The following is a 115056-nucleotide window of genomic DNA, read 5'->3' on the forward strand; positions in this document are numbered from 1 at the left end:
AGCGCAACAGCCATGCTTTCTCATCGGCATTCTCGAATGGCGGCTGGGTCGGATCGCGGTCGGTCAGCTGCCAGTTCGGATGGATGATCCCGGCACGGACCATGCGCTGCAGACGCTCCTCGCGCAGTTTGTCCCATCCCGCGTCGAAACGGCCGCGATATTTCTCGATGTCCTCGGGATGGGCATGAAGCGGCCAATGCGGGGCGGTATAGGCAACATACTGGAACAGCGGCGTATCCGGCGATCCGGCATGATGTTCGCGGATGAAGGTCGCCGCCTGATCGCTGATCGCGTCTGTATAGAAGAAGTCGGGGTTACCGGCGGCCTCATGGTCGATGTTCGTATTGCCGCGGGTCAGCGTATTCGGGTGATAGAAGCTGCCGGCGCCGATGATCGTGCCATAGAATTCGTCGAAGCCGCGTTGCAGCGGCCAGGAATCCGTTGGCTCGGTCAGATCTTGGGCGACATGCCACTTGCCCGACAGGCAGGTGTGATAGCCCGCGCCCTTCAGCACCTCGGCCATGGTGACGCAGTTGCGGTTCAGATCACCGGCATAGCCTTCGGGGCCTGTGTCATAGGTCAGGATGCCGATCCCGGTCTGGTGGGGGTGCAGCCCCGTCAGCAGCGACGCGCGCGAGGGCGAGCAGCGCGCCGTGTTGTAGAATTGCGAATAGCGCAACCCGCCCGAAGCAAGGCGGTCCAGATTGGGCGTCTCGATCTCGCCGCCATAGCAGCCGATATCGGAATACCCCATGTCGTCGTTCAGGATGATGATGATGTCCGGTTTCTTCTCGGCCATGTTGGGGTCTCCTGGTCCTATTCCGCCCGGCGACGGGCAAGGGTGATGGAAAAGCGGTATCGGTCTGGGACATAAACGGCGCGCAGCAGTTCCAGCGGGCGCTCCTCCATGTCGGTGGTCAGGCGCTCGACGCTGATCAGGGGCGAGCCCGGAGGGACATGCAGATGCCGGGAATGCTCCGCATCGGCCAGCGTCGCGCTGAGGGACTGCTTCGCCTCCTTGACGACGAAGCCCAGGTCATCCTCGAAAATGCGATATACGGCGGCCATGCGCAGGTCGCGTCCCGCCAGATCGACGCCGATATCCGGCGGATAGAAGGCGTGCTCGACTGCGACGGGCAGGCCATTGGCCAGCCGCACGCGCCGCAACTCGAACAGCGCACGCTCATGCAGCGCGGCCCCGACCGATGCCGGAAAGTCCTTGGTCATCCCCTGCGCAAGGATTTCGCCGCCCGGATCGAAGCCCGCTTCGCGCCCCGCCTCGACAAAGCCGGTCAGGGTGCCGCCCCAGTTCTCGACCCCGGGTGAGCGCAGAAAGGTTCCGCGCCCGCGGGTGCGCGAAAACAGCCCCTCGTCCACCAGCGCGCGCAGGGCATTGCGGACGGTGATCCGGCTGACGCCAAAGATCTCGCCCAGCTCGCTTTCGGTCCTGAGCCGTCCCTGGTCGTCAACCAGCACCCCGTCCAGCGCTTTTTGCCGGATCAGGCGACGGACCTGTACATGCAGCGGCACGCCGCTTTGCGGGTCGATGGTTTCCTTGATCTCCTGCAGGATACGCGCGTCGGTCATGGCGCGTCCTGTCCCAGCCGTCGCCCGGACACGGCATCGAACAGGTGGATGTCGCGGCTGGCAAAGGACATATGCAGGCGCTGACCTTCGGCGAACAGCGTCGGATCTCCGATGCGGGCGCGGGCGGTGCCTCCGTCGAAGGTCAGGTCGAGGATACCGCTGTCGCCCAGATTCTCGACCAGATCGACCGTGCAGGGGATCCCGCTGTCACCCACGACGACGGCCGAGGGGCGGACACCCACGACGATGCCTCCGGTGCCGACAGGGGCCGTCACGGGCAGGGGGTGACCGGCAAGGCAGGGCACGCCGTCCCTGATCTCGGCCTGCATCAGATTCATCGGGGGCGAGCCGATGAACGCGGCGACATCCAGCGAGTTCGGTCGGGCAAAGACCTCGGCCGGGCTGCCGATCTGGACGATCTCGCCCTCCATGAAAACCGCCATGCGATCGGCGAGGGTCAGCGCCTCTTCCTGATCGTGGGTGACATAGACGGTCGTGACGCCCAGATTGCGCTGCAGCTTCTTCAGCTCGGCGCGGGTTTCCAGCCGAAGCTTGGCGTCAAGGTTCGACAGCGGCTCGTCCAGCAGGAACAGGCCCGCCTTGCGGACGATCGCGCGGGCAAGCGCGCAGCGTTGCTGCTGCCCCCCCGAAAGCTGGCCGGGCTTGCGGTCCAGAAGATGGTCGATGCGGACCTTGCGCGCGGCCTCTGCAACCTCTGCACCAATCCGGGCCTTGGGCAGCTTCGCCATTTCCAGCGGAAAGGCGATGTTCTGGGCGACGGTCATGTGCGGGTAAAGCGCATAGCTTTGAAAGACCATCGCCACGTCACGGTCCTGCGCATCAAGCGACGTGACATCGTGCCCGTCGAAGAAGATCTGCCCCTCGGTCGGCTTGTCCAGCCCCGCCATCAACCGCAGCGTCGTGCTTTTGCCCGAGCCCGAGGGACCCAGCAGCGCGAAGAACTCCCCGGGGCGGATGTCGAAATCGATCCCCTTCAGCGCAATGAAATCGCCATGCTTCCTGACCACGCGCTGAAAGCGCACCGAACCCTTGCCGCTCATCGACGACCACCTCCCTTGACTGCGCCGACGGTCAGACCCTTGACGATCTGGGATTGGGCGGCGACGCCAAGGATCACCACCGGTAGCATGGCGATGACCGAGACGGCCGCCAGTTGGGCCCAAAGCGTCTGTTCGACAGAGACGAAATTGAACATTGCGATCGTCACCGGGCGAACCGTGTTGCCGCTGAGGACGACCGCGAACAGGAACTCGTTCCAGGCATTCAGGAACACGAAGACCACTGTGACGGCGATGCCGCCCTTGGCCTGCGGAATGATGATCCGCCACAGCGTTACCAGCCGCGATGCGCCATCGACCGCGGCGGCTTCCTCCATCTCCAGCGGGATATCCTCGAAATAGGACACCATCAGCCAGATCGCGAAGGGCAGCGAGAAGGACAGATAGATCAGGATGATCCCCTGATAGCTGTCGATCCAGCCGATCCCGCGCAGGACAATGAAATAGGGGATGATGATCCCGACCGGCGGCAGCATCTGCGTGGCAAGGATGTAGAAGCCCGAGAAGCGCTTGCCCGGCAGGCGCAGCCGCGCCAGCGCATAGGCCGCGGGAACGGCAAGGATCATGGTGATGATGGTCGTCCCGACCGAGATGACGACGCTGCTCCACAGGTTCGGCAGGATCGATTGCGACCCCCACAGCACCTCGCGATAAGCCTTCAGCGTCGGTTCGAAGAACAGCTTCGGCGGATAGGCCAGCACGTCGGTTTCGGATTTGAAGGAATTCAGCACGCTCCAGAAGATCGGAAAGGCCCATGCCAGAAGGAAGATCAGTGTGATGGCAGCCAGCGCCACGGTGCGAAGTCTGCGCATGGTCATTTCCCCCGTCGGAGCAGGAACAGCAGCCCCGAAATCGCGATCGTCAGCAGCAGCAGCGCGACCGCCAGCGCCGCGCCATAGCCCAGCGAAAGCTCGGTAAAGGACTTGCGATAGGCGTAGAGGTTCAGGATCTCGGTCGCGGTGCCGGGCCCGCCGCCGGTGACGGTGAAGATCGCGGCAAAGGCCGTCAGCGCGACCATGGTGCGCATGATGATGACCATGATGATGGCCGGGCGGATCAGCGGCAGCGTGATGCGGGTGAACCGTTGCCAGCCGCTGGCGCGATCGATGCGCGCGGCCTCGTAAAGATCGTCGGGCAGGGCGGCAAGGCTTGCCAGCAGCACCATGAAGGCAAAGGGCGTCCATTGCCAGGTATGGATGACGATGACCGAGATCATGGCGAGGGTCGGGTCGCCCAGCCAGTTGTGGCTGCCAAGACCCGCCGTGATCCCAAGATAGTCGATGACGCCGAATTCGGGCGTCAGCATGAAGCTGCGCCAGACCATGCCGACCACGGCGGGCGACAGGACCACCGGAAGGATGGCGATGATGCGGAAAAGGGACTGCCCCCGCTTCATCTCCAGCACGGCAAGTGCAAGGCCAAGCCCGACCACCACCTGCAGCACGACGGTCGAAACCGTATAGACGAGGCTGGCCCCCAGCGATTGCCAGAAGCGCGGATCGGACAGCAGCTGCATGTAATTCGCGGACCCGGTGAAGCCGTTCATGAACGGCATCCCCAGGTCCAGCCGCTGCACGCTGACCCAGACGAGATAGAACAACGGGAACGTCGTCGTCGCGATCAGCGCCATGAAGGCCGGGCCAAGCAGCGCCGCGGCAAAGCGGTGTTCGCGGCGCCGGGATTCGCGACCGTAATCCCTGCGCGACGGGGGATCGTCCCCGCCCCAGCCCCGCGCGGGCACCGCTTCGCCGTCCCCGGTCATTGCATCATCTTCGTGACCTGTGCCTGCGCCGCGTCAAGCGCGGACTTGGGCGTCGCCTGACCCGCCAGAGCCGAGGCAATCGCCGTCGCGACCGCATCACCGATGCCCGGCCATTGCGGAACGCGGGGCCGCCAGTCGACATCGGTATCCTCTTTCAGTGCAGTCAGCGTGGCCTCGACAAAATTGTCGCCAAAGCCGGACACGGTCTGGACGTATTCGGGCTGCTCCCACAGCGAAAGGCGGTTCACCCCTGAACGCTTGGTCGGACCGCTGAACAAATAGGAGGTGCGGGCCTGCGTCTCGGGGCTGGCGGCCCATTGGATGAAAAGCCATGTCGCCTTCTTGGCCTTGTCCGAGAGCTTTGCGTTGATCGGTAATCCCCAGTTCCAGATCGAGCTGACGCGTTTGCCCGACGGTCCCTTGGGCCAGCGCGCATAGGCGATCTTGCCGATGACCTGCGACTTGTCCGGCGTGTTGATAACCGAAGCCGAGGAATGGGCGTCGATATAGCTTGCGACCGTGCCCTGCGAAAACGCGTCGGCGATGTCGGGCCAGTTCCAGCCCTGTGCGGCCGCGGGGGCGTAGTCCTTCATGGTCTGGACATACCAGGCCAGCGCGGCCTCGGCCTCGGGGCCGTTCACGGTCAGGTTTCCACCCGGCAACCAGTCGCCGCCGAAAGCCCGGAAAAGCGAGGAATAGATATAGACGTTCTGGCCTGCGCCTGCGAGGCCGCGCAGCGCTGTGCCCCAGATCCGGTTGTCTGGGTCATGCACCGCCTTGGCATTCGCCACAAACCCGTCAAGATCCTCGGCCGGCGCCAGTCCCTTGGCCTCGTAAAGATCCTTGCGCAGGACCTGCAACGTGACCTCTCCGTCATAGGGGATGCCGTAAAGCTTGCCGTCGATCGTGTTGGCGGCGGTCCAGGCGGGAACGATGTCGTCGGGGCGAAACCAGTCCTTGTCCGTCAGCGACGCGTCGTTCAGATAATCGTCCAGCGGGTCGACCCAGCCATTCGCCTGATAAAGCGCATAATACATCGGGTCGGCGGCATGGGTCGCGTAAGTCCCCGTGCCCGAGGTCAGGTCCAGCACAGCTTTTTGCCGGATTTGCGCCGGGGGCACCTTCTCGAAGCGGAGCTTGACGCCCGTCAGTTCCTCGAACTGTGGAGCGAGGGTAATCAGGTTCTCGAAATAGGCGGCGGGAATAACGGCGACGGTGATCGTCTCACCCTCTGCCTGCCGCCAGTCTATCTTGGCCTGTTGATAGGGCCCCAGTTCGGCCCCCTGCGCCATCGCGCGCCGGGCAAGGCCGGGCATCGCCAAAAGCGCGGTCGAACCGGCCATACCACGCAGAACGCTGCGCCGGTTGAAGAAACTATTGTCCATCCGAGCCTCCCCTCTCGTCACTGAACCGACCGATGGCACCACGATTCGGCCATTCGGTCAACTTTGTTATAACTTTTCGAAGACATGCCCGTTTTCTCGCTGAATAATGACCGATCCCGGCACGGTCGATTGCCCCCGTTCTAGCAAAATCACATAAATATCAGCAATTTCGTTCTTGATAGGCGAGATGGCAAAATCTTCTCCCTGTTAGGAGATAAGTAATGACTTTCTTCTCAGCGAACTGCCCGAGGTCCGAAATCGGCGGGATGATGCAGTCAACATATCTCGGACAAACTTTAAATTTGACACGCGTAAACTTCGAAAGTAACGTCCGCCCCAACCGCTGTGGTGAGGAGCTTCGGCGGACAACCGGACTTGCCGGTCGGTGTCTCCTCGAAAATGCGAAATCCTGGGAGGATTCCATGACATTCAAGAAAGCGCTTTCGGCGTTGCTGACCACTGTTGCCCTGACCGCCGGCAGCGCCGCCTTTGCTGACGGAATCGGTGCGTCGCTTCTGACCCAACAGCATCCGTTCTATATCGAGCTGGCCGATGCGATGAAGGCCGAAGCCGAGGCGAAAGGCGTCCCGCTGGAAATCAGCATCGCCAACCAGGACCTGAACAAGCAGCTGGCCGATGTCGAGGACTTCATCGTCAAGGGCGTCGATGTCATCGTCATTTCCCCGGTCGACAGCCAAGGCGTCATGGCCGCCATCGCGCGCGCCGAGGCCGCAGGGATCAAGGTCATCACCGTCGACGTGCCCGCGGCGAATGCCAAGGTCGTCTCGCATATCGGGACCGATAACTATACCGGCGGCGTCAAGGCTGGCGAACTGATGGCGAAGGAGCTGAACGGCAAGGGCAAGGTCGCGATCATCGACTATCCGACCGTGCAATCCGTGGTCGCCCGGATCGAGGGCTTCAAGAAGGCGCTGGAAGCCTTCCCCGAAATCGAAGTCGTCGCGCAGCAGACCGGCATCACCCGCGCCGAGGCGCTGGCCGTGGCGCAAAACATGCTGCAGGCCAATCCCGATATCGCCGGCATCTTCGGCTTCGGCGATGACGCGGCGCTGGCCGCCGCCGTCGCGGTGAAATCGGCCGGGCTGGAAGGTCAGGTGAAGGTCATCGGCTTCGACGGGATGGAAGAGGCCCGCAATGCCGTCGACTCGAACCCGGTCATGGTCGGCGTGATCCAGCAATTCCCCGACGAGATGGGCAAGACCGCCGTGGACACTGCCGCCAAGGTCATCGCGGGCGAGGAAGTCCCGGCCGAGCAGCCCATCGTTCCGGGTGTCTATACCAAGAAGTAAACGGGAAACCGGACGGGACCGCTTTCGCGTGAAGCGGTCCCCGACACCGCCAGAGGAGTTCCCGAAATGACGCTGACGAGCAAGCCAGTGCTGTCCCTGCGCGATATCAGGAAGAATTTCGGCCCGGTCGAGGCGCTGAAATCCATGCGGCTCGATGTCCGCCCCGGACGCGTGCACACCATTCTTGGGGAAAACGGCGCGGGCAAGTCCACGCTGATGAAAATCCTGGTCGGCGTTCACCAACCCTCGGGCGGCGAAATGACGCTGGACGGCCGCCCCTATGCCCCGCAAAGCCCGCGCGACGCGGCAGCGCAGGGGCTTGCGATCGTGTTCCAGGAACTCAGCCTCTGCAACAATCTGACCGTCGCCGAAAACATCCTGGCGACGCACGAACCGGCGCGCTTCGGCTTCATCAACGACCGCAAGCTGCGCGCCGAGGCGCGGGCGCTGATCCGCGAGCTTGGCCTGCCGGTCGATGCCGGCGCCCGGGTCGGCCAGCTTTCCATCGCACAGCGCCAGCTTGTCGAGATCGCCAAGGGGCTCAGCAAGCCCGCGAAGGTGCTGATCCTGGACGAGCCGACCTCGTCCCTGTCGGATTCCGAGGCCGAGATCCTTTTCCGTATCATCGAGCGGCTGAAGGCGCGGGGCACGGCGATCATCTATATCTCGCACCGCATGGAAGAGATCATGCGCCTGTCCGACGACATCACCGTCGTCCGCGACGGTACCTACATCGCAACGCATGAACGCGACGAGACCTCGATCGAGGAGTTGATCGCGCTGATGGTCGGTCGCCGGATGGACGAGATCTATCCCCCCCGGCTTGCTCCAGCGCCAACTCCTGATGTCCCACCAACGCTGGAGGTTCGCGGGCTGTCCTGTCCGGGACGTTTCCGTGATGTCGATTTCCAGGTTCGCCCCGGCGAGATCCTGGGCTTCTTCGGCCTGATCGGGTCGGGACGGTCTGACGTGATGAACGCGCTGTTCGGGATGCGCGAGACCAGCGGCGAAATCAGCCTCGGTGGCAGGGCCCTGCGCCTGCGCAAACCTTCGGACGCGATCGCGGCAGGCATCGGATTCGTGACCGAGAACCGGAAGGAAGAGGGACTGGCACTTGGTGCTCCGGTGCGCTCGAACATCTCGATGGCGGCACTTGGGAATTTCTCCGGCGCCTCGGGCTTCCTGCAATTCGGGGCCGAACGCCGCGCCGCCAACTCTGAGGTGCAGCGGCTGGGCATCCGCACCAATTCGCTGGAAACCATCGCGGGCACACTGTCAGGCGGCAACCAGCAAAAGATCGTGCTGGCGAAATGGCTGCTGACGCGACCGCGCGTCCTGATCCTTGACGAACCGACGCGTGGCGTCGATGTCGGCGCGAAATTCGAGATCTATCGCATCATCCGCGAACTGGCTGCCGGGGGGACCGCGATCCTGCTCGTCTCCTCGGAACTGCCCGAAGTGCTCGGGCTGGCCGATCGTATTGCCATCATGTCCGAAGGACGCATCACGGCGACCGTCGCAAGACGCGACCTGACGCCGGAAATCGTCATGGCCCATGCAACGGGAACCCATCAATGACCCAGACCACCGACACCGGCTCCGGCAGCAGTCGCGAGCAGTTGCGCGCGACCTTGCACCAATACGGCGGGATCCTTGTCTCGCTGGTGCTGCTTTGCGTCGTCTTCAGCCTGATGAACGAACGGTTCATGACGGTCGCGAACCTGACCAACATCCTGCAGCAGGTGGCAGTCGTCGCCATCGCCGCCTTCGGCATGACCTGGGTGATCCTGCTTGGGGAAATCGATCTGTCCATCGGCTCGATCATCGCGGTCGCGGGCATGGCAGGCGCGCAGGCGCTTGGATTTGGCTGGGGCTTTGCCCCGGCGCTGGCCTTCACGCTGGCCGCGGGGGCGGTGATGGGGCTCATCAACGGGGTGCTGACGGCCAAGCTGATGCTGCCCTCGTTCATCGTCACCGTGGCGACGATGGGCATCTATCGCGGCTTCGTCAGCCTGCCGACCAATGGCGCGCCCGCTATGATCATGGACCCGGCCTGGATCGCCATCGGTGCCAACAGCTGGCTTGGCCTGCCGATCATCATCTGGATCGTCGTCGCATTGTTCCTGTTCAACCACATCCTGCTGTCGCGCACGACCTTTGGTCGGCGCACCTATCTGACCGGTGGCAATCGCGAAGCGGCGCTCTATTCCGGCATCAAGGTTGACCGCCTGAAGATCGCGATCTTCACCCTGTCGGGCGTGATGGCGGCTGTTTCCGGGGTTCTTCTCTCCTCGCGCCTCTATTCGGCCCAGACCAATGCGGGCATGAGCTATGAACTCGACGCGATCGCAGCGGCGGTTCTGGGCGGGACCAGCCTTGCGGGCGGCGTCGGCACCATGGTCGGCACGCTGATCGGCGCGCTGATCATCGGGGTCATGAACAATGGCATGAACATGCTGTCGGTGCCTTATTTTTACCAACTGATCGTCAAGGGGCTGGTGATCCTGATCGCCGTCTGGCTGGACGTGCGGGCCAAGCAAAGGCGGACCTGAGAATGCAGAAAGTCCTGACGATCGGCGAAGTGCTGGTCGAGATCGTGGCGACCACCAAGGGCGACGGGTTTCTGGCGGCACAGCCGCTTGTCGGTCCGTTCCCCTCGGGTGCGCCTGCGATCTTCATCGATCAGGTGGGCAAGCTGGGCACGCCCTGCGCCATCGTCTCGCGCGTGGGGGACGATGATTTCGGCCGCGTGAACATCGAACGGCTGCGCGCGGACGGGGTCGACGTCTCGGGCATCGAGATCGCCGAGGGCGAGACCACCGGCAGCGCCTTCGTCCGCTATCGCGAAGATGGCAGCCGCGCCTTTCTTTACAACATCCGCCACAGCGCCTGCGGCAAGATCCGTCCCAACCCCGTTTCCGCGGCGTTGGTGGACAGCTGCGACCACCTGCATGTCATGGGCTCGGCCTTTTCGGCGCCGGAGCTTGGCGCGATGGTCATGGACGCGGCGCAGCGCATCAAGACGCGTGGCGGCACCATTTCCTTCGACCCGAACCTGCGACCGGAACTGATGCGAGACCCGGCGATGCGCGCGCCGCTGGATGCCATCCTTGCCATGACCGACCTGTTCCTGCCCTCGGGCGAGGAACTGTTCCTGTTCGAGCCCGACCACGACGAAGCGGGTGCCGTTGAGGCCCTGCTGGCGCGGGGCATTCGAACCGTCGTCCTGAAACGTGGGGCCAAGGGGGCAAGCCTGTTCCAGAAGGGGCTGCGGGCGGATGCGCAACCGATCCCGGTCGAGGAACTGGACCCGACCGGCGCGGGCGATGCCTTCGGCGGTGCTTTCCTCAGTTTCTGGCTGCGGGGCACCGATCCGGCCGAGGCGCTGCGGCTCGCCAACGCCGCGGGCGCGCGCGCTGTGACCCGCCTTGGCCCGATGGAGGGCACCTCGACCCGCGTTGAACTGGACGCAATCCTGCAAGGGCAGAAAGGCTAGAACCATGACCAAGAACCCGCTGCAATCCATCGCCGAATGGCGTGGCCGTCCCGGACCTTCGGGCATCCCGTCGATCTGCACCGCGCATCCCGTCGTGATCGAGGCCGCGATGAATTGCATCGCGCCGACACCGCTGTCCCTGCTGATCGAGGCGACCTGCAACCAGGTCAATCAGGACGGCGGCTATACCGGCATGACGCCCGCCGATTTCCGCCGCTTTGTCGAAGGGATCGCCGCCCGCACCGGCTTTCCGCTGGAACGCCTGATCCTGGGCGGCGACCACCTTGGCCCCAATCCGTGGAAAAACCTGCCCGCCGACCAGGCGATGGAAAAGGCCGAAACGATGATCCGCGACTATGCCGCGGCGGGCTTCACCAAGCTGCATCTGGATTGCTCGATGGGTTGCGCGGGCGAGCCTGTGGCGCTGGACGACGCGGAAACCGCAAGCCGCGCCGCGCGGCTGGCCGCCGCCGCGGAAGCGGCCCGACCGGCAGACGGGGTGGCCCCGGTCTATATCATCGGGACCGAGGTTCCGATCCCGGGCGGCGCGATGGAAGAGATCGAGGGGCTGGAGGTCACGCACTCGGACGCGGCCCAGACCACGTTCGAGGTTCATCGCCGCGCCTTTGCCGATGCCGGGATAAGCGACGCCTTTGCCCGCGTCATCGGGCTTGTCGTGCAGCCGGGCGTCGAGTTCGGAAACCACAACGTCATCGACTATGATCCGGTCGCCGCCGCAGAACTCAGCGCGACGCTGGACAAGCTGCCGGGGCTGGTGTTCGAGGCGCATTCGACCGACTACCAGACCCGCGAAGCCCTGACCGCGCTGGTCCGCGACGGATTTGCGATCCTGAAGGTCGGGCCCGGCCTGACCTTCGTGCTGCGCGAGGCGCTTTACGGACTGGACGCCATCGCCGAGGAACTGTTCCCCGGCAAGCGCAGCCAGACCCTGCGCCAGTCGATGGAGGCACTGATGCTGGACGCGCCCGCGAACTGGGACCGCTATTACCACGGCACCGACGCGGAACGCGCGCTGCAGCGCCATTTCTCGTATAGCGACCGTATCCGTTACTACTGGCCGCAGCCTGGTGCCGAAAAGGCCGTGACAGAGCTTTTCGACCTGCTGGGCGAGAGCGAGCTGCCCGAAACGCTGATCGGGCAATATCTGGGCGGGCTTTACCCGGATGTCCGCGCAGGCAAGCTGGCGCCAAGGGCCGGGGCACTGGCGCTGGCAGCGGTCGACCGGCTGGCGCAGGACTACGTGGCAGCCTGCCTTGACTAGGGCACCACGCCCCTGAACTTATGCGGTCGGCCAATCTCTTTGGCCGCCCGCCCGAATGATGCAGGAAAGATGCGCTTCCGGGCTGGCCCCGAGGCGGGAGGTGGGGATGGACGTGCAAAAGATCAGGACCATGGAAGAATTCTCCGTGGTCACGGGAATATCCCGCCCGACGATCTCGAAATACTTCAACGATCCGTCCAGCGTCCGGCATTCGACCCGTGAGCGGATCGAGGCCGCCATTATCCGCTATGGCTATCGCCCGAACCTGTTCGCGATCAACCAGAACAGGAAGTTCACCAAGAATATCGGCATCATCGTTCCCCATATCGTCGACCCGTTCTATGCCGAGATCGTGCGCCATATCGAATTGCGTTGCGCCGAGGCCGGGTATTGGGCCATTGTCCTTGGCTCGCACGGCGACCCGGAGCGCGAGGCGAACGCGATCGAGATGCTCTATTCGCTGCGAATCGCAGGAGCGATCATCGCGCCGCTGGGGGACAGCTCTGCCCCCGACCGCATCCGGCAGCTGGCCAGCGACATTCCCACGGTGATCTTCGACAACCACATGAATGGCGAGGAGATCTTTGTCGGGACCGACAACTTCCAGTCGATGGGGTTGATGGTGGATTACCTGTGCCGCAGTGGCGAGCCACCCTGCTTCCTGGACATGCCGGCAGTGAATACCAACGCGCGCGAGCGGCGCGAGGCCTATGTCCGCGCGATGGAAGGGCAGGGGCTGGACCCATTCGTAATCCCGGTCGAGACGACGGAATGGCATTTCGAGGAACTGGGCTATCGCACCGGGCTGAAATTGCTGCCCTCGCGCGATCTGCCGTGGAACACGGTTCTTTGCGCCAATGACCGACTGGCGATCGGCCTGATCGCCGCCGCCTTCGAACGCGGAACCGTCGTCGGGCGCGGTTCGCCTTCGGCGCTGCGGGTGGCGGGACACGACGATCATCCGATGGCCCGTTTCACCGCGCCGGGGTTGACGACGGTCGCCCAGGACTATGTCTCGATCGCTGAAAACAGCGTGACGACGTTGTTCGACATGATCGAGGAAGGCAGGCGTCCTGTCGACCCGGTGAAGCGGGTCGAGGGCCGATTGATCCTGCGCGCCTCGGCCTGACCCCGTTCCGGACGGGCCGCAGGCGCCCCTATCGACGCGTCTGAAATTCGGGGCCGCTGGCCCGCAGAATGCACGCAAGTCGAGATTAAGCCTTGCCAAGCCGAATGAGGCTTGCCACCATTCCGTTGATTGGAAGGAATTATTTTCAGCGGCTGCCGAGGGGATGCTCATGGCCGGTTCCGAAATCCACGACAAGACGGACATTTCTGGCAAGCTCTCGCTACCAATCCTGACGGCCATGGTCGTCGGATCGATGGTGGGGTCGGGGATCTTTTCGCTTCCCCGCACCTTCGGCCTTGCGACCGGGCCATTCGGAGCAATCATCGCCTGGATCATCGCGGGCGGCGGCATGTACATGCTGGCCCGCGTGTTCCAGTTCCTTGCACAGCGCAAGCCCGAGCTTGATGCCGGTGTCTATGCCTATGCGAAGGCGGGCTTCGGGGATTATCCGGGCTTTCTGTCCGCGCTTGGCTACTGGATCGGTTCCTGCATCGGCAACGTATCCTACTGGGTGCTGATCAAATCGACGCTGGGCGCGTTCTTCCCGGTCTTCGGGGACGGCAATACGGTGGTCGCGATCCTCGTCGCCTCGGTCGGGATCTGGCTTTTCCATTTCATGATCCTGCGTGGCATCCAGCAGGCGGCCTTCATCAACACGGTCGTGACCATCGCGAAGATCGTGCCGATCCTGGTCTTCATCTTGATCATGTTCATCGCCTTCCGCGCGGACATGTTCAGCGCGAATTTCTGGGGCGGCGTCGACATGCCCGAGGCCAGCCTGTTCCAGCAGGTCCGCGCCACCATGCTCGTCACCGTCTTCGTCTTCCTGGGGATCGAAGGGGCCAGCGTCTATTCCCGCCATGCCCGGTCACGGAAGGACGTCGGCACGGCGACCCTGATCGGTTTTGCGGCGGTGCTGTGCCTGATGGTGCTGGTCACGCTTCTGCCCTATGCCGTGCTGCCGCGCGCCGAAATCGCCGAGATGCGCCAACCCTCGATGGCTGCCGTGCTGGAGGCGGTGGTCGGCCGTTGGGGCGCAATCTTCGTCAGTGTCGGGCTGCTCGTTTCAGTTCTGGGCGCCTATCTCGCCTGGTCGCTGATCTGTGCCGAGGTGCTGTCGATCGCTGCCAAGACCGATGACATGCCGCGTGTTTTCGCCCGCGAAAACGCGAATGGTGTTCCAGCCGCCGCCCTTTGGGCCACGAACATCGTGGTGCAGGTCTTTGTCATCACGACCTATTGGTCCAGCGACGCCTTTGCCCTGATGCTGAACCTGACCAGTGTCATGGCGCTGGTGCCATTCCTGCTGGTCGCGGGATATGGCGTGCTGATGGTGCGGCAAGGCGACAGCTATGTCGGGCAACCGGCCGAACAGCGGCGCGACCTGATTTTTGCCGCGATCGCACTGGCCTATACCGTGTTCCTGATTTTTGCGGCCGGGCTGGAATTCCTGGTGCTGTCGGCCGTGCTTTATGGACCGGGAACGCTGCTTTACCTGTGGGCCAGGCGCGAGCAGGGCAAGCCGGGACTGTTCGGTCGCATGATCGACTACGTCATCTTCGCACTGGCCGTCCTTGGCTGTGTGCTGGGCATCTGGTGGCTCGCAACGGGCTATATCACGATCTGACAAGGGAGCGAGGACGGATGAGCAAGACGACACCCTTCGGCGTGCATTCCGAGGTCGGGCAACTGCGCAAGGTCATGGTCTGCGCACCCGGCCGGGCACATCAGCGGCTGACCCCCTCGAACTGCGACCAGCTTCTGTTCGACGATGTTCTGTGGGTCGATGTCGCCAAGCGCGACCATTTCGACTTCACCACCAAGCTGCGCGATCGCGGCGTCGAGGTGGTCGAGATGCATAACCTGCTGGCCGAGACACTGGCCCTGCCCGAAGCCAGGGCCTGGATCCTGGATCATCAGGTCGTGCCAAACCAGATCGGCCTGGGCTTCGTCAACGAAGTCCGCTCCTATCTTGACGGGCTGACGCATCGCGACCTGGCCGAGACGCTGATCGGCGGGCTTTCGACCTATGAATTCCCCGAAACCCTGGGGGGCGAGGCGCTGGCCCTGATCCGGGACGCGGCTGGCGTCAACGAATACCTGCTGCCGCCACTGCCGAACACGCTTTACACGCGCGACACCACCTGCTGGATCTACGGCGGGGTCACGCTGAACCCGCTTTACTGGCCGGCCCGGCATGAAGAAACCATCCTTGCCACTGCGATCTATCGCTTCCATCCCGATTTCGCGGGCAAGGTGAATGTCTGGTGGGGCGATCCGACGCAGGATTGGGGAATGGCCACGCTGGAGGGCGGCGACGTCATGCCCATCGGCAAGGGCAACGTCCTGATCGGGATGAGCGAGCGGACCTCGCGCCAGGCGATCAGCCAGCTTGCCGCCGCGCTGTTCGCGCAAGGCGGGGCCGAACGTGTCATCATCGCCGCAATGCCCAAGCTGCGCGCGGCGATGCATCTCGACACGGTCTTCACCTTTGCCGACCACGATTGCGTTTTGATCTATCCCGATATCGTCAACACAATCGAGTGCTTCTCGTACCGGCCCGACGGCAAGGGCGGTCTGGTGCTCAGCCGCGACAAGGGCGGCCTGATCGAGACGGTGCGCGAGGCGCTGGGGCTGAAGGCAATGCGCGTGGTCGAGACGGGTGGCAACGACTACATGCGCGAACGCACGCAATGGGACAGCGGCGCGAACCTGGTTTGCGCCTCTCCGGGCGTGGTCTTTGCCTATGACCGGAACACCTATGCCAATACGCTGCTGCGCAAGGCCGGGATTGAGGTCATCACCATCGACGGCTCGGAACTGGGTCGCGGCCGGGGCGGCGGCCATTGCATGACCTGCCCGATTATCCGCGACGCCTTCGATTATTGATGGCTGAAGGGCAAGGCAAGTTCAGCCTGCCCACGCTGACCGCGATGGTCGTCGGCTCGATGGTGGGGGCGGGGATCTTTTCGCTGCCCCAGACCTTCGGGCGCGTGACCGGCGGCGTCGGCGCGCTGATCGCCTGGGCAATTGCCGGAGGCGGGATGCTGACCCTTGCCTTCGTCTTCCAGACACTGGCGCGAAGACGCCCCGATCTGGACGCGGGCGTCTTTGCCTATGCCAAGGCGGGGTTCGGCGACTATCTGGGTTTCCTGTCCGCGCTGGGTTACTGGACCGTCTGCTGTCTTGGCAACGTTTCGTACTGGATCCTGATCAAGTCCACGCTTGGTGCGGTCATCCCGGCTTTTGGCGACGGAAATTCGGCGATGGCGATCGCGGTTTCGTCGCTGGGAGTCTGGATCGTCCACCTGCTGATCCTGCGCGGCGTGCGGCAGGCCGCGGCGCTGAACACAATCGTCACCGTGGCCAAGATCGTGCCGATCCTGACCTTCATTGCCATCGCAACCTTCGCCTTTGATGGGGGTGTATTCGCGGCAAACCTTGACGGCGGCCCCGCGTTGGAAACCCAGGGCATCGCCGCCCAGGTGCGCGGCACGATGCTGGTCACTGTCTTCGTCTTCGTCGGGATCGAGGGCGCCAGCGTCTATTCACGCTATGCCCGCCGGCGCGAGGATGTCGGGCTGGCGACATTGCTGGGCTTTGCGGGCGTGCTTTGCCTGCTGGTGCTGGTTACGTTGCTGTCTTACGGCATCCTGCCGCAAGAGCGGTTGGCGGGACTGCGCAACCCCTCGATGTCGGGGGTGCTTCAGGCGATCGTCGGGAACTGGGGCGCCGTTTTCATCAGCTTGGGACTGATCGTCTCGGTCCTTGGCGCCTATCTGTCATGGTCACTGCTGGCGGCCGAGGTCCTGTTCCTGGCCGCACGGACAGAGACGATGCCACGATTTCTGGCCGCGCAGAACGCGAACGGCGTGCCCTCGGCAGCGCTGTGGCTGACGAACCTGCTGATCCAGGCCTTCCTGATCCTCAGCTTCTTCGCCGAGGAAGCCTTTCTTATCGCGATGAAGCTGACCTCTTCGATGATCCTGCTGCCCTATGTTCTGGTCGCGGGGTTCGGGCTGATGCTGGCGCGCGGGGCGAAAGCTCCGGGGCGTGGGGCCGAATTTGCCTGCGCGCTGATCGCAACGATCTATACGCTGGGGCTTGTCGTCGCCGGGGGACTGGACTTCTTCCTGCTGTCGCTTTGCATCTATGCGCCGGGAACGGCGCTGTTTCTGCTGACCCGCAGGCAGGCGGGAAAGTCCGTGTTCACCCGGCGGGAATGGCTGATCTTTGCGCTGGTCGTAGCAGGCGCCGTCGCGGCGCTGACCGCATTGGCGACAGGTACGATCCGGCTTTAGCGAAGTCACAATAACCATAGTTATGTAACACGTTGCCCACCTCGCGGCAGGCAACGTCAGTGTCATGACACTGAGTTCAGCCGCCGTTGATCATGATCGGCACGTTGTTCAGCATGTCGGCCAGACCCGGCGTCCGCCCGCGCGAGAAGCCGCCGGATCGGTTCAGCCCGGCTCCGATCAACTGCACGACTTCCGGTGAGCCGGCGAATTTCGAATGGCTGCCAGAGGTTGAATCGTGAATCTGCGACAAGTCGATCACCGTCACGCCCAGCCCTTCAAGCTTGGCCGCATCCGTCGCGCCCACGCGCGGAACTCCTCCCGCGATCCGGCGCGAGGCCAGAAGCGCGCGGTCGTCCTTGGACACCAGCAGGTAGATCTTCTTGCGGATCTCGGGCGAGAGTTGCTCGATCTGTGTGCGGAACAGGTCGATGTCGATATCGGGCGATGCCAGCACGATGTTGTTGATGGTCCGTCGCTTGCCCAAGGTGCCTGCCTTCTGGGCGTCGACCAGTCCTTCCATCGTCAGCAGCGTTCCCATGGAATGGGCAAATATATCAACGCTTTCGGCGTTGGTCTGGACCATGATGTCGGAAATTTCCTTCAGCTTTCCACGCGCGATCAGGGCGCTGTTCATATCATAGACATAGCGCACGGCACTGGCCGCAGAGGCCCAGGTCATCAGGACTGGCACGCCTTGATAGTTGGTATCCTCGACGAACTGGGTCAGGCGCAGGATCGCGTCGCTGGCCGTGTTGTTATAGCCGTGGACGAACAGCAGAAGCCGCCGTTGTCCGGGCGGGCGGCGGGCCAACTCTCGGTTGATCTCGGCCACGAAGGAAGCGTCGTTGCGATAGACCACCGGATCGATGATCGAAAATTCCGTGCGCGGATCGGGCGGCAGTTCCTTGGGCCGCTCAAGTTCGCCGACCTTGTGGTTCGGCGGAACAGTCGCCACGACCGAGGCCAGTCCCAATTCGGGCGCGCGATTGGCCGAGAAGAAGGCGCCCGTGACTTCCGTAGCCTGCCGGGTCGTGGTGATGAAGACCTTGTGCCGGCTAACCTCGGCAAGGTGCTCGGCGGGAATTTCGGGATTGTCCACGCCGATCAGTTCGGGGGGACGACTGCACCCTGCAAGCAGCGTTGCTGCAAGCATCAGTGCAAAAGGCAACCGGTTTGAAACCGGCAGGCATTCTCTACGCATTCGGCCCTCTGGCAAAGGTCACGGACGGCTTGAGAGTGCATAAGCCACGCGCACGCGCAAGTGAACTCGCGCCAGCAGGGCCCCGATTTTCGCGCCACTGCAGGGCGGAAAAGGCTGCCGCGCCCGGTCCTTCGGACCTCACATCGGATTGAATGCCGGAACAATCCCCCCGGAATGAGGTTTTGCCAGCACCTCGACCAAGAGGACAAGACACTGACCACTCGTTGCATGAACGCCTGAGCGACGCGGAACTGACGGAGTCGACCCTTGACGGCGCACCGATCTGTGGACCGGGTCCGAACACCGGCACTGATACCGGACACAAACGACCGCATCCCGCGCGCCCGCGGGCGGTACACCAGACCCGGAGGAAGCTTCCAATGCCAGCCAAATCGAAGGCACAGCAGAAAGCCGCCGGCGCGGCCCTGTCCGCAAAGCGCGGCGACACGAAAAAGGGCGAATTGCGCGGCGCATCGCGTGAAATGTACGATTCGATGTCGGAACGACAACTTGAGGAAGTTGCCAGCACGACACGCAAGGACAAGCCCGAGCACACGAAGAAATAGATCGGTTGGTCCGGGCAAGTCTCGCCCGGCCCCCCTGGCCCGTGCCAGCCCACGAGTTGCCGGAGTTGCCCATTCGCGCATCCCGGAACCCCTCCCCGACCGGCCCGTCTTGCCCGACGGACACCGCAACCGACGGAGACCACATGCCTTCCTGGACAATCACCAGCCTTATCTTCATTGCGGCGCTTTGCTTTGCATGGGCCGCCTGCTTCCTGCTTTACCGCCTTGCACAGAAAGTCCTGAGCCATCGGGACGAATTCTGGCGCAAGCTGTTGTCGCGAACACGCGGGCCGGTTCAGCTTGCCATGATGATCATGGCCGTATCGTTCGCGGCCAATATCGCCCCTTTGCCCCTGCGCGAAGGCAACCTGCTGCGACACGCCATGCTGATCGCCTTCATCGCCTGCGTGACCTGGTTCGTCAGGATCATGCTTGAGATCTGGATGACGCTGCACCTGCGCCGCTTTCGCCTGGATGTCGAAGATAACCTTCTGGCCCGAAAGCACGTCACCCAGACCCGCATTTTGGAACGGGTCGCGGTGGTGCTGATTGTGGCCATCGGCGTCAGCGCGGCGCTGATGACGATCGACGGGGTGCGGCAGTACGGGGTCAGCCTGCTGGCTTCCGCCGGGGCGGCGGGGATTGTCGTCGGCCTTGCCCTGCAACCGGTGCTGCGCAACCTGCTGGCGGGCATCCAGCTTGCCCTGACCCAGCCGATCCGCATCGACGACGCCGTTATTGTCGAGGGCGAATGGGGTAATATCGAGGAGATCACCTCGACCTATGTCGTCGTCCGCATCTGGGACAAGCGGCGGCTGATCGTGCCCCTGAACTATTTCATGGAACAGCCTTTCCAGAACTGGACCCGCAATGACGCGACCCTGATCGGCACCGTCCTGATCTATCTGGATTATGAGGTCTCGGTCCCCGAATTGCGCGCCGAGGCCGAACGGATCGTCCGCGCCTCTCCTCTGTGGAACCGCGACGTTTTCGCGCTGCAAGTCACCGATTTCCGCGAAAACGTGGTCGAGGTCCGCATTCTTGCCAGCGCGACCCATGCCGGCAAGGCATTCGACCTGCGTTGCGAGATCCGCGAGAAGCTGCTGGCCTATCTGCAGCGCGAACAACAGGCAGCACTGCCCCGCTGGCGCGAAACTGTCCTTGCAGATCAGAAACTCTTGGCTACCATGGAGGCGACCCAGCCCGGACAGTCCTATGCCCGGCCCGGCAGATCCTGAACGCCGCCTGACCCAGCCAGTTAGCCCGTTTCCCGGTTAACCCGTGACGCCAGCACTGCCCATTCGCCGTTCCGAATTCGTCTGATTCTGGGGGATGCATGTCCAGTCGAACCATCATCGTTTTTGTCGTGATCGTGCTGCTGCTTGCGGTCCTTTACGCCGTGATCCCATCGGGGCGGGACGGGCCGTCTCCGGCGCAGGACAGCGCCAATCCCCACGCCATCGACCAGGATTGATTCAGACCTTCGGGGGCCGTCATGCTTGCAATCACAACTGCCATCTTCGCACTGATCGGTATTGCCCTGGCCGCACTGGGGGGGTGGCTGGTGATGCTGGGCGGCAGCCCGGCCTATCTGGTACTGGCTGTGGCCGTTCTGGTCGTGGCCTTCCTGCTGGCCCGGCGAAACGGCGCGGCGATCTGGCTCTTCGCAGTGACCGTCATCCTGTGGCTGATCTGGGCAGTGTGGGAAGTAGGTTTCGACTGGTGGCAACTGGCACCGCGTGGCGGGCTGGTCGTGCTGATGGCGATGTGGCTGTGCCTGCCTGTGGTCCGCGCCGGGCTGATCCCCGCATCCCCCTCGACGGGACGGGTGTCCGGCTGGCCTGTGGGCATCGCATCGGTGATCTCGGTCGCGGTGGCTGGCTACGCCATGATGCAGGATCCGACCGCCCTTGATGGCGCCCTGAATACCGAACCCAGGACCGAGGCCCCGGCACTGGGCAACGAGATCCCGCCCGAGGAATGGCACCAATACGGGCGCACGAATTTCGGCCAGCGCTATTCTCCGCTGGACCAGATCACGACCGAGAATGTCGGAAGCCTGAAAGAGGTGTGGCGCTATCAGACCGGAGACGTGAAGCGCCCGGACGACGTGAACGAGACGACCTATCAGGTGACGCCGCTGAAGATCGGCGGCAAGCTTTACCTGTGCACGCCCCATAACATCGCGATCGCGCTGGACGCCGCGACCGGCAAGGAAATCTGGCGCTATGACGCGAATTCGGGGATGAGCCCGGACCGCCAGCACCAGACCTGCCGCGGCGTGACCTATTGGGACGTGGCGGATATGCCCGCCCCCCCGACCCCGGCCACGCCCGAGGACTGCCCGACCCGCGTCTATCTGCCCACCGCGGATGCACGGCTGATCGCGCTGAACGCCGAAACCGGCGAGGTCTGCACCAGTTTCGCCGATCAGGGCACGTTGAGGCTGGAAGCCGGGATGCCCTTCAACCCCGAGGGATATTACTATTCCACCTCCCCGCCGGTCGCGGTGGCGGGCAAGATCATCATCGGTGGCGCGGTCAACGACAACTTCTCGATCCAGTCGCCCTCGGGCGTGATCCGGGCCTTCGACATCCGCAGCGGGGCATTGCTGTGGAACTGGGACAGCGGCAATCCCGACGACACCACGCCCATCGACATCGCGGGCGGCGAAACCTATACCGCGAACAGCCCGAACAGCTGGTCGGTGTTTTCCGTCGATGCGGATCGCGGGCTGGTCTATATTCCCCTTGGCAATCAGGTTCCGGATCAGCTTGGCATGGGCCGTTCCCCGGCGGTCGAGGCGCATTCCTCGTCCGTGGTGGCGCTTCGTGTCGATAGCGGCCAGCAGGCCTGGGTATTCCAGACGGTGCATCACGACCTTTGGGACATGGACGTTCCGGCGCAGCCCGTTCTGGTCGACCTGACCGTGAACGGGGAGGTGCTGCCCGCGCTGGTCGCGCCGACCAAACAGGGCGACATCTATGTCCTGAACCGCGAAACCGGAGAGCCGATCCTGCCCGTCTCGGAGCAGCCCGCCCCGACGGGTGCAATTGCCGAGGATTTCACTGCCGAGACGCAACCCAGTTCCGCGCTGAGCTTCGCGCCCCCGCCCCTGCGCGAACGCGACATGTGGGGGATCACCATCTTCGACCAGCTGATGTGCCGGATCGACTTCAACCGCCTGAATTACGAGGGGCGCTATACCCCGCCCTCGCTCAACGGGACCATCGTCTATCCGGGCAATTTCGGCACGTTCAACTGGGGCAGCATTGCCGTCGATCCACAAAGGCAGGTCATGTTCGGGATGCCGACCTATCTGGCCTTTACCTCGCGCCTGGTGCCGCGCGCCGACATCGCACCCAAGGGACAGGGCGAGAAGGCCAGCGAACAGGGCCTGAACCGCAACGAGGGCGCGCCCTATGGCGTCGTCATGGGCCCGTTCCTGGGCAAGCTGAACGTCCCCTGCCAGGCCCCGCCATGGGGCTATGTTGCAGGGGCGGACCTGACCACAGGACAGATCGCGTGGAAACACCGGAACGGCACAGTCCGGGACATGACGAAGCTGCCCCTGCCCTTCAAGCTGGGCGTTCCGGGGATCGGTGGCCCGATCATCACCGGGGGCGGCGTCGCCTTTCTGGCGGCGGCGGTCGACAACTTCATCCGCGGCTATGACCTGACCACCGGCGAACAGCTGTGGCAGGCGCGTCTGCCCGCAGGCGGCCAATCGACGCCGATGACCTTTGAACAAGACGGGCGCCAGTTCGTGGTGATCGTGGCGGGCGGGCACGGTTCGATCGGGACGAAGCCGGGCGACTACGTAATCGCCTATGCCCTCGACCAGTAAGTCTGCTGCGCGCGCAGCTCAGCGCGCGCTGTCCAGCCCTTCCAGCATGGCGGCAAGATCCTGGAACCGCTCACCCTGGACCAGCACATGTTCGGTCATGATACGGGCGGCGGTTTCCTCGTCTGCGGCGCGGATCGCGTCGGCGATCACGCGATGTTCGTCCAGCGACCGGCGCACCCGTCCCTGCGCCTGCAACTGCCGACGCCGATAGGGTTGCAGCATCGCCTGAAGCCGCAGCGTTTCCGTCTCAAGGAAAGGGTTGTGGGCGGCACGATAGATGGCCTGATGGAACTGCGTGTTTTCGGCATAGTAGCGGTCAGATTCCCCCGCCTCGGCCGCCGTCTCGCAGGCTTGCAGGCTTTGCACGATGCGCGCGATGTCCCTGGCCTCGGCCCGGCGACAGGCAAGCCGGGCGCAAAACGCCTCAAGCTCGGCCATCAGCTCGAAACGCTGCATCAGCTCGCCCATGCCCAGCTTGGTGACAAAGGTGCCGCGCTTGGGCTGGACGATCAGCAGGCCCGAGGCCTCCAGCATCTGCAACGCCTCGCGCACAGGGGTGCGCGAACAGCCGTAATCGGCCGCGATGCGGTCGGGATCGATCTGGTCGCCGGGATGATAGCGCCCGTCCACGATGTCGTTTTCCAGGGCAAGTCGTATGCGTTGGGCCGTCGGAATGCTCATCGCGTCGCCATTTCTCATGTCCTGCGGATATTTCACCCGACTTGTCATGAAATGTCCATCCGAAACTATGTTATATACAACAGATAGATTCTGGCGTATATCATTGGATCAGGAGGATCGATCATGGGCAAACAGCGACTCGCCTTTCTTTCGGATTTCGTCGAAGCGATCACCCGGCGCACGCGCGGCGCCCCGGGTGAGGCGGAAACACTGAAAGCTCTGTCACGTCCGCCTTCGGAGCGGATCAAGGCCGCGTGCTCGGTCCTGATGGGCCGCATCGGAGACGCCTCACGCGTGGCAGTGGCAGAACAGGCCCTGACCGCCTATGCCGAGCTTTCGCCGGATGAGAAGCAGGCGTTTTTCGAACTGCTGCGGGACAGCTATGGCGTCATCCCCGACCAGATCCGCAGCGCCTATGCCGCGTGGGAGAACAAGCCCGATGCGGATGCCGTCGCCGCCCTGTTCCGCGTGGTCGAACCCGCGCGCCAGACGCTGCTGCGCCGCTTGAACCTTGCCCCCGGCGCCACGCTGCAACTGGTCCGCATGCGTGAAGACCTGTTGTCCGCAATCCGCAAGGACCCCAGCCTTGAACCCATCGATCAGGATTTCGCCCATCTTCTTGCCTCGTGGTTCAACCGTGGTTTTCTGACCATGCGCCGGATCGACTGGAACGCGCCCGCCGCGATCCTTGAAAAGATCATGGCCTATGAGACGGTTCACCGGATGCAGGGCTGGCCGGATCTGCGCCGCCGTCTGGCCGCGAATGACCGCCGCCTTTACGCCTTTTTCCACCCCGCCACGGGCGATGAGCCGCTGATCTTTGTCGAGGTCGCGCTGACCACCGGCATTCCGACCGCCATCGGCCCGATCCTGAACGCGCCTGAAGCCGCCGCCCCGGTCGAGGCTGATACCGCCGTCTTCTATTCGATCAACAACAGCCTGGCGGGTCTGAAAGGGGTGTCCTTCGGAAACTTCCTGATCAAGCAGGTGGTTGCGGTTTTATCCTCGGAACTTTCAAACCTGCGTTGCTATGTGACGCTGTCGCCGGTTCCGGGCTTCGCACGCTGGTTGTCCGCGCAGACGGACGACCGTGCGGTGGCGCTGGCCAAGGCGCTGTCCGATCCCGCGTGGCAGGACGACCCCGCCAAGGCCGAGGCCGTGCGCCCCGAGGTCGAGGCGATTGCCGCCCGCTATATCGTCACCGAACGCACCTCCGCGAACCTGCCCCCCGATCCAGTCGCCCGCTTTCACCTGGGCAACGGCGCCCAGGCGCACCGGCTGAACTGGCCCGCCGACTTCGCCCCTTCGGCGCTGAAGGCCGCGCATGGGCTGATGATAAACTATCTTTATGAGGTTGCCGAAATCGAGGCACAGCACGAAGCTTTCGTGCGCGACGGAACCGTCGCCCACGGCGCGCAGCTTGCCGAAGCCCTGGCACGTTGAGGAGAAAGACCCAAATGCAGACCATCTACGAGAACTTCATCCAGGCGGCCGAGACGATGCAGGCCAAGCCGCTGTTCGAACGGCCCGGCGAACCCAGCATCAGCTATACCCAGACGCGCGAACTGGTCGAACGGCTGGCCGCCGTCCTGGGTGAGGTGGGCGTCGCCCCCGGCGACCGGATCGCCGTTCAGGTTGAAAAATCGCCCGAAGCGATTGCCCTGTATCTTGCCACGCTGCAGGTGGGCGCGATCTTCTTGCCGCTGAACACCGCCTATACCGGGGCCGAGATCGACTATTTCATCGGCGACGCCGCACCCCGGCTTTTCGTCTGCGATCCCGGCACCTTCGCCGCCCATGCCCACCGTGCCGGTCCGACTCTTGCCGTCGAGACGCTGGGGGCCACTGCCGACGGCACGTTGATCGAGCGCGCCCGGGGCGTCACCCCGCGCGAGGATGCCCATCCCTCGGGGCCGGATGACCGCGCCGCGATCCTTTATACCTCTGGCACGACTGGACGCTCGAAAGGCGCGGTCCTGACCCATCGCAACCTCGCCTCGAACACCGAAGCGCTGCTGGACTGTTGGCGCTTCACGGCCGAGGACCGGCTGATCCATGCGCTGCCCATCTTCCACACCCACGGCCTTTTCGTCGCCGCCAACATGTCGCTGACGGCCGGGGCGACGATGATCTTCCTGATCAAGTTCGATGCCGAACAGGCCATCGACCTGATGGCGGACGCATCTGTGCTGATGGGTGTCCCGACCTTCTATACGCGCCTGTTGAAATCCGACCGCCTGTCGCGCGAAACGACGGCGGGGATGCGGCTTTTCGTCTCGGGCTCGGCCCCGCTTCTGGCCGAGGATCACCGCGCCTTCCAGGACCGCACGGGACAGGCCATCCTTGAACGCTATGGCATGACCGAAACCTGCATGATTGCGTCGAACCCCTATGACGGGGCGCGCATCCCCGGTGCGGTCGGCATGGCCCTGCCCGGCATCTCGGTGCGCGTGACCGATCGCGAAACCGGTGCGGTCCTTGCCGATGAAGAGATCGGCCTGATCGAGGTGAAGGGTCCGAACGTCTTTGAGGGCTATTGGAACATGCCCGAAAAGACCGCGTCCGAATTCCGCAAGGACGGCTACTTCATCACCGGCGACCTTGGCCAGATCGGCAAGGATGGCTACCTGCGCATCGTCGGGCGCGACAAGGATCTTGTCATCTCGGGGGGCTACAACGTCTATCCGAAAGAGGTCGAGGAAGCCATCGACGCGCTGCCGGGCGTCTTGGAAAGCGCCGTCATCGGCCTGCCCCATTCCGATCTTGGCGAGGGCGTGACCGCCGTTGTCGTGCCGCGCAGTGGTGTCGTCCTTGACCCGCAGCAGATCACCGCGGCGCTGGCCGACCGGCTGGCGCGGTTCAAGCAACCCAAGCGCGTCTTCATGGTCGAAAGCCTGCCGCGCAACGTCATGGGCAAGGTGCAGAAAGCCGAACTGCGCCGGCTGTTCGCCGACACCTATGCCTGAAGTCTGACCCTAAGGCGCGGCACCTCTGCCGCGCCTGCCTAGCCCGGCGTGCCTTCCATTGGCTCGCGCAGCCAGCCATCCGCGAACCGGATATCGGCCAGCCCGGCAAATGTGGCCAGCCGCTCAAGCTCGGACCTTAGCCCGGCCTGCCGCTGCCGTCCCATCCTGATGCCGGGTTCCGGCCAGAAGGCAGTGATGGCCAGCGCACCCGCGTCGCGCTTGGCGTCCAGCCTGCCGATCAGGCGATCACCCTGCATCACCGGGAAGATGTAATAGCCATAGAGCCGACGCTCGGCCGGGACGAAGATCTCGATCCGATAGCGGAAACCGAACAGGCGCTCGGCCCGCGCCCGGTCGCGCAAGGCCGGATCGAATGGAGACAGCACCCTGACCCTTTCGACCGGGTCGGGCAGTCCCGCCACCTGATCCAGCAGCGCGGGGGTCGTGAAACTGCGGCGGATCGAGCCGTCGGCCAGCCCGATATCGACCGGCAGGATGCGACCGGCCCGCAAGGCATCGGTGCACCAGTCCTTGGCCTCATCGCGGGTGGCGATCTCGAAAAACGCGGCAAGCTCGCCACTGGTGGCAAAGCCCAGCCGCTCCATCGCGGCCGTCATCGCCCAGTCGATGATCCCCGCGTCCGCCATCCCGTGGTTCAGGTGATCCGCCGGGATCACGCGTTCGACCAGATCATAGACCTTGCGGAACCCCTGCCGATGCCGGATCGCAAGCCGTCCGGATCGCCACAGGAATTCCAGCGCCGTCTTGGAGGGATGCCAGTCCCACCAGCCTGAGGTGCCGCGGCTTTCCCCATCCCCCACGTCCCGGGATGAGACCGGCCCGTCATCGGCAATGCGCTTCAGGATGTTGTGGATCTCGGAATCCCAGCCCTCGCTCTGCCATTTCGGCCAGCGCTGCCGCATGCGGGCCTCGTCACGGGCGAATTTCAGCCGCCACATCGGATAGAAGCGCATGGGAATGACGGCGGCGTCGTGGGTCCAATGTTCGAACCCCGCGCGATCGCGGGCGATCAGTCGGTCCAAGGCAGCGGGACGGTATCTCCCGCGGCGCGACCACAGGATCATGTCATGCGAACGCGCCAGCGTGTTTACGCTGTCGATCTGGACGAAACCCAGTTCGTCCAGCACCCCGGCAAGGTCGGCGCCGCTCCCCGGCCCCGACCCCGGCCGAAGCAGCAGGTGGCGATCCAGGAAAAGGCGCCGCGCGTCGCGGTTCGTCAGCATTGCAGGGGTCATGGCATCCCGCATTGGCCGGCGCCCGTTGCGGCGCCGTCCGCCAGATTGGCGTCACCCCGGACGGGGTTCAAGCCCCGGTTATTTCGGCATCGCCCCACAGAAGCCGCCCGAGGCCTCGACCCCTGATCCCAGCGCAAAGATCGGCGGGGCCTTGTAGGGGTTCAGGTCGGAGGTCGCGTGATCGAAGAAGATCAGCATCCCAAGCAACAGAATGGCCAGCGGGGCCGTCACGCGGCGGGTCATGCGCGCCCCTCCATCCCCAGCAGCGGACGCAGGCGCACGCCGACCACCGAGCCCGCGAAGCCTGCGGCAAACCAGACCCAGCCATGCAGGCTGCCGGTCGAGATGCCCGAGAAGAACGCCCCCACGTTGCAGCCAAAGGCCAGGCGCGAGGAATAGCCCAGCAGGAATCCGGCCACGATGGTCGCGGCCCAGGCCCGCGCGGGCAACCGTGGCAAGGGCTGCGCCAAGCCTCCGCTGCGCCATGTCGCGACAAGGAATGCCCCAAGGATGATGCCGATATTCGTCAGCGAGGTCACGTCGGTCAGCACGCTTTGGCCCAATCGCGCGGCATTGCCCGGCGCGCTCCAGAAGGCAGAGCCGGACAGATCCGCGCCAAGTGCCACCGCCGCCTTTGCGGCCCAAAGGCCAAGTCCATAGACCACGCCCCAGGGCTGACCGGCCACGACCAGATTTGCGATGGCGAGCGCCGCGATGGCCAAAGCAGCAAAGACCAGCCGCGACGGAATGCGGCGCGTGCCGGGCGCGGCCAGCGCCAGCAGCAGGACCGCGACCCCTGCCAGCAGCACCAGCGTCAGCGCAAGCCCCGACCCACCGGTCAGCGTCAGGATCGGCAGTGCGCCAAGATCGGTCCACCAGACCAGCCCATAGGCACCAAGGAAGCTGCCGATCGCAAAGAACGGCAGCGCCAGCAAGGCGACGGGATTGCCGCTGCCCGCATTGACCAGCGTGCCCGAGCCGCAGCCCAGCACGACCTGCATGGCCGCGCCAAAGACGAACGCCCCGCCGGCCATTGCCCAGCCGATGGGTGCCGCGGCCCCAGTGATCTCTCCGGGGTGGCTGGCCAGCAGGGGAAAGGCGACCGCGGACACGATCGCAATGGCCAGAAGCTGCGCGAGGATGCCCGAAGGATCGCGGCGCAGGATCATCGCCCGCCACGGCCCGGCAAAGCCGAAGCGCAACCCCTCCAGAACGATGCCGAAGCCCAGGCCGACGGCAAGCAGCAGGCCATAGCGCGCGCCCGCGAACAATGCGACGGCAAAGACCACCGCCAGCCCCGCCAGGATGGTCAACCCGCGCTGCGCCACCTGCCCCGAGGCGGGAACCGCGACTGCATCGGCCATCAGTCGGTGCCCCGGATCTGGTTCATCAGGTTCTGCATCAGGCCGGGCGTGTTCTGCATCTGACCGCCCGATTGCGACCAGCCGACCATCGAGTCGGGATACAGTTTCGCGTCCTCGACCCCCGCCAGTTCGGACAGCGCAAACCATTCGGTCGCGGCCCAGTGGCCGGTATTGCAGAAGGCGACAACCGGATCAGCCTTGCCGATGCCCAGCTTCGCGGCAACTTCGGCGGCAGAGGGCGCGTCCATCACCTCGGTCGGGTCCTTGAACCAGACGGCATGCGAGATGTTCTCGGCCCCCGGCAGCGTGCCGGGCTTGGCCGCCTGCGGATGCGCCTTCTGGCCCTGATAGAAGGCCTCGGGCCGCGCATCCAGCAGCTTCGCCTTGTGCTCGCCCCCGATGATCGTGGACACGTCCTCGGTCGTCGCGAGCCACTGGTGCGAGAAGGTGATGTCGACATTGGACGGCACCGGTGCATTCGCACGTGTCTCAAGCGGAAGGCCCGCACCGCTCCATGCGCCCATGCCGCCGTTCAGGATCGCAAGATGGCTGACACCCGAGGATTTCAGCGTCCAGTAAACCCGCGCAGCCGCACCGAAATCGCTGTCGTCTTCGCCTTGGTGGACGACTACGACCGGGCGTTCCAGCGTCACGCCAAGCTCGCGCAACGTGGCTTCCAGCTGATCCTCGGGGACCAGCGCGCCGGGATTGGTCTCGGGGCCGCGGAACCGTTCATAAGGGGCCGAAATGGCCCCCGCGATATGGCCCTGGCCATAAGCCTCGCCGCGGATGTCCAGCACCAGCGGCGCATCCGAACCCGTCGTCTGGGCATTCAGCTGCTCGGCCGAGATCAACGGCCCGAAATCGGCGGCAAAGGCCGCACCGGAAAGGCAGACCGCTGCCAAGGTCGAAAATGCAAGAATTCTCATCATGCGCCCCTATATTCTTCGCCCCCGATTTCTGGTGCCGAAAGGAGAATGACAAGACTTCATCTTACACCAACTTCGCTTTGGGCGCGAACAAGGTCCGCGTCCTGCGCGGTCAGGGTGACGGAGGTCGGGTGATCCGGGGCCGTGCCCGAACCGTTTCCCACCCTATGTCCCGAAGCTGGAAAGGGATTTCTTTTCACCTTGCGGGCGTCGTGCGCCACTGCGCGCGGCTCTCCGCCTCTCCCAGACCGCTGAGCTGGTCACCGATGGCGATCAGGGCTGCGATTGCCATGTCGAGGTCCGCATCTGTGGTCCTGTGATTGCAGATCGCCGCCCGCAGCCAATGCTGCCCGTGCAGGGTCGTATCGGAAAAGGCCGCGATTCCAGCTTCCTGCAGGCGCATCATGATCTCGATATTCAACTCCGCCAATGCTTCCGGCCCAAGCCCGCCGGGGTCATAGCGAAAGCAGACGATATCCAGCGTCACCGGATCCAGCCGAGTCATGCGGGGTTTGCTGTCGATCCTCGCGGCCAACCTGTGCGCCTGATCGATATTGCGCCCGATGATCCGACCGAAGCGGGCGGCGCCATGTTCCTTCAGCATCATCCAGACCTTCAGCGCCCGGAAGCCGCGCGAGGTCTGGAGGCCATAGTCGAAAAGCCATCCCCCTGCGGCGATGCCACGTGCGGCAGGATCCAGATATTCCGAATGCAGGGCGAAGCTGCCCAGATGGGCCACCGGGTCGCGGACCAGCGCACAACCGGCTTCGAAGGGAACGTGCAGGCTTTTATGCGGATCCAGCGCCAGGCTGTCCGCGCGCTCGATCCCCACCAGCAGGTGCCGGTGGCCGGGCGAAAGCCGGGCCAGCGCGCCGATGCAGCCATCGACATGCAGCCACAACCCCTGCTGCGCGCAGAGATCGGCGATGGCGGGCAATGGGTCGATGGCACCGCTGTTCACCGTGCCCGCCGTGGCGATGACACAGGCGGGTTGCCAGCCCGCGGCGCGATCCTCGGCAATGGCCTCGGCAAGGGCGACCGGGTCCAGGCGGCAATCTTCGCCAGTCTGAATGCGGCGCAGCGCACGGTTGCCAAGGCCCATGATCTCGACCGCCTTCTGGTGGCAGCCATGCACCTGATCCGAGGCATAGAAGCGCAGCGGACGCGGCAGCGCCACAATCCCCGCTTCACGCAGGTCGATTCCGGCGCTCCGATTGCGCGCGACCACGAGCCCGATCAGGTTCGCCGCCGAGCCGCCGCTGGTCAGCGTGCCGCTGGCCGAGGACGGAAATCCAACGATCTCTTTCAGCCAATCGATCACCTGGCGTTCGACCTCTGCCGCGGCATGGGCCCCGCCCCCAAGGTTCGAGCCGTCGACCGCCGCCAGAAAATCCGCCAGCGCCCCGGTCAGGGATGACGCCCCCATGTACCACATCCAGAACCGGGGATGGGTATTGCCCATCGGGTGGTCCATGACATGGTCCCAGGTTTCGTCCAGCACTGCAGTCAGTGGCGAGGGCTCCTGCGGCAGGGGTTGGCGCAGCGCCACCCGCGCCGTGTCCGGCAGGGGACGCCAGACCGGGCGGTCACGCAGGTTTCGTGTCCGAAGTATGGCGCGGTCCACCGCGTCATGCGCCGCGCGGGCAAAGCCGTCCCAGTCCACAGGGTCCAAGCTTTCCCCGTCCGGCCCCCAGGGGGCCGGAGTCCAGGTTTCCACCTTCATCGCTTCCTCCGTCACGCCATCTGGTAGCCGGGGGTCGAATGCGACAGGGCCAGTTCCTCTTCGTCCATGTCCTCGGGAATTTCCTGGAACAATGGTGTCGAAAGATAACGTTCGCCTGTGTCGGGCAGGATCGCGAGGATCACGCTGCCCGGCTCGGCCGTTTCGGCGACCTTCATAGCGGCGGCAAAGGTGGCCCCGCCCGAGATGCCGGTCAGGATCCCCTCGCGCGCAGCCAGCTTGCGCGCCCACGCCACGCCCTCGGCCCCCGGAACTGTAAGAAGCTCGTCGAAGCCCTTGGAGTCCAGGGTTTCTTGAAGCACGAAGGGGATGAAATCCGGGGTCCAGCCCTGGATCGGATGCGGCTCGAACGCGGGATGACTTGCCGCTGGCGCATGAGCATCGCCGCGCACCTGCGCCACGCCGCTGGATACCAGCGCGGCATTCGCCGGCTCAACCAGAACGATGCGGGTTTCCGGCCTTTCGCGGCGCAGGACACGCGACAGGCCCGTCACGGTGCCGCCGGTGCCATATCCGGTCACGACGCAATCCAGCCGCTGACCCGCGAAGTCGCCCATGATCTCGCGCGCGGTGGTGCTTTCGTGGATATCGGCATTGGCCGCGGTCTCGAACTGGCGGGCCAGGAACCAGCCATGCTCTCGGGCAAGTTCGGCGGCCTTGTTGTACATGCCGGTGCCCTTCTCGGTCCGGGGGGTCAGCACGACCTTGGCGCCCAGCAGGCGCATGAGGCGGCGACGCTCGACCGAAAAGCTGTCCGCCATGGTCACGACCAGCGGATATCCCTTTTGCGCGCAGACCATGGCAAGGCCAATGCCGGTATTGCCGCTGGTCGCCTCGACCACGGTCTGGCCGGGACGCAGCTCGCCCGAACGCTCGGCCGCCTCGATGATGTTCAGCGCCAGCCGGTCCTTGACCGAGGCGGCGGGGTTGAAGAACTCGGCCTTGACATAAAGCGTGACACCGTCGGGGCCGAGGTTGTTGATGCGGATCGCGGGCGTGTCGCCCACGGTTTCCAGAATGCTGTCGTAAAGGCGGCCACGGCCACTGGTAGTCCGGATGGATTGCTGTCTCATTGAGTCGACCTGTCCTGACAAAAGGCGCAACAGCGCCAGATACCGGATCATAACCCGGAGCCGCCGCATCAGCTTGACCGGATCATGAAGAAATCATGCAGAACTGGCCGGTTTGGGATAAAATTGCGCATGATCTACAGCTTCGGCGACCTTGAACTGGACGATCAGCGGTTCGAGCTGAGACGCAGTGGCCAACCGATTCCGGTCGAGCCGCAGGTGTTCGTGCTGCTGTGCCGCATCTTTGCCGGGCAAGGCAGGCTGGTGACCAAGGACGAATTGGTCGAGGCGGTCTGGAACGGCCGCGCCGTTTCGGATGCCAGCATCGCCAGCCGGATGCGCGCGGCCCGCGCCGCGATCGGCGATGACGGCGACCGGCAAGAAATCATCCGCACCGTACATGGCCGGGGATTCCGCGCCGTGCCGGCGGTGCGCATCCTTGACCGGCAGGAGGGTGGCCTGCCGCCGCGCCCGGACGCGCCCTCGTTGGCGGTCCTGCCCTTTCGTGGCATCGGACTGCCGCCCGACCAGTCGGTCCTGACCGAGGCGCTGGCGCATGAGATCCTGCGTGCCTTGTCGCGCCTGCGCTGGCTGCTGGTGATTTCGCGCGGCTCGTCCTTTCGCTTCGCCCGCCCCAGTCCCGAGACAGGCGAACGGCTGGGCGCACGCTATATCCTTGCCGGCACGGTCGAGATGGTGGGCCCGATCCTGACCGTCACGCCCGAACTGGTGGAAACCGCGACCTCGCGCATCCTGTGGACCGACCGGCTGTCGCGCCCGCTCGACGCGCTGGCGGAATTGCAGCAGGCCATCGTCGCGGCCCTGTGCGCGGCGCTGGAAATCCACGTCCCGCTGAACGAGGCGCGGCTGGCCGAGGGGCGCGACATCTCGCAACTGGATGCCTGGGCGAATTACCATCTGGGACTGCGCCAGATGTTCCTGTTCACCGCGGACGGCAACCGGCAGGCGGCAGCGTTCTTTGCGCGGGCGACAACACTGGACCCCGGATTTGCCCGCGCCCATGCCGGGCTGTCCTTTACCAGTTTTCAGGACGCCTTCCTGCGCTATGGCCCCGACCGCGCGAAATCGGCGCTTGCCGCGCGCGCCCATGCCGAACGCAGCCTGGAAATCGACCCGATGGATTCTTTTGCCGCCTTCACCTTCGGGCGGACCCATTGGCTGACCGGAGAGCTGGACCTTGCCGCAAGCTGGCTTGCGCGGGCAACCGACCTCAATCCGAATTTCGCGCAAGGCTTCTATTCCCGCGCGCTGATCGCCGCGCTGATGTCGCAATCGGGTCTGGCAACGGACGGAGTCGATCTTGCGCTGCGCCTCAGCCCCCTTGATCCGCTGGTTTACGGCATGTTCGGGACACGAGCCCTGTCGCATCTGCTGCAGGGCCACCGGGACGAGGCCGCCGATTGGTCCGACCGCGCCGCGTCGGCCCCCCATGCACATGTGCTGATCGCCATGATTGCGGTTGTGGCGAACGGGCTTGCGGGGCGCGACGACCGCGCCCGGGAATGGCTGGCGCAAGTCTATCGGCTGCGGCCGGACGCCAATGCAGAACTGTTCTTTGCCGCCTTCCCGCTTCGCGATCGGTCCGCGGCCGACCGGCTGCGCCGCGAACTTGGCCGCTTCGGCATCGCCTGAGAACTCCACGATCCCGAGATTTCCCGGATTCTGCCCTTTTCTGGCGACGCTGCTTAAAGTAGGTGGAACATGACGCGAATATGGAGGCTTCGCCTGTCATGTCCGCATTTCCGATCTGATCCAGAACGACCCGCAAGTGAAAGTGGACAGCCCAATGCCAGCCTATCGTTCCCGTACCACCACCCATGGCCGCAACATGGCAGGCGCCCGTGGCCTATGGCGGGCAACCGGCGTGAAGGACGGAGACTTCGGCAAGCCGATCATCGCCGTCGTGAACTCCTTCACCCAGTTCGTGCCCGGCCACGTCCATCTGAAGGATCTGGGCCAGCTTGTCGCGCGCGAGATCGAGGCGGCAGGCGGCATCGCCAAGGAGTTCAACACGATCGCCGTCGATGACGGCATCGCGATGGGCCATGACGGGATGCTGTATTCGCTGCCCTCGCGCGAGATCATCGCCGACAGCGTCGAATACATGGTGAATGCGCATTGCGCCGATGCGATGGTCTGCATCTCGAACTGCGACAAGATCACCCCCGGCATGCTGAACGCGGCGATGCGGCTGAACATTCCGGCAGTCTTCGTGTCCGGCGGCCCGATGGAGGCCGGCAAGGTCGTCCTGAACGGCAAGACCCAGGCGCTGGACCTGGTCGACGCCATGGTTGCGGCCGCCGACGAATCCGTCTCGGACGAGGACGTGAAGATCATCGAGCGGTCCGCCTGCCCGACCTGCGGTTCCTGCTCGGGCATGTTCACCGCGAACTCGATGAACTGCCTGACCGAGGCGCTTGGCCTGTCCCTGCCGGGGAACGGCTCGACCCTTGCCACCCATGCCGACCGCAAGCGCCTGTTCGTCGAGGCCGGACACCTGGCCGTCGACATTGCCAAGCGCTATTACGAACAGGACGACACCTCGGTCCTGCCGCGCAATGTCGCCAACAAGCGCGCCTTCGAAAACGCCATGTCGCTGGACATCGCGATGGGTGGATCGACCAACACCGTCCTGCACATCCTTGCGGCGGCGCATGAGGGCGGCATCGACTTCACCATGGACGACATCGATGCGCTGTCGCGCCGCGTGCCGTGCCTGTCCAAGGTCGCCCCGGCCAAGCAGGACGTCCATATGGAGGATGTGCACCGCGCCGGCGGGATCATGGCGATCCTTGGCCAGCTCGAAAGGGGTGGTCTGCTGCATCGCGACACGCCGACCGTTCATACGCCCACATTGGGCGAGGCGATCGATCGCTGGGACATCAGCCGCACCGACAGCGAAACCGTGCACAACTTCTTCCGCGCGGCCCCCGGTGGCGTTCCCACGCAGGTCGCCTTCTCGCAGGATGCGCGCTGGGACACGCTGGACCTGGACCGGCAGGGCGGCGTGATCCGTTCCGTCAACTCGCCCTTTACCGCGGATGGCGGGCTGGCCGTTCTGCGGGGCAACATCGCGGTGGACGGCTGCATCGTGAAGACCGCAGGCGTCGATGAATCGATCCTGAAATTCACCGGCCCGGCCGTGGTCTTCGAAAGCCAGGACGCCGCCGTCAGCGGCATCCTTGGCAAGAAGGTCAAGGCGGGCGACGTCGTGGTCATCCGCTATGAAGGGCCGAAGGGCGGGCCGGGAATGCAGGAGATGCTGTATCCGACCAGCTACCTGAAATCCCGCGGGCTTGGCAAAGCCTGCGCACTGATCACGGACGGGCGTTTCTCGGGCGGGACCTCGGGCCTGTCCATCGGGCACGCCTCGCCCGAGGCGGCGCAGGGCGGCACCATCGGTCTTGTGCGTGACGGCGACATCATCGAGATCGACATCCCGAACCGCACCATCAACCTCAACGTGCCGGAAGCCGAGCTGACCGCCCGCCGCGCCGAACAGGACCGGCTGGGCTGGAAGCCCGCCCAGCCCCGCAAGCGCAATGTCACGACGGCCCTGAAGGCCTATGCGGCCTTCGCCTCCTCGGCCGACAAGGGCGCCGTCCGCGTCCTGCCCGAGGAATAAGGGCCGCGGCGCTAGACCGCCTTGCCGGTCGCGGCAAGGCGGCTGATCGCGGCAGTGATCGCCAGGAAACTTCTGCGCGCCCGGTCGCTCATCCGTCGGGCCCGCAGATAGCCATGCGGCAACTCGGCCTCGTTGCGCCAGGCGGCGATGCCTCCGGCTTCGGTCAGACGCCGGGCGTAATCCGCACCATCGTCCCGCAGCGGGTCCACATCGGCCGTCACGATGAAGGCCGGGGCCAACCCCGACAGGTCGGTCGCCTGCAGCGGTTGGGCCAGCGGATCGGTAATCGGCCCCTCTCCATGCAGCGCGGTGCGGTAGCCGCCAAGATCCGAGCGGCGCAGCAAGGGCGCCTCGGCATTCTGCTCATAGGAGGGGGCATTCCCGCCGCCGCCAAGACCCGGATAGATCAGCACCTGCCCCAAAGGTTGCCTGCCCCCTTGCCGCGCCAGACAAAGCGACGCGGCCAGCATTCCGCCCGCGCTGTCCCCGACCACAACGCCGGGCGTGTCCAGCGCATCCCAGACCGCCAGCACATCCTGAATCTGCGCGGGCCAGCGATGCTCGGGCGCAAGGCGATAATCCACCGAAACCACCTGCAAGCCGGTGGCGTCGGCGATCTCGGCGCAGACGTCGTCGTGGCTGTCCAGCCCCCCGACCACGAACCCGCCGCCATGAATATAGACGACCGTCACCGCCGAGGTTTCACCATAGACCCGACAGGGAACACCACCGACCGTCCGGTCCAGAACCGCCAGCCCCGGCGGGCGGGTGGCGCGGAACGCCGCGCACATGGCGTCATAGAAACGACGGTTGTCAGCCGCGCTGGCGCCATTCGCGTCGGCGGGATAAGAAGTCTCGGTCTTGGTAATGAAATCCAGCACTTGCGGATCAGATATCATGCGGCACCTTCGGAAATGCGGCGGGACAGCCAGGACGGGTCCATCTGCGGAACCGAGGCCAGCAATTGCCGCGTGTAATCGTGGCGCGGAGGGTCAAGCACCTCCGCAAGGTTTCCCTTGTCCATGATGCGCCCGCCCTTCATCACCACGACCTCGTCCGCGATGGCGCGGACCGTGGCAATGTCATGGGTGATGAACATATAGGACAGGCCAGTCTTGTCCTGAACCTTGCTCAGCAGGCGCAGGATCCCTTCCGCGACAAGCTGGTCCAGCGCGCTGGTCACCTCGTCGCAGATGATGAACTCGGGATCGGCGGCCAGCGCGCGGGCAATGCCGATGCGCTGCTTCTGCCCGCCGGACAATTCCCCCGGCAGGCGGTCCAGAAAGTGCGCCGGTTCCATCTCGATCTGTTCCATCAGCTCGTGCAGCCGCGCTTCGCGCGCCTTGCCGCCCAGACCCAGATAGAATTGCAGTGGCCGTGACAGGATCTGGCGCACGGTCTGGCGCGGATTAAGTGCGGTGTCCGCGATCTGATAGATCATCTGGACCGCGCGTTTCTGTTCCGTCGTGCGATCGGCAAGTCGGGGAGGCAGGGCGGTTCCGTTCAGTTCGATCCGGCCCAGCCTTGGCGGCAGCAGCCCGGTCATGACCCGTGCCGTCGTCGATTTCCCCGAGCCGGATTCGCCAACCACCGCGACGGTCGAGCCGCGCGGGATTTCGAACCCCACGTCCGAAAGCACGTCCATGTTGCCGTAACCGGCGGTCACGTTGCGGATGGCGATCGTCGGCGCGCTTGCCTGCGGCAGGACGCGCGTCGGCCTGCGAAATTCGCGCACGGCCCAAAGCGAGCGGGTGTAGTCCTGCGTCGGCGCGGTCATCATGCGCTGGGTCGGGGCCTCTTCGATCTCGCGTCCGTGGCGCATGACCTTGATGCGATCGGCCATCTGCGCGACCACCGCAAGGTCATGAGAGATATAGATCGCGGCGGCCCCGGTTTCCTCAACCGCGCGGCGAATGGCGGCCAGCACCCCGATCTGCGTGGTCACATCCAGCGCCGTCGTCGGCTCGTCAAAGACGATCAGGTCGGGACGACAGGCCATCGCCATCGCAACCATCGCGCGCTGCAACTGCCCGCCCGAGACCTGGTGCGGAAAGCGCAGTCCGAAATTCTGGGGATCAGGCAGGTGCATTGCAGCATAAAGCTCGCGCGCGAAGGCTTCGGATTCGGCCCGACCGGCGGTGTGGTGAATTGCCGGGCCCTCGCAGAATTGCGCCAGCAGCCGCCAGGCGGGGTTGAAGCTTGCCGCAGCCGATTGCGCGACATAGGCGACCCGGCGACCCCGGAACGCGCGGCGCTGGCGGTCCGGCAATTGCAGCAGGTCTGTCCCGTCGAACAGGACACGCCCCCCGGCAAAGCGCAATCCGCCATGCGCGTAACCCAGCGCGGCAAGGCCAAGCGTCGATTTCCCGGCACCGGATTCGCCGATCAGGCCCACGACCTCACCTCGGTCGACCTGCAGGTCGACGCCGTGCAGGATCGGGGTCCAGCCCTCATCGCCCTTTGCCTCGACCTTGAGGTTCTCGATATTCAGCAGCATGGATCAGTCCTTCAGCCCGGATGCGCGGTGCAGCAGCCAGTCCACCACGAAATTGACCGACACCGTCAGAACCGCGATCGAGGCGGCGGGCATCAGCGGCGTGATATCCCCGAAGGTGATCAGCGCGGCGTTGTCCCGCACCATCGCCCCCCAGTCGGCCATCGGCGGAGGCAGGCCAAGCCCAAGGAAGGACAGCGCCGAGATCGTCAGGAAGACGAAGCAGAAGCGCAGCCCGAATTCCGCGATCAGCGGGGCCGAGATATTCGGCAGAACCTCACGCGTGATGATCCACCAGGTCCCCTCGCCCCGCAGTTGCGCAGCCTCGACATAGTCCATGACCATGACGTTCATCGCTGTGGCGCGGGCCAGCCGGAAGACCCGCGTGGAATCCAGAACCGCAATCACCACGATCAGATTGGCGACGCCCGGTCCCAGGGCCGACAGCGCCAGCAGCGTCAGGATAAGCGCGGGCACCGCCATCAGCACGTCGACCAGACGGGACAGGCCAAGATCGACCCAGCCCCCCAGCGCCGCGGCCAAAAGCCCCGTGACGGATCCGATGGCAAAGGCCAGCGCGGTCGTGACCAGCGCCACCCCAACCGTGTTCCTGGCACCCCAGATCAGGCGGGACAGCATGTCGCGGCCCAGCGTGTCGGTGCCAAGCGGATAGGTCGCGCTCCACGGCTCGAACTGGGCCCCCACGATCTCGGCCTCGCCATGAGGGGCAAGCATCGGCGCGAAAATGGCGACGACGGCATAGATGGTGATGACGGCAACCCCCAGGATCGCGGTCGGCGGCATCGTCTTCAGCAACCGGATCATGACGCTACCTCGGGTGCAGAAGGCGGGGGTTGGTCGCGATGGACAGGACGTCGGCCAGCAGGTTCAGCAGGATATAGACCGCCGCGAAGATCAGCGCGCAGGCCTGCACCACCGGAATGTCGCGGTTCGTCACACTGTCGACCATCAATTGGCCAAGGCCCGGATAGACGAACACGACCTCGACGATGACCACGCCCGTAATCAGCCAGGCGATGTTCAACGCGACGACATTGACGATCGGGGCCAGCGCATTCGGCAGCGCGTGGCGGGTGACGACGCCCGCGCGCGACACCCCCTTCAGCCGGGCCATGGTGACATAGGGCGCGCCCAGCACGTTCACGACCGCCGCGCGGGTCATGCGCATCATGTGCGCGGTGACGACAAGAACAAGCGTGATCGCCGGCAGGAAGGCACGCGTCAGCATCTGGCCAAGGCTGGGCGAGGCGCCGGGATCGGCGATCGAGGGCAGCCAGCCCATCCGCACCGACAGCCAGAACATCAGGATATAGGCAATGAAGAATTCGGGAAACGAAATCGCCGTCAGTGTCGCCACATTGGCGATGCGGTCGAACCAGCTGCCCCGCCACAGCGCGGCCAGCAATCCAAGTCCCACCGCCAGCGGCACGGCGATCACCGCGGCATAGGCCGCCAGGAACAGCGTATTGCCCAGCCGCGCCGCCAGCAGTTCGCCCACCGGCCGGCCATTGGCCAGAGAGTTTCCGAAGTCGCCGCTGAGAACACCGCCAACCCAGCCCAGGTAACGCCACAAAAGCGGCTGGTCGAGGCCAAGTTCACGCCGGAAGGCCGCAACCGTCTCGGGTGTCGCGGACTGGCCCAACACCTGCTGCGCGATATCGCCGGGCAGCAGGCTGACGGCCAGGAAGATCAGGACCGAGATCACGGCCAGCGTGAAGACCCCGATCGCCAGACGTCCAAGGATCATGCGCAGCAGGGGCCGCCGCCGGGCGGCCGCCGCCGTCATGCGATCGCCTCGCTCTGGCGGATGGCGCGCACCCCCTGCCCGGCATGTTCGGGATGGGGCGTGCTGTCCTGCGCCGCGATCCGGTCCAGTGCGGCTAGCAACAGGGATGGCATCGGCACGGCGCGTCCGGCATCGGTGTCGACATGCAGCAGCATGTGTTCGCCGGTCGCGGCCTCGGTCCCGTCATCGCGCAGGATCGCGTGATGCAGCCGGAAGCGTTTCTGATCATGGCCCAGCAGCCGGGTCCGCACGGTCAGCCGCTCACCCGCCTTCACCTCGGCGAGATGCCGGATATGGGTCTCGACCGTATAGGCGGAACGGCCCTGCGCACGATAGGCCGCGTCCAGCCCGATATGGATCAGAAAGGCGTCCGTGGCATCGCCCATGACCTGAAGATAGCGGAACTCGGTCATGTGGCCGTTATAGTCGACCCAGCCGCCAGCCACGCGGGTCTGGTGCAGCTCCAGCGGATAGCCCGAGGGTGCCGCCACCTCTCGTGCATAGAAGGCGTCTTCCTGCGCGCGGACGGTCTGGCCGACGCCCCAGTCATTGGCCTTGAGCGCCTGGAAGATGCCGACAAGGTTGTCGTCCCGGATCCGCTCAAGCTCGCGGATGGAATGAGCGCCGGATTGCGCGTCCGACTGCCCGGCGATCCGGTCGATCAGCGCGTCGTCAAGATCGGGCACATCCATCAGCTTGGTCCAGGGCCATTTCAGCGCGGGGCCGAACTGTCCCAGGAAATGGCGCATCCCCGCCTCGCCCCCGGCGATGCGATAAGTCTCGAACAGACCCATCTGCGCCCAGCGAAGGCCGAAGCCGAAGCGGATGATGTCGTCGATCTCTTCGGTCGTGGCGATACCGTCATTGACCAGCCACAGCGCCTCGCGCCAGATGGCTTCCAGCAGGCGGTCGCCGATATGGGCGTCGATTTCGCGCGCGATGCGGACGGGCTTCATCCCGACCGAGGTCAATACCTCGCTGGCCCGCTGCGCCGCCGCGCCGCCGCCGACGACCTCGACCACCGGCAGAAGATAGACCGGGTTGAAGGGGTGGGCCACAACGATGCGGTCGGGATGGCGCGCCGCTTCGCGCAGCTCGGACGGCTTGAAGCCCGAGGTGGACGACCCGATGATCGCCGAGGCGGGCGCCGCCGCCTCGATCTCGGCGATGATCCGGTGTTTCAGGTCAAGACGCTCGGGGACGCTTTCCTGAATATAGTCCGCGTCCGCCACCGCCTCGGCGATCGAGGACGCCCAGACGACCCGCCCCGAACGGGGCAGCGGGGCCTGAAACAGGCCCTGCCAGGCGCGCGTCGCATTCGCCAGCACCTCGCCAACGATCCGTTCTGCCTCGGGATGGGGGTCGAAAACGGTGACGTCATGGCCCGAAAGGACGAAGCGCGCGATCCAGCCGCCCCCGATGACACCCCCGCCGATTGCCGCGATCTTCATGCCTGCCACCACCGTTCCACGACCTTCCAACCATCAAGGAAGCGGTTCGACGCCACCTCGCCATGCGCAACCTTGTCATTGGCCACGTCGATATAGTTCACGAATATCGGGATGATCGTCCCGCCATCCTCGCTGACCAGTCCCTGCATCTCGTGATACATTTCGGCACGCACGCCATCGTCAAGCTCGGCCCGCGCCTTCAACAGCAGCTCGTTGAAGCGCGCGTTGTCCCAGTGGCTTTCGTTCCACTCGGCGCCCTTGGCATAGACCAGGCTGAACATGTCATCCTCGGTCGGGCGGCCGTTCCAGTAGCTGACACAGAAGGGCTTCTTCAGCCAGACATTGGACCAGTAGCCGTCATCCGGCTCACGCTTGACGTTCAGCTCGATCCCGGCGGCCTTGGCCGATTGCTGGAACAGCTGGACCATGTCGAGCGCGCCGACCGAGGCCGCGTCGGAGGCCGAGATGTCCAGCTTCAGCCCCTCCATCCCTGCCTGTTTCAGGTAGTGCTTGGCCTTGTCGGGATCATAGGCATGCTGCGCGAGATCCTTGGCATAGAAGCGGTTCGCGGGGGCAATGGGACTGTCATTGGCGATCTGGCCGTGCCCACGCAGCACCTTGTCCAGCACCTCCTGGCGGTTGATCGCGTATTTCATGGCAAGCCGCACGTTCGGGTCATTGAACGGCGCCTGGTCGCTGAACATCGGCATGGTGTAATGCGCCGTTCCCGTGACCTCGATCAGGTTCAGGCCGGGGCGGCGCTGCAGCAGGTGCAGTGTCGACAGGTCGGGCGAGTTGATGACATCCACCTCTCCGGTCATCAGCGCGTTCTGCCGGGCGGTGGGATCGTTGATGGTCAGCAGGACCACTTCGTCGAACCAGGCGCGGTCGGATTTCCAGTAATCGTCGCGCCGCTTCAGGTTGATACGCACGCCCGGCTCGAAATTTTCGACCACATAGCCGCCCGAGCCAAGCCCGGACTGCCAGTCAAGCGTGCCGTCCTGTTTCGCGGGCATGATGACGAAGTGATAATCCGAAGTCAGATAGGCGAAATCGGCATTGGCCGAGGACAGTTCGAACACCACGACATTGTCGCCATCCGCGCGGATGTCCTTGACCTGCTCCAGCGAACCCTTGGCCCCGGACTTGGTGTCCGCACCGCGATGATGGTTGAAGGATGCGATCACGTCCGCCGCGGTGACCTTGCGACCATCGGAAAAGGTCGCGCCGTCCCGCAGGCGGAAGGTCCAGACCCGCGCCTCGGCATCGGGCTGATAGCTTTCGGCGAGTTCCGGAACGGCCAGACCCTTGGCGTCGATCTCGACCAGGTTGTTGCAGACCCCAAGCATCGCGGTCACCACCGGCCCGGCGGCATAGGTCGCGGGGTCCAGCGAGTCCGACGTCGCCCCGCCGGCATGGCCGATGCGCATGGTCCCGCCACGTTTGGGTTCGGCGGCACGCGCCCTGCCGGGCAGGATCAGGCCCGCCGCCACACCCGCAGCGCCGGCCAGAAGCCCGCGCCGCGTCAGGTTCAATCTGGAAATCGTCATATGCCTACCTGTTGATTTTATTGTGGATTGGTTGGTCTTCCGTAGGGGGTAAGACGACCCGCTAGCGGCGGGTCAGCTTCAGTTTCTCGCGTACCTCCTGCGGGCCCATGACTCGACAGCCCATCGTGGTCAGAATCGTCGACGCACGCTCGACCAGATCGCCGTTGCGGGCAAGCACCCCTTTTTCCAGCCAGATATTGTCCTCAAGCCCGACGCGGACGTTGCCGCCAGCCAGCGCCGCCTGCGCGACATAGGGCAGCTGCATGCGCCCGATCGAGAACATAGAATAGGTCCAGCCCTTGGGGATGTTGTTCACCATCGCCATCAGGCTGTTCGGATCGGCGGGCGCGCCATAGGGGATGCCCATGCACAGCTGGATCATCACCGGGTCATCGATCAGCCCTTCCTCGACCAGCGTCTTGGCCATCCACAGATGTCCGGTGTCGAACACCTCGATCTCTGGTCTGACACCAGCGGCCTTGATGCGCGCAGCCATTGCGCGAAGCGTGCCGGGCGTGTTCGTCATGACGTAATCGGCTTCGGCAAAGTTCATCGTGCCGCAGTCGAGGGTGCAGATCTCGGGCAGCAATTCCTCGACATGGACCAGTCGTTCCGTCGCGCCGACGATGTCGGATTGCGGCGACAGCGGCAGCGGCGCCTCGGCCGAGCCAAGGACGATATCGCCGCCCATGCCCGCGGTCAGGTTCAGCACGACATCGACGTCCGACGAGCGCACGCGTTCGACCACCTCGCGATAAAGCGCCGGATCGCGCGACGGAGCGCCGGTTTCCGGATCGCGCACATGGACATGCGCGATCGCGGCCCCTGCCCCTGCTGCCTCGATGCAGGCATCGGCGATCTGTTTGGGCGTGATGGGCACCAGATCGGATTTCTTGTGGCTTTGCCCCGACCCTGTCACCGCGCAGGTGATAAAGACGTCACGATTCATTCAGCTCTCCGGCAGGCTATGTCTGGTCCCAGCGTGACAGCGAATGCGCTGGCAGGATGTGCATAATTGGGCATAATATTTGCTCATGTCGCCAAAATCTCCGCTTCATCTGACCTTTCTGCTGTTCGACGGCTTTTCGAACATGGTGCTGGCCAGCGCCATCGAACCGCTGCGCGCCGCCCGCGACCTGTCGGGGCAACGGTTGTTCTCGTGGCAAGTCTGCTCGCTTGACGGAGAGGCGGTGCAAAGTTCGTCCCGGCTGCAGATTTCCGTCGACCTGCCGCTGGAACGGGTCGGCGCCACCGATGCGCTGGTGCTGGTTTCGGGATACGGGATGCGCAACCACCTGCCCCGCGACGCAGCACAGACGGTGCTGCGCAAGGCCCGCGGATTGCCCCTGCTCTGCGGGCTGGATACCGGCGCATGGTTGCTGGCGCGCATGGGCCTGCTGGCCGGGCGGCGCGCCACGATCCACTGGATGGAGCGCGAGGCGCTGGCCGAAGGCTTCCCCGAGATCATGGTCGTCCCGGACCCCTATGTCGCGGATGGCAATATCGTCACCTGCGGGGGTGCGCAAAGCGTTCTCAGCTGGTCGCTGGACATGATCGGCACCGAGGCGGGAGAAGCGCTGCGCTTTGACGTGGCCAACATGTTCGGTCGGGTCATGGGCCGCAGCACTGATCCCGTCGAGTGGCAGTTGCCCAGCCGCATGACCGATGCCGCGTTGCCGGCCGCCCTGCGCCGCGCGATCACCGCGATGCGCGAAACGGCTGAACAGCCCCTGCCCCTGCCGCGCATCGCGGAACACGCCGCCCTGTCCGCACGCAGCATGGACCGGTTGTTCCATGTCCACCTGGGCATGTCGTCGGGCAGTTATTACCGACAGATACGCCTGTCCCATGCCCGGGCGCTGGCACTGGAAACCGAACTGACGCTGGGCGAAATCGCGTCGCGCACCGGGTTTTCATCCTCATCGACCCTGGCCCGGGCCTATCGCAATGCCTTTGGCGAAACGATCCGCCGTTCGGTCGCGCACTGAAACCGGGGGGCGTCACTCGGCCGGTTTCAGGAAATCCTGCGGGATCGAGGTGGCATCGACGCTGACCGGGCGCAGCCAATACTGGTCCGCGGTCGCCGTCTTGATATCCGCGACATAGAAAAATCCCCGGATGCGAAGGCCCTGTCCCGAAGGCGCGCCGTTGAAGAATTCGCAGGCCGCCGTGTCAAAGGGATCGTCACCCGGAATCGGCAGGTCCATGCCCAGAAGCAGGTGGTTGTTCTCGGCATTCGGGCGGCCCGTAAGCGGGCCCGGTGCGCCATCCTGTGCAAGGGCATCACAGGCGACGCCCTCGGCATCGTCACCGGCACTGTCCCCGGCCAGCGAACCGAAGACCTCGTTCCCCAGAAAGCCAGCGAACTGCCAGTCGAGATAGACCAGAGGCGTCTTTGCGACCCCCTCGACGATCTGCTGGAAACGCGCACCGGCATCCGCAGTCGAAAGATCCAGCCGCTCGACAGATCTGGCAAAGGGAAAATCACCATTTCCGGCTGCAGCGCCCGCCAGGCCAAGGATCGCCGCAACCGATGTCACAATCAACCGCATCATCGCCAAAGCTCCCGCAACAATGATGATGGAAAAATACGCCCATCGTGGTATTCTGACAATTGAGCATTCCAATTCCGCATGCATGTTAAGTCGTTTTTTTGTTTCGGATCATTTTCTTCGGCATTTCTGAAGAGACCGGTCCCGCTTTGGTTAATGAGGGAGATAGACATGTCGATGGACCGCCGCATTTTCTTTGATCAGATCCGCCCCCTGTTCGGTGGACGCCTGAACCAGCCGCAAGTCGAAGGCATGGACGCCATCCTGAACAGCTGGGAACGACGCAACCCGAATGGAGACCTGCGCTGGCTGGCCTATGTATTCGCCACGGCATTCCATGAAACCGCCCGCACGATGCAACCGGTGCGCGAAGCGTTCTGGCTGTCCGAGAACTGGCGGCGTCGCAACCTGCGCTATTATCCCTATTACGGGCGCGGCTATGTCCAACTGACCTGGTCCGAGAATTATGCCCGCGCCGGCAGCTTCGTTGGCGCCGATCTTGTCCGCAATCCCGACCTTGCGATGCTGCCCGCTCATGCCGCGACGATCATCTTCGTCGGTATGGAGGCAGGCTGGTTCCGCGGAGATTCGCGCGGAAGACACACCCTGACACGCTATTTCAATCGCAACGTCAACGATCCGGTGGGCGCGCGCGAGATCGTCAATGGAAGGGAAATCAAGACGATAAACGGGCGCAGGGTGCTGATCGCCTCGGTCATCGCGGGCTATCACGACGCCTTCCTGCGTGCCGTCAACGCCGGGGCGCGCGCGGGTGTGGGCCTGCAAAGGGGGTTCGAAACCGCTATGCCAACCTCGCTGGACGACGATGTCTTCACCGAAGATTTCGCCCTTGGCCACGACGCTTTGCTGGCCGAGGCGGTGCCCGGCCCGCGGGGCGGAACCTTTGGCGATATTGCCGCGGCCCTTGCCGCACCCGAGGCGATGCCTGTCGAACTGCCGGAGATGTCCGATGCAGCAACGCCCATGATCGAGGATTTCGACGCGCACGCATCGGACAGCAGCGTTCTGCTGGATCGCACGGTCGAGATCGTGACCGCCTATCTGGATGGCAACAACAAGATCGACCAGTCGGATCTGCCCGCGCTGATCACCGGCGTCTATCGCGCGTTGGCGGGCCTGACGATGGCCACCGCGCTGTCAGAGCCTCCGGACTTCGACATGCTCGCGGAAGGCGAGAGCAGCGATCTGGCGGAACCGGAACCGGCAGCATCGAAGGCTGCGGCGACACGCAAGCGGTCGCGTGGGGGCCGATCCAAAAGCTATGCCGACGGGCCGGCAACGGAGCATGTCTGAAATGGCCTCGACGGCCCCTTACGCAATATCGGATGGGGCCGCCAATTCCATAAAATTTCGATTTATTTATTCTAGATATTTGAAAACTTCCAGAAAAATGAAACGGCCGGGTTCCATTGATTTCGCGCGCTTCGTTTGATTGCATGAATCAGACCATTACGATCCAGTTATTTTCAGATCCTTTAAATGTCGCTTGTTTGGGGTAAATTAATGGCAGAGCTGGCGAGCCTTGGGGGGATGGGCGCGAAGCGTGATTATATCGACTTGCGCGACCATATTTTTGCCCCCCGCTTCGACCTTCTCCCCTCGGAATACTTGCCACGGGATTCACTTTTCACGCCTGCAACTTCGGGAAATCTGCCTTTTGGCCTGCGCAATCAGGGGCAGCGCGGGAATTGCGTGGGACAGGCGCTTGCCAACCTGATCGATATCCAGATGCACATGCGCATGCCCCCCGGCGCGCCACAACGTCGTGTCAGCGCCGCGATGCTGTATCAGATGGCGATGTTCCACGATGTCGCGGACGAGGAGGGACAGGACGGCATCCGCACGCTCCGCTCCGGCATCAAGGCGTTCTTTCATCACGGCGTATGCCCCGACGGCACCGAGGATGACGGCTGGCCGGATGACGACACTGCCCAGTCCCGCCGCTGGCCCAGCGAGGCGCAAGCCCGCGCGGCGCAGAACGTGACCCTTGGCGCCTATAGCCGCATCAGGCCGATCCTGCATCACTATCACTGCGCAATCCACGAAGCCGGCACCGTCCTTGTCAGCGCGCGACTGCACCAAGGCTGGGCCTCGCCCCAGCAGGGCAGAATCATTCCACAGGAACCAAAGGATGAGCTTTGCCACGCGGTAGTGATCGTCGGCTATAACTGCGAGGGTTTCATCGTCCTGAATTCGTGGGGCGAGGATTGGGGGGGCATTCCCCTGGGTGCCGAGCCAGATGCGCCACGTGCGCGCGGAATGGCGCTTTGGACCTATGCCGACTGGGCGAAAAGCATTGTCGACGGCTGGGTGCTACGGCTGGGGGTGCCGGGCCGCGACGCCTTTCTGGTCAGCGCGGGCCCACAGGGAACCGAGCGGGAAACAGAGACGCCCGGCTCGACCCCATATCGCATGCTGCAGGGGCATTTCGTCAATCTGGATGCCGGTTGTCCGCAGGAAACGGGCACCTATGCAACCCCTCAGGCCGCGATCGATTCCACCGTCACCGGCATCCTGGACCGGCTCAGGGGCGACAGTCGTGGCGTGGTGCTGAGCCTGCCGGGAGTCATGGAAACCGAGACCCAGGCCTTCGCCCGCGTCGTTCGGCAAAAGCTGAAATTCGAGGCCGAAGGCCTTGATTTCCTGACATGCTTCTGGTCCGCAAACTTCGCCGCAGACCTGGATGCCGTGCTGGAAGACATCTTCGAACGTTGCCGCAAGCAGGCCGGGGCAGCGGTGGAGTCGCTCGACCGGCTCTTCGAGCTGTCGGCACGCGGCTCGGGCCACGCCTTCTGGCGCGAGATCGAACGGCACGCCCTTTGCGCGGCACTGCCCGGCGGTGCCGATCCCGGCCATGCCGCGCCTTGTGCAGCCAGACGCCGAGGCGAACTTGGGGCGATTGTCGAACGCATCGCCGATGCCTGCGCAGAGCAGGCAAAGCCGCTCCACATTCTTGCGAACGGAGCCGGCGCGCTGGTTGTCGACGGGTTGCTGGAACGGTTTCGTCGGCGTGCGGTGCTCAGCGATCCCTTGTCCTGGGTGCCCGCGCTGGGAAGCCTCGTGCTGACCTTTCCAGCCGTGCCATTGCGCCAGGCCAATGAAAGACTGCTGCCGCTGGCGCGGGCGATGGCGGCGCGTGGCCCCGATTCCGGTGCCGCGATTATTGTCCCCACCCCCGATCTGGAACGCAGGCTGACCGTCCACGGCTATGGGCGTTCGATCCTGCATCTTGCCTCGCGCGCCTTTCTGGAACGTGATGGCGCAAGCACCGACCAGCCGATGCTGGGCAGCTATCGCGCTGCAGAGCCAGATGCCCCGGGATCCGACCTGCTGGTCGATCCGCTGGCCGCGCATCCTGACCGGGTGGAACCGCCCTTTGTGCCCTTCGGCGGGTTTCCGGCCATCCGCCTGGAACAGCACGAGCTGGATTCCAGCCCCGACCTTGAAGACCGGATCCTGCGGACCATCAGGCAGGCCCCGCCCCCTTACCCGGCCGCGCGCACCCCGCGGCCCGCTTTCCCCACGGAGGATAGCATCATGACCTCACAGGAAATTCCGACCATCACCATGTCCGAGCTTCAGCAGAAGATCTCGGAAGGCACTCTCGATCCAGAGGCGGCGCGGTACTATTTCCGGTTGGACGAAGCCGCGTCCACCCCGTTCTCGCCCGTTTTCCTGCCCAATCCAGATTATGTCATCATGCCGGGGGCGGATTCGCGTTCGGCCCTGGCGCTGAACTCGGCCAACACCTTGGCACGCTGGTCGCGGCTGGCGGCCTATTACAGCAAGATCGGACATGGTTATGACGGCCCGCGCCTTGCGGCCGAAGGCGACAGCTGGTTCCAGTACCCGGTCCGGCTGTTCGACGTGATCGACTATGTCGCCGAACGCTATGCCGTCTTCGATTCCTCGGCTGCGGGCGACCTGCTGGAGAACATGGCCCGTCAGCGGGAATATATCGACGCCTTGCGCCAAAGCGGGGCGGATATCCTGCTGTTGTCGGCGGGGGGCAACGATGTCTGCGCCGGTGGCGCGCTGGCGGATCATCTTGAGGATTTCGACCCCGCGCTTCAGCCCGCCGATTACCTCAAGCGCGGGTACCAGGACCTTCTGGACAGCGCCATCGCCTTTTACGAGCGGATCTGCCGCGACGTGAATGGCCATTTCCCGGGCGTCACCATCATCACCCATGGCTATGACTATGTCGTGCCGTCGGGCGGGCGCTGGCTGGGTCGCCCGATGGAAAGTCGCGGGATCACCGATCGCGGGCTGCAAAAGCGCATCGCTGCCGAGATGATCGACCAGTTCAACCGCGCGTTGCGGCGCATGGCAGCGACCATGTCCCATGTCGCCTATGTCGATTGCCGCAATGCTGTTCCCGCCAACCAGTGGTTCGACGAGCTGCACCCCACCAATGCCGGCTTCGCTCCGGTAGCAGCCCGGATCCTGACCAAGGTCAAGGAGATCACCGAAAGCCGGCGCGAACGCGAGCTGATGGTCAATCGGGTCGTCCCCGGCGGCCGCCAGCAAGCGTCGCCGCAGTTGGTTCCGCAGTCGCTGGCCGGGTCGCGAAATCTGGCCCGCTCGCTGCATCTTGGCCTGAATGAGATCGATCCCGGCCATTATGCCGGCGATTCCGGGTATCTGCGCGGCTGCGAGAATGACGCCCGCGCGATGCGGGACCTGGCCGAGGCGCAGGGCTATGCCACGACCACCCTTCTGTCCCGTGAAGCCACCCGCGATGCCGTCATCGAGGAATTGCGCCGCGCGGCGCGCGATCTGCGCGCAGGCGACCAGTTTCTGTTCACCAATGCAAGCCACGGCAGTCAGCTTGCCGATTTCAACGGCGACGAGGGCGAGATCGGCAACCGCAATCCCGACAGCACGATCTGCCTTTACGACGGCCAGATGATCGATGACGAGCTGTGGTCCCTGTTCTCGCAGTTCCAAAGCGGCGTCCGCATCGTCATGATCTCGGACAGCTGCCATTCGGGAACGATCGCCCGCGCCCAGCGTATGGGCTTTGATCCGACCTCGCTGGCCTCGGTCGGGGCGCTGGACAATCCGGCGGCGCTGGCTGCGATGGCGGTTCGCGCCGATCCGGGCCTGCTGCCCAGACGGCTGCGCGATGCGACGGCCAGCGCGGTGCAGGACCTGCATCGCGACTTCTATGCCGATCTGTCGCGGCAATACCGCCATGTCGACCGGCAAGTGCTGGCTTCACCCGTGCGGCCGGTGCTTGCGGCCTCGCTTCTGCAGTTCAGCGCCTGTCGCGACGATCAGGTGGCAATGGACGGAGAGGAGCACGGAGTCTTCACGGCAGCGCTGCTGAATGTCTGGGATCGTGGTGGCTTCGGGGGCAGCTATCGCCAGTTCCATGACCGGATCGTCGATGCTCTGGCAACGATGGAGCAGAAACCGGCGCTGTTCACCCCCGCTCCCATCGATCCGGCCTTTCTGCGGCAGCGTCCCTTCACACTCGTCGGGGCCGAGCTGAACCGCGAAACCGAAGGCATGATGCGTCCGGCCGAAGCCACCTCTCCCGCCGCCCCGGAAGAGGATCGGACAGAGGCAACCGAAAGCATCGCCACGCTTGACGGAACCGAGGGGGCAGAAGATCCGGGCGAAAGCTTGGCTGCCACATCCCGTGCGTCGGCACCCGGTATTTCCGCCGCCACCATGCAGCGGTTCAGCAGCTTCATCGCGCCTCTGGGACTGCGCCACTTCGCCGCGGAAGAGTTCCTGGCCCTTGGCGCGGGTCATTTCGGGGGTGGCGCGGCCCATGGCCTGAACAGCGCCCCGCCCGAACAGCTTTGGCCGAATATCTTGCCCACGGCCCAGGTGCTGGACCAGTTGCGCGCGCGGCTGGGCGTTCCCGTCACGATCAACAGCGCCTATCGCAATGCAGCCTATAATCAGGCGATTGGCGGAGAGCCTCATTCCTGGCACATGCAGTTCCGCGCCTGCGATATTTCGGCGGAGGGCGCCTCGGCTCGCAAGGTCGCGGACACGCTGTCCGAAATGCGCGGCGAAGGCCTGTTCCGCGGCGGGATCGGGCGCTATGCGGGCTTCACCCATGTCGATACGCGCGGCGTCAATGCCGACTGGTCTGGCGCGGGCCGGGGTCTGGACGCTGGCCAGAATGCCGGGGCCACCACCGCCAGTCGCAGGTTGCGCGAATTTGCGCAGTCGATCCCGGTCGATCCGAAACAAGGTGGCCGCAGCCGCAGCACCGGGCCGGGCGACCTCGCCGATGCCGATGCGGCGGTGAACGGCGCGCAGATCATGGCGCTGGACCGCAAGCTGTCGCCCGAATTGCGCAAGGCCGTGCTTTATTCGACCCAGTTCGCGCAGCGCGCCGCCAATGCCGCCGCCGATCCGGTCGAGGATCACGATACCTGGTGGCAGACGCTCAACTCAGCTCTTGGCGCGGTCGGGTGGAGCGTCCAGCAATCGACCTATCGCCGGGCATCGAACAGCGACCAGGACGCCACGCTCGACTCGCTGGCGATCGATGCGATTGCCGCACTGACCAGCGTCGCGGGCAAGCTGAACGCCATTCGCGCAGTTCTCGACGCGCTGCGCGGCGCGGCGGCCGGAGACAAGCGCCTGAAACTGCTGGACCTGCACATGTCCGAGAAAGCCAGCGGCGCCTTTCAGATAGGCGAGACCGAACTTGGCGAGAATGACGAGGTGCTGATGAGCATTGGCGCCGTGCAATTCCGCAGTCTGGACACGCGCAAGGGCGTCCTGTTCGCGCATTGGGGCAAATCGGTAGACTCGGTCGGGATCGCGGCAGAGCGGATGATCTTCAACCATGACTTCTATGAAAACATGGCCCGATCGGTGGTCGAACAGCGCCTGACCGACGCGCAAAGCCAGATCCTCGCCTTCAAGCTGGAACGGCAGCCGTCCTGAGGGCGAACGGCAGGCGCGGGGCGATCTAGCCCCGCGCTGCCTTGGCGTCGGCCGCGGCAGGCTCGGGCTGCCCCTGCGCGGTTGTCATGCGGCCCTCCAGCGCCAGGGTGAAGGCCTCGAACCCCTCAGCAAAGGCGGTCACGCGCTCCTCGGGCCATTCCGCCAGGATCTCGGCGATCATGTCCAGCTTGACGCGCCGGATCTCGGAAAAGATGCGGTCGCCCGCTTCGGTCCTTTGCAGGACGGCGCGACGCGCATCCTCCTGCGAAACGGCGCGGATCAGGTAGCCCTGCTCAACCAGCCCGGCGACAAGGCGGCTGGCACGCGACGGATCGACCCGCAGCTGCCGCGCGATGTCGCCCACCGAAACCTCGCCTTCAACATGGCGGGGATCGTCACAGCCCGGCTGTGCGGGGACAAGCGTCAGCGCGTCCAGATCGGATATGTCCAGGCTTGGCGCGACATTGGCCAGCGCAAGCCTGCCGATCACCCGGCGACCGATCAGGACCCGGAAACGTCCCATCGCGGCCGAGATCCTGTCCAATCCCGCCTGCTTGCGCGCCTCGTTCACCCCGTCCATCCTTTCCCGCAGAATTTATGTGCGGTTGACATATATATGATCTTTGCACATATATGGCGACAGTCATCGCGTTGCAACGATTCGCAGCCGGAAGCAGGTTCCAATTCATGTCCAATCACGTTCAGCCCACGGTCGGGCCTTCGGGTCTGACCCATCGTCGCCGCATGGCGATCTTTTCATTTCTGATGCTCAGCCTGTTCATGGCAACCTTGGACAACCAGGTCGTATCGACTGCGCTGCCGACGATCATCGGCGAATTCGGCGCGATCGAGCGTTTCGCCTGGATCGGCTCGGCCTATCTTCTGGCGCAAAGCGCGATCATGCCGGTCTATGGCAAGCTGGGCGACCTGTTCGGGCGCAAATACGTCATGATGTTCGCGGTCGGCCTGTTCACCATCGGATCGCTGCTTTGCGGCCTGTCCTGGTCGATGGACAGCCTGATCGCGGCGCGCGTCTTCCAGGGCCTGGGCGCGGGCGGGATCATGGTGTCGATCTTCTCGATCAACGCCGACCTGTTCGAGCCGCGCGAGCGCGCGCGCTATCAAAGCTTTTCCAGCCTGGTCCTGATGGCATCCGGGTCGATCGGTCCCACCCTTGGCGGCACGATGAGCCAGTATCTGGGCTGGCGCTCGATCTTCCTGATCAACCTGCCCATCGGCATCATCGCCTTGGCGGGGCTGATGTTCATGCTGCCCTATCGCCGCCCTGAACGGCAGCCCAAGATCGACTATGTTGGCGCGTTGACGCTGGCCATCGCGATCTCGGGGCTGGTTCTCTGGGCGGACAGCCAGTCGCTGTTTGGCTCGCTGACGGCCTGGCCCTCGCTTGCGCTGCCCGTGATCTCGGCGCTGGCCCTGACCATCTGGCTGCGAGTCGAGCGTCGCGCGGCCGAACCCGTCATTCCGTTGGGGCTGTTCCGCGACCGGAATTTCTCACTTCTGCTGATCGTTGGCATCGTCAGCGGCGGAATCGGCATCGGGCTGGTCAACTATCACGCGCTGTTCCTGCAGATGACGACAGGCCTGTCTCCCGCCCACGCGGGCCTGTTCTTCATCGCGATTACCGCTGGTATCGCCGGCGGATCGCTGACCGCGGGGCGGCTGATCTCGCGCACGGGGCACTATAAGCCCTGGCTGGTGCTGGGCCTGTTCCTGTCAACGCTGTGTCTGGCCGGGCTGATGGTGCTGCCGCTGCACGTGCCCTTCTGGGCTGTCGCCGCGGTGCTGCTGGCGCAGGGCATCGCCATCGGGCTGGGCCAGCAGGCACCGGTGATCGGGGTGCAGATCGCCTCTCCGGCCAAGGATGTGGGTGCAGCGACGGGCGCGGTGACGCTGTCACGCATGGGGGGCGCGGCCCTTGCAATTTCTATCTACGGCGCGATCCTGACCGACCAACTGATGCGGGCAGTGGTGCCGGGCGTCGGTTCCATCGCCGAGATGACGCCCGACCGCATGGCGGCCCTGCCCGCTGCTGCCCGCGAGGGGGTGGCTGCCGCGTTCCGTGGTGCCTTCGACTGGGTCTATTTTTCGGCAGTCGTCATCGCGGCGGTCGGCTTCCTCGCCGCGGCCATGTTGCGGCCGGTCCAGCTGGCGCCAATTGGCGAAGCGGAAAAGCCGCAGGCAAAGCCCGCCGACATGCAGGCCGCGCCCCGCGCCGGCTGACCCCATCCTGACAGAACGGGGCGCGACGATCTTGCGCCCCGTTCGCGCGGATTTAGATGCGCGAGCGGCTCGCAAACATCGGCCCGCCGCGCCAGCGCGGAAAGCCGTAGCCGTGGATCTTGACCAGATCGATATCCGCAGGGCTGGCGGCAATGCCTTCGTCCAGGATTGCCCGCCCCTCGGCCGCCATCTCGCCAACCAGAACGGCGGCAATCTCATCCTCGGACATCCCCGTTTCGGCAGCAACCTGCCCGCGCAGCAGTTCCGCGACGACCGCCGAGACCTGCGGCCGACGGTCGCCCGCGACATAATCATACCAGCCGCCACCGGTCTTCTGCCCCTTGCGACCCGCACGAACCAGGATATCGCCCAGTGTCTCGGCCACGTCCTGACCCTTGGCGCGCGCGCCCTCGCGCTGCAGGAAGGCGATGTCGAGTCCGCCCAAGTCCTGCGCCTCGAACGGTCCCATCGCAAGGCCATAGCCCTGCATCGCCGCGTCGATCCGCGCGATGGGCACGCCCCGCCGAACCAGCCCTTCGGCCGCAGCGCGATAGCGTTTCAAGATCCGGTTTCCGATGAACCCATCGCAAATACCTGATTGCACGGGTATCTTCTTCAGAAGGCGTCCAAGAGCGAAGCCGGTCGCCAGCGTCTCGGGCGAGGTGTCAGGCGTGGGCACGATCTCCAGCAGCTTCATCACATTGGCCGGGCTGAAGAAATGCAGGCCGATGAAGCGATCCGGGTTTGGCAAAGCCTCGGCAATCTCGCGCGGGTCAAGATACGAGGTATTGGTGGCCAGCACCGCATCCGCGCGGCAGACCGCACCAAGCTGGGCAAAGACCGCGCGCTTGACGCCGATTTCCTCGAACACGGCCTCGATCACCATGTCCACATCGGCCAGCGCCTCGTAATCGGTCGTTCCGGTGACGTCATCCCTGAGAGTCTGCGCCTGTGCTTCGGTCAGTTTGCCGCGCTTGACCCCGCCATCGAAGACATTGGCGACATTGGCGAGACCACGCGCGACGGCATCGTCGTCGCGCTCGATCAGGATAACGGGAAGGCCCGCGTCGCGGATCGCCGCGATGATGCCCGCGCCCATCGTGCCGCCGCCAATGACGGCAATCTTCTTCAGCGGCAACGCCGCGACATCGCGCAGGGCAGCCGGACGGGGGGCGGCACGCTCGGCAAAGAAGACCGCACGCAGGGCTGCGGCTTGTTCGGTGCCGCGCAGCTCCATGAAGGTCTTGCGCTCGAACTCCATCGCCTCGGCAAAGGGGGCTTCTGTCGCCTTGCGGATCGAAGCTAGGACACGCGAGGGCGCGGCCGCGCCTTTGGCGGATTTTGCGACGGCTTTCTCGGCGTCAAGCCAAAAGGCCGCATCGGGGGTCTCGATCGGACGGGCCGAAACCGGCAGCGGCAAGGGCTGTTCGATCGCCGCGCGGGCAAAGGCCACGGCACCTTCCAGCAGATCGCCCTGAATCACCGCGTCGATCAGACCTGCGGACAGAGCTTTCGGCGCGCGCAGCGGCTTGCCAGTGGTCGCCATTTCGACCGCCATTGCGATCCCGCAAAGGCGCGGCGTGCGCACCGTGCCACCCGCGCCGGGAATGATGCCTAGCGTCACCTCGGGCAGGCCGATCTGGGCATCGGCCAACGCCACGCGGAAACGACAGCCAAGCGCGATCTCGAAGCCGCCACCAAGCGCCGAGCCATGAATCGCCGCGACCCAGGGCTTTTCCGCCGCCTCGAGCCGGGCGACCAGATCGGGCAGATGAGGCTCGACCGGAGGCTTCCCGAATTCCGTGACATCCGCGCCTGCGATGAAGGTCCGACCCGCACAAACCAGCACCACCGCCCGGACAGAAGGATCGGCGTCCAGTTCCGCCACGGCGTCCCAAAGCCCTTGGCGCAGCGCCAGGCCCAGCGCGTTGACGGGCGGGTTGTCGACGGTGACGGTGGCGATTTCGCCGATACGGGCAATGGTGACGACGGACATGTTCAAATTCCCAAGTAAGCTTCGCGAATGCGGGGATCGGCGATCAGTTCCGCCGCCGCGCCCTGCATGGTGATTTGGCCGGTTTCCATGACATAGCCACGGTCGGCGATCTTGAGCGCGCCGAAGGCGTTCTGTTCGACCAGCAACACGGTGACGCCAAGCGCCTTCAGCCCGCTAACCACGTCGAAGATCTGCTGCACGATGATCGGAGCAAGCCCCATCGAAGGCTCGTCCAGCAGCAGGCAGCTTGGCCGCCCCATCAACGCACGGGCCATGGCCAGCATCTGCTGCTGGCCGCCCGAAAGGCCCCCCGCCGCCAGATTGCGCTTCTCGCGCAGGATCGGGAACATGGCGAAGGCGTCGTCCATGTCCTTCTGGACCCGGTCGTCATGGAAAAGGAACGCCCCAAGCCGCAGGTTTTCCTCAACCGAAAGGTTCGTGAATATCTGCCGCCCCTCGGGCGATTGCGCCAGACCCCGCGACAGCCGCTTATAGGCCGGAACGGTGGTCAGCGCCTCGCCCCGGAAGGTGATCTTGCCTGCGGATACCGGCTGCACGCCCGACAGGCAGCGCAGAAGCGTCGTCTTGCCCGCGCCATTCGCGCCGACGACGGTGACTATCTCGCCGCTGTCGACCTGCAGGTCAAGGCCGTGCAGCACCTCGATCCGGCCATAGCGCGAGCGCAGTCCCTCAACTGTCAGCATCGGCGGCCTCCGTTCCCAGATAGGCGGCGATGACCGCCGGGTTGCGGCTGACCTGTTCGGGCGGGCCTTCGGCGATCTTCTCGCCGTGATCCAGCACGACGATATGGTTCGAGATGCGCATCACCATCTTCATGTCATGCTCGACCAGCAGGATTGCGACGCCGGATTTGGCGACCTCGGCGATCAGGTGGTCAATTTCCTCGGTCTCGACGGCGTTGCAACCGGCGGCGGGCTCATCCAGCAGCAGCACGGCTGGGTTCATCGCCAGCGCACGGGCGATCTCCAGCCGCTTGAGAGAGCCATAGGACAGGTTCCCGGCCTCGCGGTCGGCGGCCCGGTCCAGTCCGACACGGGCCAGAAGTTCGCGCGCACCTTCCTCGGCCATGCGCGAACGACGCCTCGACGAGGGCAGGTTCAGAAGATCAGCAAGAACCGGGCCGCGTTCGCGCAGGTGAAAGCCCGCCATGGCGTTTTCCAGCACCGTCATGTTCTGAAAGATCTGAAGGTTCTGGAACGTGCGGGACATGCCGCGCGCGGCCAGCAGGTAAGGCTCCATCCCGGTCACGTCCTCACCCTTCAGGCGGACGCGGCCCGAACCGGGGCGATAGACGCCCGAGATCATGTTGAACAGCGTCGTCTTGCCCGCGCCATTCGGCCCGATGACCGAGACGATCTCGCCCGGTTCAACGGAAAAGCTGACATCGTGGACTGCCCGAAGGCCCCCGAAGGCGATGCCAAGGCGCTCGATCTGCAACAGGCTCATTCGCCCCTCCCCCGGATCTTGCGCATGATCGAGGGCACCAGCCCTTCGCGCAGGAAGATCATCACCAGCATCATGACAAGGCCAAGGATCAGCTGTTCATATTCGGCGAACACGGTCAGCACCTGCGGCAAAAGCGTCAGGATGCCCGCGCCAAGGATCGCGCCGGGGACAGACCCCACCCCGCCCAGCACGGCCATCGTCACCATTTCCACCGAATGCATGAAGCCCGCGATGTCCGGGGTGACGAACTTGTTCTGAAGCGCCAGCAACGACCCGGCCACCGAGGCATAGACTGCCGAGATCACGAAAGCCTGCAGCTTGACCCGCGCGACATCGATGCCGACGGTCCCGGCGGCGATCTCGGACCCGTGCAGCGCGCGCAGCGCTCGTCCGGTCGGACTGGCATGCAGGTTCAGCGCGATCCAGGCCCCGATGACAAGGCAGAGCCCGGTAAAGGCATACCAGAATTCCCCATTCGAGAGGTTCAGGCCCCAGTCCTTCAGCAGCCCCCGCAGGCCCAGATCCGCGACCTCGATCCCGTCCGGGCCCTTGGTCAGGTGCCGTTCGTTGTTCAGGACCATCGCGACAAGAATACCGAACCCCAGCGAGGCGACGCCAAGGTAATAGCCCTTGAGCCGCAGGATGGGCTTGCCGACAAGATAGGCAAGGATGGCCGAGATGACCGCGCCCAACACCACGGCCAGCGCCGGGTGCAGGCCAAGATGCACCGGGGCCAACGCGCAGGCATAGCCGCCGATCCCCGCAAAGCCGGCATGACCCAGGCTGATCTGCCCGGCATAGCCGGTCAGGATCACGATGCCGGTCACGGCCAGCGCATTGACGAAGATCAACGCGCCGACGCGGAAGTAATAGCCCGAAGGAAAGAAGAAGGGCGCGGCCGCGATCAGCACGGCCATGGCAAGAATGGTCAGGTGTTTGCCGGAAATGCGCATGTCAGACCCGTTCCGTTGATTTCCGGCCAAACAGGCCCTGCGGCATGAAGAACAGGACCGCCAGGATCACGACAAAGGCCGCCGCCTCCTTGTATTGCGAGGAGAGGTAGCCCGCGGTCATCGCCTCGATCAGTCCCAGCAGAAGCCCGCCCGCGAAAGCGCCCTTGGGATTGCCCATGCCGCCCAGCATCGCGCCCGCAAACCCCTTCAGCGCAAGGCCAAGGCCCACGTCATACGAGGTCATCGTGATCGGCGTGATCAGCACCCCCGCGAAGGCGCCGATACCCGCCGAAAGCGCGAAGGACAGCGTCATCACGAAATCCGTATTGATCCCGACAAGCTGCGCGGCCAGCCGGTTGTTAGATGTAGCGAGCACCGCGCGGCCAAGGATGGTGCGGGTGAAGAACAGCCACAGCCCGACAAAGACCGCAAAAGCCCCGCCGATGGCCCACAGGCTTTGCGACAGGATCGTGGCCCCCATGACATGGATCGGGTCATCGCCTGAAAAGGCCGGGAAACTGTGGATCTGCTTGTCGAAGATCAACTGCGCCGCGCCCCGGATGAAGATCGAGGCACCGATGGTGATGATGATCAGCGACACGACCGGGGCCCCGCGCGCGGGCTCGATCGCCAGCTTGTTGAGCGCGACCCCGACCGCCGCTGTCGCGGCAATCGCGACAAGGGCGGCCAGTGGCAGGGGCAAGCCCGCCGCCGTGGCAAAGACGGTGATCATGCCACCCAGCATGACGAATTCGCCCTGTGCGAAGTTCACCACCCCCGAGGCGTTGTAGATGATCGTGAAGCCAAGCGCGACAAGCGCGTAGACCGCTCCGACGGTCAGGCCTGAAAACAGGAATTGCAGGAATTCGGACATGCTGGGTCCTGTGGCTAAGGGCTCAGGGCGAATGCGGCCCCGAAGGCGGGGCCGCGGGGATCATTCGACGATGGTCCAGTCCCCGTCCTTGATCTCGAGCATCCGGAACGCGGTCAGGTCGAGGCCAAGGTGGTTTTCGGGTGACATGGTGTAGATGCCGGTCGTGCCCGCCAAACCAGAGACCGTCTCCAGCGCATCGCGGATTGCCTCAGGCTCGGTGCTGCCCGCACGGGTGATCGCGTCGACCAGCAGCGCGAAGCCGTCATGGGCATAGCCGCCGAAGGTGCTGACCGGGACCTTGTATTTCGCCTCGAATGCCTCCTTGTAGGCGGCAACCACCGGTTTTTGCGCATCGCCATCGGCCAGCAACCCCGCGACCAGCAGCGCCGTTCCGGGCAGGCGCACACCTTCGGCGGCGTCCTTGCCGGCAAGTTCGATGAACCCATCCGACGCCACGCCATGCGACTGGTAAAGCGGCAGGCCGATCGCCAGCTGCTTGTAGTTCCGCGTCACGATCGACGGACCCTGACCGAAGCCCGGGTTCAGCACGGCCTGAACGCCTGCGGCATTCTTGATCTTGGTCAGCTGCGCCGTCATGTCGGCGTCCTTCGGGTCATAGGTCTCGTCCGCGACGATCTCGATCCCGTATTCGCCGATGACGTCCTTGCACTGCGCCTGCATCGACGCGCCAAAACCGTCCGTCCCCGAGATCAGGCCGATCTTGGTGATGCCCTGCTTCTTCATGTCCTCGAAAATCTTCTGGCAGGCCATGCGGTCGGTGTGCGGGGTCTTGAACGTATAGGGCTTGACCGGCTGGATGATGTCGATCGCGCCCGCCAGCGAGATGAATGGGATCTCGGCATCCTCGGCGACCGACAGGATCGACATCGAGGTTCCGGTGGTGGTGCCGCCAATGATCGCCTGGACCTCGTCATCCTCAATCAGGCGGGTGGCGAAGGTGCGCGCCTTGTTGGCGTCGCCACCATCGTCATACAAGACCAGCGCGACCTCTTCGCCGTTGATCCCGCCCTTGGCATTCAACTGCTCGACCAGCATTTCAAGCGTCTTGGCCTCGGGATCGCCCAGAAAGGCGGCAGGACCGGTGGCCGAGATCGAGGCGCCGACCTTGATTTCAGCGCAGGCGGCGGTCGCAAGGCCAAGCGCGATCAGCGCGGCCGGAACGGTCGTGGTCAGGGTTTTCTTCATGTCGTCTCCTCCCAGAGAACTTGATACGGATCAGGCAGCAGCAGGGCGTCGCCACATCACCCGGCGGAAACGGGTGGCGACGAAGGCGGTATCGGTCAGGCTGGCATTGCCGGCGGGATTGGCGCCGGTGACGTGAAAATCGCTGAAGGCCGCCGACTGGTTGACAAAGATATTGCCGGTCAGGTTGATCGACAGGTTCACCCCGGCATCCGCAAAGGCCAGCACGGCGCGGGCAATGCGGGCCTCGTCCAGATCATAAAGCGCCGCTGTGATCGCGCCCTTGTCACGGGCGAGGCTAGCGGCGCGGGCGATGCCCACATCAGCATCATCGACCGCGACCAGATAGGTGATGGGGCCGAAACATTCCCGCTCGCAAGCCGGGTCGCCATCCTCCACCGCCAGCAGCAGCGGCGTCGCGGTGCGTCCTTCGCCCAGCGGCGTCGAGTCGCGGATCACCCGTCCGCTCGCGCGCGCATCTTCGATTCGCGCCAGCGTCGCGGGATTGGCGATGGCCCCGCAAACACCCGCCGCGCGAGCCGGATCGGAAAGAAGGGTATCGATCGCGTCCGCGATGGCCGATGCGACCTGATCGAAGCTTTTCCACCCTTGATCGGTCTGGATGCCCCCGCGCGGGATATGGATGTTCTGCGGCGCGGTGCACATCTGGCCCGAATAAAGCGCCAGCGAGAACGCAAGATTCGCACACATGCCCGCAAGATCGTCGGTCGCGGCAATGGTGACCGTGTTGACGCCCGCCTCTTCACTGAAAAGCGCGGCGGTCGTGTTCCCCCGCAACCAATCCCCGAATGTACCAGAGCCGGTATAATCGATCAGGCGGACCGCCGGGTGGGTTGCAAGCTGTTTGGTGATCTCTGCCCCCGGCCCGTCCACGGCCAGAAGCACGGCATCGGCGGGAAGTCCGGCTTCGTCCAGCACCTCGCGCAATACGCGCACGGTCAGCGCAAGCGGCAGGATTGCAGCCGGATGGGGCTTGATCACGACGGGGTTGCCGGTCGCGAGGCTGGCGAAGATGCCTGAATAGGAATTCCAGGTCGGAAACGTGTTGCAACCGATCGCCAGCGAGACCCCCGCCGGAACCACCGTCCAATGCTTGTCCAGCACGACGAGCGCGCCTTTGCCCTGTGGCTTTTCCCAGCGCGCAGCGCCGGCGAATCGGGTCATTTCGTCCCAGGCCATTGCCACGGCCTCAAGCCCGCGATCCTGCGCATGGGGCCCGCCAGCCTGGAACGCCATGGCGAAGGCTTGCCCGGTGGTGTGCATCGTCGCATTGCCGATCAGGAAGCTCATGCGGTTCAGCCGAACCAGCGCCTCAAGGCAGGCACCGACCCGAACCTCGATTTCCGCCTGCGCAAGGGCGGGTGCTGCGGCCTGCGATGCGGCGATCAGGGTATCGACCGATGCCGAGGGATAGGAAATTTCCAGTGCCGGGCCAAAGGGTGACTGCTCGGCACCAAGACGGCTTTCTTCGGGATGGCCGGGCAGATCAAAGGGGCGACGCTGCAACGCGGTAAAGGCGGCGGCTCCGTCCTCACGCGCAATCTCGCCATAGATCTTGCCGCTGGGAACCTCGGGAAACGGGGTCCAGAATTCTCGCCGGCGCAACGCGGACAGAGCAGTGTCCAACATCGGCCGGTGGCGGTCGAAAAACTGTGACATGGCATCCCTCCCAAGCGCGTCATATTATCATTGACCGACCGGTCGGTTTATGCAACAAAAATCTTCGAGGAGCCTCGGAAGATGAGGCAGGGAGTTTCAGACATGACAGAAACGGTTCTGGTCACGCTGGTCGATGGCGTCCTGACGCTGACGCTCAACCGCCCGGAAAAGCTCAATTCCTTCAACGAGGAAATGCATCTGGCCCTGCGCGCGCAGATCGAACGCGCCCATGCCGACCCTGCTGTCCGCGCGGTCCTGCTGACGGGCGCGGGGCGTGGCTTCTGTGCCGGTCAGGATCTGGGGGACCGCGATCCGCGCAAGGGCGGTCCTGCCCCGGATCTGGGTCACACGGTGGAAACCTTCTACAACCCGACGCTGCGGCTGCTGCGCAATCTTGAAAAGCCGGTCATCTGCGCGGTCAACGGCGTGGCGGCGGGCGCAGGCGCGAATATCGCCTTTGCCTGCGACATCGTGCTGGCGGCCCGATCGGCAAAATTCATACAGGCATTCTCGAAAATCGGGCTGGTTCCCGACGCGGGTGGAAGCTGGAGCCTGGCCCGCATCCTAGGCGAGCCGCGCGCCAAGGCGCTGGCCCTGACCGCCGAGCCGCTCAGCGCCGAGCGGGCCGCAGATTGGGGCCTGATCTGGAAGGCGCTCGATGACGAGACCCTGATGACCGAGGCGGCAGCACTGGCAGCCTCGCTTGCCGCGGGGCCGACGCTGGGTCTGGGGCTGACCAAGCGACTGATCCAGTCTGCCGCGACCAACAGCCTGGACGAACAGCTTGATCTGGAACGCGATTGCCAGCGTCAGGCCGGCCGCAGCAGCGACTATGCCGAAGGCGTCACCGCCTTTCTTGAAAAGCGCAAGCCGGAGTTCAAAGGTCAATGAAAGCCCTTGCCCAGATGACCCCGCAAGAGGTGGCCGAGGCATCGGCCAAGGCCATGTGGAACGACGACTCGGCCAGCCAGCGACTGGAGATGAGCCTGGATCACATCGCGCCGGGCGAGGCGGACCTGACCATGACGATCACCGCTGACATGTCGAACGGGCACGGGAACTGCCACGGCGGCTATATGTTCACGCTGGCCGACAGCGCATTTGCATTTGCCTGCAACAGCTACAACCAGCTGGTCGTGGCGCAGCACTGCGCGATCACCTATCTTCAACCCGGCCGGATCGGAGACCGGCTGACGGCCCAGGCCCGCGAAGTCTCGCGCCGGGGTCGTTCGGGGATCTACGACATTCGCATCACCAACCAGCACGGCGAGCATGTGGCCGAATTCCGCGGCCATTCGCGCACCGTCAAGGGCACCCACCTGCCGGTCGAAGACTGACCGGAACCGCATTTTGCAAGGGAGGAAACCATGCAAGACCTGTCCCCGATGACCGAAGGTCTCGAACCCGTCGAGACCGCCTCGCGCGATGAGATCAGCGCGCTGCAACTCCAGCGCATGCAATGGTCGCTGAAGCACGCCTATGAGAACTCGCCCTTCTACCGCAGGCGTTTCGACGAGATGGGCGCCCATCCAGACGATCTGAAATCGCTGGCCGACATCGCAAAGTTTCCCTTCACCGTGAAGCAGGATCTGCGCGATACCTATCCCTTCGGCATGTTTGCCACGCCGCGCGAACAGCTGGTGCGCATCCACGGCTCGTCAGGCACCACGGGCAAACCGACCGTCGTGGGCTATACGCAGCGAGATATCGACACCTGGGCGACGCTGATCGCCCGTTCGATCCGTGCGGCGGGTGGGCGTCCGGGCGACATGTTGCACAACTCGTATGGCTACGGCCTGTTCACCGGCGGTCTGGGTGCCCATTACGGCGCCGAAAAGCTTGGCTGCACCGTGGTCCCGATGTCAGGCGGCATGACCGAGCGCCAGGTGACGCTGATCAACGACTTCAAGCCGCGCATCATCATGGTGACGCCCAGCTACATGCTGTCGATCCTTGACGAGTTCCGCCGCCAGGGTCTCGACCCGCGCGAAAGCTCGCTGGAAATCGGTATCTTCGGGGCCGAGCCCTGGACCAACTCGATGCGTCAGGAAATCGAAGAGGCCTTCAATATGCATGCCGTGGACATCTACGGCCTGTCGGAAATCATGGGCCCCGGCGTCGCGCAGGAATGCGTCGAGACCAAGGACGGGCTGCATGTCTGGGAAGACCATTTCTATCCCGAAATCATCGACCCGGTCACCGGCGAGGTTCTGCCCGACGGCGAGTTGGGTGAGCTGGTCTTCACCACGCTGACCAAGGAAGGTCTGCCGATGGTGCGTTATCGCACCCGCGACCTGACCCGCCTGCTGCCCGGCACCGCACGCTCGATGCGCCGGATCGAAAAGATCACCGGACGCAGCGACGACATGATCATCCTGCGGGGCGTCAACGTCTTCCCGACCCAGATCGAAGAGCAGATCCTGAAATGCGACGGGCTGGCCCCGCATTTCCAGATCGAGTTGAACCGCGACGGCCGCATGGACAACATGACCGTCCACGTCGAATGCACCCCCGAGATGCGCGACGAATCCGCACGCGCAAAATCGGCCAAGGAACTGTCGCATCATATCAAAAGCGTGGTCGGAGTTTCCACCCGGATCAATGTCACCGATCCGAACGGCATCGCCCGCTCGGAAGGCAAGGCGAAGCGGGTGGTGGACAACCGCCCCAAGGAATGACGAAAGCCCCGCGCCGGGGACATGACAATCGGCGCGGGGAACGCTAAGCCGACGGGAGGAAAGGCTTTACCGTCGGATTTCGGAAACGTCTTTGAAGAAGACGAAAGGTATTTCATGGCTCGGACACGAGCAGTTGATTTCGATGAAAAGCGGCGCGGGATTCTGGACAGCGCCGCTGCGGTCTTTGCCGAACAGGGCATGGAAAAGGCCTCGATGGCGCAGATCGCGGCCCATGGCCAAGTCTCCAAGGCACTGCTTTACCATTATTATCCCAGCAAGGGCGAGTTGATCTTCGCGATCATCATCACCCATCTGGAAGAACTGATCGAGGCGATCGAAAGCGCCGATGACCCGACGCTGGAATCTCAGGCCCGCCTGCGAAAACTGGTCGGGACGGTGCTGGAAAGCTATCGCGGTGCGGACAATCAACACAAGGTTCAGCTGAACGCGACCTCGGCCCTGACCGATGAACAGAAGGCCGAGATCCTCGCCATCGAAAAGCGTATCGTGCGCCATTTCGCGCAACTTCTGCGCGAGATCAATCCGGGCCTCGATACGCCCGAACGCCCGCTTCTGACCCCCGTCACCATGTCGCTTTTCGGCATGATGAACTGGGTCTACATGTGGTTCCGGGACGGCGGCCGTATCTCGCGCGAGGATTATGCCGACGTAGCAACGACCCTGATCCTGGAAGGGATCAAGGCGGTTCGGTGAAGCTGGGGGTGTGGAAAGAAGTTGGGGCGCGAAGCGTTCGCTGTCGCACTCACCTATCTCGATCTGTCCTGCATCCTTGCGCCTTCCGAGGTAGTCGGCCCCAATCAGATCATGGGCCGAAACGCCTTGGATTTCGGTTTGGCCAGCTTTTCCTGAACTGAGTTCACCGACAAGCGCAAGACGGCTGATGCAAGTTCAGCACATCGCGAACCCGCGATCACGCTGCCCATCAGATATTCTCGCCAGCACAAAGGCGGTGCCAAGGCACCGCCCCCTTTGGCGTCACTCCGCAGCCTGCACGGCCGCGGGCCAGGTCTTGGCGACCATGGTCAGCACGTCATATTGCGCGACGACCTCGGATTTCTGGTTCGTGACCTGGCAATCCCAGCGCACCTCGCCGTGGTCGGCATTGGCGCGCGGGTTGATCTCTTTGCAGGTCAGGCGGACCTGCAGCGTATCGCCGAAATAGACCGGGGCCAGAAAGCGCATGTTGTCGACGCCGTAATTCGCCAGCACCGGCCCGGGATTGGGCTCGACGAACAGGCCGGCAGCAAATGACGCGATCAGATAGCCGTGGGCAACGCGGTCGTCGAAGAACGGGTTCGCCTTGGCCGCGACCTCGTCCATATGGGCATAGAAGGTATCGCCGGTGAAATGGGCGAAATGTTCGACATCCTCGCGCGTGATGGTGCGGGTCGCGGTGACCAACTGGTCGCCGATGCGCAGTTCGGCCAGCGACTTGCGGAACGGATGGACACCCTGGTTCGCGGGTGCGCCCTCGATCCAGCGGCCGATGACCGCGGACAGCAGGCGCGGCGTGCCCTGAACGGCGGTGCGCTGCATGTAGTGCTTGACGCCGCGGATGCCGCCCATCTCCTCGCCACCACCGGCACGCCCCGGCCCGCCATGCACCAGCGGCGCCAGCGGAGAGCCGTGCCCGGTCGAGGTCCGGGCAGAGGCACGGTTGCCGATCAGCACCCGCCCATGGAAAGGCGCGACCCCGAGCACCACGTCCTCTGCAACCTTCGGATCGTCGGTGAAGACGGACGACACCAGCGACCCCTTGCCCATCTGCGCAAGGGTGATGGCCTGATCCAGATCATCATAGGGCATCACGGTCGAAACGGGGCCGAAAGCCTCGACATCGTGGATGGCCGTCGCGGCAAGGGGGCGATCGGCATAAAGCAGGACCGGATTCAGGAAGGCCCCGCGCGTCGCATCGCCCGAGGTCAGGCGGACATCATCGGGATTGCCGGCGACAATCTCGGCATCGGCCTGCAGGTCGCGGATACGGTCGCGGACTTCGTCGCGCTGATCGAAGCTGGCAAGCGGGCCCATGCGCGTGCCCTCCTCCCCCGGCATGCCGACCGGTGTCTTTTCCAGCCGTTCACGCAGCGCGGCGACCAGCGCCTGCACCTGTTCGCGCGGTGCGATGACGCGGCGGATGGCCGTGCATTTTTGCCCAGCCTTCGCCGTCATCTCGCGCGCGACTTCCTTGACGAACAGATCGAATTCGGGCGTTCCCGAAACGGCATCGGGGCCGAGGATCGCAGCGTTGAGGCTGTCGGCCTCCATCGTGAAGCGCACGGAATTGGCGACAACCGCCGGATGCGATTTCAGCTTGCGCCCGGTCCAGGCAGAGCCGGTGAACGTCACCGCATCCTGTCCTGTCACATGATCCAGCAGATCGCCCACCGAGCCGCAGATCAGTTGAAGCGCGCCTTCTGGCAGAATGTCGGTCTCGATGATGCGACGCACCATGAGTTCGGTCAGATAAGCCGTCTGCGAGGCGGGCTTCACCACGCAGGGAACGCCCGCAAGCAGTGTCGGCGCGATCTTCTCAAGCATCCCCCAGATGGGAAAGTTGAACGCGTTGATATGGACCGCGACGCCTTGCAGCGGCGTCAGGATATGCTGGGCGCTGAAGCTTGCATCCTTGGACAGCGGCTCGACATCGCCGTCGGTCAGGACGCGCGTATTCGGCAACTCGCGCCGCCCTTTCGAGGCAAAGGTCAGCATCGTGCCGATCCCGCCTTCGATATCGACCCAGCCATCGCTGCGCGTTGCCCCGGTCTTCAGGCTTTCGGCATAGAATTCCTCTTTCATGCCCATCAGCGCCAGACCCAGGGCCTTCAGCATGGCGGCGCGGTCGTGGAAGGACATGGCACGAAGCTTCGGCCCGGCCACATCACGGCCATGGGCCAGCGTCGCCGCAAAGTCGATGCCCGTCGAGTCGATCAGTGCAATCGCGTCCCCGGTCGAGGCGTCAAGAAGGCTCTGGCCCTCTTTCGCCCCTTGGGTCCAGCGGCCGCAGACATAGCTTTCAAGCCGGCGCGGAGTGGTCATGGGTCTGGTCCTTGATCAGTTCAGGTGCGGGGGCTGTTGCCCCTGTCAAAGGTCGAATGCGGCCAGCGTGTCGTCGGCCAGCGCCTGCCAGCGGGCAAGCAGCGTCTCGTTCGGGATATGGCGCAGGCCGAATTTCGCGAGCGTCTGGAAACGGTCGGAATTCGCCGCTCCAAAACCCTCGGCCACGCGACCCCGCCAATAGGCGACCGAAGCGCGGGCGGCCTCGCGCCCCTCCTCGGTCGCAGCGATACGTTCCAGCCCCTCCAGGCCCAGTTCGGCATGGTGTGCCTCGCGCGGCTCAATCTCGCGGAGGACATCGGCCAGCGGGCCATAGGAGACGCGGGTCAGTTCGGTCATCTGGACGCCGGTCGCAAGCCCCTGCAGGATGTTCATCACCACCGCATCGACCCAATCCGTGACGGGATAGTGAAAGACCGACAGGCGCATGTCGCCCGGTCGCCGGGCCGCACCCAGATCCGCATTGCGCTCGACCCGCGCCGCCCAGTCATGACTTGCCTGGTAGCGCTCGGTATCGGTTCCGAAATCGCCCATGACCGCCAGAACGCGACCCGCATGATCGGCCTTTTCCAGCGTGATAAGGCTGGCAGCAATGCGTTCCTTGATGCCGGGCGCGAAATTGATCGCGTCGGCAAATCCGGCCGAGGCTGCAAGCTCGCTGTCGACGAAGCTCGACATCAGCCGCAGCAATTCGCCGCGATAGCGCGCGGGCACGTTTTCCGGCGCGGTCAGCACCCCACCCTGCGCCAGATAGTCTTCGATATTCATGGTCTCGGACATGGCTCCCCCCTTGTCCCGGTCATTCGTCATAGGTCACGACGACCCGTTCGCTGAGAGGATAGGACTGGCAGCTCAGGACATAGCCCGCGCGCACCTCGTAATCCTCCAGCGCGTGGTTCACGGCCATCTCGACCTCGCCCTCGATTACCTTGCAGCGGCAGGTCGAGCAGACACCCGCCTTGCAGGAATAGGGTGCGTCCATCTTGTTGGCGATGGCGGCCTCCAGGATGGTCTCGCCTTGGCGCGCCATGGTGAAGCTGCGCGTCGCGCCGTCCAGCGTAACCGTGGCCTCGGTCCCGGCGCCCGGCGCGATGGCATCGCGCGACACGGCACGGGCCTTGGCCTTGCCCGGCTGGCTGCTGGCGAACAGCTCGAACTTGATCTGCGCATCCGTCAGCCCGTGTTCCTTCAGCGAGGCAGCAATCGCCAGCATCATCGGCTCGGGACCACAGATGAAGGCGGTGTCGATGGCCTCGGCATCCAGCCAGTGCTGGAACAGCGCGGTCATCTTGTCCGCATCGATCCGGCCGGTGAACAGGTCAATCTCCTGACCTTCCTGCTCAAGGACGTGGATGACCGAGAAGCGGCCCAGATATTGGTTCTTCAGGTCGTCCAGTTCCTCGCGGAACATGATCGTGTTGATCTGGCGGTTCGCATAGACCAGCGTGAACCGCGATTTCGGCTCGCGCGCCAGCACCGTCTTGATGATCGACAGGACCGGCGTGATGCCCGAGCCCCCGGCAAAACCCAGATATTGCTTGGCCGAGGCTTCTTCGATCGGCGTGAAGAAGCGCCCCATCGGGGGCATCGCCTCGATCTCGTCGCCCGGGGCAAGGTTTTCATTCGCCCATGTCGAGAAGGCACCGCCATCGACGCGCTTGATGCCGACCTTCAGGCAGCCCTCGTCAAGGCCCGCGCAGATCGAATAGCTGCGGCGCAGTTCCTCGCCGTCGAAATCGCGGCGGAAGGTCAGGTATTGGCCTTGGGTAAAGTCGAACATCGCGCGATCCTCGTCGCGCGGGGCGAGGGTCAGCACCACGGCATCGCGGGTCTCGCGGCGCACATCGGTGACCTTCAGCGTATGGAAGCGTGCCATTTGGGTGTCCTTCCTGAAGAAGCGGGATGCATCCTTAGATGCATTTGAAATAGTCGAAGGGTTCCAGACAGTCGGTGCAGCGATAGCTTGCCTTGCAAGGCGTCGAGCCGAACTGGCTGAGTTTTTCGGTCTTGGTCGAGCCGCAGCGCGGGCAGGCGATGGTCAGGTTCGATGACCCCGCCAGCCGCGCGATCCGCCCGGCCAAGCGCCCGTCTGCGGCAGTGCCGTCGATCGGGGGCGCGATGCCATAGGCGCGCAGCTTGTCGCGGCCTTCCTCGGTGATCCAATCCGTCGTCCAGGGCGGAGAAATCTGCCGCTCCAGCCGCAGCTTGTCGATGCCATGGCCGCGGAGCGCCGTCTCGATATCAAGGTTGATGATCGAGGTCGCCGGGCAGCCCGAATAGGTCGGCGTGACGGTGACGACCAGCGTGTCATCAGCCCAAGCAACATCGCGGATGATGCCCAGATCGGTCAGGCTGACGACCGGGATCTCGGGGTCCGGGACCTGCGAGAGCCAGTCCCAGATCTGATCCGTGCCGGGGTGCTGCGCGGGGGTCATGGCGTTACCAGCTTGCGCCCGGATAGGCGCGCTGCAGGAACTGCATCTCGGCCAGAAGGAAGCCCAGATGTTCCGAATGGATACCCTGCTTGCCGCCCTTGTGCTGCCAGGTTTGGCCCGGATTCTCCAGCGTCGCCTCGGCCAGAACGGCGTTCACCGTCGCCTCCCAAGCCGCTTTCAGAGTCGAGGGCAGCGGCGCAATGCCCGCCTTGGCCACGGCCTGATCGGTCGCGTCGTCAAGGAACATCTCGCCGGTATAGGCCCAAAGCGATTTCAGCGCCTTGTCCATGCGCGCATGGCTTTCCGGGCTGCCGTCACCCAGACGGATCACCAGATCGGCCGAGCGTTCGAGGTGATAGGCGACCTCTTTCTCGGCCTTGGCAGCAATTTCGGCGACGCGCGGGTCGGTCGAGGTCGCAAGTGCACGCAGCAGTTCGATATGCCAGGCGTCGAACAGGAACTGGCGCATCAACGTCTGGGCGAAATCGCCATTCGGGCGTTCGACCAGCAGCAGGTTGCGGAAACCACCCGCGTCACGCAGGAAGGCCAGCTGATCGGCACTGCGACCCTTGCCTTCGACCTCGGCGGCTAGACCCAGCCAAAGCTGGCACTGGCCGATCAGGTCAAGTGCGGTGTTCGCGAGCGCAATGTCTTCCTCAAGCGCCGGCGCATGGCCGCACCATTCGGAAACCCGGTGGCCAAGAATCAAGGAATTGTCCCCAACCCTTTGCAGCCACTCGGCAAATATGGTCCCGTCGACCGCTTGCAGCGTACTGGTCATCACATATGCCCCACTTCGTCGGGGATGTCGAAGAAAGTCGGGTGGCGATAGACCTTGGAATTCGACGGCTCGAACAACGGCCCTTTTTCCGAAGGCGACGAAGCCGTGATGTCGTTCGAGCGCACGACCCAGATCGAGACACCCTCGTTGCGCCGCGTATAGACGTCACGGGCGTTGCGGATTGCCATTTCGGCGTCGGGCGCATGCAGGCTGCCGACATGGCGGTGGTTCAGGCCATGCTGACCACGGATGAAGATTTCCCACAGGGGCCATTCATTCTTGGACATGGTTGGGTCCTCCCTCGAGTGCCGATAAGGCGGGTTCATTCATTTGCTGACGGGCAATGACGTGCGCCCGAGCAGGGATTCAATTGCCATCCCGATCGCGATCAGCTTGCGATCGGAACCGGCAGGGCCGTCGAGTTCGATGCCGACCGGCAGGCCGGTGACGGGGCCAAGACCCGCAGCCACGGAAAGGCCGGGGATGCCCGCACTCGAGCTGGGATCGGCATTGCGGATGAAGCTGCCAAAGACCTCGGGCGCGCTGGCCTCGGGACCTTGCTTGGCGGCAACCTGCGGGGTGGTCGGGAAGATCACCGCCGCAACGCCGCTTTCCGCGAAAACCTTACGATAAGCGTCGATCAGCGCCGGGCGCGCGACCTCGATCGCGTGGCGATAGATCGGCGCGGTCTCGACCAATTTGCCATCCGGCGTCGGCATCTTACCGGGCAGGACGAAGGCCTCATAGGTCGCCCGCACATCGGGGCTGGCCATGGCGGCGACAACATCCTCGATGGTCTTGGCGGGCACATGGGTGGCCAGATAGTCGCGCAGGTGGTCCCCCGCCTCGCCGAAGCAGAGCGGGAAGCTGACCTGATGGTTCAGCTCAAAGATCTGAGCGACATCCAGCGTCTCGAATTCGACGCCTGCAGCTTCCAGCTGGGCTTTCACGCCGTCCCAAACAGCCTGAACATCCGCATCGAGTCCTGCAAGGAACTCGGCCCCAAGGCCAAGTTTCAGCCCCGACAGCGAAGCGGGGATGATTTCCGCGTCGCCAGTGATCACACGGTCCAGCAGTTCGATGTCAGTGACGGTCGCCGCAATCGCGCCAGCGGTGTCGCGGGTACGTGAGATCGGGATCAGCCCCTGCCCCGGATAGCGACCGATGGTCGGGCGCAGGCCCGAGATGCCGTTGATCGCTGCCGGAAGGCGAACCGAGCCGCCCGTATCCGTACCGAGCCCCGCCGTGACAGCACCCGAGCCGACCAGAGCGCCGGTCCCGCTGGACGAACCAGCCGCGAAGCGGGTCAGGTCATAGGGGTTCCGCACACCCATATCCGCGCCGGTCTGGTAGGTCGGGTTATAGCCCGAGATGCCAAAAGCCAGTTCGTGCATGTTCGTCGTCGCGACGACGATGGCACCAGCCTCGATGAGTTTCGCCAGCACCGGGGCATCAGCCGTGGCAATCGCGTCCTGCAAGCCGGGTGTGGCAGCCGCCGCAGGAAGTCCCGCGACCTGAATATTGTCCTTGACCACGATCGGCAGCCCGGCCAGCGGGCCGTTGATATCGCCCGCATCGACGGCGCCGGCCGCTTGCAGAGCCGCCGCGGCATTCGAATGCGCGACGGCGTTCAGGCCGGACCATGCCGCGATCTCGGCCAGCGCGGCCTCGACCGCCGCGACTGCGGAAGTCTCACCCGCGCGGATCGCAGCAAGGCATTCGGTCGCCGAGCGTCGTTCACCAGACTTCCTGACGGATGCGCCGTCCATGGTCATTCCGCCGCGTGGGGACGCGCGGACGCCTTGTCGGCATGGGCCATCAGCCCGTCGCGGAACCATGCACCGTCATCCCAGGCCTTGACGCGGGCGCCAAGGCGCTCTTCGTTGCAGGGGCCATTGCCGGCGATCACGGCAAAGAACTCGTTCCAGTCCGGCTCGCTGAAATCGTGGCCGCCCTTTTCCTCGTTCCATTTCAGGTTCTCGTCGGGCACGGTCAGACCCAGGTATTTCGCCTGAGGCACGGTCTGGTCGACGAATTTCTGGCGCAGTTCGTCGTTGGTGTTGATCTTGATCTTCCAGGCCATCGACTGCGCCGAATGGACCGAGTCCTTGTCCGAGGGTCCGAACATCATCAGCGAGGGATACCAGAAGCGGTTCAGCGCATCCTGAGCCATCGCCTTCTGCTCGGGCGTGCCCGAGGCCATCCTCATCATGATGTCGTAGCCCTGCCGCTGGTGGAAGCTCTCCTCCTTGCAGATACGGACCATCGCTCGGGCGTAGGGACCGTACGAGGTTCGCTGCAGCGGCACCTGGTTCATGATCGCCGCGCCATCGACCAGCCAGCCGACCGCGCCGATATCGGCCCAGGTCAGCGTCGGATAGTTGAAGATCGAGGAATACTTCATCTTGCCGCTGTGAAGCTGCTCAAGCAACTCGTCGCGGCTGATGCCCAGCGTTTCGGCGGCGGAATAAAGGTAAAGGCCGTGGCCCGCCTCGTCCTGCACCTTGGCCAGCAGGATCGCCTTGCGCTCCAGCGTGGGGGCGCGGGTGATCCAGTTGCCCTCGGGAAGCTGGCCCACGATCTCGCTGTGCGCGTGCTGGCCCATCTGGCGGATCAGGGTCTTGCGATAGCCCTCCGGCATCCATTCCTTGGGCTCGATCCGCTCGCCGCGGTCGATTCGCTCCTGGAAGGCGATTTCTTCGGGCGTCATCTCGTCGCGGGTCTTGGACCCTTCGGATTTCACAAGCTGTGCATACATGGCTGGCCCTCCTGTCAGACGCGTTCGATGATCATTGCAATGCCCTGCCCCACGCCAATGCACATGGTGCAAAGGGCATAGCGCCCTCCGGTCCGGTGAAGCTGATACATCGCGGTGGTCACAAGCCGGGCGCCCGACATGCCCAGCGGATGGCCAAGCGCAATGGCCCCTCCGTTCGGGTTAACATGGGGTGCGTCATCCGGCAGTCCAAGATCGCGCAGCGTGGCAAGTGCCTGGCTGGCGAAAGCCTCGTTCAGCTCGATCACGTCCATCTGGTCGATGGTCAGACCGGCGCGTGCCAGAACCTTGCGGGCGGCGGGCGCGGGCCCGATGCCCATGATGCGGGGTTCGACCCCGGCGGCGGCCATGGCGACGATGCGGGCCTTGGGGGTCAGACCCTGTTTCTGGGCAGCAGCACCCGATAGGATTGCCAGCGCAGCAGCGCCGTCGTTCACGCCCGAGGCATTGCCCGCGGTAACGGTCAGGTCCGGGCCGTTCACGCCCTTGAGCTTGGCCAGTTGTTCGGCGGTGGTGCCGGGGCGCGGATGCTCGTCAGCCGCGACGATGATCGCATCGCCCTTTTTCTGTGGAAGCGTCACTGGGACGATCTCTTTGGCAAAGATCCCGGCCTGCTGCGCGGCGGCCCAGCGGGCTTGGCTGCGGGCGGCAAAGGCGTCCTGATCCTCGCGCGAGATGCCGAAATCGGCGGCCACGTTGTCGGCGGTCTGAGGCATCGTATCAACGCCGAATTGCCTTTTCATCGCGGGGTTGATGAAGCGCCAGCCGATGGTGGTGTCATAGACCGCGTTGTTGCGCGAAAAGGCGCTTTCCGCCTTGGGCATGACAAAGGGCGCGCGCGACATCGACTCGACGCCGCCGGCCAGAACGAAATCGCAATCCCCTGCCCGGATGGCGCGGGCGGCCATGCCAACCGCATCCATGCCCGACCCGCACAGCCGGTTGATCGTGGTGCCCGGAACCCCGATGGGCATGCCCGCAAGCAGAACGGCCATGCGGCCGACATTGCGGTTATCCTCGCCGGCTTGGTTGGCGCAGCCAAAGATCAGATCGTCGACAGCGGACCAATCGACACCGGGATTGCGCTCGATCAGCGCCTTCAAGGGCAGAGCCGCCAGATCGTCCGCCCGAACCGTGGCCAGCGCCCCGCCGTAGCGCCCAATGGGCGTCCGCACCGCGTCGCAGATGAAGGCTTCCTGCATGTCCACTCCCTGATCCTGTCGGCGAAGGATCCCCCAATTCACCGACCGCTTGGTCAGCTTATACGCTGTGATACGTCACATTAAAATATAAATTTCTCCAATCGTGTGATGTTTTAACCGAACCCCACAGTGCCTTGATCCATCTTTGTTTTTTCAGTTCAGGCTTGAAAGCCGGGCAGCGCTGAGTGGTGTGCTGGCCGGCAACGCGCCGTCGATTCCTTCGAATCGGGCAGCGATATGACGCTCTGCCCCTGGCGTCAGCCGGGTGTAAAGCGTGCGGAACAGGTCGCGGGCGACATGACCCTGCCAATCAGCGGGAAGCACCTCGACCGGCAGGCGGGGGTCGCGCAGCAGGACGTTGCGATAGTCGTGAACCAAGAGCAGCCGTGCTGCCAGCGCGGCCGCATCAGACAGCGCGCCCCGGTCGGCCAGACGGTCAAGGGGTTCGAACCGGGCAAGCATGTTGCGATATCCCGCTTGCAAAGCTGACAAATCCCAGTAACTCGCCAGCGAAGAAGGGTCGCCGGGATCGGCGGCATGAAACAGCACCGCGCCCGACGGCGCGGGCTGCCCACGATCTGGACGGATAAAGACCTGACCGCCCATCCGTCCCATGCGCAGGTGCCGCGCCTCATCCTCGGCGAGGTCGGGGGCATGCAGGATCTGCCAGCCCCGGGGGGGAATATCGGGCGCATAAAGCAGCGCGGCCGCCTGGTCGAACTCTTTCTGCGCCGAGGCGTCCAGCCGATAATAGCTGCGCCGCCCGGCCCGCACGCCGGACAGACGCCTGGCAGCGACAAGCCGCGACACGGCAGTGCGGACAAGGGATTCGCTGATACCGACGCGCTTGCAGATCTCGATCAGCGTGCCGGTCCACAGCACCCCACCGCGCGGCACCACGACATCGCCATAGACCGTCACGATGAACGAGGCCGAGCGCAGGGCAAGCCCGTCAAGCATTCCGGCAATCAGTTGGTCATCCGCCATCGCGCCCTCATCCGTCTGCCTGTTGGGCCCGGTCGCGGCCCGCGCGGGCCTGCTTACGATGCGCGCCGGGTTTGCGCCATAGCGCGCAGGGACCGTCCTGTCATCCCTGCCCCAAGGCCGGATCCGCGCCCGAGGTCAGCAGGGCAAGCCCGGTCGCGGGATCAAGGGTCTTGCGCAGGTGCCGCGGGGATTCCGTCAGGATGACCTCCAAGGTCGGGCGAACATGGCCCCGTTGCAGATGACCCGCCAACGCAGCGCCTCCGCGACGACCCAGCACCGCATGCATGTGCACGACCGCCTGTCCCGTGGGGTCCAGTGCAATGTCACCGGTCAGCGACGCCACCTCGACCTGCTCATCAATATCGATGGGCAGATAGGTCTTGGTTTGCCAGTCGAAATAGGCAAGGGTCGCGCGGCTGAACGCGCCGATCGCGGTAAAACCCGCCGCCGTGATCCCCTGCGCGCGCGCAAAATCTTGCAGGCAGGTCATGGCCTCGTCCCCAGTCTGCAGGATGACCGCGTGCGATTTCTGCCCGTCCGCGTCGTGAAGAAGTCTGGTTTCCATCGGATGTCCTTTCCTTGCCTCAGTCCGCCACCACATGTCCCGCCCGCGCCGCAGAGATCCGCTCCAGCCCTTGGAAGCCGGCGTGGATCAACACCGCGATGACGCCGACGATCATGCCGCCCTGCACGACAAAGGCGGTGTTCGACGACAGAAGTCCCGCGATGATGACTTCTCCCAAGGTCCGCGCCGCCACCGTTGAACCGATGGTGGCCGTGCCAAGCGAGATCACGGCATTCAGCCGCATCCCCGCCAGCAGCATCGGCAACGCCAGCGGCAGGTCGACCTGCCACAAGCGTTGGCGAGGGGTCAGGCCCATCGCGCGTGCGGCATCGGCCACCGCCGGGGGCTGAAGGGTCAGCCCTGCCAGCGCGTTTTCAAAGACCGGCAGCAGGCCATACAGGAACAATGCGACCAGCGTCGGCGCGGTTCCGAATCCCAGAACGGGCACCGCCAGCGCAAGCACCGCAACTGGGGGGAAAGTCTGCCCAACCGCGGTAACGGTCCGCGCCAGCGGCAGGAACTCGCGCCCGACGGGTCGCGTGACCAGCACAGCCAGCGCCACCGCCACCAGGGTCGAGGCCGCGACGGCCACCGCGACAACGCCGAGATGGGACAGGGTCAGCGCCAGCAGGCTGCTTTGGCCATAGATGGGCGGTGCGCCGTTCCGGGTCAGCGGGCGGAACAGCGGCGCGAATGCCTCGGGCATCATCAGAAACGCCGCCACAAAAACGACGGCAAGCACCAGGATCAGGCGACCGATCATTCCGGCGCCTGCTGCGCGGCGCTTGCCCGCAGCGCCGTAAGGGTGACAATCCCACCCCCTTGGATGGGCAACGCCTCGCGGCCGCTCCACAGGCATTCGGCCAAGGCATCGCGCAGGGTCGTCTCGGGGTGAATCGCTGGACCGGGAGCGCTGCCTTGCGTCGCGATCCCCGCAACCGTGGACAAGGAGAGCAGTCGGAAAGCGCGCTCGGCCGTGCCCAACATTCGCGCGACGAATGGCGAGGCGGGATGCCTCAGCACCATGCCGGGACGGTCGTGCTGCAGGATGCGGCCCCGATCCATAACCGCCATGCGATCACCCAGCCGCACGGCCTCTTCGATGTCATGGGTCACAAGAATGATCGTCGTCCCCAGTTGGCGCTGGATCTGGCGCAGGTCGGCCTGCGCCTGCGCGCGGATCATGGCGTCAAGTGCACCAAAGGGTTCATCCATCAGCAAAAGGTCCGGCCGTGCCGCCAGCGCCCGCGCCACTCCGACGCGCTGCGCCTGGCCGCCCGACAATTGATGCGGCATCCGGTCGCGAAAGGTCGCGGGATCAAGCTGGAACAGGGTCAGCAATTCGTCGATCCGGGCGTCGATGCGTGCCTTCGGCCAGCCCACCAGCCGGGGCACGGTCGCAATGTTGCGCGCCACCGTCCGATGCGGGAAAAGGCCGTCGCCCTGGATTGCATAGCCGATCCTGCGCCGCAGATCATGGACGGGCACGGTGCGCGTGTCGACGCCATCTATCAGGACCATGCCCGCATCCGGCTCAACCAGGCGGTTGATCATCCGCAGCAAGGTGGTCTTGCCCGATCCCGAGGTTCCGACAAGGGTCGCGATCTCTCCGCTCGGTACCGTCAGGCTGACATTGTCGACGACCGTGACGCCGTCATAGGTCCGGGTCAGGCCGCGAAGCTCGATCATGCGGTCTGTCCCCCGCCTTTACTCAGTTGGACCAGCAGGTCCATGACGATCCCCGCCAGCAGCGCCAGGGCGATGGTCGGCAGCGCACCCAACAGCACAAGGTCCATCGCGGTCTGGTTCAGCCCTTGAAAGACGAAGGTGCCGAATCCGCCGCCGCCGATCAGACCCGCAATGACCGCCAAGCCGATATTCTGGACCAGCACGATCCGAACCGCCGCCAGCAAAGCCGGTAGCGCCAGTGGCGCAAGCACCTGCAGCAGGATCTGATGCCGGGTCATGCCCAGACCTGCCGCAGCCTCGCGCGCAGGGGCGGGCACTCCGGCCAACCCGGCGACGGTGTTCGACACCACCGGCAGCAAGGAATACAGAAACAGCGCCAGCATGGCCGGAAAAATGCCGATCCCCGACACGCCCAGCCGCGCCGCACCCGGCAGGGTCGCAGCCACCCAGCCCAGAATCGGGATCATGATCCCGAACAGCGCAAGCGAAGGGATGGTCTGCAACACGTTCAGCACCGCCAGGACCGGGCCCCTCCAGCGGGGACGTTGAAAGATCGCCGCGCCCAGCGGCAAGCCGACCAACAGCGCAAGCGCCAGCGAACCGAAGGCCAGAAGCAGATGGGTCCGCGCCTCGTGCAGGAAAGGGTCACGGCGGACCGCATATTCCCGCATGACCGACACCCCGTCGAGCAGCCCGGATCCAAGCAAACCCGCCCCCAGCGCCACCGCCAGAGCAAGGATCAGCCAGCCCTGCGCCAGCGTGGGACGCAAGCGAGAGATCGCGTCGGCCAGCATCAGCCCGAAGGCCAGCAGCAAAAGCCAGAAGCCCGAGGCGGGCGCGACCCGCGCCAGCCTGTTGCCCGGCGGGGGCAGGTGATCCGCCGCCAGTCCAAGCGCCACCACCACCGCCAGCAGGCCAAGCGCTGCGGCAAGCAACCGCCACGCCGCCCGCCAGCGCCCAAAGCACCCCGCAAGCAGCATGATCGCCAGCGCACCGGTGAAGAACGCACCGTCGGGGAACGAGGAGAACAGGGGTATGCCCTGCCCGGCCACGATCCGGTTCGGCTTGAACTGGACCAGTGGCAGGATCAGCCCGAAAAGCCCGATGATGGCGAACAGGATGCCGGGGCGCGACATCGTGGCTTATTTCAGGAACCCGGCCTCGGTCATGAAATCCTTGGCGACATCGGCGGCCGGTTCGCCCCCGACCTGAATGCGGCCGTTCAGTGTCTGCAAGGTCTGAAGGGTCAGCGCCTGGAAGATCGGGGCCAGTACCTCCTTGATCTCGGGATGGGCGGCGAGCACCTTGGCGCGGATGATCGGCGCGGGCTCATAGACAGGCTGGACGGCCTTGTCATCCTCCATCACCAGAAGCCCCGCCTCGGCAATTGCGCCATCGGTGCCATAGACCATGGCCGCATTCACCCCCGAGGTCTGCTGCGCCGCCGCCGCAATGGTCGCCGCGGTGTCCCCGCCCGCCAGCTGCACCAACTGTTCAGGCTTCAGGGTAAAGCCATAGGTCGTTTGAAAGGCGGGCAGCGCCGCGGGCGATGTCACGAATTCGGTCGATGCCGCCAGCTTGATCTCGCCACCGCCCGCGATCCACTGACCCAGATCCGACATAGTGGTCAACCCGTTCGCGGTCGCCACATCCTGCCGCACCGCAATGGCCCAGGTGTTGTTCGCGGGCGCCGGCTCAAGCCAGACGATGTCGTTCTGCGCCTTGTCCAGCTCGGCCACGCGGGCATAACCCTTGGCCGCATCCTTCCAGACATCGCTGTCAGCCTCGTTGAAGAAGAAGGCACCGTTCGCGGTATATTCCGGATAGATGTCGATCTGCCCCGCGACGATGGCATCGCGCACGATCGGGGTGCCACCAAGCTGCAACCGGTCCTGGACAGGCAATCCGGCATCGCGCAGCGCCAGCAGGATCACGTTGCCCAACAGGCCACCCTCGGTATCGATCTTGGAGGAGACGACGATATCTTGCGCCGCAAGCGGCATCGCGGACAGGAAAAGCGAGGTTGAGGCAGCAATCAGGAAGTCGAGGCGCGGCATTTCGATCTCCGGTGATGGGAAGAGGGGCCAACCCTAGACGCCCGGATCGGGAATTGGTTCCATGAAACTATCATGCGAATGCAGGAACCCCCTTTGCGCTGCCACAGTTTGCATCAGCCCCTATCCGCCCGCGCATTGCTCATGCACCTTTCCCTGAATGCATGAATGCGCTGTTCTGGCGCTGCGCGCCCGAATGCAGCGGACCGAAAGGAAGATCGATGACCCCCGACGCCCCCGGCCAGTTTTTCGCCATGCACCGCCACGGCTTCGTCCGGGTCGCCACCAGCACACCCCGCGTCCGCCCGGCAGACGTGACCTTCAACTGCGACAGCATCCTGGCCGAGGCGCGGCGAGCCGACGAGGCGCGGGCCGACCTGCTGGTCTGTCCCGAGCTTTGCCTGTCTTCCTATGCCATTGACGATCTTCACCTGCAGGATGCCCTGCTGCAGGCGGTCGAGGACGCGGCCCAACGGATCATCGCGGAGAGCGCGGGCCTTGCCCCCGTGCTTCTGGTCGGCGCGCCTATCCGGGATGGCGACCGCCTGTACAATTGCGCGCTGGTCATTTCACGCGGTCATCTGCTGGGGGTCGTGCCAAAATCCTATCTGCCGAACTATCGAGAATTTTATGAGAAACGGTGGTTCTCGCATGGCCGGGGCGTGGTCGGCCAGCAAATCCGGGTGGCGGAGCAAAGCGCGCCCTTTGGAACCGACCTGATCTTTCAGGCAAGCGACCTGCCGGGCCTGAGCCTTCATGTCGAGATCTGCGAGGATTTGTGGACCCCTGCCCCGCCCTCGGGCGACGCGGCAATGGCTGGGGCGTTGATCCTTGCGAATCTTTCTGCCTCGAACATCGTCATCGGCAAATCCTCGGACCGTCACCTGCTGGCCCGGTCCCAGTCGATGCGGGCGATCGCGGCCTATGCCTATTCAGCGGCCGGACCGGGGGAAAGCACGACCGACCTGGCCTGGGATGGGCAGGGCTTCATCTATGAGATGGGCGACCTGATGGCAGAATCCGCGCGCTTTCCAACCGAGCCTCAACTTGCCGTCGCGGATGTGGATACGGGCCGGATCCAGTCCGAGCGCCGGCGCACCGGCAGCTTCGCCGATGCGGCTGGGTTCCGCGTGCCGTCCTTTCGCCGCGTCACCTTTGAGCATCGGCCGCATGGCGCGGATGCGGGGTTGATCCGTCCGCTTCGCCGATTTCCCTTTGTCCCGAACCGGCAAAGCCACCTGGACCAGGATTGCTACGAGGCCTTCAACATTCAGGTCGACGGTCTGCGCCGCCGGTTCGAGGCCACGGGCGGCAGCCATATGGTGATCGGGGTTTCGGGCGGGCTGGATTCGACACATGCCCTGATCGTCGCCGCGCGGACCTGCGACCGCCTGTCTTTGCCGCGTGACCGCATCCTGGCCTTCACCATGCCGGGCTTCGCGACCTCCGAGGGCACGCGCTCAAACGCTTGGCGACTGATGCGTGCAATGGGCGTGACCGCTGCCGAAATCGACATCCGTCCCGCCGCCCGCCAGATGCTGGCCGACATGGGCCACCCGTTCGCCAATGGCGAGCCTGTCTATGATGTCACTTTCGAAAATGTGCAGGCCGGGCTTCGGACCGATTACCTGTTCCGTCTGGCCAACCAGCGCAGCGGTTTCGTCATCGGCACCGGCGATCTGTCCGAACTGGCGCTGGGATGGTGCACCTATGGCGTCGGCGACCAGATGAGCCACTACGGAGTCAATGCCGGGGTTCCCAAGACGCTGATCCAGTACCTGATCCGCTGGTGCATCCAGACCGCGCAATTCGACGCACCCACGGCCGAGGTGCTTCAGTCGATCCTGGATACCGAAATCTCGCCCGAGCTGGTCCCCGCTGGCGAAGGTCAGGCAATGCAAAGCACCGAAGCCCGGATCGGCCCTTACGAGCTGAACGACTTCTTCCTGTATTACATCCTGCGACATGGCTTCGCGCCCTCGAAGGTTGCCTTCCTTGCCTGGCAGGCCTGGAACGATGCTGGCCGTGGCACCTGGCCCGAGGCGTTTCCCCCGCACAAGCGGCATGCCTATGACCTGGCGCAGATCACGCATTGGCTGGAACGCTTCCTGTTCCGCTATTTCCAGACCAGCCAGTTCAAGCGCTCGGCCTTGCCGAACGGGCCCAAGGTTTCCGCCGGCGGGTCGTTGAGCCCGCGGGGCGACTGGCGCGCGCCGTCCGACAGCGTGGCCGACGTGTGGCTGGACGAATTGCGCCGCAACGTGCCAAGGTCGTGAACTCCCGGGCTCAGGGCGGGGTCGCTGCACCAAGGGGCGTGACGCCCCGATCCTCCTTCAGCGTGCGCAGGACGATTTCCGATCGCACCTGCGACACCTGGGGATGGGGCAAAAGGTGACGGTGGACGAAATCGGCAAAGGCCTCGAGGTCGGGAACCCGCACGTCCAAGACGTAATCCGCATCGCCCGAAACCGAAAAGGCTGATCGGATCTGCGGGTGGCTGGCCACAAACCGGGCAAAGTCATCCTCTTTCCGCTGGCCGTGGCTGGACAGGTTGACCCGGATGATTGCGCGTAGCCCATAGCCCAGCTTCGCCGCATTCAGGCGGGCGGAATACCCCTCGATCACGCCAGCCTGTTCCAGGGCCGCCCGCCTGCGCGAGCATTGCGACGCCGACAGGTTCACCACCTCGGCCAGAGCGGCATTGGTCATCGCGCCGTCGCGGGTCAATGCCGCAAGAATGGCGATATCAAAGCGATCCAGTTCCACATCATGCACCAACAGCCGGATTTCCGCACAATCCGTGCATATTGAGAGCCATATCCGCGCGCTTTGCAAGCTGTGAGCGCGCCACAAATGAGACGCTGGAAAAGACCAAGAACCCAATCAAGGACAGGAGGAGATCATGGGTCCCTTTCCGCATGACGCCCCCAAGGCCACCATCAGCCAGGACAATCCCGCCGGCACGGACGGGTTCGAATTCGTCGAGTTCGCCCATCCCGACCCGGCCCGGCTGGACGTGATCTTTCGCCAGATGGGCTTTGTCCCCGTGGCGCGGCACAAGACCAAAGACATCACCCTGTATCGGCAGGGAGACATCAACTATCTGCTGAATGCCGATCCGCACAGCCATGCCGCCGATTTCGTCGGCAGGCACGGTCCCTGCGCCCCCGCGATGGCCTGGCGCGTCGTGGATGCCGCGGTCGCATTGAAACGCGCGCTGGAACTGGGCGCGCAGGAATATACCGGGCCGGGCAAGTCGATCGAGGCCCCGGCGGTGATCGGGATCGGTGGCTCGCTTCTGTATTTCATCGACCGCTATGCCGAGACGGGCAGTGCCTATACGGCGGATTACGACTGGCTGGACCAGCCCGATCCCAAGCCCGAAGGCTTCGGCTTCTATTATCTGGACCACCTGACCCATAACGTGATCCGCGGCAACATGGATACCTGGTACAAATTCTACCACGACACGTTCAACTTCCGCGAGATCAGGTATTTCGACATCAAGGGCAAGCAGACCGGGCTGGTCAGCCGTGCCCTGACCTCTCCCGACGGCAAGATCCGCATTCCGATCAACGAGTCGACCGATGACCACAGCCAGATCGAGGAATACCTGCGCCGCTACAAGGGCGAAGGCATCCAGCATATCGCCATCGCGACCGAAGACATCTATGCCGGCACCGACAAGATCAGCGAAGCCGGCATGAAGTTCATGCCCGGACCGCCCGACACCTATTACGAGATGTCGCATGCCCGCGTGAAAGGCCATGACGAACCCGTCGAGCACATGAAGCGGCACGGCATCCTGATCGACGGCGAAGGCGTCGTGGGGGGCGGCGAGACGCGGATCTTGCTTCAGATCTTCTCGAAAACGGTAATCGGCCCGATCTTCTTCGAGTTCATCCAGCGCAAGGGCGACGATGGCTTTGGCGAGGGCAACTTCCGCGCACTGTTCGAGTCGATCGAACAGGACCAGATCCGCCGCGGCGTGCTGAGCGCGGCAAGCTGAAACGCCGACCGCGTCATTGCAGGGACCTGCCTGCAATGACACGGTCGGGCGAAAGTCAGCGCTCGAACGGTTCGCCCAGCGAGGCGACCGAATTCAGCCGCATCCGGTTGCGGTTCGACGAGATCACGCCCAGCACCACGATGGTGACAAGATAGGGCAGGCTTGCCAGCAGTTGCGACGGCAATTGCCAACCGACCGCCTGTCCGGTCAGTTCGGCCAGCGACAGCGCCCCGAACAGGCAAGCGCCCAGGAAGACCCGTCCGGTCATCCAGGTCCCGAAGACCACCAGCGCAAGCGCGATCCAGCCTCGGCCCGCAATGATGCCATCGGCCCACATCGGGGTGTAGACGGTCGAGGCATAGGCCCCCGCGATTCCCGCCATTGCCCCGCCAAAGGCGATGGCCGCCAGGCGAAGCGCCAGAACGCGCGTGCCGATGGCATGGGCGGCATGGGGGTTTTCACCCACGGCGCGGATCAGCAACCCCAGCCTGGTCGCCCGGAACATCCACCAGATCGCAAATGTCGCGACCAGGGCCAGCCAGACGACGATATCCTGCGAGAAAATACCCCCGACCACGGGAATGTCGGACAGGCCCGGGATGGCAATCGGCTTCAGCCCCGTGATCGTCATGCTTTCATAGGGTTTTCCGACCAGCGCCGCGAGTCCGAGGCCCAGGATGCCGATGGCCAGCCCCGCAGCAACCTGGTTGGCCCGAAGCCACAGGACCAGCACGGCAAAGATCAGCGACAGCGCCGCGCCGCCGATGGCGCCGAGGATGAAGCCGGTCAGGTGCCCCGCGCCCATATGCACCGTGATGAAGGCAATCGCGGCACCAAGCGCCATCATGCCCTCGACCCCAAGGTTCAGAACGCCCGAGCGCTCGACGACCAGTTCGCCAAGCGCGGCCAGCAGGAACGGCGTCGCCGCCGCCAGCATCCCCGAGATGATGAATTCAAGGACGCTCATGCTTCTGCCGTCCTTGCAATGACCAGCCGATAACGGATGAAGGTCAGCCCACCCAAGTAAAAGACCAGCAGCAGCCCCTGGACGACGCGGACTGCCGCGACAGGCAGGCCCGCAGAAACCATCGCGCTGTCGCCGCCGATGAACAGCGCCGCCAGCAGGAAGGACGAAAAGATCATCCCGATCGGATGCAACCCGCCCAGATAGGCGGCGATGATCGCGGAATAGCCATAGCCGCCCGAGACCGAGCGTTGCAGCTGGCCGATGGGCCCGGCAACTTCGGCGGCCCCGGCCAGTCCGGCTGCGGCACCGCCGATCAGCAGCGAGATCCAGATCGCGCGGCTTTCGGAAAAGCCGGCATAGCCCGCCGCCCGAGGGGCAAGCCCCCCGACCAGCAGGCGATAGCCGCCAAAGCTGCGCTGCATGTAAAGCCAGGCCGCCAGACTCGCCGCCAATGCAAACAGCAGCGAGATGTTGACCCGCGTCCCCGGCAGCAGGGTCGGCAGCATCGCATCCCATTGGAACATGATGCTTTGCGGAAAGTTGAACCCGGCCGGATCCTTCCACGGCCCCAGCAGCATGTAGTTCAGAAGCTGGGCCGCAACCAGGCTCATCATCAGGGTCACAAGGATCTCGCTGGCATTCAGGCGGCTGCGCCAGAATGCCGGAACCACCGCCCAAAGCAGACCGCCAAGCGCGCCCAGCACCATCATCAGCGGCCAGACCCACCAGCCCGCCGCGGTCGGAAACGTGATCGGGATCGCCGAGGCGAAGATCGCGCCAAGGATCAGCTGGCCCTCGGCCCCGATGTTGAAGACCTTCGCGCGATAGCCGATGGCCAACCCCTGCGCGATCAGCAGCAAGGGGCCGGTCTTCAGCAGGATCTCGGAAAAGCTGCTCCAGTTCTGGAACGGCTCGATCAGCATGGCGTAAAGCGCCTTCAGTGGCGGCACGCCCAGAATGGCGAACAGCACCGCGCTGGTCAGGATGCTGAGAAGCAGCGCAAGAAGAGCCGCGATTACCGCCGCCCGGGCCGAGGCGCGTTCGCGCCGGATCAGGCTAAGCCGCATGGTTTGCCCCCCTTGCCCCGATCATCCATTCGCCGATTTCCTCGGCGCTGGTTTCGGGCAGTGGCAAGGACGGCGACAGATGGCCGTGATGCAGGACATGCAGTCGGTCGCAAATTTCGAACAGTTCTTCCAGCTCCTCGGAAATGACCAGTATCGCCTTGCCTGCATTGCGCATGGCGGCCAGGCGACGGCGGATCTGGGCGGCGGCGCCGATATCGACGCCCCAAGTCGGCTGGGCGACGAACAGCAGATCGGGCTCCAGCATGATCTCCCGACCCATGATGAACTTTTGCAGGTTGCCGCCGGAGAGCGACCCAGCCTCAGCCTCCGGGCCAGAGGCACGGACGTCGAAATCGGTCATGCAGCTCTTGGTGAAGGCCGCCTCGCGCCGGCGGTCGATCAGACCATGCCGGACCAAACCGCGCCGATGCGCGGTCAGCAGCGTATTGTCGGCCAGGGACATGTCGGGCACGGCACCCCGGCCCAGCCGATCCTCGGGGACAAAGGCGAAGCCCAGCTTGCGGCGGGCCGACGTGCCCATCCGCCCGACCGGTCGAGCCTTGATGCGGATGGCGTCGCCCAGGGGCAACCTGTCTTCACCCGAAATCAGGGCGGCAAGTTCGCGCTGGCCGTTCCCGGAAACCCCGGCAATACCCACAATTTCGCCCGCGCGGACCTGCAGGGACGGAACTGACAGCGTGACGCCAAAAGGATCCTCGGGAACACAGGTCAGGCCGGTGATCTCCAGCAGGGCGTTGCCCGGCGCAATGGGTTCGGCGGGCAACGGTTGAGGCATCGCGCGCCCGATCATCAGCGTCGCCAGCGCATGCGCGCTGTGATCCCGGGGATCGACCTCGCCAGTGACGCGGCCGCCGCGCAGGATGGTCGCCCGGTCACAAAGCGCACGGATTTCTTCCAGCTTGTGCGAGATGAACAGGATCGAAACCCCGCTATCGCGCAGGCGCCGCAGGGTCTGGAACAGGAGTTCGACATTCTGCGGGGCAAGGACCGAGGTCGGTTCGTCCAGGATCAGAAGCCGCGGCTCAAGCATCAGGCAGCGCAGGATCTCGACCCGCTGACGTTCGCCCACCGACAGGGAATGAACCAAAGCCGCAGGGTTGACCTCAAGCCCGTAACGCGCGCCAAGTTCGCGCACGCGCGCGGCGATCGCAGCCTTGCGGCCCGGCACGACCAGCGCGATGTTCTCGACCACGGTCAAGGTCTCGAACAGCGAGAAGTGCTGAAAGACCATGCCGATGCCCAAAGCCCGCGCCTCGGCAGCCGAGCCGGGGCGAACGGGCTGGCCATTCCACTCCATGCTGCCTTCGTCTGCTGTCTCGACGCCGTAGATCAGCTTCATGAGCGTCGATTTGCCGGCACCATTCTCGCCCAGGATGGCGTGGATCGAATTCGGCATGACGTCGAGGTCGATGGCCGCATTCGCGGCCACCTGACCATAGGTTTTCGACACACCCCTGAGGCGCAGAAGCGGCTGCATTACTTCGGCAGCGGCGTGACGACGCCTTCGACGTGATAGTCCATCGCCAGCACCTGCTCATCCGGCATGACGGCGCCGGCGGCGACCACTTCCTGACCGGCGGCATTCTTGATCGGACCGGTGAAGGGGTTGAAGGTGCCCGCAATCATCCCGGCCTCGGCCTCGTCGATCTTGGCCTTGGCGTCGGCGGGAACATCGGGGCTGAGATCCAGCAGCCGGACCACGCCGTCCTTCATGCCCAGCCAGTGGCCCGCACCCTTGAAGGTGCCGGACAGGTGCGCCTCGATCTCGGCCTTGAAATAGGGCGACCAGTCGGTATCTGCGACACCCAGGTATTTCGTCGCCGCATAGGCCTTCATCGACGAATTGAGGTTGCCGACATAGACGCCCGCCTCTTCACAGGCGGCCACCACCGAAGGCGTATCCTGCGCGTTCGAGAAGATGACATCCACGCCCTGCGCGATCAGGGCCTTGGCGGCCGATTGTTCCTTGGCCGGGTCGAACCACGAGTTCACCCAGACGACCGAAACCTCGACTTCGGGGTCGATGGCGCGTGCGCCCAGTGCGAAGGCGTTGATCGAGGTGATAAGTTCGGGAATGGCGAAGGCCGAGACCGAACCGATCTTCTTCGACTTGGTCAGCGCCGCCGCGGCCATGCCCAGCAGATAGGTGCCCTCGAAATTCTTCGCGGCGAAATTCGCAAGGTTCGGCGCGGTCTGATAGCCCGAGGCATGGATGACCGAGACGTCGGGAAAGCGGCGCGCCAGTTGCAGCGCGGCGTTCTGATAGCCAAAGGAACCCGCGATCAGGACCTTGTTGCCGTCCGACACCGTCTTTTGGAAAATCCGGTCGGCATCGGGACCGTCGCCGATGCTGTCCAGAACGGTGATGTTGATCGGGCTGCCCAGCTCGGCCTTGGCCTTCTCAAGCCCCGCAACCAGCGAATGGGTCCAACCCACGTCGCCCAGGGGCGAGGGCGCGACCAGCGTGACGCCCAGCGGGTCCGCCGCATGGGCCTTATGAGCAAGGCCAAGGCTCGCGGCACTGGCAAGCGCTGCACCGGTGGTCAGGAACTGACGGCGGGTTTGGGTCATTTCCGGGCTTTTCCTTCAGAAAAGTGTTGAATTCAGAACGGTTTCGGCTTCCGCGAACAACTTCCGCTCATCCAGGCCGGGGAATTCCCCATTCTCCCAGACGATGCGGCCGTTGATCATGGTCAGGTCGGTCGGCATCCCGACGCCGACCTTGGCGATCAGGCTGTGGGGGTCGTGGCGCGTGCCGATATAGTCCATGCGCCGGGTGTCGATGGCGAACAGGTCCGCCGCCATGCCGGGTTCGAGCCGGCCGATATCGTCACGCCCCAAGCACGAGGCGCCACCCTGCGTCGCATAGCCCAGGAACTCGGCGGGCAACGGCACCGGGTTGTCGCGACCCGAAGCGGCAAGGCATTGCAGCATGTAGCCGGAATGGATGCAGTGCATCAGGTTCGAATTGTCGTTCGAGGCCGCGCCATCCGCCCCAAGGCTCAACCGCACGCCCTGCGCGGCCATGGCCGGAATGTCGGTCACTTCCGCCCCGACCAGATAGACCGGTTCGGGGCAATGCGAGACGCCGGTGCCGCTGGCGGCAAGGCTTGCGATCTCGGACCGGGTCAACTCCCAGCAATGGGCATAGAAGCTGTCGGGCCCGGCAAAGCCCAACTGTTCGAGATAGTCGATGCTGCGCAGACCAAAGCGCGCCTCGATCACCGGGCTTTCACCTTCGCCGGCATGGGTGTGCAGGATCACGCCCTTGTCGCGGGCAAGGCGCACCGACTCGGCAAAGGTTTCGCGGTAACAATTGACAGGCTGGCAAGGCGCGACCGCGACCTGGCGCATCGAAAAGCGGCCTGCGTCGTGATAGGTGTCGATCAGGCGCGCGCAATCGGCGATGAAGCCATCCGTCGTCTCAAGCATCTCGTCGGGGATGGTCGAGCCTTCGGATTTCGGCAGGGTATTCCCACCCCGCCCCGCATGGAACCGCATCCCCAGAAGCTCGGCCGCCTCGAACTGGCGGTCGACGATCCGGCCGCCGGCGTGGCGCGGAAAGCAATACTGGTGGTCAAAGGCGGTCGTGCAACCATGCTTGATCAGCTCGGCCATTGCAGTGACCGAGCTGTGATAGAAGCAATCCTCGGTCAGCCGGGCGAAGATCGGATAGATCGTGTCCAGCCACTCGATCAGCGACAGCCGCGTCCAATCCAGTTCGACCCGGTTGCGCACAAAGGTCTGGAAGAAGTGGTGATGCGTATTGACGAGACCGGGGTAAAGAAACCAGCCGCTCGCATCGATCACGCGCGCGCCGTCCGGCGCGGCCAGGTTCTTGCCGATGGCTGCGATGGCCGGTCCCTGCGTCAGCAGATCCGCGTCGCGCAGGACCGCCGCCCCGGACGAGGGCACGATGGCGGCGCAGTTGCGAAACAGGATCGCGCCAGTCATGCGGACGCGACCACCGGATCGCCGCCGATCTCGTTGTTCGGCTCGGGGCTGAGATCGTGCAGGCGGTGGATGCCCGGCATCTCGATAAAGCCGGCAAGCGAGCGGACCGCCCGCAGCCACAGCCGGATCGCAGGGTAATCGTCCAGGCTGACCCCGCCATCGGGGGCAAGCGCCACATGCGGAAAGACGGCAATATCGGCGATGGTCGGCGCGGGCCCGGTCAGGAAGGCATGACCGTTGATCCTCGCCTCGGTCAGCGCGGCTTCAAGGATCCGCAGCCACATGATCCCATCCGCTTGCAACCGGTCAAGATCGCCGGGCTGACCCAGCATCTCGTGCGCGCGCGCGCCGCCAAGGCTGGCGGCAAGATGGGTCGCTCGGGCCAGCCACTCCTGAACCAAGGGCCCCTGCCCCAGCCATTCGGGCGCATCCGCCACAAGATGGTTCAGGATCGCCGCAGGCTCGGTCAGGGTCAGCGGCCCGTCGACCAGAACCGGGATTCTCCCGGCCGGGTTGACCTGGCGAAAGGCCGCGCCGCGATGTTCCGCGCCGGGGTGGAAATCCACGGCCACCTGTTCAAACCGCTTGCCCAGCAGCGCCGCCATAAGCCGCGCGGTATAGCATTCGGGGGAAAGGATGTAATCGTAAAGGATCATGCTGCCACCAGCTGCGCGCCATAGGAAATGCCATTCCGCTTGAGCCAGCGGCGATAGGCGATCGAGGTCATGTCGGCGCGCGTCGGCGTCTCCATGCCGGGATCCAGCGGCAGCTTGCGCGGCAACTGGTTTTCAAGGATCGAACGGTCCTGCATGAAGATCATCTGCTGAAAATGGATCAGTTCGGCCATCGAGGTTTCATCGTCGAACAGCGCCATCCAGGGCCAGACCTCGCACAGCTCCTCGGTCAGCGGCTGCACGAAAAGGGTAATGACGTCCCATTCCCCCGGCCTGGGCGGCGAGGTCTTGTAAAGCACCGAACAGGTCGGATGCGGCACGCGGTACATGTATTCGATCTCGGTCCCGCCTTCGGCCGATTTGGCGGCCTGAGGTTGATAGAAGCGCACCTTGGTCGCCCAGACCTCGTCGATCTCGTCGCGGATCTGGACTTCGTAGCGATAGACCTCGGTATGAGGCTCGGAACCCAGGATGTCGGTGTGAACGAAGGGGAAATGCGCGATGTCGAGGAAGTTCTCGACCGCGCGAAGGGGCGAGCATTTCACCCGCACGCTGCCCACGTCTACCAGTCTGCGACCGGGCTGCGTCGCTTCGGGCAGCGGGAATATCTCACCCGGTTCGCCAAGCGAGGTCCAGACATGCCCATAGGCGATCTTCACCGGCAGTTTGCGTCCGTCCAGCGTCTCGACCACGGGGGCGCCATCGACCCCAGTGATCCGGATCGCCTGCCCAAGCAGCAGCGTTTCCCGGCCAGGAGCCGTGGGAAGAAGCGCGGCGATGGCGACAGGAAACCATTCGTTCACGATGTCACGGGTCATTGGGCGGCCTCGGTCGTTTCGGTTTCAAGCCCGCGACGCAGGGCTTCCAGCGCACGCGATGCGGCGATGCGCGTCGCGGCATCCGCTTCCGGCATCAGGGCATGGAGAACGGTCCGCCCCTGCGCGTCAAGCAAAGCAAGTGTCAGCGCTTCCTTGCAGCCCGGCAGGCTGACCTTGCCCATCAGGCCGTCGATGCCCAGGGCTGCCGCCACCTCGGCAATCGGGCGCTCGACAGCAATCGAGCGCAGCGGCAAGACGCCCCCGACCTCGGGGGGCGCGGTTTCGGTCCCTTCGGCCGCGACCCAGATCAGGCCGCCCTGCTCGACGCAGGCAAGCCTGCCCGCGCGGACGGCGGCGGGCGGAACCAGGTCGGGATGCGCGGGGATCTTGCGGCACTGGCCGGTCCCGTCATAGCGCCAGCCGTGATAGATGCAGGACAGCATCTCGCCACGCACGAAGCCGTGCGACAATCTCATGCCGCGATGCGGGCAGCGGTCGTGAAAGGCCGAGACGCGACCCGAACCGCCGCGCCAGATCGCAAGTTCTCCCAGCGGGGTCTTGGCCGGCATGGCGGTGGCGATTGAAAGATCGGCGGACAGGGCGGCTGGAACCCAGTTTGGCATAGGCGACTCTTATTGGCGTGGCGCGACACTAGGATTGCCGAAAGCGCTGGCAATCCAAAGCGTCCTGAAAGGCTGCGATATGTTCGATTTGCTGAAACGATGTGCAAACTGGCAAGCGCGGATCGAACTCACTCGGGCACGGGATGTCTTTCGATCTCCTCCACCCAGGTTTCGGCCGGTCCAAGGCTGCATCCCAGTTCCATCGCGTCGATCAGGTCGGCAGGACCGCCGACGGTCAGGTCAAGACGGTGGTCTGTTTCGTGCAGAAAGGTGACGTTCAGCCCCAGCCTGCCCGCATGGCGCGTGATCCAGGGCCGAAATGCCGCGGGCGCAAGTCGGCCGGAAATCACGAAATGCTCGACCATTGTGGCTGTGGCAGACATGACGGCGCTTTCGGCGGTTGGGGTGTTGTCGCGGCGCTTATACTATCCCCTGCCCGGTCCGCAATCCACCCTGCGCGGCCAGAAGGCACCAGCCGTGGATGACGAGCCGTCAATTGGTGATAAATTGTTAAAATCGTTTACTTCCCTTTCGCGATATTCGCGCCAAGAAAGGACACGCCGGCCAAGTTCTGCCGAGCCATGGCCACGCGACCGGATCCGCTTTTGAACGCGGCGCGGTTCTGGCAGTTTCGCCGGGCAACAACTCATAGCCGGTCGCCCTTCAGCCGATCGCTGCAACCCCCTCGAGGCCCAAATGGACTGCGACAGCTCGCATTTCTACTCTCAGACCGCGGACTGGAATGTCGTTTCGCTGGCGACGCGCTATGTCAACGTCGTCGATGACCCTTCTCGGCTTCGCACCCGGGACGGGCGGCAGCTTGATCCTGCGCTGCGCGGGTACCAGATCACCGAAGTTCCCGCGGATGAGGCCGCGAGGCGGTTTCCCCGCCTTGCGGCGGGGCGCCTTGGCGCAAGCGGCAAGCAGCGGATCGCGCTGCTGCTGGATCCCGAAACGGGCGAACCCGCGCAAGCGGCGGACGGAACCCCGGTGATCCTGCCCCCGACCCGCGGCACTGATCCGGGCGTCGCGAACATGGTCAGCTGGCGGGCGGATACCGGAGTCGTGCTGCAGACGGGCGGTCCACCCGAATCCTTCCTGACGGTGCTGGGCACAGCATTCCCCGAGGTCAACGTGATCCGTCTCGACATGAATGCCGAGACGCTCGACAATCCGCAGCGTGCCAGCGACTGGCGAGCCTTCGCCGAACTGGCCGCGAAACACGGCTATGGCCTGATCATCCAGAATTCGGACGGTGAACTGGCCGGCGGCTTCCTGTCCGACGGTGTACCGCGCAAGTCGCACAAGCTGGGCCTGCGGGACATCGGCCCGGCCAATGCGCTGCGCAATCCCTCGGCCCGCGGTGACTGGAAGATCAACGACGTGCGCGATGACTGGGACGTCATGCTGAAATGGTTCCGCAAGCCGGAAAACAGCCACATCCTTGACGCGGTCGTCGGCTGGGAGCTGATCAACGAGCCGATGGCCTATGGCCGCAGCCCCAAGGCCGGAAAGATCTATGCCCAGCACATGCACGACCTGATCTTGGATCTTGATTGGGGTGGCAAGCGGATTCTTGTCGGCGGGCTTGGCGCATCGGCCCAGTTCAGCCGGATCGACCTTGCCCCGATCCGACAGGCGGCAGGCGACAAGCTGATCTGGTCCGTCCACATGTATCCGGGCTGGGTCGCCGCCGATGTTCCGGACCCCGCGGGGCAGCGCTTTCACGGCGCAATCTGCAAGGGCATCGGCGCATTGAAGCAACCGGGAAATGACATCCTGCTGACCGAGACGCATCTGCAATCCTCGCCCAGCCTGCTGGATCCCGGCACGCAGGATCCCGATGTCGCACCCTCGTACAACCTGGCGCGAGAGTTTCCCTGGTTCGCCGATAACGGCATCGGCCTGTCATGGTGGACGCCTGTCGGGCGCAGGTCGTCCTTCCTGATCCCCGAGAAAGGCGATGCCGGGCAGTGGTCGGTGCTGCTCGACCTCGCGGCTTTCGCGCATTGGGGCTGGATCCGCGACGAAACCGCGCCGCGGCCCGGCGCAGAGGAGCATTACGGAACCGCAGGGGCCGATCGCGTCACTTTGGCGTCAGGCACGGGGCTGGTGGAAGGCGCGAATATCGCGACGCCGCACGGTCTGTTCTTCGCGCTGGACGGCGACGACCAGATCATTGGCAGTGATTTGCCCGACCTGATCTATGGCGGCTCTGCAAATGACAGCATTTCCGGAGGGGATGGCGGCGACTACCTGTTCGGTGATCAGGGCGACGACACGCTGGATGGACAGGGTGGCGACGACGTCCTGATCGACAGCGAGGGCCAAAACCTCCTGACCGGCGGCAAGGGGAACGACCACCTTGAGGGCAGCGGCACGCTGGACGGCGGCGCGGGAAATGACCTTCTGATCGCGGTCCCCGGCACGCAACAGATGACCGGAGGGCCGGGGAAGGATCGTTTCGTACCGGGCCAACAGGGGAAAGTAGAGGTCACCGACTTCCAGTCGGACCAAGACAGCATCGACCTGTCGGTGCTTGCCGCGCAAAAGCCCCGTCCCACGGTCGAAGCGGTTTCGCAGAATGGCGGGATCACGATATCCGCGGGGGAGACGACGATGCGCCTGACCGATGCCACCGGTCTTGCCTGCGGGGACTTCCGGAATGGCAAGGCGCTTGCCGTCACCATCGACGGCAAGCGCTGCGACTAGCTCAGCGGAAACGGAATCGCCGCGTCTTCCGGCGAATCAAAAGCCCGGCCCGGATCATCCGAGTCAGGCAAATTTTCAGCGACCGGACAGGGCCTGCATCAGGCTGATCACGCCCAGAACCTTGTTCGTGTGGTTGTCCACGCGATAGATCTGGTTGTCATCCTGATAATAGTTCCAGTTGGAACGGCGTTCGAGTTCGTAGCGGTTCGGGTCGGCCAGCACGCGGCGATAGTCGGCCGGTGCATAGCGATCACCGACGCGAAGCGCGCGATAATCCCGGTAGTCGCGGTGGTCCCTGTGATCGCGATGATGGCGATCGTGGCGACGGGCATGGCCCGGCGGATAGCAGCCGTTACCCTTCTTCGCCAATCCGGGCGGGCAACCGTTCACCCAGCCGTGACGGCGGTCATGATCGCGATCGCGGTGGTGATCGCCGTCATGGCGGTGCCGATCGCGGCGATCATGCCGGTCACGGCCGTGGTCGCGGTCATAACGCTCATGACGGTGCTCGTCATGCTGGCGATCCTGCCAGTGGCGGCGCGGGCCGGAATCGGCATTTGCCACACCAACTGCAAGCGAGGAAAGAAGAAGGGACGTAAGAAGGAGCCGAAGTTTCATGGCGATCCGGGTAAAGTAGTTGGACAATTGGCTATTGCGCCTTTCCCCTTGGACCGGCAATGCACGAATCCGGCAGCCTTGCCGGATCGGCATTTTTTTGCTGGCGCCTTCAGTAAGTTAGGCGCAGTTGCGCCCACCCCAACTTCGCGGCAGCGGCAGAGTGGAACAAGTGCTGTCCGCCGACACAGGCTTTACGAATTCTCCATCCCGCCGCAGTCTGGCTGTCATCATGCCGGACTAGCAGGGGCGCGTTCCGTTTGATGGAGATATTCATGCGCCTTGTTCCGATCCTGCTGGCCTGCGGTGCCGCGGTCTCGCCTGCCTTTGCCGAAAAGGTCTTTCCCGCGAAGCTGGCGGGTCATGCAATGCTTCCGGCGTTTACCCTGGTCACGCCGCCCGCCGACGCGCCGCGCGACCTGTGGATGTCGGGAAAGTTCACCGGCAAGACCCGCAATGACGCCCTGATGAGCGTCGAGGGGGACGTGGGCAAGGCCTATGGCGGGCACAAGACGGGCGTCTCTCTGCCCTTTCCCGGTCAGCCGGTGCAGGGCATGTCGGGCTTTGCGATGAACCGGGCCGATGACGGAAGCTGGTTCACGCTGACAGACAACGGATTCGGGACCAAGCTGAACAGCCCCGACGCCATGCTGTATTTCCACCGGATGCAACCCGATTTCGCGTCAGGCAAGGTCGAGCGCCTGCAGACCGTCTTCCTGCGCGATCCTGACCACAAGGTGCCATTCCGGATCGCGAACGAGGCAACCGAGACGCGTTACCTGACCGGTGCTGATTTCGATCCCGAAAGCATCCAGTTCCTGAACGGAGAGCTTTGGATCGGCGAAGAGTTCGGCCCGAACATCCTGCGGGTCGCGGCCGACGGGCGCGTGCTGTCGGTTCATCCGACCGTGCTGGACGGCGCGGTCCTGACCGGACCGGACACGGCGGGCACTGCGGTGCCGGCCCAGCCGGGCAAGGATTTCCGGGTCCAGCGCTCCGGCGGATATGAGGGTATGGGACTGCAACCCGGCAGCAACCTGCTGTGGGCGATGCTGGAAAAGCCGCTTCTGGCCGAGAATGGCCAGCCCGAGGGCGAGTTCCTGTGGGTGATGACCTTCGACACAGCCAAGGCTGACTGGACCGGCGACAGCTATCGCTTCCGCTTGTCCGATGGCGCGACCGCGATCGGTGATTTCAACTTCATCGACGACACCCGCGCATTGGTGATCGAGCGGGACAATGGCGAAGGGGATGCCGCGCATGCCTGTGCCGAAGGGGCCACCGACCAGAGCGGCTGCTATCCGCAACCCGCGCGTGTTAAGAACATCGTCCTGATCGATACGGGGACTGTCGATCCCGAGGGCTATCTGCGACGCATCGGCCATATCAACCTGCTGGACATCGCCGATCCCGATGGCATGGCTCTGGCGGGCATGAAACCGGCAGAGGGCAATTTCACCTTTCCGTTCTTCACGATCGAGGATGTGGCACGCGTCGATGACACCCACATCCTTGTCGCAAATGACAACAACCTGCCCTATTCCGGCGGGCGCGAGATCGGGAAGGCCGCGAATAACGAGTTCATCCTGCTCGACGTCGCCGAACTGCTGGCCGCGAAGTGAACGAGATCCGTCAGTCTGATCAGGTCTGATGTCTGCGCAGGCGAAGGGTATGCACCATCGCCCGCAACACCGCGCACAGGAACAGGGTCACGACTCCGGTCAGGGAATAGACGCCAAGCGCCCGCAGGGGAGACACGCCGATCAACAGCGCTAGCACCGCGGCCAGCGCGGCAATGGCAATCGACAGGAACAGTGCAGGCATGGCGAAACCCTTCGCATCATCCGCGTCCCGTTCCACAAAGCCTGAACTGCAACATTGGTTCCCTGAAATGGCGTTCCGGGCCCGGAACGCCCTTCCACCGCCCTGGACGCTTCTGGGGCAAAAACACCCAGAGAGAATGCGTGACGGTCAGGACAGTCCCGTGCTCAACCCGGGTTCGATGTGGCGCGCCAGCGCGATGCAATCCTGCATTGCCTTGGCGAGCACAGGGTTCAGGATCAGATCGACCGCCATGCCCTGTTCGTCGATCAGCCGGAAGGTCAGCCCTGTCTCATCGATCTCGCGCAGGCCGAGCGATACCGGAGAGATTGTCAGCCCCGGTTCCGCGCTGTCATCGGACAGGGGCACGTTGATCAGCATGCTTCGCTTGGCGGACTCGATCATGTCCTCGGTCATGGATGCATCCTGTGAAGCCGGTTTCGGACCTGCGGCGGGACAATGGCTGCCCAGCTTTCTACTCCAACACCGACAATGCTGCCACGGTTCCCTAATGGCATCCCGTTAGCAAAGGGTGCGGAAGGCGAAACTTCGCCGGTTGCGGATGCACCGGTTTAACGCGGATCCGTTCTGCGGAAAATGCGGGCAAGTTCAGGAACATATTTCGCTCCCTCCCCCGCATCGACGGCCGTCGACATGGCGGCATGGATTCCGTCCGCGATGACGTGGGCGGCGCCGGATGCATCGGACATCTCGCGGTAATAGGCGATGTCCTTCAAACCGTTCGCAATGGCGAATGGCAGGTTGCCCGCGTCACCGTCCAGAAGGAAGGGGGTCATCCGATCGAGCGCGACCCCCGCGCCACCGCCCTGCGCCAGGACCTGGACGAAGGCGGCAGGATCGATTCCAGCATCGGCCGCACCCGCCGCAGCCTCGGCGATAAGCGCCAGCGAACCCACCGAGACATAGTTGTGCAGCAGCTTCAGCCGATGGCCCGCGCCAGGACCGCCGACGTGAAAGACCTGTTCGGTAAAGGCAGCCAGCACGGGGCGGACGCGGTCAAGGGTTGCTGCATCTCCTCCGATCAGCAGGTTAAGCTGACCATCATGCGCGTGACGCGCGGTCCGGGTCATCGGAGCATCCAGAAAATCGGCGCCGACCTCGGCCACCGCCCGCGCCATGCGAAGGGTCGATTCCGGCAGCGAGGTTGAGCAGTCGATCACTGTCGATCCGGGGCGCAGCGATGACAGCACTCCGTCCGGCCCAGTCAGCACCGCTTCGACCTGGGGTGAGCCGGTGACGCACAGGATAAGGACATCGGCCCCGCGCGCCACCTCGGCCGGGCTATGGCAGGCATGCCCGCCGACTGACAGGATTTCGTCCACGGGGCGGTTGCCGGGATGGTCCAGGAACGATAGCGGAAAACCCTTGCGCAGCACGTTCCTTGCAATTCCGTGCCCCATCAGGCCCACGCCGATGATCCCGACTTTCATGCAACCCCTCTCCCCGCTTGCTTCGCCACCCAGTTGTGGACCCTGACGGCGGGTGCTGCCAACCCCCATGCTTGTCCGCGTATTGACCAAAACGGGAATTGCCGATGTTTTCTCTTGGGTATATGGTCCCGGCGACACAAGTGGAAGGCACGGCATGTTTCCCATTCGCCCGCACCGCAGCATCGGAACCCTGAATTCGGCTTCCGGCGTCGCCTCGGCCTTGCTTCGCGCGCGCGCGGCGGAATGGGAAATAGATCTGTTCGAGACGCCGGAAAGCCTGACCATGCATGTCTGGGGCAGCGAGATGTCCCTGATCCCCGGTGACGGGATCGCGCGGATCGAACTCAGCGCGCCCGAACAGCGACTGATCGGTGTCCTGCAGGACAGCGCCACCGAGCTGTTCGAAAGCCACGGCATGTCGATCATTTGGGACAGCGTTGACGAAGGTGCGCTTGCTCCGGGTCTGGCCCTGATGCAGCTGGTCAGCGTCACCCAGCGCACACCCGGCTTCATCCGCGTCCGCCTGTCCGGCCCCGAGGCCGCGCGCTTCGGCCAAGGCAGCATGCATTTCCGTCTTTTGCTGCCGCCCGAGGGTCGCAGCGCCATCTGGCCGCGCATCGCCGCCAATGGCCGCACGCGCTGGCCCGAGGGCCAGGATGCGCTGCACCGCCCGGTCTATACCATTGCCGAACAGCGCGAGGACTGGATCGACTTCGATATTTTCAGCCATGTCGGCAGCCCGACCTGCGACTGGGCCGCGCGTGTCCAGCCCGGCACCATCATCGGCATCATGGGACCGGGCGGCGGTTGGTGCCCCGAAGCCGAGGAGCTTTGGCTTTTCGGGGATGAGACCGCGCTGCCCGCGATCACCCGCATGCTGGACCTGGCGCAGGGCCAGGCGCGCGCCTTTGTGCGCGCCGCCGGTCATGATCTGGGCCCGGTGGCCGAAGATCCGCGGGTGACCGTGACCGAAGACCTGATAAAGGCGCTGGCCGACGCCCGGATTGACGCCGATGGTGACTTGCATGTCTGGTTCGCTGGTCACGCGACCTTGGCCCGCGAGGCGCGCCGCTATCTTGCGGCGCGCGGCCTGAACAAGCGGCAGTTCACCGCCGCCGCTTATTGGGGTCAGCCCGACAGCCGGGCGTAAACCCCACCCTGCGCGATCAGCGGGCCGTGCTGCCCGCTTTCGACGATCCGCCCCTCCTGCATGACGATGATCCGGTCCGCATTGCGGATCGTCCCCAGCCTGTGCGCGATGACCAGCGTCGTGCGACCCACGGCCAGCGCATCCAGAGCCGACTGGATCTCGCGCTCGGTCTGGCTGTCCAGCGCCGAGGTCGCCTCGTCCAGGATCAGGATGGGCGGATTCTTCAGGAAGGCCCGCGCAATGGCGACGCGCTGCTTCTGGCCGCCCGACAGCATCACGCCACGTTCGCCGACGATGGTATCCAGCCCTTCGGTCAGACCGGCGATCATCGGGCCAAGCTGGGCTTGTTCGGCGGCACGCATGATTTCCGCATCCGAAGCACCAAGCCGGCCATAGGCGATGTTTTCGCGCAGTGTCCCGCCGAACAGAAAGACATCCTGGCTGACGAGACCGATCTGGCGGCGCAGGCTGTTCAGCTTCATCTGGTCAAGCGGGACACCGTCCACGGTGATCCGGCCCTGTGTCGGTTCATAAAACCTCGGCAGCAAGGCCAGCAGCGTCGTCTTGCCGGCGCCCGAGGGGCCGACAAAGGCCACCGTTTCGCCAGCCGAGATCGTCAGATCGATGCCCTTCAGGATCGGCCGGTCGGCATCATAGCCGAAGCCCACATCCTCGAACCGGATATCGCCTCGCAAGGCGGGGGCGTCGATCGCATCCGGGGCGTCCCGGATTTCGGGCTCGGTCCCCAGCAACTCCTGATAGCGACGAAACCCGGCCAGGCCGCGCGGATATGTTTCGATCACGGCGGCGATCTTTTCGAGTGGGCGATAGAACACGCCAACCAGCAGCAGGAAACCGACGAATCCGCCGGTGGTCAGTTGACCCGAAAGTACATAGCCCGCCCCCATGACCATGACCACGACCTGCACCAGGCGCAGGCCCATGTATTGCAGCGCCGAGGATACCGCCATGACGCGATAGGCCTGCAGCTTGGTCTGGCGGTAACTTTGGTTGTCGGTGGCAAAAAGATCGGATTCATGGGCCTCATTGCCAAAGGCCTGCACGACCCGGACGCCCCCCAACGCCTCTTCCAGACGCACGTTGAAATCGCCGACGCGGGCATAGATCGCGCGCCAGGTGCGCGTCATGCGACCGCCGTAGAAGATCACCAGAACCAGCATTGCCGGCACGATCAGCGCCACGATCAGCGCAAGCTGCGGATTGATGCTGAACATCAGAAGGAAGGCGCCAATGAAGGTCATCAGGGCGATGAAGGCGTCTTCGGGACCGTGATGGGCAACCTCGCCGATCTCTTCCAGGTCACGCGTGACACGGGCCACCAGCTTGCCGGTGCGCGCGCGGTCATACCAGCGCCAGCTGAGGCGGGTCAGGTGGTCGAAGGCGCGGGCCCGCATCTCGGTCTCGATATTGATGCCCAGCATGTGGCCCCAATAGATCACGATGGACATCAGCCCGGTATTGACCAGATAAAGCGCCATCAGGCCAATGGCCGCGACGACGGTCAGTCCCCAGTTGCCCTGCGGCAGCAGGTGATCGATGAAGGCGGTGACCGCCAGTGGAAAGGCCAGTTCCAGCAGCCCCGACAGGACGGCACAGCCGAAATCCAGCCAGAACAGCCCCATCCAGGGGCGATAATATGCGAAGAAATCGCGCAGCATCTTAAGTCCTTGTTCGTCCTTATGCGGGAATGGCGACCCTGCCGCCATCCTCGCGTCGCAGAACCTGCATCGGCAGGCCATAGATCCGGGCCAGCGCCTCGGCGGTCATCAGGTCGTCCGGCGTGCCCTGCAGTGTCAACCGACCGCCCTTCAATGCAATCACATGGTCGCTGAACCGGGCGGCCATGTTCACCTCATGCAGGACCACGATCGCGCTTCGGCCCTGCTCATGGCACATCCGGCGCACCAGCGAAAGAACCTCGACCTGATGGGCAATGTCGAGCGCCGAGATCGGCTCGTCCAGCAAAAGCGCACCCGCCTGCTGCGCGACCATCATGGCAAGCCACGCGCGCTGGCGTTCACCGCCCGACAGCGTATCGACCAGACGGTCGGCCAGCGGCTCGATCGCGCATTCCGCCAGCGCCGCATCGACCGCTGCATGGTCCTGCGGACCGAAGCGCCCAAGCGCTCCGTGCCAGGGATAGCGGCCAAGCGAGACCAGTTCGCGCACGGTCATCCCCTCGGCCGGGGGGGTGGTCTGGGGCATGAAAGCCAGCGCGCGCGCATAGTCCCGCGCCGACCACTCTGGCAGGCCGCGCCCAAGAAACGCCGCCTGCCCCGACGACGCCCGGATCTGCCGTGCCATCACCTTCAGCAGCGTGGATTTTCCCGATCCATTATGGCCGATCAGCGCAACGACCTGCCCCTTGGGAATGGTCAGGTCCAGCCCATCCAGCAACCGGCGGCCGGGCACGTCCACACAAAGCCCGGACATCCTGAAAAGCGGTTCGGTCATCGCCTGATCCTCAACATCAACCAAATGAGCCAGGGTGCACCCAGAAGCGAGGCGAACAGGCCCAAGGGCATTTCATAGGGGAAGCCCGCCATCCTTGCGCCGAAATCAGCCGCGATCATCAGGATCGCGCCGATCAGGGCGGCCCCCGTCACGTGATCGCGCGGTCGGGCAAATCCGATCCGGCGCGCCAGGTGCGGGGCCATCAGTCCGACGAAGCTGACCGGGCCAACCAGCACTGTCGCCGCCCCGGTGCCAAGTCCCGCAAGCACGACTAGTGCGGTCCGCGCCAGTTGCAGCGGCAGCCCCAGTCCGACCGCCACTTCGGCACCAAGCGGCAGTGCGCCAAGCCATCGATGCGCCATCATCGCCGCCGCAAGCAGGCCCACGGCCAGAATTCCCAGCACCGCGGCCTGCCCCGGCCCGACGGTGCTGGAGGAACCGCTGAGCCAGGCGAGCACCTGCCAGGATTCGGCGGATCCGGTGGCCATGACCGCCGACAGGACGGCCGCCGCCATCGCCGAGACCGAGATCCCGGCCAGCAGTACCCGCTCTGCCGGCATGTCGCGGCGGCGCGCATAGGTTCCGACAAGGGCCAGCGCCAACGCTCCACCAATCATGGTGCCAAGGGTGCGAATGCCCGTTCCCGGCATGGCGAATGAAAACAGCGTCGCCGCATAACCGATTGCCGCGCCACCCGACACGCCAAGCACCTCGGGCGAGGCGAGCGGGTTCGCGGTCAATCGCTGCAGGATCGCCCCGGCCATGGCGAGTAGCGCCCCTGCGGCGGCCGCGGCAACCAGCCTTGGCAGGCGCAGCGGCAAGAAGGCGCGGAAGCTTGCCCAATCGAGAACCGCCCAGCCATGCGGCAAGCGCCCGATCCAGACGAGCACAAGCGCAAGCACAACGGCCATGAACAGAAGGCCCCACAGCAGGGGTGCGGGGCGGAACAGGCGCGGCACGGGCCCTTCGGCAGTCTCGGTCCCCGGAGGGGTCGAGCCGCGCAAACGGGGAAGCAGCCAGATCAGCAGCGGCCCTCCGATCAGGCCGGTCAGGGCGCCGGTCGGGAACATTTCACCGGTCGCGCCCGCCACCAGCAGAACAATCCCGTCGCTGACGGACAGGATCAGCGCTCCGACCAGCGGAGCCAAGGCCAGCACCTGCCCCATGCTTCGCGCGCCCATGCTGCGTGCCAGCGCGGGCGCAGCCAGGCCCACAAATCCGACCAGGCCCAGTTCGGCCGAAACCGCCCCAGCCAGCAGCACCGCAAGCGCAAGGACGGCAAAGCGCACCAGCGCCACGTTCATGCCCAGTCCGCTTGCCCCCGCCGCGCCCAGCGACAGCACGCGCAGAGGGCGAACCAGGCAGGCAGCCCCTGCCCCGGCAACAGCCAGGACCATCGCAAGGGCGCGCACCCCGCTCCAATCCTGCTGGACGAGCGAGCCTCCGTTCCAAATGACCAGCGACAGCAGATATTCCCCACGCGACAGCGTGATCGTCGTCGCGATGGAGGATGCGGTCAGCGAGATCAGCATGCCCGCAATTACCATCGTCACGGGAGCAAACGCGCGCCGCGCGCCAATCGCCATGACCAAAGCGGCGGCCCCCGCCGCCCCGACCAATGCGACGGGCCATCGGCCGTGATCGAGCAGGCCGGGTGCGTAGATGGTCGCGATCACAAGACAAAGCTGCGCCCCGGACGAGATGCCCAAGGTTGTCGGATCGGCGACCGGGTTCCGCAGGACCGCTTGAAGCAGTGCGCCGGACAAGCCGAGCGCCGCACCCGCGATCAAGGCGATGCCCCCCCGCGGCATCAGCCCGAAGGCCAGCAATATTTGGTCAAGCGACATTGCCTGCGGATCGAAGGGCCATGCGGGCCAGCCAGTGGGCATCAGCCGAAACGCGGCAAGGCCCCAGAGTGCCAGTGCCACCAGCGCGGCCAGGCTCAACGGAATTGTAGGGCGTCTCATACTTGGCTTGGTCCCGTCTCGAACGCTTCGGCCAGCAACTCGGCAAAGCGCAACGCCGCCGGCAGGCCACCGAAAGGGGTGACGCTTGGCAATTGATAGACCCGCTCGCCCCGGACCTGAGGCAGTGCCCGCCACAGGACGCTGCGCCTGAGCGACTGGCGTGCCTCGACCGCGACATCCCCGACGATGACAAGCCGCGCCTCGGGCAGATCGGCCAGACCTTCGAGTGGGATCGGCGCCCGAAAACTGAACCTTGTTCGACCTTCCCAGCCATTCTGAAGTCCAAGGCGCACAAGCACATCCCCGAACATGCTGTCAAAACCGAATGCTCGCAGGTGCCGCGCGTCACCGATATCCACCAAGCCGACGGGTCGATCCGCCATTTCGGCAAGGCGCGCCGCAGCGCGCTCAAATCCCACCTCGGCATCCGAGGCTGCCCGATATGCCGCTTCTGGCCGGTCAGTGGCAGAAGCCAACGCTTCAAGGGCCGCGAAGGCCTTCTGCAAGGGACGCTCGCCCGGAACATAGAATGGCAGCGACAGAACCGGGGCGATGCCTTCCAGCCGAGGCCGATGCTGTTCGTAAAATGGAGAGCTGAGGATCAGATCGGGCCGGGTCAGCTGGAGCAGTTCGAAATTCGGCGCACCGCGCAGGCCCAGGTCGACGACATCCGGGGGGATGACCGGTGTGACCGCTTGCGCCCGGTAGCCGATCAACTCGCAGGCAGCGACCGGCATTTGCCCGAGCGCGACCGCAGTTTCCAGCATGGCCCAGTCGATCGCCGCAAGCCGCGGCCCCTGCCCCGCCCGCACCAAGGTCGGCGCGAAAAGCGAGCCCGTCGCCGCGAAAGCGGCGACGGAGCGAAGAAAGGCGCGCCGGCCCGTCTGGAAGGGGTCTGTCACCACTTGTAGGTCAACCACGCCTGAACCTCGCGCACCTCTGCGTAGTGGCAACCGAAGCTGCCGTAGCTTGCGATGTATTCCTCTTCGGTGATGCCAAAGAGGTTCACCGACGCCTCAAACGTGCCATGCGTATAGCGGGCCGCCAGATCACCCAAGGTCACGGCATCAACCTTGAGCAAAATGTTCAGGTCGCCGTAACGCTCACCGATATAGCGCAGGCAATCGACCGCGCGGTAACCGTTGCCGAAGTCATCATTCGGCCACAGACTTGGCGCGTTATAGGGGGTGTTCGACATGCGCAGGCCTTCCACGGCCTCGCCCTTCTGGCAGGCATGCGTGTAGCAGGCCGCGAGCATGTCCCAACCTTCGGACAGTTCCGCGATCGCTTCAAGTTCGACGCCTTTCGAATGAACTTCGCCCACCTGCTCGGGGAAACCGTCGATGGTGCAAGCGACGTTGCTTGGCCTCGTGTAATAAACCGCATCGGTGAACAGCGCATCGAAGGCGGGCGGCCGACACTCCTCGTCAGCTTCCCACTGCTTGCTCGCGGTCGGCCCGAAGATGCTACCAACCCAGTCGGTTCCGATTTCCGGCTCGAATGAGGCAGAATAGCTGATATAGGGCGCCACACCGCTATTGAAGACATACGACAGGCCGACACGCCCGGTGGTCGCTTCATCCCGCTGGTAGGCGTCGTTTGCGTTGCCTACCCTCAGGAATTTGGTGAGGACGTCTCTCGTCTGGCGGGACCAGTCATGGCGCGAGGCAAACGTCGCGCGCCAGCTGTTCCTTGCGATTTCGTCCTGACCATGGATCCCGGTCTGTTCGATCGTCAGATTCTCAATTTTGGTATACCAAATGCCCCACGGAACGGCGACATAGTCCCAGTCGAATTCCTGGCAACACACGCCCTGCCGGAACTGCCGGCCATTGTCCGGGCCGCGTTTGCACCCGACCCCTTGGTTGAGCATCTTGCGGTCGCGGTTATCCGTATCAGGATAACCCGCATCGAGTTCACGCAGGTCGTCGGCATTCCCGATCTTGGTCAGCGCAAAGGGACTTCCTGCGGGCGAGAGCTGTGGATCCTTCGAGACCGGAGCGCGGAGAACCTCGATCCGCTTGCGGCCATAGAGTTCATAGGTTGGCGCGCCGAATATGCGAATCAGATGCAGGCCGTTCGGATATTGAGAGTCGGACGCATTGAACCCGCGCAGGATCGACAAATCAAAGCGAGGTTTGGCCCCGAACGGCTCGGCCGTGTCGCCCGCCGTATAGCGCAGAGCCTGAGACATGCTTTAAGCGCCCTGGTCACGGGTCTGCTGGTTTGTGATGACCGAAACCGATTGCTGGGCTTCAAACACCTTTGCCTCGGTCTTGGTGGCAATCTGGGCGGTTGGAACCACGTAGCCGTGCGTCGACGCTGTCGCGTCAAGCACGACTCCATCCAGAACGACGGTAGCCCCGGCCGCTGTCGCATCGGCTGCTGCGCCATTGCCCTGGGCCATCACCGGCAACGAGAGAGAAATGAGGCTCGTCCAAGTCAGCCACGAGAGTCGAAACGGTTTCATGGGCTCGCCTCTCTTTTGCGCGGCTTGGATCAGGGGCGTGGATGATCCGCCCCCAATCCTGATGCTTTTTGTTAATTTTCCAATTGCGACATTTGGGACGCGAGCGCAAGTGTTACTTGGACCAGTGCGCCCGGGCTTGGCGGGTCTGACCACACCCGGGTCACGATCCGAAACAAACCCGGCAAAACCCGGCATAAGCAACGTGATCTGGGTGGAACGCGATTCTTCGGGTCAGCCAATCCCGTCGCCTTGTTCGCGCGAGACCTACAGCGACAAGAAGACGCGAACATGCGCTCCTGTATTCAGGTACCTTTCATCAAGGCTATTTCGACAGCTTGCATGATTGCCTCGAGCACCTCGTCATCAAGCGGCATACCTTCAATGCGGATGAAGTGTCCTTGAACATCGTGATCCAGCCGCAGGCGCACACCGTCGGAAAGGTATTTCACCTTCTGCGAAGGCGACGGAGCGGCAACACGGCGGGGACGTCCGCCCCGGCTGGTGTCGCGCGGAGCGTCTTCCCCTCTCTGGACCACCGGCTCCAGAAGCGCCCATTCCGCATCGCCGTCGCTTGGCTGGCCAGTGGCGAGTACGCGACGCAACTCGTCAGTCATCCCCGCGCGCAAAGCCCCCGCGAGGCGCAGACCTTGCCGTTCAGTAAGCACCTGCGGATAAATCAGCAGATCCCCTAATTCTTCATGGATCTGGGCGAACGACCGAAGCTTGGAACGCTTGGCCTTGGATCCCGAAGAGAAGAGTTGCTCGATCGCTTCCTCGACGGTTTCGAAGGCCCCGTTGTCAGATGCGACGACTGCCACCCTGCCCCGCTCGTATTGGCTGAGCCCCGCGCGGATCTCATTCTCTTCAACCATGGCGACGAATGCATCCGCCGCACCCTCTGGTTTTCGGATCAGCGCGCGGATCGTGGCGTACTCGCCGCGCCCCGTTTCACCCAGAAGCGTCTTGACGGCAGTCAAACGGCGGTAGCCGGAAATAAGACCATAGAGCTTGCCGCCCTCGGGAACGGCAAGCTCGTAAAGCTCGATCGGTAGCCGCAGCCCATGACTCAGGATCGAGGATTTCAGCTCGGCCATTTCTTCGGGGTCAAGCGCCATCCTGTCCCGCATCATCTGATCGGTGACAATCTCGGACAACGCAACGTCCCGAGCAATCATTCCGCGGGCTTCAGCTTCGCGAAACCGCTCGGCATCCTTGCGGTTGCGTGCAGCCTCTGTCCGCTCCTCGGTCGATTGAAGCGGAGCAAGGGCCGCGGCTTCTGCTGCGACAGTCGCAATCGGCACCGACATCCCGAATGGATCAAGGCGAGTTTCGCGCGCGAAACCATCCTCGATTTCCTTCAATTGTTCGCGGGTGGGTGCCTCGAGTTGCCTGCGCTTAGCCATGTTCCGCCTCTTTGTTCATTGCCATGTCCCGCCACCAGGACCCGATCAGGATCTCCTTTACCTCGGCATAGGTACGATCGAAGGTTTCGCGCCCCCGGACATAGGTTTCCCGATTGAAGTCGCGATAATCGGCCTCATAGATCCCGTTCACCTGTTCACCCGCCTGCCCGACCAGCGCCGTGAAATCCTGACGATAGGTGGTCATGAAATCACCGAAATAGGCTTGAATGACATTGGCCAGGTTTGTTTGCTGAGCAGCATCGAAACGGGTGATAATGGCACGGACGACATCCCATTCGAACTTCATCTCAGGCAAACCCTGCCGTCGCCTGACAGAGTTCTCGCCGTCCTCGATGCTCGCAAATGTCGAGTAGAGCATGTCAAAAAACCGACCCGTCGAGTCAAACTCTAGGAATGATGCCCCAAGCGGGACAAGCAAGATATCCGCCGCTGCCAGCGCATTGATCGTCAGGTACCCAAGTGCAGGAGGCGTATCGAGAAGAACGACATCATAGTTGGACAGCACCCCCTCCCGGTCCAGAAAACCTGTCAGCGCGTCCCAGAGCGGCCATCCACGCAATCCCATCCGCCAGACGGGAATCTGAAACTCGGCCCAATAAAGGTTCAGCTGCGCGCCGATCAGATCGATGTTCGGCCAATGCGTCTTCTGGATGACGTCGCTGGCCGAAATCTTCAGCGCTTCGGATAGAGTTTCATCAAAGGGCAGGGGGTCTTCGCCCTGTGCCGCCCGAACCTCGTTTTCCGCTTGCAACGCAAGTGCATAATCCTTGGCGAGTAATGGGAAGATAGTTTTCCATTCGTCCTCAACCTTCCCACCCATGATCGATGTCATCGAACCTTGGCTATCAAGATCGATCACCAGGACCCGGTATCCATCCAGCGCCGCAGACATTGCAAGATGGGCGGCGGTCGATGTTTTTCCGACACCGCCTTTGAAATTCGCGACCGCAATGACCTTGGCGGGCAGGCCCTCTGGCCGGAAGGGTCGATATTCCTTGCTGCTCGCGCCTTCGACTGCGAAGTGGTCACGCAACTGGATTACCTCCTCCAGGGTGAACCACTTCGTCCCGCCTTCCCCGATACCTTGCGGCAGATCCGTGTTCTGCTTGAGCACTCGGCGCAAATGTGCGGGTGCCACCGGAATCAGGTACCTGCAGATTTCCCAGATCGAGAACTTGCGAAGGCGCTTCGCACCATCAGGCGCATAGCCTCGCTTGGCCAGATCTGAGCGGCCTCGCGCTGCGAAAGCTGCGGCTTTCGCGAATCGTGCCGTATCGATAGGCTCCCCCAATCGAGCTGCGGCCTGCTGGGGATCAAGGCTCAGATACGGCGGAGCCGCTGATTCATTCTTCTTCGACATGTTGCTTCTGCCTGCATGATGTGTCGAGTTTTCTTGGTTATGAGAGGGAATATCGCACATACGCTGCGGCATGGGAATCTCGAAGTGAGCAGGGCGCGGTTTCGCCGCGAAACCTTCTTTTTACGGCCAAAAATTCGCCTTGAAGGCACCATCAAGTTGAGAATCTTTAGAAGAACTTTAAGAGTCTTTGCTCCCATTAAGTATCTGTAGATACCAAATAATTTGGAAACGATGAACCTATTCACGGGACCAATGGGACCCAAAGGCAGGCTATAGAGCACCAGCTTTCAGGAACTCAGGTGCAGATTCGCGGTTTTTTTGGTCTCCGGAACCGGGATGGGCCGAATTTCCCATTGATTGTAAGCCCCCCACCCGCTGCCAGACCACGCCGTCCCGTAAACAGGCGCCTGCATACACCATATGGTCAGTCTACGGCACCTGTTTACGGGAGAGAAATGTCTCTTCCTTAAGGCACCTCCCGTGCACTTGCTGGAGGGTACTTTCTCTGCGATGATGAAATCAAGAATCTGGCAAACGGATCAAGGGCAGGAGATTGACGGGATGACGGATCAGGTCATTACCCTGACAGGGGCACTGCGGCGGGGCTCGGTCAAAAAGAACGTCGCTGCGATCCATGTATCGGGAAAGCTGACGCTACTGCAGCGGAAGTTGTCGAACGTGCTTTTGCTGAACGCATATGACCACCTGATGACGCGTCCCAGCCATCGCATCGATGCGCGCACGCTTTGCACCATGATCGGCTATAATTCGAACGACATGGACACGCTGAAGCAGGCGCTGCGCAGTCTGGCCGAGACCCTGGCGGAATGGGACATGCTTGACGACAAGGGCCGCCAGGAATGGGGCGTGTCTGCGCTTCTGTCTTATGCCCGGTTGCGGGGTGGGGTCTGCGAATATGCCTATTCCCCCGCACTTGCGGAAAAGCTGCATGATCCGAAGGTCTTTGCACTTATCAATCTGAACATCCAGAAGCGTTTCTCCAGCGGACATGCGCTGGCGCTTTATGAAAACTGCTATCGCTTCGTCAGGACCGGCAGCACGGGTTGGTGGCCGCTGGACCTTTTCCGCAGGCTGATGGGAGTCGACGGCAGCGCTTACTACGAAAACTACAAGCACCTGAATGCAAAGATCATAAAGCCCGCGGTGGCCGAGGTGAACAAGAACTCGAACATCATCATCACGCCCGAAACTCGGAAAGAGGGCAGGGTGGTCGCGCAGATCCGCTTTCGGATCAAGGATAATCCGCAGTTGCCGATGTTCGAGATCGACGACCAAGAGGGTGTGCGCAAGTCCGGTACCTACGCACGCCTGATCGGACTTGGGGCCAGCGATCGCCTGGCACGGCAATGGATCGCGGATCACGGAGAGGATCATGTCGATCAGAAGCTTGCTTACGTCGCGGGGCAAAAAGGGGTCGAAAGCCCGGTCCGCTATCTGTCCGCCGCGCTCCGCGACGGGTTCGGTGCGAAACTGCCCGAGCCCGACCCGGCCACCGTCCTGATGTTGCGCGAGCGCGAGGAAGCCTTGGCATCAGAGCAGGCCCGCCTTCGCGCTGAACGCGATGCGGTGTCCGAGGAGCGTCGGGTCCGTACCGCCAGGATAGACCGGGTGCGAGAGATTGCGGATGCCCGCAACCCGACCCAAAGGGATGCGGATCGAAGGATGTTCCTGTCACGACTGGACGACGAACTCGATCGTGGCGATTTCGTGCGGCACGGCTGGAACTCGGCCCTGAATCTTCGGGCGATCCTGGGGTTCTGGGAAGACATGGTCCCGGGGATTTTCGACGACGTGGCCTGAGGCGCTCGTCAGGACTCGCATCGCGGGACCGGCGTCCATATGATGTCGTCGATGCGGGGCGCACCCGTGGCCAGCATCACCAGCCGGTCAAAACCAAGCGCGCAGCCCGATGCAGGTGGCATCAGCGCAAGGGCGGCTAGAAAGACCTCATCCAGCGGATAGCACTCGCCATAGATGCGCTGCTTTTCTTCCATTTCCAGCACAAAGCGATGGCGCTGTTCCTGGGGGTCTGTCAACTCGCCAAAGCCGTTGGCCAGTTCAACGCCGCAGGCGTAGAATTCGAAGCGTTCGGCCTCGCTTGGGTTATCCGCAGAACGCCGCGCAAGCGCGGCTTCTGCAGTGGGATAGCGGTCCAGGATCAGCGGCCGTGATCTGCCCAGATGAGGCTCGACCTTCTCGACAAGCACGCGGGACATGATGTCGGACCAGGTATCGTCCTGTGCCATCCGGATGCCTTTGGCCTCGGCCATCGCGCGCAACGCGCGGGCATCGGTGTCCGGTCCGTCGCAGGTCGCAAGCAGATCGATGTCGGCATATTCCAGAAACGCCTCCGCGACGGTCATGATGTCGGGCGGCGCATAGGGGTCGCAGGTCTGACCCCTATAATGCAGCTGGTCAGCGCCAGCGGCTTCTGCCGCCAGCCGCAGAAATGCCGCGCAATCCTTGAACAGCTGACGATAGTCTTCGTCCACGCGATACCATTCCAGCATCGTGAATTCGGGGCTGTGCCGGTCCGTCCGTTCGCGATTGCGCCAGACATGTCCCAGCGAAAAGATGCGGCGCTCGCCCGCGGCCAGCAGTTTCTTCATCGCGAATTCGGGGCTGGTATGCAGATACATCCGGTGTGGCACACCGTCGTTCCCGATCAGATCGGTGGCAAAGCCGTGCAGATGCGCCTCGTTTCCGGGGCTGGTCGCCAGCGCGCAGGGATCGATCTCAAGAAAATCGGCCGAAGCCAGCCAGTCGCGGATGGCGGCCTGCGTGCGGTTCCGGGCAAGCAGTAGGGGGCGTCGTCCGGCATGGTATTCGGGTTGCCACCAGGATTGGGGGAGGGGCGCTTTCATCTGCCGGAATCCTTCATGAGCGCAAGGTGCCGCTTGCGACTGGCAATGCGACGCGGAAAACGCTAAGGGAAGCGTCATCTTTTGCCGGCCTTGTCGTGCCGGCTTCCCGGTATCTGAAATACACGCAAGGAACCAGCCTTGAAAGTCATCGCTTCAAGCCTTCGCAAAGGCAATGTCGTCGAAATCGACGGCCGTCTGCACGTCGTTCTGACGGCAACCAACTTCCACCCCGGCAAGGGCACGCCCACGACGCAGGTTGATCTGCGCCGCATTTCGGACGGCAACAAGGTGTCGGAACGCTGGAAGACCACCGAACAGGTCGAGCGCGCCCATGTCGATGAGCGCGCCTACAACTTCCTCTATGAGGACGCCGAGGGCTTCCACTTCATGGAGCCGGAAAGCTACGAACAAGTCACCGTTTCGCCCGACGTGGTGGGGGATGACAAGGTCTTCCTCGAGGATGGCATCAGCGTCTTCCTGCAGGTCCATAACGGCGTCGCCATCGCGATCGAGCTGCCGCAGAAGGTCACCGTCGAGGTCACC

101 protein-coding genes (2 of these 101 running past the window's edge) are annotated in these 115056 nt (G+C 64.2%); 33 read left to right on the forward strand and 68 right to left on the reverse strand.

What is annotated here, in order from left to right:
• The 6 genes in view from RM190_RS09325 to RM190_RS09350 are tightly spaced (at most 17 nt apart) and all read right to left on the reverse strand, a layout consistent with a single transcriptional unit that may run on beyond the window.
• Positions 1 to 799, reverse strand: the 5' end (the start) of a protein-coding gene (locus RM190_RS09325) for an arylsulfatase (protein ID WP_311759151.1). 830 nt of this gene lie to the left of the window's left edge; the window shows 799 of its 1629 coding nt (coding positions 1–799); it begins with the start codon at positions 797 to 799; its stop codon lies off the left edge, out of view.
• A gap of 17 nt (positions 800 to 816) precedes the next feature.
• Positions 817 to 1587, reverse strand: coding sequence for a GntR family transcriptional regulator (locus RM190_RS09330; RefSeq protein WP_311759152.1), 771 nt, complete (start codon positions 1585 to 1587; stop codon positions 817 to 819).
• Positions 1584 to 2648 carry an ABC transporter ATP-binding protein gene (locus RM190_RS09335; protein ID WP_311759153.1) on the reverse strand — a complete coding sequence of 355 codons (1065 nt, stop codon included), beginning with the start codon at positions 2646 to 2648 and terminating at the stop codon, positions 1584 to 1586. Before RM190_RS09335 ends, RM190_RS09330 begins: the two co-directional genes overlap by 4 nt.
• Positions 2645 to 3478: a carbohydrate ABC transporter permease gene (locus tag RM190_RS09340; RefSeq protein ID WP_311759154.1), complete on the reverse strand. Its 834-nt coding sequence runs from the start codon at positions 3476 to 3478 to the stop codon at positions 2645 to 2647. Before RM190_RS09340 ends, RM190_RS09335 begins: the two co-directional genes overlap by 4 nt.
• A 2-nt stretch (positions 3479 to 3480) precedes the next feature.
• Complete coding sequence (locus RM190_RS09345; protein ID WP_311759155.1) at positions 3481 to 4428, reverse strand: carbohydrate ABC transporter permease; 948 nt, start codon at positions 4426 to 4428, stop codon at positions 3481 to 3483.
• A complete protein-coding gene (locus RM190_RS09350) occupies positions 4425 to 5813 on the reverse strand; it encodes an ABC transporter substrate-binding protein (protein ID WP_311759156.1) in 1389 nt (462 codons plus the stop codon). The genes RM190_RS09345 and RM190_RS09350 overlap by 4 nt, the downstream gene beginning before the upstream one ends.
• A gap of 422 nt (positions 5814 to 6235) precedes the next feature.
• On the opposite strand from RM190_RS09350, the gene RM190_RS09355 reads away from it, so the two are divergent.
• The 9 genes from RM190_RS09355 (at position 6236) to RM190_RS09395 (ending at position 17331) form a co-directional block, all read left to right on the forward strand.
• The gene (locus RM190_RS09355) at positions 6236 to 7123 is read left to right on the forward strand and encodes a substrate-binding domain-containing protein (RefSeq protein ID WP_311759157.1); all 888 of its coding nucleotides are present in this window, start codon (positions 6236 to 6238) and stop codon (positions 7121 to 7123) included.
• 66 nt (positions 7124 to 7189) lie between these two features.
• The gene (locus RM190_RS09360) at positions 7190 to 8701 is read left to right on the forward strand and encodes a sugar ABC transporter ATP-binding protein (RefSeq protein WP_311759158.1); all 1512 of its coding nucleotides are present in this window, start codon (positions 7190 to 7192) and stop codon (positions 8699 to 8701) included.
• On the forward strand, positions 8698 to 9675 hold the full coding sequence (locus tag RM190_RS09365) for an ABC transporter permease (RefSeq protein WP_311759159.1): 978 nt from the start codon (positions 8698 to 8700) through the stop codon (positions 9673 to 9675). Before RM190_RS09360 ends, RM190_RS09365 begins: the two co-directional genes overlap by 4 nt.
• Positions 9676 to 9677: 2 nt before the next feature.
• Positions 9678 to 10619 (forward strand): tagatose kinase, encoded by a 942-nt coding sequence (locus RM190_RS09370; RefSeq protein WP_311759160.1) that lies wholly within the window; start codon positions 9678 to 9680, stop codon positions 10617 to 10619.
• Positions 10620 to 10623: 4 nt separating this feature from the next.
• Positions 10624 to 11901: a D-tagatose-bisphosphate aldolase, class II, non-catalytic subunit gene (locus RM190_RS09375; protein ID WP_311759161.1), complete on the forward strand. Its 1278-nt coding sequence runs from the start codon at positions 10624 to 10626 to the stop codon at positions 11899 to 11901.
• A 130-nt stretch (positions 11902 to 12031) separates the two neighbouring features.
• On the forward strand, positions 12032 to 13030 hold the full coding sequence (locus RM190_RS09380) for a LacI family DNA-binding transcriptional regulator (RefSeq protein ID WP_311759162.1): 999 nt from the start codon (positions 12032 to 12034) through the stop codon (positions 13028 to 13030).
• A 169-nt stretch (positions 13031 to 13199) separates the two neighbouring features.
• Complete coding sequence (locus RM190_RS09385) at positions 13200 to 14657, forward strand: basic amino acid/polyamine antiporter (protein WP_311759163.1); 1458 nt, start codon at positions 13200 to 13202, stop codon at positions 14655 to 14657.
• Between the two features lie 17 nt (positions 14658 to 14674).
• Positions 14675 to 15919 (forward strand): arginine deiminase, encoded by a 1245-nt coding sequence (locus RM190_RS09390; RefSeq protein WP_311759164.1) that lies wholly within the window; start codon positions 14675 to 14677, stop codon positions 15917 to 15919.
• On the forward strand, positions 15919 to 17331 hold the full coding sequence (locus RM190_RS09395; RefSeq protein ID WP_311759165.1) for a basic amino acid/polyamine antiporter: 1413 nt from the start codon (positions 15919 to 15921) through the stop codon (positions 17329 to 17331). The genes RM190_RS09390 and RM190_RS09395 overlap by 1 nt, the downstream gene beginning before the upstream one ends.
• A 76-nt stretch (positions 17332 to 17407) precedes the next feature.
• Here the strand turns inward: RM190_RS09395 and RM190_RS09400 are convergent, their stop codons facing one another.
• A complete protein-coding gene (locus RM190_RS09400; protein ID WP_311759166.1) occupies positions 17408 to 18484 on the reverse strand; it encodes an alpha/beta hydrolase in 1077 nt (358 codons plus the stop codon).
• 428 nt (positions 18485 to 18912) lie between these two features.
• Here RM190_RS09400 and RM190_RS09405 point away from each other — a divergent pair, with 428 nt between their 5' ends.
• The 4 genes from RM190_RS09405 to RM190_RS09420 all read left to right on the forward strand — a co-directional run bounded on the left by RM190_RS09405 (position 18913) and on the right by RM190_RS09420 (position 22945).
• Complete coding sequence (locus RM190_RS09405; protein ID WP_311759167.1) at positions 18913 to 19098, forward strand: DUF3008 family protein; 186 nt, start codon at positions 18913 to 18915, stop codon at positions 19096 to 19098.
• A 143-nt stretch (positions 19099 to 19241) separates the two neighbouring features.
• The gene (locus RM190_RS09410; protein WP_311759168.1) at positions 19242 to 20336 is read left to right on the forward strand and encodes a mechanosensitive ion channel family protein; all 1095 of its coding nucleotides are present in this window, start codon (positions 19242 to 19244) and stop codon (positions 20334 to 20336) included.
• A 98-nt stretch (positions 20337 to 20434) separates the two neighbouring features.
• Entirely contained in the window at positions 20435 to 20572 is a 138-nt protein-coding gene (locus RM190_RS09415; protein ID WP_311759169.1) for a hypothetical protein, read from the forward strand.
• A gap of 21 nt (positions 20573 to 20593) precedes the next feature.
• Positions 20594 to 22945 carry a glucose/quinate/shikimate family membrane-bound PQQ-dependent dehydrogenase gene (locus RM190_RS09420; protein ID WP_311759170.1) on the forward strand — a complete coding sequence of 784 codons (2352 nt, stop codon included), beginning with the start codon at positions 20594 to 20596 and terminating at the stop codon, positions 22943 to 22945.
• An 18-nt stretch (positions 22946 to 22963) separates the two neighbouring features.
• Here the strand turns inward: RM190_RS09420 and RM190_RS09425 are convergent, their stop codons facing one another.
• Positions 22964 to 23644 carry a GntR family transcriptional regulator gene (locus RM190_RS09425; protein WP_311759171.1) on the reverse strand — a complete coding sequence of 227 codons (681 nt, stop codon included), beginning with the start codon at positions 23642 to 23644 and terminating at the stop codon, positions 22964 to 22966.
• A 105-nt stretch (positions 23645 to 23749) separates the two neighbouring features.
• Between RM190_RS09425 and RM190_RS09430 the strand changes: the two genes are divergently transcribed.
• Positions 23750 to 25069, forward strand: coding sequence for a malonyl-CoA decarboxylase domain-containing protein (locus tag RM190_RS09430; RefSeq protein ID WP_311759172.1), 1320 nt, complete (start codon positions 23750 to 23752; stop codon positions 25067 to 25069).
• A 14-nt stretch (positions 25070 to 25083) separates the two neighbouring features.
• Entirely contained in the window at positions 25084 to 26592 is a 1509-nt protein-coding gene (locus RM190_RS09435; RefSeq protein ID WP_311759173.1) for a malonate--CoA ligase, read from the forward strand.
• 38 nt (positions 26593 to 26630) lie between these two features.
• On the opposite strand, the gene RM190_RS09440 is transcribed toward RM190_RS09435, so the two are convergent.
• The 6 genes from RM190_RS09440 to RM190_RS09465 form a co-directional block, all read right to left on the reverse strand.
• Positions 26631 to 27848: a winged helix-turn-helix domain-containing protein gene (locus tag RM190_RS09440; protein WP_311759174.1), complete on the reverse strand. Its 1218-nt coding sequence runs from the start codon at positions 27846 to 27848 to the stop codon at positions 26631 to 26633.
• A gap of 78 nt (positions 27849 to 27926) precedes the next feature.
• Complete coding sequence (locus RM190_RS09445) at positions 27927 to 28091, reverse strand: hypothetical protein (protein ID WP_311759175.1); 165 nt, start codon at positions 28089 to 28091, stop codon at positions 27927 to 27929.
• Positions 28088 to 29212: a YeeE/YedE family protein gene (locus tag RM190_RS09450; RefSeq protein WP_311759176.1), complete on the reverse strand. Its 1125-nt coding sequence runs from the start codon at positions 29210 to 29212 to the stop codon at positions 28088 to 28090. The genes RM190_RS09445 and RM190_RS09450 overlap by 4 nt, the downstream gene beginning before the upstream one ends.
• Positions 29212 to 30141, reverse strand: a complete 930-nt coding sequence (locus RM190_RS09455) for a sulfurtransferase (RefSeq protein WP_311759177.1) — start codon at positions 30139 to 30141, stop codon at positions 29212 to 29214. The genes RM190_RS09450 and RM190_RS09455 overlap by 1 nt, the downstream gene beginning before the upstream one ends.
• Before the next feature lie 196 nt (positions 30142 to 30337).
• The gene (locus RM190_RS09460; RefSeq protein WP_311759178.1) at positions 30338 to 31864 is read right to left on the reverse strand and encodes a pyridoxal phosphate-dependent decarboxylase family protein; all 1527 of its coding nucleotides are present in this window, start codon (positions 31862 to 31864) and stop codon (positions 30338 to 30340) included.
• Between the two features lie 11 nt (positions 31865 to 31875).
• Complete coding sequence (locus RM190_RS09465) at positions 31876 to 32955, reverse strand: PLP-dependent cysteine synthase family protein (protein WP_311759179.1); 1080 nt, start codon at positions 32953 to 32955, stop codon at positions 31876 to 31878.
• A gap of 129 nt (positions 32956 to 33084) precedes the next feature.
• Between RM190_RS09465 and RM190_RS09470 the strand changes: the two genes are divergently transcribed.
• Together RM190_RS09470 and ilvD are read left to right on the forward strand one after the other, a co-directional pair.
• Positions 33085 to 34605, forward strand: a complete 1521-nt coding sequence (locus tag RM190_RS09470; protein ID WP_311759180.1) for a winged helix-turn-helix domain-containing protein — start codon at positions 33085 to 33087, stop codon at positions 34603 to 34605.
• 154 nt (positions 34606 to 34759) lie between these two features.
• Positions 34760 to 36598 carry a dihydroxy-acid dehydratase gene (ilvD, locus tag RM190_RS09475; protein WP_311759181.1) on the forward strand — a complete coding sequence of 613 codons (1839 nt, stop codon included), beginning with the start codon at positions 34760 to 34762 and terminating at the stop codon, positions 36596 to 36598.
• An 11-nt stretch (positions 36599 to 36609) separates the two neighbouring features.
• Here the strand turns inward: ilvD and RM190_RS09480 are convergent, their stop codons facing one another.
• The 7 genes from RM190_RS09480 to RM190_RS09510 form a co-directional block, all read right to left on the reverse strand.
• Positions 36610 to 37497, reverse strand: a complete 888-nt coding sequence (locus tag RM190_RS09480; protein ID WP_311759182.1) for an alpha/beta hydrolase — start codon at positions 37495 to 37497, stop codon at positions 36610 to 36612.
• Complete coding sequence (locus RM190_RS09485) at positions 37494 to 39095, reverse strand: ABC transporter ATP-binding protein (protein WP_311759183.1); 1602 nt, start codon at positions 39093 to 39095, stop codon at positions 37494 to 37496. The genes RM190_RS09480 and RM190_RS09485 overlap by 4 nt, the downstream gene beginning before the upstream one ends.
• Before the next feature lie 3 nt (positions 39096 to 39098).
• On the reverse strand, positions 39099 to 39917 hold the full coding sequence (locus tag RM190_RS09490) for an ABC transporter permease (RefSeq protein WP_311759184.1): 819 nt from the start codon (positions 39915 to 39917) through the stop codon (positions 39099 to 39101).
• Positions 39918 to 39921: 4 nt separating this feature from the next.
• Positions 39922 to 40899, reverse strand: coding sequence for an ABC transporter permease (locus RM190_RS09495; RefSeq protein WP_311759185.1), 978 nt, complete (start codon positions 40897 to 40899; stop codon positions 39922 to 39924).
• Positions 40896 to 42350: a carnitine 3-dehydrogenase gene (locus RM190_RS09500; RefSeq protein ID WP_311759186.1), complete on the reverse strand. Its 1455-nt coding sequence runs from the start codon at positions 42348 to 42350 to the stop codon at positions 40896 to 40898. Before RM190_RS09500 ends, RM190_RS09495 begins: the two co-directional genes overlap by 4 nt.
• Entirely contained in the window at positions 42347 to 43900 is a 1554-nt protein-coding gene (locus RM190_RS09505; protein WP_311759187.1) for an ABC transporter substrate-binding protein, read from the reverse strand. The genes RM190_RS09500 and RM190_RS09505 overlap by 4 nt, the downstream gene beginning before the upstream one ends.
• A gap of 61 nt (positions 43901 to 43961) precedes the next feature.
• A complete protein-coding gene (locus RM190_RS09510) occupies positions 43962 to 44849 on the reverse strand; it encodes a BKACE family enzyme (RefSeq protein WP_311759188.1) in 888 nt (295 codons plus the stop codon).
• Positions 44850 to 44934: 85 nt separating this feature from the next.
• Here RM190_RS09510 and RM190_RS09515 point away from each other — a divergent pair, with 85 nt between their 5' ends.
• Positions 44935 to 45888 (forward strand): GlxA family transcriptional regulator, encoded by a 954-nt coding sequence (locus tag RM190_RS09515; RefSeq protein WP_311759189.1) that lies wholly within the window; start codon positions 44935 to 44937, stop codon positions 45886 to 45888.
• Positions 45889 to 45900: 12 nt separating this feature from the next.
• Here RM190_RS09515 and RM190_RS09520 read toward each other — a convergent pair whose 3' ends face one another.
• Entirely contained in the window at positions 45901 to 46455 is a 555-nt protein-coding gene (locus RM190_RS09520) for a hypothetical protein (protein ID WP_311759190.1), read from the reverse strand.
• A gap of 168 nt (positions 46456 to 46623) precedes the next feature.
• Between RM190_RS09520 and RM190_RS09525 the strand changes: the two genes are divergently transcribed.
• Both RM190_RS09525 and RM190_RS09530 read left to right on the forward strand, forming a co-directional pair.
• Complete coding sequence (locus RM190_RS09525) at positions 46624 to 47766, forward strand: glycoside hydrolase family 19 protein (protein ID WP_311759191.1); 1143 nt, start codon at positions 46624 to 46626, stop codon at positions 47764 to 47766.
• A gap of 210 nt (positions 47767 to 47976) precedes the next feature.
• Entirely contained in the window at positions 47977 to 53391 is a 5415-nt protein-coding gene (locus RM190_RS09530; RefSeq protein ID WP_311759192.1) for a caspase family protein, read from the forward strand.
• Positions 53392 to 53416: 25 nt separating this feature from the next.
• On the opposite strand, the gene RM190_RS09535 is transcribed toward RM190_RS09530, so the two are convergent.
• Positions 53417 to 53971 (reverse strand): MarR family winged helix-turn-helix transcriptional regulator, encoded by a 555-nt coding sequence (locus RM190_RS09535; RefSeq protein WP_311759193.1) that lies wholly within the window; start codon positions 53969 to 53971, stop codon positions 53417 to 53419.
• 107 nt (positions 53972 to 54078) lie between these two features.
• Here RM190_RS09535 and RM190_RS09540 point away from each other — a divergent pair, with 107 nt between their 5' ends.
• The gene (locus tag RM190_RS09540; RefSeq protein WP_311759194.1) at positions 54079 to 55632 is read left to right on the forward strand and encodes an MDR family MFS transporter; all 1554 of its coding nucleotides are present in this window, start codon (positions 54079 to 54081) and stop codon (positions 55630 to 55632) included.
• Between the two features lie 52 nt (positions 55633 to 55684).
• On the opposite strand, the gene RM190_RS09545 is transcribed toward RM190_RS09540, so the two are convergent.
• Genes RM190_RS09545 through paaN form a run of 7 tightly spaced genes read right to left on the reverse strand, consistent with a single transcriptional unit; the run spans position 55685 to position 63805 of the window.
• Positions 55685 to 57628, reverse strand: coding sequence for a 3-hydroxyacyl-CoA dehydrogenase NAD-binding domain-containing protein (locus RM190_RS09545; protein WP_311759195.1), 1944 nt, complete (start codon positions 57626 to 57628; stop codon positions 55685 to 55687).
• Between the two features lie 2 nt (positions 57629 to 57630).
• Positions 57631 to 58332 carry an ABC transporter ATP-binding protein gene (locus RM190_RS09550; protein WP_311759196.1) on the reverse strand — a complete coding sequence of 234 codons (702 nt, stop codon included), beginning with the start codon at positions 58330 to 58332 and terminating at the stop codon, positions 57631 to 57633.
• Positions 58319 to 59095: an ABC transporter ATP-binding protein gene (locus tag RM190_RS09555; RefSeq protein ID WP_311759197.1), complete on the reverse strand. Its 777-nt coding sequence runs from the start codon at positions 59093 to 59095 to the stop codon at positions 58319 to 58321. The genes RM190_RS09550 and RM190_RS09555 overlap by 14 nt, the downstream gene beginning before the upstream one ends.
• Complete coding sequence (locus RM190_RS09560) at positions 59092 to 60048, reverse strand: branched-chain amino acid ABC transporter permease (protein ID WP_311759198.1); 957 nt, start codon at positions 60046 to 60048, stop codon at positions 59092 to 59094. The genes RM190_RS09555 and RM190_RS09560 overlap by 4 nt, the downstream gene beginning before the upstream one ends.
• A 1-nt stretch (position 60049) precedes the next feature.
• Positions 60050 to 60922 (reverse strand): branched-chain amino acid ABC transporter permease, encoded by an 873-nt coding sequence (locus RM190_RS09565; RefSeq protein ID WP_311759199.1) that lies wholly within the window; start codon positions 60920 to 60922, stop codon positions 60050 to 60052.
• Positions 60923 to 60982: 60 nt separating this feature from the next.
• The gene (locus RM190_RS09570; RefSeq protein ID WP_311759200.1) at positions 60983 to 62128 is read right to left on the reverse strand and encodes an ABC transporter substrate-binding protein; all 1146 of its coding nucleotides are present in this window, start codon (positions 62126 to 62128) and stop codon (positions 60983 to 60985) included.
• Positions 62129 to 62158: 30 nt separating this feature from the next.
• Positions 62159 to 63805, reverse strand: coding sequence for a phenylacetic acid degradation protein PaaN (gene paaN / locus RM190_RS09575; protein WP_311759201.1), 1647 nt, complete (start codon positions 63803 to 63805; stop codon positions 62159 to 62161).
• A gap of 102 nt (positions 63806 to 63907) precedes the next feature.
• Between paaN and paaG the strand changes: the two genes are divergently transcribed.
• The 4 genes from paaG to RM190_RS09595 all read left to right on the forward strand — a co-directional run bounded on the left by paaG (position 63908) and on the right by RM190_RS09595 (position 67197).
• Positions 63908 to 64696 carry a 2-(1,2-epoxy-1,2-dihydrophenyl)acetyl-CoA isomerase PaaG gene (gene paaG / locus RM190_RS09580; RefSeq protein WP_311759202.1) on the forward strand — a complete coding sequence of 263 codons (789 nt, stop codon included), beginning with the start codon at positions 63908 to 63910 and terminating at the stop codon, positions 64694 to 64696.
• A gap of 14 nt (positions 64697 to 64710) precedes the next feature.
• A complete protein-coding gene (gene paaI, locus RM190_RS09585) occupies positions 64711 to 65142 on the forward strand; it encodes a hydroxyphenylacetyl-CoA thioesterase PaaI (RefSeq protein ID WP_311759290.1) in 432 nt (143 codons plus the stop codon).
• 30 nt (positions 65143 to 65172) lie between these two features.
• Positions 65173 to 66483 carry a phenylacetate--CoA ligase PaaK gene (paaK, locus tag RM190_RS09590; RefSeq protein WP_311759203.1) on the forward strand — a complete coding sequence of 437 codons (1311 nt, stop codon included), beginning with the start codon at positions 65173 to 65175 and terminating at the stop codon, positions 66481 to 66483.
• A gap of 114 nt (positions 66484 to 66597) precedes the next feature.
• Complete coding sequence (locus RM190_RS09595) at positions 66598 to 67197, forward strand: TetR/AcrR family transcriptional regulator (RefSeq protein ID WP_311759204.1); 600 nt, start codon at positions 66598 to 66600, stop codon at positions 67195 to 67197.
• A gap of 282 nt (positions 67198 to 67479) precedes the next feature.
• On the opposite strand, the gene paaZ is transcribed toward RM190_RS09595, so the two are convergent.
• The 15 genes from paaZ to osmF form a co-directional block, all read right to left on the reverse strand.
• Positions 67480 to 69543: a phenylacetic acid degradation bifunctional protein PaaZ gene (paaZ, locus tag RM190_RS09600; protein WP_311759205.1), complete on the reverse strand. Its 2064-nt coding sequence runs from the start codon at positions 69541 to 69543 to the stop codon at positions 67480 to 67482.
• Positions 69544 to 69588: 45 nt separating this feature from the next.
• The gene (locus RM190_RS09605; protein WP_311759206.1) at positions 69589 to 70341 is read right to left on the reverse strand and encodes a Phenylacetic acid catabolic protein; all 753 of its coding nucleotides are present in this window, start codon (positions 70339 to 70341) and stop codon (positions 69589 to 69591) included.
• 19 nt (positions 70342 to 70360) lie between these two features.
• Complete coding sequence (paaE, locus tag RM190_RS09610) at positions 70361 to 71437, reverse strand: 1,2-phenylacetyl-CoA epoxidase subunit PaaE (protein ID WP_311759207.1); 1077 nt, start codon at positions 71435 to 71437, stop codon at positions 70361 to 70363.
• Between the two features lie 34 nt (positions 71438 to 71471).
• The gene (gene paaD / locus RM190_RS09615) at positions 71472 to 71996 is read right to left on the reverse strand and encodes a 1,2-phenylacetyl-CoA epoxidase subunit PaaD (RefSeq protein WP_311759208.1); all 525 of its coding nucleotides are present in this window, start codon (positions 71994 to 71996) and stop codon (positions 71472 to 71474) included.
• Positions 71997 to 72000: 4 nt separating this feature from the next.
• The gene (gene paaC, locus RM190_RS09620; protein ID WP_311759209.1) at positions 72001 to 72777 is read right to left on the reverse strand and encodes a 1,2-phenylacetyl-CoA epoxidase subunit PaaC; all 777 of its coding nucleotides are present in this window, start codon (positions 72775 to 72777) and stop codon (positions 72001 to 72003) included.
• Positions 72777 to 73064, reverse strand: a complete 288-nt coding sequence (gene paaB, locus RM190_RS09625) for a 1,2-phenylacetyl-CoA epoxidase subunit PaaB (RefSeq protein ID WP_311759210.1) — start codon at positions 73062 to 73064, stop codon at positions 72777 to 72779. Before paaB ends, paaC begins: the two co-directional genes overlap by 1 nt.
• Positions 73065 to 73103: 39 nt before the next feature.
• Positions 73104 to 74552: an amidase family protein gene (locus RM190_RS09630; RefSeq protein ID WP_311759211.1), complete on the reverse strand. Its 1449-nt coding sequence runs from the start codon at positions 74550 to 74552 to the stop codon at positions 73104 to 73106.
• On the reverse strand, positions 74549 to 75535 hold the full coding sequence (gene paaA, locus RM190_RS09635) for a 1,2-phenylacetyl-CoA epoxidase subunit PaaA (RefSeq protein ID WP_311759212.1): 987 nt from the start codon (positions 75533 to 75535) through the stop codon (positions 74549 to 74551). Before paaA ends, RM190_RS09630 begins: the two co-directional genes overlap by 4 nt.
• Before the next feature lie 14 nt (positions 75536 to 75549).
• The gene (gene pcaF / locus RM190_RS09640) at positions 75550 to 76755 is read right to left on the reverse strand and encodes a 3-oxoadipyl-CoA thiolase (RefSeq protein WP_311759213.1); all 1206 of its coding nucleotides are present in this window, start codon (positions 76753 to 76755) and stop codon (positions 75550 to 75552) included.
• Between the two features lie 153 nt (positions 76756 to 76908).
• Positions 76909 to 77742 carry a PaaX family transcriptional regulator gene (locus tag RM190_RS09645; protein ID WP_311759214.1) on the reverse strand — a complete coding sequence of 278 codons (834 nt, stop codon included), beginning with the start codon at positions 77740 to 77742 and terminating at the stop codon, positions 76909 to 76911.
• 100 nt (positions 77743 to 77842) lie between these two features.
• Positions 77843 to 78307 carry a PPC domain-containing DNA-binding protein gene (locus RM190_RS09650; protein ID WP_311759215.1) on the reverse strand — a complete coding sequence of 155 codons (465 nt, stop codon included), beginning with the start codon at positions 78305 to 78307 and terminating at the stop codon, positions 77843 to 77845.
• A gap of 19 nt (positions 78308 to 78326) precedes the next feature.
• A complete protein-coding gene (locus RM190_RS09655) occupies positions 78327 to 79070 on the reverse strand; it encodes an ABC transporter permease (RefSeq protein WP_311759216.1) in 744 nt (247 codons plus the stop codon).
• Positions 79067 to 79996: an ABC transporter ATP-binding protein gene (locus RM190_RS09660; protein WP_311759217.1), complete on the reverse strand. Its 930-nt coding sequence runs from the start codon at positions 79994 to 79996 to the stop codon at positions 79067 to 79069. The genes RM190_RS09655 and RM190_RS09660 overlap by 4 nt, the downstream gene beginning before the upstream one ends.
• Positions 79993 to 81132 (reverse strand): ABC transporter permease, encoded by a 1140-nt coding sequence (locus RM190_RS09665; protein WP_311759218.1) that lies wholly within the window; start codon positions 81130 to 81132, stop codon positions 79993 to 79995. Before RM190_RS09665 ends, RM190_RS09660 begins: the two co-directional genes overlap by 4 nt.
• 6 nt (positions 81133 to 81138) lie before the next feature.
• A complete protein-coding gene (osmF, locus tag RM190_RS09670; RefSeq protein ID WP_311759219.1) occupies positions 81139 to 82053 on the reverse strand; it encodes a glycine betaine ABC transporter substrate-binding protein OsmF in 915 nt (304 codons plus the stop codon).
• Between the two features lie 218 nt (positions 82054 to 82271).
• Here osmF and RM190_RS09675 point away from each other — a divergent pair, with 218 nt between their 5' ends.
• Positions 82272 to 84326: an NAD(+) synthase gene (locus RM190_RS09675; RefSeq protein ID WP_311759220.1), complete on the forward strand. Its 2055-nt coding sequence runs from the start codon at positions 82272 to 82274 to the stop codon at positions 84324 to 84326.
• A gap of 10 nt (positions 84327 to 84336) precedes the next feature.
• Here the strand turns inward: RM190_RS09675 and RM190_RS09680 are convergent, their stop codons facing one another.
• Positions 84337 to 84825: an Lrp/AsnC family transcriptional regulator gene (locus RM190_RS09680; protein ID WP_311759291.1), complete on the reverse strand. Its 489-nt coding sequence runs from the start codon at positions 84823 to 84825 to the stop codon at positions 84337 to 84339.
• A gap of 127 nt (positions 84826 to 84952) precedes the next feature.
• On the opposite strand from RM190_RS09680, the gene hppD reads away from it, so the two are divergent.
• Entirely contained in the window at positions 84953 to 86059 is a 1107-nt protein-coding gene (hppD, locus tag RM190_RS09685) for a 4-hydroxyphenylpyruvate dioxygenase (RefSeq protein ID WP_311759221.1), read from the forward strand.
• 55 nt (positions 86060 to 86114) lie between these two features.
• On the opposite strand, the gene RM190_RS09690 is transcribed toward hppD, so the two are convergent.
• The 9 genes from RM190_RS09690 to RM190_RS09730 form a co-directional block, all read right to left on the reverse strand.
• Positions 86115 to 87026, reverse strand: coding sequence for an ABC transporter permease (locus tag RM190_RS09690; protein ID WP_311759222.1), 912 nt, complete (start codon positions 87024 to 87026; stop codon positions 86115 to 86117).
• Positions 87023 to 88093 carry an ABC transporter permease gene (locus RM190_RS09695; protein WP_311759223.1) on the reverse strand — a complete coding sequence of 357 codons (1071 nt, stop codon included), beginning with the start codon at positions 88091 to 88093 and terminating at the stop codon, positions 87023 to 87025. The genes RM190_RS09690 and RM190_RS09695 overlap by 4 nt, the downstream gene beginning before the upstream one ends.
• The gene (locus RM190_RS09700) at positions 88083 to 89591 is read right to left on the reverse strand and encodes an ABC transporter ATP-binding protein (RefSeq protein ID WP_311759224.1); all 1509 of its coding nucleotides are present in this window, start codon (positions 89589 to 89591) and stop codon (positions 88083 to 88085) included. Before RM190_RS09700 ends, RM190_RS09695 begins: the two co-directional genes overlap by 11 nt.
• Positions 89591 to 90685 (reverse strand): BMP family ABC transporter substrate-binding protein, encoded by a 1095-nt coding sequence (locus RM190_RS09705; protein ID WP_311759225.1) that lies wholly within the window; start codon positions 90683 to 90685, stop codon positions 89591 to 89593. Before RM190_RS09705 ends, RM190_RS09700 begins: the two co-directional genes overlap by 1 nt.
• A gap of 15 nt (positions 90686 to 90700) precedes the next feature.
• Positions 90701 to 92068, reverse strand: a complete 1368-nt coding sequence (locus RM190_RS09710; protein ID WP_311759226.1) for an amidohydrolase — start codon at positions 92066 to 92068, stop codon at positions 90701 to 90703.
• Positions 92065 to 92724, reverse strand: a complete 660-nt coding sequence (locus tag RM190_RS09715) for a glutathione S-transferase family protein (RefSeq protein WP_311759227.1) — start codon at positions 92722 to 92724, stop codon at positions 92065 to 92067. The genes RM190_RS09710 and RM190_RS09715 overlap by 4 nt, the downstream gene beginning before the upstream one ends.
• Entirely contained in the window at positions 92721 to 93560 is an 840-nt protein-coding gene (locus RM190_RS09720) for an aromatic ring-hydroxylating dioxygenase subunit alpha (protein ID WP_311759228.1), read from the reverse strand. Before RM190_RS09720 ends, RM190_RS09715 begins: the two co-directional genes overlap by 4 nt.
• The gene (locus tag RM190_RS09725) at positions 93557 to 94183 is read right to left on the reverse strand and encodes a Rieske (2Fe-2S) protein (RefSeq protein WP_311759229.1); all 627 of its coding nucleotides are present in this window, start codon (positions 94181 to 94183) and stop codon (positions 93557 to 93559) included. The genes RM190_RS09720 and RM190_RS09725 overlap by 4 nt, the downstream gene beginning before the upstream one ends.
• A 128-nt stretch (positions 94184 to 94311) precedes the next feature.
• Complete coding sequence (locus RM190_RS09730) at positions 94312 to 94566, reverse strand: acylphosphatase (RefSeq protein WP_311759230.1); 255 nt, start codon at positions 94564 to 94566, stop codon at positions 94312 to 94314.
• 313 nt (positions 94567 to 94879) lie between these two features.
• Between RM190_RS09730 and RM190_RS09735 the strand changes: the two genes are divergently transcribed.
• Entirely contained in the window at positions 94880 to 96895 is a 2016-nt protein-coding gene (locus tag RM190_RS09735; protein WP_311759231.1) for a cellulase family glycosylhydrolase, read from the forward strand.
• Positions 96896 to 96970: 75 nt separating this feature from the next.
• Here the strand turns inward: RM190_RS09735 and RM190_RS09740 are convergent, their stop codons facing one another.
• Positions 96971 to 97285, reverse strand: coding sequence for an excinuclease ABC subunit A (locus tag RM190_RS09740; RefSeq protein ID WP_311759232.1), 315 nt, complete (start codon positions 97283 to 97285; stop codon positions 96971 to 96973).
• Positions 97286 to 97393: 108 nt separating this feature from the next.
• Here RM190_RS09740 and RM190_RS09745 point away from each other — a divergent pair, with 108 nt between their 5' ends.
• Complete coding sequence (locus RM190_RS09745; RefSeq protein ID WP_311759233.1) at positions 97394 to 97774, forward strand: hypothetical protein; 381 nt, start codon at positions 97394 to 97396, stop codon at positions 97772 to 97774.
• 11 nt (positions 97775 to 97785) lie between these two features.
• Positions 97786 to 99132: an esterase-like activity of phytase family protein gene (locus RM190_RS09750; protein ID WP_311759234.1), complete on the forward strand. Its 1347-nt coding sequence runs from the start codon at positions 97786 to 97788 to the stop codon at positions 99130 to 99132.
• 19 nt (positions 99133 to 99151) lie between these two features.
• Here the strand turns inward: RM190_RS09750 and RM190_RS09755 are convergent, their stop codons facing one another.
• The 3 genes from RM190_RS09755 to RM190_RS09765 form a co-directional block, all read right to left on the reverse strand.
• On the reverse strand, positions 99152 to 99334 hold the full coding sequence (locus RM190_RS09755) for a hypothetical protein (RefSeq protein ID WP_311759235.1): 183 nt from the start codon (positions 99332 to 99334) through the stop codon (positions 99152 to 99154).
• A 147-nt stretch (positions 99335 to 99481) separates the two neighbouring features.
• Positions 99482 to 99748 carry a hypothetical protein gene (locus tag RM190_RS09760; RefSeq protein ID WP_311759236.1) on the reverse strand — a complete coding sequence of 89 codons (267 nt, stop codon included), beginning with the start codon at positions 99746 to 99748 and terminating at the stop codon, positions 99482 to 99484.
• Between the two features lie 155 nt (positions 99749 to 99903).
• Positions 99904 to 100782, reverse strand: coding sequence for an NAD(P)-dependent oxidoreductase (locus RM190_RS09765; protein WP_311759237.1), 879 nt, complete (start codon positions 100780 to 100782; stop codon positions 99904 to 99906).
• A 154-nt stretch (positions 100783 to 100936) separates the two neighbouring features.
• Between RM190_RS09765 and RM190_RS09770 the strand changes: the two genes are divergently transcribed.
• Positions 100937 to 101932, forward strand: a complete 996-nt coding sequence (locus tag RM190_RS09770) for a siderophore-interacting protein (RefSeq protein ID WP_311759238.1) — start codon at positions 100937 to 100939, stop codon at positions 101930 to 101932.
• Here the strand turns inward: RM190_RS09770 and RM190_RS09775 are convergent.
• From RM190_RS09775 to RM190_RS09810, 8 genes are all read right to left on the reverse strand, one after another.
• Positions 101911 to 103611, reverse strand: a complete 1701-nt coding sequence (locus tag RM190_RS09775) for an ABC transporter ATP-binding protein (protein ID WP_311759239.1) — start codon at positions 103609 to 103611, stop codon at positions 101911 to 101913. The two genes, RM190_RS09770 and RM190_RS09775, sit on opposite strands and share 22 nt — an antisense overlap.
• Before the next feature lie 19 nt (positions 103612 to 103630).
• A complete protein-coding gene (locus RM190_RS09780; protein ID WP_311759240.1) occupies positions 103631 to 104407 on the reverse strand; it encodes an ABC transporter ATP-binding protein in 777 nt (258 codons plus the stop codon).
• A complete protein-coding gene (gene fhuB, locus RM190_RS09785) occupies positions 104404 to 106374 on the reverse strand; it encodes a Fe(3+)-hydroxamate ABC transporter permease FhuB (RefSeq protein ID WP_311759241.1) in 1971 nt (656 codons plus the stop codon). The genes RM190_RS09780 and fhuB overlap by 4 nt, the downstream gene beginning before the upstream one ends.
• On the reverse strand, positions 106371 to 107276 hold the full coding sequence (locus RM190_RS09790) for an iron-siderophore ABC transporter substrate-binding protein (RefSeq protein WP_311759242.1): 906 nt from the start codon (positions 107274 to 107276) through the stop codon (positions 106371 to 106373). Before RM190_RS09790 ends, fhuB begins: the two co-directional genes overlap by 4 nt.
• Entirely contained in the window at positions 107273 to 108568 is a 1296-nt protein-coding gene (locus RM190_RS09795) for a TonB-dependent siderophore receptor (protein WP_311759243.1), read from the reverse strand. Before RM190_RS09795 ends, RM190_RS09790 begins: the two co-directional genes overlap by 4 nt.
• Before the next feature lie 3 nt (positions 108569 to 108571).
• Complete coding sequence (locus RM190_RS09800) at positions 108572 to 108844, reverse strand: hypothetical protein (RefSeq protein WP_311759244.1); 273 nt, start codon at positions 108842 to 108844, stop codon at positions 108572 to 108574.
• 302 nt (positions 108845 to 109146) lie between these two features.
• Complete coding sequence (locus tag RM190_RS09805) at positions 109147 to 110247, reverse strand: ParB/RepB/Spo0J family partition protein (RefSeq protein ID WP_311759245.1); 1101 nt, start codon at positions 110245 to 110247, stop codon at positions 109147 to 109149.
• Positions 110240 to 111628 carry an AAA family ATPase gene (locus RM190_RS09810; protein ID WP_311759246.1) on the reverse strand — a complete coding sequence of 463 codons (1389 nt, stop codon included), beginning with the start codon at positions 111626 to 111628 and terminating at the stop codon, positions 110240 to 110242. The genes RM190_RS09805 and RM190_RS09810 overlap by 8 nt, the downstream gene beginning before the upstream one ends.
• Positions 111629 to 112189: 561 nt before the next feature.
• Here RM190_RS09810 and RM190_RS09815 point away from each other — a divergent pair.
• The gene (locus tag RM190_RS09815; protein WP_311759247.1) at positions 112190 to 113449 is read left to right on the forward strand and encodes a replication initiation protein; all 1260 of its coding nucleotides are present in this window, start codon (positions 112190 to 112192) and stop codon (positions 113447 to 113449) included.
• Positions 113450 to 113457: 8 nt separating this feature from the next.
• Here the strand turns inward: RM190_RS09815 and epmA are convergent, their stop codons facing one another.
• Entirely contained in the window at positions 113458 to 114513 is a 1056-nt protein-coding gene (gene epmA, locus RM190_RS09820) for an EF-P lysine aminoacylase EpmA (protein ID WP_311759248.1), read from the reverse strand.
• A gap of 138 nt (positions 114514 to 114651) precedes the next feature.
• Here epmA and efp point away from each other — a divergent pair, with 138 nt between their 5' ends.
• Positions 114652 to 115056 carry the 5' portion of an elongation factor P gene (gene efp, locus RM190_RS09825; RefSeq protein ID WP_311759249.1) on the forward strand. Its footprint extends 162 nt past the window's final position, so the window shows 405 of its 567 coding nt (coding positions 1–405); it begins with the start codon at positions 114652 to 114654; the stop codon falls past the right edge of the window.

The sequence above is a fragment of the Paracoccus broussonetiae genome (assembly GCF_031854425.1).
GTDB classification, from domain to species: domain Bacteria; phylum Pseudomonadota; class Alphaproteobacteria; order Rhodobacterales; family Rhodobacteraceae; genus Paracoccus; species Paracoccus broussonetiae.

Bases quoted from the DNA above. Each gene is read 5' to 3' on its own strand.
- RM190_RS09330 (WP_311759152.1), bottom strand. From the start codon at position 1,587: ATGACCGACGCGCGTATCCTGCAGGAGATCAAGGAAACCATCGACCCG.
- RM190_RS09335 (WP_311759153.1), bottom strand. From the start codon at position 2,648: ATGAGCGGCAAGGGTTCGGTGCGCTTTCAGCGCGTGGTCAGGAAGCAT.
- RM190_RS09340 (WP_311759154.1), bottom strand. From the start codon at position 3,478: ATGCGCAGACTTCGCACCGTGGCGCTGGCTGCCATCACACTGATCTTC.
- RM190_RS09345 (WP_311759155.1), bottom strand. From the start codon at position 4,428: ATGACCGGGGACGGCGAAGCGGTGCCCGCGCGGGGCTGGGGCGGGGAC.
- RM190_RS09350 (WP_311759156.1), bottom strand. From the start codon at position 5,813: ATGGACAATAGTTTCTTCAACCGGCGCAGCGTTCTGCGTGGTATGGCC.
- RM190_RS09355 (WP_311759157.1), top strand. From the start codon at position 6,236: ATGACATTCAAGAAAGCGCTTTCGGCGTTGCTGACCACTGTTGCCCTG.
- RM190_RS09360 (WP_311759158.1), top strand. From the start codon at position 7,190: ATGACGCTGACGAGCAAGCCAGTGCTGTCCCTGCGCGATATCAGGAAG.
- RM190_RS09365 (WP_311759159.1), top strand. From the start codon at position 8,698: ATGACCCAGACCACCGACACCGGCTCCGGCAGCAGTCGCGAGCAGTTG.
- RM190_RS09370 (WP_311759160.1), top strand. From the start codon at position 9,678: ATGCAGAAAGTCCTGACGATCGGCGAAGTGCTGGTCGAGATCGTGGCG.
- RM190_RS09375 (WP_311759161.1), top strand. From the start codon at position 10,624: ATGACCAAGAACCCGCTGCAATCCATCGCCGAATGGCGTGGCCGTCCC.
- RM190_RS09380 (WP_311759162.1), top strand. From the start codon at position 12,032: ATGGAAGAATTCTCCGTGGTCACGGGAATATCCCGCCCGACGATCTCG.
- RM190_RS09385 (WP_311759163.1), top strand. From the start codon at position 13,200: ATGGCCGGTTCCGAAATCCACGACAAGACGGACATTTCTGGCAAGCTC.
- RM190_RS09390 (WP_311759164.1), top strand. From the start codon at position 14,675: ATGAGCAAGACGACACCCTTCGGCGTGCATTCCGAGGTCGGGCAACTG.
- RM190_RS09395 (WP_311759165.1), top strand. From the start codon at position 15,919: ATGGCTGAAGGGCAAGGCAAGTTCAGCCTGCCCACGCTGACCGCGATG.
- RM190_RS09400 (WP_311759166.1), bottom strand. From the start codon at position 18,484: ATGCTTGCAGCAACGCTGCTTGCAGGGTGCAGTCGTCCCCCCGAACTG.
- RM190_RS09405 (WP_311759167.1), top strand. From the start codon at position 18,913: ATGCCAGCCAAATCGAAGGCACAGCAGAAAGCCGCCGGCGCGGCCCTG.
- RM190_RS09410 (WP_311759168.1), top strand. From the start codon at position 19,242: ATGCCTTCCTGGACAATCACCAGCCTTATCTTCATTGCGGCGCTTTGC.
- RM190_RS09415 (WP_311759169.1), top strand. From the start codon at position 20,435: ATGTCCAGTCGAACCATCATCGTTTTTGTCGTGATCGTGCTGCTGCTT.
- RM190_RS09420 (WP_311759170.1), top strand. From the start codon at position 20,594: ATGCTTGCAATCACAACTGCCATCTTCGCACTGATCGGTATTGCCCTG.
- RM190_RS09425 (WP_311759171.1), bottom strand. From the start codon at position 23,644: ATGAGAAATGGCGACGCGATGAGCATTCCGACGGCCCAACGCATACGA.
- RM190_RS09430 (WP_311759172.1), top strand. From the start codon at position 23,750: ATGGGCAAACAGCGACTCGCCTTTCTTTCGGATTTCGTCGAAGCGATC.
- RM190_RS09435 (WP_311759173.1), top strand. From the start codon at position 25,084: ATGCAGACCATCTACGAGAACTTCATCCAGGCGGCCGAGACGATGCAG.
- RM190_RS09440 (WP_311759174.1), bottom strand. From the start codon at position 27,848: ATGACCCCTGCAATGCTGACGAACCGCGACGCGCGGCGCCTTTTCCTG.
- RM190_RS09445 (WP_311759175.1), bottom strand. From the start codon at position 28,091: ATGACCCGCCGCGTGACGGCCCCGCTGGCCATTCTGTTGCTTGGGATG.
- RM190_RS09450 (WP_311759176.1), bottom strand. From the start codon at position 29,212: ATGGCCGATGCAGTCGCGGTTCCCGCCTCGGGGCAGGTGGCGCAGCGC.
- RM190_RS09455 (WP_311759177.1), bottom strand. From the start codon at position 30,141: ATGAGAATTCTTGCATTTTCGACCTTGGCAGCGGTCTGCCTTTCCGGT.
- RM190_RS09460 (WP_311759178.1), bottom strand. From the start codon at position 31,864: ATGAAGGTGGAAACCTGGACTCCGGCCCCCTGGGGGCCGGACGGGGAA.
- RM190_RS09465 (WP_311759179.1), bottom strand. From the start codon at position 32,955: ATGAGACAGCAATCCATCCGGACTACCAGTGGCCGTGGCCGCCTTTAC.
- RM190_RS09470 (WP_311759180.1), top strand. From the start codon at position 33,085: ATGATCTACAGCTTCGGCGACCTTGAACTGGACGATCAGCGGTTCGAG.
- ilvD (WP_311759181.1), top strand. From the start codon at position 34,760: ATGCCAGCCTATCGTTCCCGTACCACCACCCATGGCCGCAACATGGCA.
- RM190_RS09480 (WP_311759182.1), bottom strand. From the start codon at position 37,497: ATGATATCTGATCCGCAAGTGCTGGATTTCATTACCAAGACCGAGACT.
- RM190_RS09485 (WP_311759183.1), bottom strand. From the start codon at position 39,095: ATGCTGCTGAATATCGAGAACCTCAAGGTCGAGGCAAAGGGCGATGAG.
- RM190_RS09490 (WP_311759184.1), bottom strand. From the start codon at position 39,917: ATGATCCGGTTGCTGAAGACGATGCCGCCGACCGCGATCCTGGGGGTT.
- RM190_RS09495 (WP_311759185.1), bottom strand. From the start codon at position 40,899: ATGACGGCGGCGGCCGCCCGGCGGCGGCCCCTGCTGCGCATGATCCTT.
- RM190_RS09500 (WP_311759186.1), bottom strand. From the start codon at position 42,350: ATGAAGATCGCGGCAATCGGCGGGGGTGTCATCGGGGGCGGCTGGATC.
- RM190_RS09505 (WP_311759187.1), bottom strand. From the start codon at position 43,900: ATGACGATTTCCAGATTGAACCTGACGCGGCGCGGGCTTCTGGCCGGC.
- RM190_RS09510 (WP_311759188.1), bottom strand. From the start codon at position 44,849: ATGAATCGTGACGTCTTTATCACCTGCGCGGTGACAGGGTCGGGGCAA.
- RM190_RS09515 (WP_311759189.1), top strand. From the start codon at position 44,935: ATGTCGCCAAAATCTCCGCTTCATCTGACCTTTCTGCTGTTCGACGGC.
- RM190_RS09520 (WP_311759190.1), bottom strand. From the start codon at position 46,455: ATGATGCGGTTGATTGTGACATCGGTTGCGGCGATCCTTGGCCTGGCG.
- RM190_RS09525 (WP_311759191.1), top strand. From the start codon at position 46,624: ATGTCGATGGACCGCCGCATTTTCTTTGATCAGATCCGCCCCCTGTTC.
- RM190_RS09530 (WP_311759192.1), top strand. From the start codon at position 47,977: ATGGCAGAGCTGGCGAGCCTTGGGGGGATGGGCGCGAAGCGTGATTAT.
- RM190_RS09535 (WP_311759193.1), bottom strand. From the start codon at position 53,971: ATGGACGGGGTGAACGAGGCGCGCAAGCAGGCGGGATTGGACAGGATC.
- RM190_RS09540 (WP_311759194.1), top strand. From the start codon at position 54,079: ATGTCCAATCACGTTCAGCCCACGGTCGGGCCTTCGGGTCTGACCCAT.
- RM190_RS09545 (WP_311759195.1), bottom strand. From the start codon at position 57,628: ATGTCCGTCGTCACCATTGCCCGTATCGGCGAAATCGCCACCGTCACC.
- RM190_RS09550 (WP_311759196.1), bottom strand. From the start codon at position 58,332: ATGCTGACAGTTGAGGGACTGCGCTCGCGCTATGGCCGGATCGAGGTG.
- RM190_RS09555 (WP_311759197.1), bottom strand. From the start codon at position 59,095: ATGAGCCTGTTGCAGATCGAGCGCCTTGGCATCGCCTTCGGGGGCCTT.
- RM190_RS09560 (WP_311759198.1), bottom strand. From the start codon at position 60,048: ATGCGCATTTCCGGCAAACACCTGACCATTCTTGCCATGGCCGTGCTG.
- RM190_RS09565 (WP_311759199.1), bottom strand. From the start codon at position 60,922: ATGTCCGAATTCCTGCAATTCCTGTTTTCAGGCCTGACCGTCGGAGCG.
- RM190_RS09570 (WP_311759200.1), bottom strand. From the start codon at position 62,128: ATGAAGAAAACCCTGACCACGACCGTTCCGGCCGCGCTGATCGCGCTT.
- paaN (WP_311759201.1), bottom strand. From the start codon at position 63,805: ATGTCACAGTTTTTCGACCGCCACCGGCCGATGTTGGACACTGCTCTG.
- paaG (WP_311759202.1), top strand. From the start codon at position 63,908: ATGACAGAAACGGTTCTGGTCACGCTGGTCGATGGCGTCCTGACGCTG.
- paaI (WP_311759290.1), top strand. From the start codon at position 64,711: ATGACCCCGCAAGAGGTGGCCGAGGCATCGGCCAAGGCCATGTGGAAC.
- paaK (WP_311759203.1), top strand. From the start codon at position 65,173: ATGCAAGACCTGTCCCCGATGACCGAAGGTCTCGAACCCGTCGAGACC.
- RM190_RS09595 (WP_311759204.1), top strand. From the start codon at position 66,598: ATGGCTCGGACACGAGCAGTTGATTTCGATGAAAAGCGGCGCGGGATT.
- paaZ (WP_311759205.1), bottom strand. From the start codon at position 69,543: ATGACCACTCCGCGCCGGCTTGAAAGCTATGTCTGCGGCCGCTGGACC.
- RM190_RS09605 (WP_311759206.1), bottom strand. From the start codon at position 70,341: ATGTCCGAGACCATGAATATCGAAGACTATCTGGCGCAGGGTGGGGTG.
- paaE (WP_311759207.1), bottom strand. From the start codon at position 71,437: ATGGCACGCTTCCATACGCTGAAGGTCACCGATGTGCGCCGCGAGACC.
- paaD (WP_311759208.1), bottom strand. From the start codon at position 71,996: ATGACCCCCGCGCAGCACCCCGGCACGGATCAGATCTGGGACTGGCTC.
- paaC (WP_311759209.1), bottom strand. From the start codon at position 72,777: ATGACCAGTACGCTGCAAGCGGTCGACGGGACCATATTTGCCGAGTGG.
- paaB (WP_311759210.1), bottom strand. From the start codon at position 73,064: ATGTCCAAGAATGAATGGCCCCTGTGGGAAATCTTCATCCGTGGTCAG.
- RM190_RS09630 (WP_311759211.1), bottom strand. From the start codon at position 74,552: ATGACCATGGACGGCGCATCCGTCAGGAAGTCTGGTGAACGACGCTCG.
- paaA (WP_311759212.1), bottom strand. From the start codon at position 75,535: ATGTATGCACAGCTTGTGAAATCCGAAGGGTCCAAGACCCGCGACGAG.
- pcaF (WP_311759213.1), bottom strand. From the start codon at position 76,755: ATGCAGGAAGCCTTCATCTGCGACGCGGTGCGGACGCCCATTGGGCGC.
- RM190_RS09645 (WP_311759214.1), bottom strand. From the start codon at position 77,742: ATGGCGGATGACCAACTGATTGCCGGAATGCTTGACGGGCTTGCCCTG.
- RM190_RS09650 (WP_311759215.1), bottom strand. From the start codon at position 78,307: ATGGAAACCAGACTTCTTCACGACGCGGACGGGCAGAAATCGCACGCG.
- RM190_RS09655 (WP_311759216.1), bottom strand. From the start codon at position 79,070: ATGATCGGTCGCCTGATCCTGGTGCTTGCCGTCGTTTTTGTGGCGGCG.
- RM190_RS09660 (WP_311759217.1), bottom strand. From the start codon at position 79,996: ATGATCGAGCTTCGCGGCCTGACCCGGACCTATGACGGCGTCACGGTC.
- RM190_RS09665 (WP_311759218.1), bottom strand. From the start codon at position 81,132: ATGTCGCGCCCCGGCATCCTGTTCGCCATCATCGGGCTTTTCGGGCTG.
- osmF (WP_311759219.1), bottom strand. From the start codon at position 82,053: ATGCCGCGCCTCGACTTCCTGATTGCTGCCTCAACCTCGCTTTTCCTG.
- RM190_RS09675 (WP_311759220.1), top strand. From the start codon at position 82,272: ATGACCCCCGACGCCCCCGGCCAGTTTTTCGCCATGCACCGCCACGGC.
- hppD (WP_311759221.1), top strand. From the start codon at position 84,953: ATGGGTCCCTTTCCGCATGACGCCCCCAAGGCCACCATCAGCCAGGAC.
- RM190_RS09690 (WP_311759222.1), bottom strand. From the start codon at position 87,026: ATGAGCGTCCTTGAATTCATCATCTCGGGGATGCTGGCGGCGGCGACG.
- RM190_RS09695 (WP_311759223.1), bottom strand. From the start codon at position 88,093: ATGCGGCTTAGCCTGATCCGGCGCGAACGCGCCTCGGCCCGGGCGGCG.
- RM190_RS09700 (WP_311759224.1), bottom strand. From the start codon at position 89,591: ATGCAGCCGCTTCTGCGCCTCAGGGGTGTGTCGAAAACCTATGGTCAG.
- RM190_RS09705 (WP_311759225.1), bottom strand. From the start codon at position 90,685: ATGACCCAAACCCGCCGTCAGTTCCTGACCACCGGTGCAGCGCTTGCC.
- RM190_RS09710 (WP_311759226.1), bottom strand. From the start codon at position 92,068: ATGACTGGCGCGATCCTGTTTCGCAACTGCGCCGCCATCGTGCCCTCG.
- RM190_RS09715 (WP_311759227.1), bottom strand. From the start codon at position 92,724: ATGATCCTTTACGATTACATCCTTTCCCCCGAATGCTATACCGCGCGG.
- RM190_RS09720 (WP_311759228.1), bottom strand. From the start codon at position 93,560: ATGACCCGTGACATCGTGAACGAATGGTTTCCTGTCGCCATCGCCGCG.
- RM190_RS09725 (WP_311759229.1), bottom strand. From the start codon at position 94,183: ATGCCAAACTGGGTTCCAGCCGCCCTGTCCGCCGATCTTTCAATCGCC.
- RM190_RS09730 (WP_311759230.1), bottom strand. From the start codon at position 94,566: ATGTCTGCCACAGCCACAATGGTCGAGCATTTCGTGATTTCCGGCCGA.
- RM190_RS09735 (WP_311759231.1), top strand. From the start codon at position 94,880: ATGGACTGCGACAGCTCGCATTTCTACTCTCAGACCGCGGACTGGAAT.
- RM190_RS09745 (WP_311759233.1), top strand. From the start codon at position 97,394: ATGACGGTGCTCGTCATGCTGGCGATCCTGCCAGTGGCGGCGCGGGCC.
- RM190_RS09750 (WP_311759234.1), top strand. From the start codon at position 97,786: ATGCGCCTTGTTCCGATCCTGCTGGCCTGCGGTGCCGCGGTCTCGCCT.
- RM190_RS09755 (WP_311759235.1), bottom strand. From the start codon at position 99,334: ATGCCTGCACTGTTCCTGTCGATTGCCATTGCCGCGCTGGCCGCGGTG.
- RM190_RS09760 (WP_311759236.1), bottom strand. From the start codon at position 99,748: ATGACCGAGGACATGATCGAGTCCGCCAAGCGAAGCATGCTGATCAAC.
- RM190_RS09765 (WP_311759237.1), bottom strand. From the start codon at position 100,782: ATGAAAGTCGGGATCATCGGCGTGGGCCTGATGGGGCACGGAATTGCA.
- RM190_RS09770 (WP_311759238.1), top strand. From the start codon at position 100,937: ATGTTTCCCATTCGCCCGCACCGCAGCATCGGAACCCTGAATTCGGCT.
- RM190_RS09775 (WP_311759239.1), bottom strand. From the start codon at position 103,611: ATGCTGCGCGATTTCTTCGCATATTATCGCCCCTGGATGGGGCTGTTC.
- RM190_RS09780 (WP_311759240.1), bottom strand. From the start codon at position 104,407: ATGACCGAACCGCTTTTCAGGATGTCCGGGCTTTGTGTGGACGTGCCC.
- fhuB (WP_311759241.1), bottom strand. From the start codon at position 106,374: ATGAGACGCCCTACAATTCCGTTGAGCCTGGCCGCGCTGGTGGCACTG.
- RM190_RS09795 (WP_311759243.1), bottom strand. From the start codon at position 108,568: ATGTCTCAGGCTCTGCGCTATACGGCGGGCGACACGGCCGAGCCGTTC.
- RM190_RS09800 (WP_311759244.1), bottom strand. From the start codon at position 108,844: ATGAAACCGTTTCGACTCTCGTGGCTGACTTGGACGAGCCTCATTTCT.
- RM190_RS09805 (WP_311759245.1), bottom strand. From the start codon at position 110,247: ATGGCTAAGCGCAGGCAACTCGAGGCACCCACCCGCGAACAATTGAAG.
- RM190_RS09810 (WP_311759246.1), bottom strand. From the start codon at position 111,628: ATGTCGAAGAAGAATGAATCAGCGGCTCCGCCGTATCTGAGCCTTGAT.
- RM190_RS09815 (WP_311759247.1), top strand. From the start codon at position 112,190: ATGACGGATCAGGTCATTACCCTGACAGGGGCACTGCGGCGGGGCTCG.
- epmA (WP_311759248.1), bottom strand. From the start codon at position 114,513: ATGAAAGCGCCCCTCCCCCAATCCTGGTGGCAACCCGAATACCATGCC.